The organism is Rhodospirillales bacterium, assembly GCA_016699855.1.
GTDB lineage: Bacteria > Pseudomonadota > Alphaproteobacteria > Reyranellales > Reyranellaceae.
In genome coordinates, this window is sequence record CP064988.1 from 2,415,419 (window position 1) to 2,528,235 (window position 112,817).

At 70.8% G+C, this 112,817-nt stretch carries 110 protein-coding genes and 4 pseudogenes (2 of these 114 running past the window's edge); 56 read left to right on the top strand and 58 right to left on the bottom strand.

The annotated features are described in order from the left end of the window. The 5 genes from polA to IPK81_11365 all read left to right on the top strand — a co-directional run. Positions 1-2,394, top strand: partial view of a DNA polymerase I gene (polA, locus tag IPK81_11345; protein QQS14689.1) — the 3' portion only. It extends 609 nt beyond the left edge of the window; the window shows 2,394 of its 3,003 coding nt (coding positions 610-3,003); its start codon lies off the left edge, out of view; it ends in the stop codon at positions 2,392-2,394. Between the two features lie 19 nt (positions 2,395-2,413). After that, positions 2,414-3,181 (top strand): hypothetical protein, encoded by a 768-nt coding sequence (locus tag IPK81_11350; GenBank protein QQS14690.1) that lies wholly within the window; start codon positions 2,414-2,416, stop codon positions 3,179-3,181. A gap of 22 nt (positions 3,182-3,203) precedes the next feature. Next, the gene (locus IPK81_11355; protein ID QQS14691.1) at positions 3,204-3,833 is read left to right on the top strand and encodes a glutathione S-transferase; all 630 of its coding nucleotides are present in this window, start codon (positions 3,204-3,206) and stop codon (positions 3,831-3,833) included. 11 nt (positions 3,834-3,844) lie between these two features. Continuing rightward, positions 3,845-4,450 carry a hypothetical protein gene (locus IPK81_11360; GenBank protein QQS14692.1) on the top strand — a complete coding sequence of 202 codons (606 nt, stop codon included), beginning with the start codon at positions 3,845-3,847 and terminating at the stop codon, positions 4,448-4,450. A 61-nt stretch (positions 4,451-4,511) separates the two neighbouring features. Next, entirely contained in the window at positions 4,512-5,444 is a 933-nt protein-coding gene (locus IPK81_11365; GenBank protein QQS14693.1) for a branched-chain amino acid ABC transporter permease, read from the top strand. Between the two features lie 3 nt (positions 5,445-5,447). On the opposite strand, the gene IPK81_11370 is transcribed toward IPK81_11365, so the two are convergent. From IPK81_11370 to IPK81_11405, 8 genes and pseudogenes are all read right to left on the bottom strand, one after another. Next, positions 5,448-6,206, bottom strand: a complete 759-nt coding sequence (locus tag IPK81_11370; protein QQS14694.1) for an SDR family oxidoreductase — start codon at positions 6,204-6,206, stop codon at positions 5,448-5,450. A 137-nt stretch (positions 6,207-6,343) separates the two neighbouring features. Beyond that, a pseudogene (locus IPK81_11375) lies at positions 6,344-7,249 on the bottom strand (ATP-binding cassette domain-containing protein). Then, a pseudogene (locus IPK81_11380) lies at positions 7,246-8,285 on the bottom strand (ABC transporter ATP-binding protein). Before IPK81_11380 ends, IPK81_11375 begins: the two co-directional pseudogenes overlap by 4 nt. After that, on the bottom strand, positions 8,285-9,178 hold the full coding sequence (locus tag IPK81_11385) for an ABC transporter permease (GenBank protein QQS15066.1): 894 nt from the start codon (positions 9,176-9,178) through the stop codon (positions 8,285-8,287). Before IPK81_11385 ends, IPK81_11380 begins: the two are co-directional and overlap by 1 nt. Before the next feature lie 33 nt (positions 9,179-9,211). Further along, complete coding sequence (locus IPK81_11390) at positions 9,212-10,159, bottom strand: ABC transporter permease (protein ID QQS14695.1); 948 nt, start codon at positions 10,157-10,159, stop codon at positions 9,212-9,214. Positions 10,160-10,232: 73 nt separating this feature from the next. Beyond that, positions 10,233-11,831 (bottom strand): ABC transporter substrate-binding protein, encoded by a 1,599-nt coding sequence (locus IPK81_11395; GenBank protein ID QQS14696.1) that lies wholly within the window; start codon positions 11,829-11,831, stop codon positions 10,233-10,235. Between the two features lie 139 nt (positions 11,832-11,970). After that, entirely contained in the window at positions 11,971-12,825 is an 855-nt protein-coding gene (locus tag IPK81_11400; protein QQS14697.1) for an SDR family NAD(P)-dependent oxidoreductase, read from the bottom strand. Positions 12,826-12,899: 74 nt separating this feature from the next. Further along, positions 12,900-13,259, bottom strand: a complete 360-nt coding sequence (locus IPK81_11405; protein QQS14698.1) for a hypothetical protein — start codon at positions 13,257-13,259, stop codon at positions 12,900-12,902. 275 nt (positions 13,260-13,534) lie between these two features. Here IPK81_11405 and IPK81_11410 point away from each other — a divergent pair, with 275 nt between their 5' ends. Further along, positions 13,535-14,179: a tetratricopeptide repeat protein gene (locus IPK81_11410; protein QQS14699.1), complete on the top strand. Its 645-nt coding sequence runs from the start codon at positions 13,535-13,537 to the stop codon at positions 14,177-14,179. A gap of 15 nt (positions 14,180-14,194) precedes the next feature. On the opposite strand, the gene IPK81_11415 is transcribed toward IPK81_11410, so the two are convergent. Continuing rightward, positions 14,195-15,898 (bottom strand): amidohydrolase family protein, encoded by a 1,704-nt coding sequence (locus IPK81_11415; GenBank protein ID QQS14700.1) that lies wholly within the window; start codon positions 15,896-15,898, stop codon positions 14,195-14,197. A gap of 204 nt (positions 15,899-16,102) precedes the next feature. Here IPK81_11415 and IPK81_11420 point away from each other — a divergent pair, with 204 nt between their 5' ends. The 6 genes from IPK81_11420 to IPK81_11445 all read left to right on the top strand — a co-directional run bounded on the left by IPK81_11420 (position 16,103) and on the right by IPK81_11445 (position 22,915). Then, a complete protein-coding gene (locus IPK81_11420; protein QQS14701.1) occupies positions 16,103-17,245 on the top strand; it encodes an amidohydrolase in 1,143 nt (380 codons plus the stop codon). Positions 17,246-17,623: 378 nt separating this feature from the next. Next, positions 17,624-19,063: a hypothetical protein gene (locus tag IPK81_11425; GenBank protein ID QQS14702.1), complete on the top strand. Its 1,440-nt coding sequence runs from the start codon at positions 17,624-17,626 to the stop codon at positions 19,061-19,063. Positions 19,064-19,123: 60 nt separating this feature from the next. Then, the gene (locus IPK81_11430) at positions 19,124-20,062 is read left to right on the top strand and encodes a LysR family transcriptional regulator (GenBank protein QQS14703.1); all 939 of its coding nucleotides are present in this window, start codon (positions 19,124-19,126) and stop codon (positions 20,060-20,062) included. A gap of 68 nt (positions 20,063-20,130) precedes the next feature. Beyond that, entirely contained in the window at positions 20,131-20,910 is a 780-nt protein-coding gene (locus tag IPK81_11435) for a crotonase/enoyl-CoA hydratase family protein (protein QQS14704.1), read from the top strand. A 13-nt stretch (positions 20,911-20,923) separates the two neighbouring features. Beyond that, on the top strand, positions 20,924-22,033 hold the full coding sequence (locus IPK81_11440; protein QQS14705.1) for a Rieske 2Fe-2S domain-containing protein: 1,110 nt from the start codon (positions 20,924-20,926) through the stop codon (positions 22,031-22,033). A gap of 135 nt (positions 22,034-22,168) precedes the next feature. Then, positions 22,169-22,915 (top strand): SDR family oxidoreductase, encoded by a 747-nt coding sequence (locus IPK81_11445; GenBank protein ID QQS14706.1) that lies wholly within the window; start codon positions 22,169-22,171, stop codon positions 22,913-22,915. A gap of 42 nt (positions 22,916-22,957) precedes the next feature. Here IPK81_11445 and IPK81_11450 read toward each other — a convergent pair whose 3' ends face one another. Both IPK81_11450 and IPK81_11455 read right to left on the bottom strand, forming a co-directional pair. Further along, entirely contained in the window at positions 22,958-23,476 is a 519-nt protein-coding gene (locus IPK81_11450; protein QQS14707.1) for an OB-fold domain-containing protein, read from the bottom strand. Between the two features lie 14 nt (positions 23,477-23,490). Then, positions 23,491-24,747, bottom strand: a complete 1,257-nt coding sequence (locus IPK81_11455) for a thiolase (protein QQS14708.1) — start codon at positions 24,745-24,747, stop codon at positions 23,491-23,493. Between the two features lie 227 nt (positions 24,748-24,974). On the opposite strand from IPK81_11455, the gene IPK81_11460 reads away from it, so the two are divergent. Beyond that, complete coding sequence (locus IPK81_11460; GenBank protein ID QQS14709.1) at positions 24,975-25,394, top strand: YdhR family protein; 420 nt, start codon at positions 24,975-24,977, stop codon at positions 25,392-25,394. Here the strand turns inward: IPK81_11460 and IPK81_11465 are convergent. From IPK81_11465 to IPK81_11480, 4 genes are all read right to left on the bottom strand, one after another. Next, positions 25,343-25,954 carry a glutathione S-transferase family protein gene (locus tag IPK81_11465; protein QQS14710.1) on the bottom strand — a complete coding sequence of 204 codons (612 nt, stop codon included), beginning with the start codon at positions 25,952-25,954 and terminating at the stop codon, positions 25,343-25,345. The genes IPK81_11460 and IPK81_11465 overlap by 52 nt on opposite strands. An 81-nt stretch (positions 25,955-26,035) precedes the next feature. Next, positions 26,036-26,563, bottom strand: coding sequence for a VOC family protein (locus IPK81_11470; GenBank protein QQS14711.1), 528 nt, complete (start codon positions 26,561-26,563; stop codon positions 26,036-26,038). 32 nt (positions 26,564-26,595) lie between these two features. Further along, a complete protein-coding gene (locus tag IPK81_11475) occupies positions 26,596-27,663 on the bottom strand; it encodes an adenylate/guanylate cyclase domain-containing protein (GenBank protein ID QQS14712.1) in 1,068 nt (355 codons plus the stop codon). Positions 27,664-28,610: 947 nt separating this feature from the next. Beyond that, complete coding sequence (locus IPK81_11480; protein ID QQS15067.1) at positions 28,611-29,546, bottom strand: SMP-30/gluconolactonase/LRE family protein; 936 nt, start codon at positions 29,544-29,546, stop codon at positions 28,611-28,613. 119 nt (positions 29,547-29,665) lie between these two features. Here IPK81_11480 and IPK81_11485 point away from each other — a divergent pair, with 119 nt between their 5' ends. The 5 genes and pseudogenes from IPK81_11485 to IPK81_11505 all read left to right on the top strand — a co-directional run bounded on the left by IPK81_11485 (position 29,666) and on the right by IPK81_11505 (position 32,683). Then, positions 29,666-30,121, top strand: a complete 456-nt coding sequence (locus IPK81_11485; protein QQS14713.1) for an HPr kinase/phosphatase C-terminal domain-containing protein — start codon at positions 29,666-29,668, stop codon at positions 30,119-30,121. Positions 30,122-30,221: 100 nt separating this feature from the next. Then, positions 30,222-31,136 (top strand): RNase adapter RapZ, encoded by a 915-nt coding sequence (rapZ, locus tag IPK81_11490; GenBank protein ID QQS15068.1) that lies wholly within the window; start codon positions 30,222-30,224, stop codon positions 31,134-31,136. Further along, positions 31,133-31,539 (top strand): annotated as a pseudogene (locus IPK81_11495) (PTS sugar transporter subunit IIA). The gene rapZ and the pseudogene IPK81_11495 overlap by 4 nt, the downstream one beginning before the upstream one ends. A 10-nt stretch (positions 31,540-31,549) precedes the next feature. After that, positions 31,550-31,825, top strand: coding sequence for an HPr family phosphocarrier protein (locus tag IPK81_11500; GenBank protein ID QQS14714.1), 276 nt, complete (start codon positions 31,550-31,552; stop codon positions 31,823-31,825). Positions 31,826-31,861: 36 nt separating this feature from the next. Continuing rightward, positions 31,862-32,683: an exodeoxyribonuclease III gene (locus tag IPK81_11505; GenBank protein QQS14715.1), complete on the top strand. Its 822-nt coding sequence runs from the start codon at positions 31,862-31,864 to the stop codon at positions 32,681-32,683. Between the two features lie 16 nt (positions 32,684-32,699). On the opposite strand, the gene IPK81_11510 is transcribed toward IPK81_11505, so the two are convergent. The 5 genes from IPK81_11510 to IPK81_11530 all read right to left on the bottom strand — a co-directional run bounded on the left by IPK81_11510 (position 32,700) and on the right by IPK81_11530 (position 38,353). Continuing rightward, positions 32,700-33,038 carry a hypothetical protein gene (locus IPK81_11510; GenBank protein ID QQS14716.1) on the bottom strand — a complete coding sequence of 113 codons (339 nt, stop codon included), beginning with the start codon at positions 33,036-33,038 and terminating at the stop codon, positions 32,700-32,702. Between the two features lie 96 nt (positions 33,039-33,134). Then, positions 33,135-34,115, bottom strand: a complete 981-nt coding sequence (locus tag IPK81_11515; protein ID QQS14717.1) for a glycosyltransferase family 2 protein — start codon at positions 34,113-34,115, stop codon at positions 33,135-33,137. A 5-nt stretch (positions 34,116-34,120) separates the two neighbouring features. Further along, positions 34,121-35,308, bottom strand: a complete 1,188-nt coding sequence (locus tag IPK81_11520) for a radical SAM protein (GenBank protein QQS14718.1) — start codon at positions 35,306-35,308, stop codon at positions 34,121-34,123. Further along, positions 35,305-37,554 carry an arylsulfatase gene (locus tag IPK81_11525; protein ID QQS14719.1) on the bottom strand — a complete coding sequence of 750 codons (2,250 nt, stop codon included), beginning with the start codon at positions 37,552-37,554 and terminating at the stop codon, positions 35,305-35,307. The genes IPK81_11520 and IPK81_11525 overlap by 4 nt, the downstream gene beginning before the upstream one ends. A gap of 25 nt (positions 37,555-37,579) precedes the next feature. Next, a complete protein-coding gene (locus IPK81_11530) occupies positions 37,580-38,353 on the bottom strand; it encodes an enoyl-CoA hydratase (protein QQS14720.1) in 774 nt (257 codons plus the stop codon). A 276-nt stretch (positions 38,354-38,629) separates the two neighbouring features. Here IPK81_11530 and IPK81_11535 point away from each other — a divergent pair, with 276 nt between their 5' ends. Both IPK81_11535 and IPK81_11540 read left to right on the top strand, forming a co-directional pair. Next, positions 38,630-39,010, top strand: a complete 381-nt coding sequence (locus IPK81_11535; protein ID QQS15069.1) for an Hsp20 family protein — start codon at positions 38,630-38,632, stop codon at positions 39,008-39,010. A 32-nt stretch (positions 39,011-39,042) separates the two neighbouring features. Next, positions 39,043-39,258 carry a hypothetical protein gene (locus IPK81_11540; protein QQS14721.1) on the top strand — a complete coding sequence of 72 codons (216 nt, stop codon included), beginning with the start codon at positions 39,043-39,045 and terminating at the stop codon, positions 39,256-39,258. A 23-nt stretch (positions 39,259-39,281) separates the two neighbouring features. Here IPK81_11540 and ptsN read toward each other — a convergent pair whose 3' ends face one another. From ptsN to IPK81_11565, 5 genes are all read right to left on the bottom strand, one after another. Beyond that, entirely contained in the window at positions 39,282-39,749 is a 468-nt protein-coding gene (gene ptsN / locus IPK81_11545) for a PTS IIA-like nitrogen regulatory protein PtsN (GenBank protein QQS14722.1), read from the bottom strand. A gap of 56 nt (positions 39,750-39,805) precedes the next feature. After that, positions 39,806-40,399, bottom strand: a complete 594-nt coding sequence (gene raiA, locus IPK81_11550; protein ID QQS14723.1) for a ribosome-associated translation inhibitor RaiA — start codon at positions 40,397-40,399, stop codon at positions 39,806-39,808. Between the two features lie 248 nt (positions 40,400-40,647). Next, positions 40,648-41,484: a hypothetical protein gene (locus tag IPK81_11555; protein ID QQS14724.1), complete on the bottom strand. Its 837-nt coding sequence runs from the start codon at positions 41,482-41,484 to the stop codon at positions 40,648-40,650. Positions 41,485-41,684: 200 nt separating this feature from the next. After that, positions 41,685-42,185 carry a damage-inducible protein DinB gene (locus tag IPK81_11560; protein QQS14725.1) on the bottom strand — a complete coding sequence of 167 codons (501 nt, stop codon included), beginning with the start codon at positions 42,183-42,185 and terminating at the stop codon, positions 41,685-41,687. A 269-nt stretch (positions 42,186-42,454) separates the two neighbouring features. Then, the gene (locus IPK81_11565) at positions 42,455-43,204 is read right to left on the bottom strand and encodes a CarD family transcriptional regulator (GenBank protein ID QQS14726.1); all 750 of its coding nucleotides are present in this window, start codon (positions 43,202-43,204) and stop codon (positions 42,455-42,457) included. Between the two features lie 142 nt (positions 43,205-43,346). On the opposite strand from IPK81_11565, the gene IPK81_11570 reads away from it, so the two are divergent. After that, positions 43,347-43,565, top strand: coding sequence for a hypothetical protein (locus tag IPK81_11570; protein QQS14727.1), 219 nt, complete (start codon positions 43,347-43,349; stop codon positions 43,563-43,565). A 323-nt stretch (positions 43,566-43,888) separates the two neighbouring features. On the opposite strand, the gene IPK81_11575 is transcribed toward IPK81_11570, so the two are convergent. From IPK81_11575 to IPK81_11605, 7 genes are all read right to left on the bottom strand, one after another. Next, a complete protein-coding gene (locus tag IPK81_11575) occupies positions 43,889-44,224 on the bottom strand; it encodes a ferredoxin family protein (protein QQS14728.1) in 336 nt (111 codons plus the stop codon). Between the two features lie 101 nt (positions 44,225-44,325). Then, complete coding sequence (locus tag IPK81_11580; GenBank protein ID QQS14729.1) at positions 44,326-44,610, bottom strand: RNA-binding S4 domain-containing protein; 285 nt, start codon at positions 44,608-44,610, stop codon at positions 44,326-44,328. A 23-nt stretch (positions 44,611-44,633) separates the two neighbouring features. After that, the gene (locus IPK81_11585) at positions 44,634-48,314 is read right to left on the bottom strand and encodes a hypothetical protein (protein ID QQS14730.1); all 3,681 of its coding nucleotides are present in this window, start codon (positions 48,312-48,314) and stop codon (positions 44,634-44,636) included. 156 nt (positions 48,315-48,470) lie between these two features. Next, positions 48,471-50,216 (bottom strand): RNA-directed DNA polymerase, encoded by a 1,746-nt coding sequence (locus IPK81_11590; GenBank protein ID QQS14731.1) that lies wholly within the window; start codon positions 50,214-50,216, stop codon positions 48,471-48,473. A 325-nt stretch (positions 50,217-50,541) separates the two neighbouring features. Next, the gene (locus tag IPK81_11595) at positions 50,542-50,928 is read right to left on the bottom strand and encodes a nuclear transport factor 2 family protein (protein ID QQS14732.1); all 387 of its coding nucleotides are present in this window, start codon (positions 50,926-50,928) and stop codon (positions 50,542-50,544) included. Between the two features lie 126 nt (positions 50,929-51,054). After that, on the bottom strand, positions 51,055-51,339 hold the full coding sequence (locus IPK81_11600; protein ID QQS15070.1) for a DUF433 domain-containing protein: 285 nt from the start codon (positions 51,337-51,339) through the stop codon (positions 51,055-51,057). Positions 51,340-51,380: 41 nt separating this feature from the next. Next, positions 51,381-51,779, bottom strand: coding sequence for a HigA family addiction module antidote protein (locus IPK81_11605; protein ID QQS14733.1), 399 nt, complete (start codon positions 51,777-51,779; stop codon positions 51,381-51,383). Between the two features lie 356 nt (positions 51,780-52,135). Here IPK81_11605 and IPK81_11610 point away from each other — a divergent pair, with 356 nt between their 5' ends. From IPK81_11610 to IPK81_11630, 5 genes are all read left to right on the top strand, one after another. After that, complete coding sequence (locus IPK81_11610; GenBank protein ID QQS14734.1) at positions 52,136-52,663, top strand: MFS transporter; 528 nt, start codon at positions 52,136-52,138, stop codon at positions 52,661-52,663. A gap of 104 nt (positions 52,664-52,767) precedes the next feature. Next, positions 52,768-53,508 carry a hypothetical protein gene (locus IPK81_11615; GenBank protein QQS14735.1) on the top strand — a complete coding sequence of 247 codons (741 nt, stop codon included), beginning with the start codon at positions 52,768-52,770 and terminating at the stop codon, positions 53,506-53,508. A 138-nt stretch (positions 53,509-53,646) separates the two neighbouring features. Continuing rightward, positions 53,647-53,862: an antitoxin MazE family protein gene (locus tag IPK81_11620; GenBank protein QQS14736.1), complete on the top strand. Its 216-nt coding sequence runs from the start codon at positions 53,647-53,649 to the stop codon at positions 53,860-53,862. Positions 53,863-54,150: 288 nt separating this feature from the next. Then, positions 54,151-54,852 carry a VIT family protein gene (locus IPK81_11625; protein ID QQS14737.1) on the top strand — a complete coding sequence of 234 codons (702 nt, stop codon included), beginning with the start codon at positions 54,151-54,153 and terminating at the stop codon, positions 54,850-54,852. A 151-nt stretch (positions 54,853-55,003) separates the two neighbouring features. Then, positions 55,004-56,749 (top strand): glycosyltransferase family 4 protein, encoded by a 1,746-nt coding sequence (locus IPK81_11630; protein QQS14738.1) that lies wholly within the window; start codon positions 55,004-55,006, stop codon positions 56,747-56,749. A 2-nt stretch (positions 56,750-56,751) separates the two neighbouring features. Here IPK81_11630 and IPK81_11635 read toward each other — a convergent pair whose 3' ends face one another. Both IPK81_11635 and IPK81_11640 read right to left on the bottom strand, forming a co-directional pair. Beyond that, on the bottom strand, positions 56,752-57,084 hold the full coding sequence (locus IPK81_11635) for a hypothetical protein (protein QQS14739.1): 333 nt from the start codon (positions 57,082-57,084) through the stop codon (positions 56,752-56,754). A gap of 137 nt (positions 57,085-57,221) precedes the next feature. After that, positions 57,222-57,563, bottom strand: a complete 342-nt coding sequence (locus IPK81_11640) for a hypothetical protein (protein QQS14740.1) — start codon at positions 57,561-57,563, stop codon at positions 57,222-57,224. Positions 57,564-57,817: 254 nt separating this feature from the next. Here IPK81_11640 and IPK81_11645 point away from each other — a divergent pair, with 254 nt between their 5' ends. Both IPK81_11645 and IPK81_11650 read left to right on the top strand, forming a co-directional pair. Next, positions 57,818-58,165 carry a hypothetical protein gene (locus tag IPK81_11645; protein ID QQS14741.1) on the top strand — a complete coding sequence of 116 codons (348 nt, stop codon included), beginning with the start codon at positions 57,818-57,820 and terminating at the stop codon, positions 58,163-58,165. A 225-nt stretch (positions 58,166-58,390) separates the two neighbouring features. Next, entirely contained in the window at positions 58,391-59,230 is an 840-nt protein-coding gene (locus IPK81_11650) for a hypothetical protein (protein QQS14742.1), read from the top strand. 22 nt (positions 59,231-59,252) lie between these two features. On the opposite strand, the gene IPK81_11655 is transcribed toward IPK81_11650, so the two are convergent. Then, positions 59,253-59,654 carry a GFA family protein gene (locus IPK81_11655; GenBank protein ID QQS14743.1) on the bottom strand — a complete coding sequence of 134 codons (402 nt, stop codon included), beginning with the start codon at positions 59,652-59,654 and terminating at the stop codon, positions 59,253-59,255. Between the two features lie 157 nt (positions 59,655-59,811). Between IPK81_11655 and IPK81_11660 the strand changes: the two genes are divergently transcribed. Continuing rightward, entirely contained in the window at positions 59,812-60,345 is a 534-nt protein-coding gene (locus IPK81_11660) for a hypothetical protein (protein QQS14744.1), read from the top strand. Positions 60,346-60,401: 56 nt separating this feature from the next. After that, positions 60,402-60,728: a hypothetical protein gene (locus IPK81_11665; GenBank protein QQS14745.1), complete on the top strand. Its 327-nt coding sequence runs from the start codon at positions 60,402-60,404 to the stop codon at positions 60,726-60,728. Positions 60,729-60,819: 91 nt separating this feature from the next. On the opposite strand, the gene IPK81_11670 is transcribed toward IPK81_11665, so the two are convergent. Then, entirely contained in the window at positions 60,820-61,140 is a 321-nt protein-coding gene (locus tag IPK81_11670; GenBank protein QQS14746.1) for a hypothetical protein, read from the bottom strand. 422 nt (positions 61,141-61,562) lie between these two features. On the opposite strand from IPK81_11670, the gene IPK81_11675 reads away from it, so the two are divergent. The 4 genes from IPK81_11675 (at position 61,563) to IPK81_11690 (ending at position 67,011) form a co-directional block, all read left to right on the top strand. Beyond that, on the top strand, positions 61,563-62,849 hold the full coding sequence (locus tag IPK81_11675; protein QQS14747.1) for a methionine adenosyltransferase: 1,287 nt from the start codon (positions 61,563-61,565) through the stop codon (positions 62,847-62,849). A gap of 335 nt (positions 62,850-63,184) precedes the next feature. Next, on the top strand, positions 63,185-64,870 hold the full coding sequence (locus IPK81_11680; GenBank protein ID QQS14748.1) for a heparinase II/III family protein: 1,686 nt from the start codon (positions 63,185-63,187) through the stop codon (positions 64,868-64,870). An 11-nt stretch (positions 64,871-64,881) separates the two neighbouring features. Next, positions 64,882-65,577 (top strand): alpha/beta hydrolase, encoded by a 696-nt coding sequence (locus IPK81_11685; GenBank protein ID QQS14749.1) that lies wholly within the window; start codon positions 64,882-64,884, stop codon positions 65,575-65,577. 198 nt (positions 65,578-65,775) lie between these two features. Further along, positions 65,776-67,011, top strand: a complete 1,236-nt coding sequence (locus IPK81_11690) for a threonine ammonia-lyase (protein ID QQS14750.1) — start codon at positions 65,776-65,778, stop codon at positions 67,009-67,011. A 242-nt stretch (positions 67,012-67,253) separates the two neighbouring features. Here IPK81_11690 and IPK81_11695 read toward each other — a convergent pair whose 3' ends face one another. From IPK81_11695 to IPK81_11705, 3 genes are all read right to left on the bottom strand, one after another. Then, positions 67,254-67,733 (bottom strand): DUF2269 domain-containing protein, encoded by a 480-nt coding sequence (locus tag IPK81_11695; GenBank protein ID QQS14751.1) that lies wholly within the window; start codon positions 67,731-67,733, stop codon positions 67,254-67,256. A gap of 70 nt (positions 67,734-67,803) precedes the next feature. Continuing rightward, positions 67,804-69,093, bottom strand: coding sequence for an SDR family oxidoreductase (locus tag IPK81_11700; protein ID QQS14752.1), 1,290 nt, complete (start codon positions 69,091-69,093; stop codon positions 67,804-67,806). 133 nt (positions 69,094-69,226) lie between these two features. Next, positions 69,227-70,228, bottom strand: a complete 1,002-nt coding sequence (locus IPK81_11705; protein ID QQS14753.1) for a tripartite tricarboxylate transporter substrate binding protein — start codon at positions 70,226-70,228, stop codon at positions 69,227-69,229. Positions 70,229-70,456: 228 nt separating this feature from the next. Here IPK81_11705 and purH point away from each other — a divergent pair, with 228 nt between their 5' ends. Next, positions 70,457-72,070 carry a bifunctional phosphoribosylaminoimidazolecarboxamide formyltransferase/IMP cyclohydrolase gene (purH, locus tag IPK81_11710; protein QQS14754.1) on the top strand — a complete coding sequence of 538 codons (1,614 nt, stop codon included), beginning with the start codon at positions 70,457-70,459 and terminating at the stop codon, positions 72,068-72,070. Between the two features lie 1,165 nt (positions 72,071-73,235). Here purH and IPK81_11715 read toward each other — a convergent pair. Beyond that, positions 73,236-74,225: a WYL domain-containing protein gene (locus IPK81_11715; protein ID QQS14755.1), complete on the bottom strand. Its 990-nt coding sequence runs from the start codon at positions 74,223-74,225 to the stop codon at positions 73,236-73,238. A gap of 257 nt (positions 74,226-74,482) precedes the next feature. Between IPK81_11715 and IPK81_11720 the strand changes: the two genes are divergently transcribed. Continuing rightward, entirely contained in the window at positions 74,483-75,175 is a 693-nt protein-coding gene (locus tag IPK81_11720; protein QQS14756.1) for a hypothetical protein, read from the top strand. A 41-nt stretch (positions 75,176-75,216) separates the two neighbouring features. Here the strand turns inward: IPK81_11720 and IPK81_11725 are convergent. Together IPK81_11725 and IPK81_11730 are read right to left on the bottom strand one after the other, a co-directional pair. After that, a pseudogene (locus tag IPK81_11725) lies at positions 75,217-75,607 on the bottom strand (zf-TFIIB domain-containing protein). A 176-nt stretch (positions 75,608-75,783) separates the two neighbouring features. Continuing rightward, the gene (locus IPK81_11730) at positions 75,784-76,308 is read right to left on the bottom strand and encodes a hypothetical protein (GenBank protein QQS14757.1); all 525 of its coding nucleotides are present in this window, start codon (positions 76,306-76,308) and stop codon (positions 75,784-75,786) included. 147 nt (positions 76,309-76,455) lie between these two features. Between IPK81_11730 and trmB the strand changes: the two genes are divergently transcribed. From trmB to IPK81_11785, 11 genes are all read left to right on the top strand, one after another. Beyond that, a complete protein-coding gene (gene trmB / locus IPK81_11735) occupies positions 76,456-77,184 on the top strand; it encodes a tRNA (guanosine(46)-N7)-methyltransferase TrmB (GenBank protein ID QQS14758.1) in 729 nt (242 codons plus the stop codon). Between the two features lie 191 nt (positions 77,185-77,375). Further along, a complete protein-coding gene (gene rimP / locus IPK81_11740; GenBank protein QQS14759.1) occupies positions 77,376-77,897 on the top strand; it encodes a ribosome maturation factor RimP in 522 nt (173 codons plus the stop codon). Between the two features lie 57 nt (positions 77,898-77,954). Further along, the gene (gene nusA, locus IPK81_11745; GenBank protein ID QQS14760.1) at positions 77,955-79,496 is read left to right on the top strand and encodes a transcription termination/antitermination protein NusA; all 1,542 of its coding nucleotides are present in this window, start codon (positions 77,955-77,957) and stop codon (positions 79,494-79,496) included. 22 nt (positions 79,497-79,518) lie between these two features. After that, positions 79,519-80,163, top strand: a complete 645-nt coding sequence (locus tag IPK81_11750) for a DUF448 domain-containing protein (protein QQS14761.1) — start codon at positions 79,519-79,521, stop codon at positions 80,161-80,163. A gap of 49 nt (positions 80,164-80,212) precedes the next feature. Beyond that, a complete protein-coding gene (infB, locus tag IPK81_11755; protein ID QQS14762.1) occupies positions 80,213-83,344 on the top strand; it encodes a translation initiation factor IF-2 in 3,132 nt (1,043 codons plus the stop codon). Between the two features lie 60 nt (positions 83,345-83,404). Next, positions 83,405-83,839 carry a 30S ribosome-binding factor RbfA gene (gene rbfA / locus IPK81_11760; protein QQS14763.1) on the top strand — a complete coding sequence of 145 codons (435 nt, stop codon included), beginning with the start codon at positions 83,405-83,407 and terminating at the stop codon, positions 83,837-83,839. A gap of 22 nt (positions 83,840-83,861) precedes the next feature. Then, positions 83,862-84,455: a Maf family protein gene (locus IPK81_11765; GenBank protein QQS14764.1), complete on the top strand. Its 594-nt coding sequence runs from the start codon at positions 83,862-83,864 to the stop codon at positions 84,453-84,455. Positions 84,456-84,458: 3 nt separating this feature from the next. After that, positions 84,459-85,358, top strand: a complete 900-nt coding sequence (locus IPK81_11770) for a shikimate dehydrogenase (GenBank protein ID QQS14765.1) — start codon at positions 84,459-84,461, stop codon at positions 85,356-85,358. Positions 85,359-85,432: 74 nt separating this feature from the next. Further along, positions 85,433-88,141 (top strand): ATP-binding cassette domain-containing protein, encoded by a 2,709-nt coding sequence (locus tag IPK81_11775; protein ID QQS14766.1) that lies wholly within the window; start codon positions 85,433-85,435, stop codon positions 88,139-88,141. 16 nt (positions 88,142-88,157) lie between these two features. Beyond that, positions 88,158-88,610 carry a cyclic nucleotide-binding domain-containing protein gene (locus IPK81_11780; protein ID QQS14767.1) on the top strand — a complete coding sequence of 151 codons (453 nt, stop codon included), beginning with the start codon at positions 88,158-88,160 and terminating at the stop codon, positions 88,608-88,610. A gap of 11 nt (positions 88,611-88,621) precedes the next feature. Next, positions 88,622-89,113 carry a hypothetical protein gene (locus IPK81_11785; GenBank protein ID QQS14768.1) on the top strand — a complete coding sequence of 164 codons (492 nt, stop codon included), beginning with the start codon at positions 88,622-88,624 and terminating at the stop codon, positions 89,111-89,113. A gap of 11 nt (positions 89,114-89,124) precedes the next feature. Here IPK81_11785 and IPK81_11790 read toward each other — a convergent pair whose 3' ends face one another. Next, positions 89,125-89,367: a GlsB/YeaQ/YmgE family stress response membrane protein gene (locus IPK81_11790; protein QQS15071.1), complete on the bottom strand. Its 243-nt coding sequence runs from the start codon at positions 89,365-89,367 to the stop codon at positions 89,125-89,127. 162 nt (positions 89,368-89,529) lie between these two features. On the opposite strand from IPK81_11790, the gene IPK81_11795 reads away from it, so the two are divergent. From IPK81_11795 to IPK81_11820, 6 genes are all read left to right on the top strand, one after another. Next, entirely contained in the window at positions 89,530-90,306 is a 777-nt protein-coding gene (locus IPK81_11795) for a hypothetical protein (protein ID QQS14769.1), read from the top strand. Positions 90,307-90,403: 97 nt separating this feature from the next. Then, on the top strand, positions 90,404-90,778 hold the full coding sequence (locus IPK81_11800) for a hypothetical protein (protein QQS14770.1): 375 nt from the start codon (positions 90,404-90,406) through the stop codon (positions 90,776-90,778). 72 nt (positions 90,779-90,850) lie between these two features. Beyond that, positions 90,851-92,119, top strand: a complete 1,269-nt coding sequence (locus tag IPK81_11805) for a TolC family protein (GenBank protein ID QQS14771.1) — start codon at positions 90,851-90,853, stop codon at positions 92,117-92,119. Then, the gene (locus IPK81_11810) at positions 92,116-93,093 is read left to right on the top strand and encodes an efflux RND transporter periplasmic adaptor subunit (GenBank protein QQS14772.1); all 978 of its coding nucleotides are present in this window, start codon (positions 92,116-92,118) and stop codon (positions 93,091-93,093) included. Before IPK81_11805 ends, IPK81_11810 begins: the two co-directional genes overlap by 4 nt. Then, positions 93,083-96,313, top strand: coding sequence for a CusA/CzcA family heavy metal efflux RND transporter (locus IPK81_11815; GenBank protein ID QQS14773.1), 3,231 nt, complete (start codon positions 93,083-93,085; stop codon positions 96,311-96,313). Before IPK81_11810 ends, IPK81_11815 begins: the two co-directional genes overlap by 11 nt. A 12-nt stretch (positions 96,314-96,325) precedes the next feature. Beyond that, positions 96,326-96,703 carry a hypothetical protein gene (locus IPK81_11820; GenBank protein QQS14774.1) on the top strand — a complete coding sequence of 126 codons (378 nt, stop codon included), beginning with the start codon at positions 96,326-96,328 and terminating at the stop codon, positions 96,701-96,703. 422 nt (positions 96,704-97,125) lie between these two features. Here IPK81_11820 and IPK81_11825 read toward each other — a convergent pair whose 3' ends face one another. The 6 genes from IPK81_11825 to IPK81_11850 all read right to left on the bottom strand — a co-directional run bounded on the left by IPK81_11825 (position 97,126) and on the right by IPK81_11850 (position 104,787). Then, positions 97,126-97,812: a glutathione S-transferase N-terminal domain-containing protein gene (locus IPK81_11825; protein ID QQS14775.1), complete on the bottom strand. Its 687-nt coding sequence runs from the start codon at positions 97,810-97,812 to the stop codon at positions 97,126-97,128. Positions 97,813-97,905: 93 nt separating this feature from the next. Then, positions 97,906-98,472, bottom strand: a complete 567-nt coding sequence (locus IPK81_11830; GenBank protein ID QQS14776.1) for a hypothetical protein — start codon at positions 98,470-98,472, stop codon at positions 97,906-97,908. 34 nt (positions 98,473-98,506) lie between these two features. Beyond that, positions 98,507-99,385, bottom strand: coding sequence for a DJ-1/PfpI family protein (locus IPK81_11835; GenBank protein ID QQS14777.1), 879 nt, complete (start codon positions 99,383-99,385; stop codon positions 98,507-98,509). Then, complete coding sequence (locus IPK81_11840) at positions 99,385-101,523, bottom strand: TonB-dependent siderophore receptor (protein QQS14778.1); 2,139 nt, start codon at positions 101,521-101,523, stop codon at positions 99,385-99,387. Before IPK81_11840 ends, IPK81_11835 begins: the two co-directional genes overlap by 1 nt. A 2-nt stretch (positions 101,524-101,525) precedes the next feature. Beyond that, the gene (locus IPK81_11845; protein ID QQS14779.1) at positions 101,526-103,607 is read right to left on the bottom strand and encodes a TonB-dependent receptor; all 2,082 of its coding nucleotides are present in this window, start codon (positions 103,605-103,607) and stop codon (positions 101,526-101,528) included. Positions 103,608-104,127: 520 nt separating this feature from the next. Continuing rightward, positions 104,128-104,787, bottom strand: coding sequence for a hypothetical protein (locus IPK81_11850; protein QQS14780.1), 660 nt, complete (start codon positions 104,785-104,787; stop codon positions 104,128-104,130). 164 nt (positions 104,788-104,951) lie between these two features. On the opposite strand from IPK81_11850, the gene IPK81_11855 reads away from it, so the two are divergent. Together IPK81_11855 and IPK81_11860 are read left to right on the top strand one after the other, a co-directional pair. Further along, a complete protein-coding gene (locus tag IPK81_11855) occupies positions 104,952-105,425 on the top strand; it encodes a DUF3592 domain-containing protein (GenBank protein ID QQS14781.1) in 474 nt (157 codons plus the stop codon). A 122-nt stretch (positions 105,426-105,547) separates the two neighbouring features. Beyond that, complete coding sequence (locus IPK81_11860; GenBank protein QQS14782.1) at positions 105,548-105,685, top strand: hypothetical protein; 138 nt, start codon at positions 105,548-105,550, stop codon at positions 105,683-105,685. 511 nt (positions 105,686-106,196) lie between these two features. Here IPK81_11860 and IPK81_11865 read toward each other — a convergent pair. From IPK81_11865 to IPK81_11885, 5 genes are all read right to left on the bottom strand, one after another. Then, positions 106,197-107,123, bottom strand: a complete 927-nt coding sequence (locus IPK81_11865; protein QQS14783.1) for an HlyC/CorC family transporter — start codon at positions 107,121-107,123, stop codon at positions 106,197-106,199. A gap of 31 nt (positions 107,124-107,154) precedes the next feature. Continuing rightward, positions 107,155-107,898, bottom strand: coding sequence for a 1-acyl-sn-glycerol-3-phosphate acyltransferase (locus IPK81_11870; protein ID QQS15072.1), 744 nt, complete (start codon positions 107,896-107,898; stop codon positions 107,155-107,157). 91 nt (positions 107,899-107,989) lie between these two features. Next, positions 107,990-108,832 (bottom strand): GNAT family N-acetyltransferase, encoded by an 843-nt coding sequence (locus IPK81_11875; protein QQS14784.1) that lies wholly within the window; start codon positions 108,830-108,832, stop codon positions 107,990-107,992. A gap of 35 nt (positions 108,833-108,867) precedes the next feature. Next, positions 108,868-109,413, bottom strand: coding sequence for a transcriptional repressor (locus IPK81_11880; GenBank protein QQS14785.1), 546 nt, complete (start codon positions 109,411-109,413; stop codon positions 108,868-108,870). Next, the gene (locus IPK81_11885; protein QQS15268.1) at positions 109,379-109,534 is read right to left on the bottom strand and encodes a hypothetical protein; all 156 of its coding nucleotides are present in this window, start codon (positions 109,532-109,534) and stop codon (positions 109,379-109,381) included. Before IPK81_11885 ends, IPK81_11880 begins: the two co-directional genes overlap by 35 nt. On the opposite strand from IPK81_11885, the gene IPK81_11890 reads away from it, so the two are divergent. After that, positions 109,533-109,880, top strand: coding sequence for a sulfurtransferase TusA family protein (locus IPK81_11890; protein ID QQS15073.1), 348 nt, complete (start codon positions 109,533-109,535; stop codon positions 109,878-109,880). The genes IPK81_11885 and IPK81_11890 overlap by 2 nt on opposite strands. A gap of 10 nt (positions 109,881-109,890) precedes the next feature. Here IPK81_11890 and IPK81_11895 read toward each other — a convergent pair whose 3' ends face one another. The 4 genes from IPK81_11895 to IPK81_11910 form a co-directional block, all read right to left on the bottom strand. After that, complete coding sequence (locus tag IPK81_11895; protein QQS15074.1) at positions 109,891-110,334, bottom strand: GNAT family N-acetyltransferase; 444 nt, start codon at positions 110,332-110,334, stop codon at positions 109,891-109,893. 17 nt (positions 110,335-110,351) lie between these two features. Then, entirely contained in the window at positions 110,352-111,092 is a 741-nt protein-coding gene (tsaB, locus tag IPK81_11900) for a tRNA (adenosine(37)-N6)-threonylcarbamoyltransferase complex dimerization subunit type 1 TsaB (GenBank protein ID QQS14786.1), read from the bottom strand. Between the two features lie 67 nt (positions 111,093-111,159). After that, positions 111,160-112,389, bottom strand: coding sequence for a polyhydroxyalkanoate depolymerase (locus tag IPK81_11905; protein QQS14787.1), 1,230 nt, complete (start codon positions 112,387-112,389; stop codon positions 111,160-111,162). Positions 112,390-112,618: 229 nt separating this feature from the next. Continuing rightward, on the bottom strand, positions 112,619-112,817 hold the end of the coding sequence (locus tag IPK81_11910; GenBank protein ID QQS14788.1) for an SCO family protein. The gene runs 398 nt beyond the window's last position; the window shows 199 of its 597 coding nt (coding positions 399-597); its start codon lies beyond the right edge, outside the window — the gene reads right to left on this strand; its stop codon occupies positions 112,619-112,621.

Sequence of the window (112,817 nt, forward strand, 5' to 3'; positions counted from 1 at the left end):
GACAACGTGCCGGGCGTGCGCGGCATCGGCGTCAAGACGGCGGCGCAGCTCATCCTCGAGTACGGCGATCTCGACACGCTGCTGGCGCGGGCCGGCGAGATCAGGCAGCCGAAGCGGCGCGAGGCGCTGACGACCAACGCCGACATGGCGCGGATGTCGCGCGAGCTGGTGCGCCTGAAGGACGACGTGCCGGTGGAGCGCTCCGCCGATTCGTTCGACAAGCGCGCGCCGGACCCGACGGTGCTCGTGCCGTGGCTCGAGGTCCAAGGCTTCCGTTCGCTGACCGCCAAGTACCGTGCGATGCTGCCGGCGGGCTGGACGCCGCCGGCCGATGGCGCGGCGCTCCCCGGCGGCGCCGACGCCGGGCCGGCCCCGTCGGAGGATCCCGCGACCGGCGCCGCGGTGCCGGAGGCGGCGGCCGCCTCGATCCAACCGCCGCCGGGCGCGCCGGACTGGCGGCTGCCGCGCACGGCGCCGTTCGGTCTGACCGACTACGAGCTGATCGACGACAGCGCGCGGCTCGACGATTTCATCGCCGCCGCGCGCGCGGCGGGCGTGGTGGCGTTCGACACCGAGACCGACGCGCTGGACTCGCTCAACGGCAACCTGGTCGGCCTGTCGCTGGCGCTGCCGGACGGACCGATCGCCGATATCGGCGCCGGCCGCCGGCGCGCCGGCTACCTGCCGCTGGCGCACCGCGCCGCGGCCGGCGCCGCGCAGGGCGCGCTGGATCTGCTGGGCGACGGCGGCGGCGCCGCGGACGGAGAGGGCAAGGGCGCGCTACTACCCGGCCAGATCGCGCTCGACATCGCGATCGCGCGGCTCAAACCTCTGCTGGAGGCCCCCTCGGTCCTCAAGGTCGGACAGAACGCCAAGTACGACCGCGCCGTGATGCTGCGCTACGGGATCGACCTGTCGCCGGTCGACGACACGATGCTGCTGTCCTTCGCGCTCGACGCCGGCAGGAACGGGCACGGCATGGACGAGCTGGCGCGGATCCACCTCGGCATCGAGACGATCAAGTTCGCCGACGTCGCCGGCAGCGGCGTGAAGCAGATCACCTTCGACCGGGTGCCGGTCGACAAGGCGCGCGACTACGCCGCCGAGGACGCCGACGTCACGATGCAGCTCTGGCTGATCCTCAAGCCGCGCGTGCTGGCCGAGCGCATGGCCACGCTCTACGAGGTCGAGGAGCGGGCGCTGATCCCCGTGCTGGTCGACATGGAGCGCGCCGGCGTCAAGGTCGACGCCGCCGAGCTGCGCCGGCTGAGCGCCGATTTCGAACGCCGCATGGCCGATCTCGAGATCGAGGCGCACAAGCTGGCGGGCAAGAGCTTCAACCTGAACTCGCCCAAGCAGCTCGGCGAGATCCTGTTCGACGAGCAGAAGCTGACCGGCGGCAAGCGCAACAAGAACGGCGCCTGGGGCACCGACGCCGGCGTGCTGGAGGACCTCGCGACAGCCGGTCACGCGCTGCCGAAGACGGTGCTCGAGCACCGCTCGCTGGCCAAGCTCAAGGGCACCTACACCGACGCGCTGGTGCAGCAGATCGACCGCCGGACCGGCCGCGTGCACACGTCGTACCACATGACCGGCGCGTCGACCGGCCGGCTCGCCTCGACCGACCCCAACCTGCAGAACATCCCCGTCCGCACCGAGGACGGCCGCAAGATCCGCAAGGCGTTCATCGCCGAGGACGGCAACGTCCTGCTGTCGGCCGACTACTCGCAGATCGAGCTGCGCCTGCTGGCGCACGTCGCCGACCTCGCCTCGCTCAAGGAGTCATTCGCGCGCGGCGAGGACATCCACGCGCGCACCGCCTCGGAGGTGTTCGGCACGCCGATCGAGGGCATGGACCCGTCGGTGCGCCGGCAGGCCAAGGCGATCAATTTCGGCATCATCTACGGCATCTCGGCGTTCGGTCTGGCCGCCCAGCTCGGCATCGGCCAGGGCGAGGCGCGCAAGTACATCGACGCCTATTTCGCGCGCTATCCCGGCATCCGCGCCTACATGGAGACCACGAAGGCGTTCTGCCGCGAGCACGGCTTCGTGGTGACGCCGTTCGGGCGGCGCATCCACCTCGCCGGCATCAACGACAAGAATCCGGCGCGGCGCGGCTTCCACGAGCGCGCCGCGATCAACGCGCCGCTGCAGGGCGGCGCCGCCGACGTCATCAAGCGCGCCATGACGCGCCTGCCGGAGAAGCTGGCCGGCGCCGGGCTGAGGACCCGCATGCTGCTGCAGGTGCACGACGAGCTGCTGTTCGAGGCGCCCGAGGACGAGGCCGACGCGGCGTCGGCGCTGATCAAGGGCGCGATGGAGACGGCCGCGACGCTGTCGGTGCCGCTGGTGGTCGAGGTCGGCCGCGGCGCGTCGTGGGCGCAGGCGCATTGAAGCCGGGGGAGCGCGCGCGATGACCTTCCCCCTCCGATCGACGGCCGCGTGCGCCGCCCTGCTGGCGGCGCTCTGGACCGGCGCGGCGCCGGCGCAGGAGAACGCGACGGCGCGCCCTCCGGTCGTGGCGCCCGGCCTCAACGCGGTGATCGAGAAGAGCGAGCCGGCCGGCTGGAGCTCGGTCAAGGACATCGACGCCCTGACCGACCCGAAGGCGCTCACCGCGGCGCAGGGCAAGTGGTGGCGCGACGAGGCGCGGCGCATGCAGGCCCTGCCGGCCGGCGGTGCCCTGAAGGCGGCGCGCTCGGGGCCGGTGCTGATGCTGGCGCTGCGCGGCGGCCGCGCGCTGAAGCTGTTCGACCAGGGCGTGCCCGGCGCGGGCCTGCACGAGGGCGACCGGTTCCACACGCTGGCGGGCGCGTCGCCGGCGGCCGGACACTACGTCGTGCAGGTGTCGATGAACGAGTTCGAGTTCCACTGGCTGGTGTCGCACGCCACCGGCGCGATGGCGTCGGTGCCGGCGAAGCCGGTGTTCACGCCCGACGCGGCGCGCGCCTTCGGCTTCCGCGACGAGCTGATGAACGGCCGCGAGCTCGGCGTGGTAGCGTTGACGCCGGAGGGTGGAACACCGGAAAAAGTGGAGTGGAAGCCGGGCGACGAGCCGGACGTCAAGTTCGAGCTGCGCTGGGCGCCGGACGGACAGGCGATCCTGGTGTCCGAGACCAGGGCGGGGAAGCGCGTCGACTACCGCCTCGCGCGGCGCGACGGCGCGTGGCGGCGGCAGTGAGCGACAGCGTGGGGAGCGACGGATGCTGAAGATCTACGGGCGCGCCAACTCGATCAACGTGCAGAAGGCGCTGTGGGCTGCCGACGAGTGCGGGCTGGCCTACGAGCGGATCGACGTCGGCGGCGCCTTCGGCGGCAACGACCAGCCGTGGTACCGCGCCATGAACCCCAACGGCGTCGTGCCGACGATCGACGACAACGGCTACACGCTGTGGGAGTCCAACTCGATCGTGCGCTATTTCTCCGCGACGCACGCCGCCGGCACGTTGTGGCCGGTCGACGCGAGGCGGCGCGGCGACGCCGAGCGCTGGATGGACTGGCAGCTCACCGTCGTGCAGGCCGGCATGACGACGCTGTTCTGGGGCCTGGTCCGCACGCCGCCTGAGAAGCGCGACCTCGCCGCGATCGAGAAGGCCCGCGTCGACACCGCGGCGCTGTGGTCGCGGCTCGACGCGCACCTCGCCGAACGCCCCTACGTCGCCGGCGACAGCTTCACCATGGGCGACATCCCGGCCGGCGCGATGTGCTACCGCTGGCTCAACCTGCCGTTCGAGCGCGGCGACCTGCCGCCGCACGTCCATCTGCGGGCGTGGTACGCGCGGCTGCTGGAGCGTCCCGCCTACGCCAGGCACGTCGCCATCCCGATGACCTGAGACCGGCGCGCGTGGCGTCCGCCGTCCCGTATTTCAGCCAGTGGGCGTCGGCCGACCGGGCCGCCGACATCCTGTCGGGCGCGTTGCGGCTGGCCGACGATCCGCGCTGGGCGGAGTCCGGCGCGGCGGACGCCGCCGACTACGCGCGATGGGCCGACCACGTCTGCGGCATGGCCTGCCTGAAGATGGCGCTGGCGGCGCGCGACGGGCGCGACGTTCCGTTGCTCGAGCTGACGCGCGGCTGCGCGGCCTACGGCGGCTACGTGCTCGAAGGCGACGACATCCGCGGCCTGATCTACGCGCCGTTCACCCGCTTCGTCCGAGAGCGCTTCGGGATCGAATCCGAGGTCGTCGTCGATGTCGGCGCCGCCGACCTGCCGGCGATGCTGAGGCGCGCCCGCTTCTTCATCGCCTCGGTGCATCCCGCGATCCGGCGTCCGGACGACACGCCGCCGCGCAAGGGCGGCCATCTCGTGCTGGTGACGGCGGCCTCGGCCGACGCCATCGTCTTCCACAACCCTTCCGGCCACGACCGCGCGGCGCAGATCGACGTCGCGCTGGCGCCGCCGGTCTTCGACCGCTTCTTCGCCGGCCGCGGCATCGCGATCCTGCCGTGAGCCGCGGCGTCGGCCCGTGATGGCGCGCGCGCGTCGAGCCGCGACGTGGCGACACGCCGCCATGGCCATGGCGCTCGCGGCGGCGGTCGTCCTGCCGTTCCTCGTCGCCGACTACATGGTGTTCCGCTTCACCCTGGCGGTGATCTGGTCGATCGCCGTGCTCGGCATGGTCGTCCTCGGCGGCGTCAGCGGGCAGCTCTCGATCGGCCACGCCGCGTTCTACGGGCTCGGCGCCTACACCGCGGCGCTGCTCGCCAACCGCACCGGGGTGTCGCTCTACTGGGCGCTGCCGCTGGCGGCGCTGCTGTGCTGGGCGGCGGGCTACGCCTTCGGCCGCGTGGCCGGCCGCCAGAGCCTGTGGAACCAGGCGCTGATCACCTACGCTCTGGTGATCGTGTTTCCGCAGACGTTGCGCTCGCGGCTGGTCGAGGGGCTGACCGGCGGCACGCAGGGCCTCTACCTCGACGCGCCGGCGGCACCCGCATGGATCGGCCTCGGCACCGACCGCTGGTGGTACCTGCTGAGCCTGGCGGTCCTCGTCTGCGGCATGTGGGCCGTGCGCAACCTGGTCGACAGCCGCTCCGGCCGCGCGCTGCGCGCCGTCCGCGACCACGACACGGCGGCGGCGGTGCAGGGCGTCGACGTCGACCACCACCGCGCCAACGCCTTCGGCCTGAGCGCCGCGTTCGTCGGCGTCGCCGGCTGCCTGGCGGCCATCCAGTTCGCCTACGTCGCGCCCAACACCTACTCGTTCTGGCTGTCGGTGCAGTTCCTGATGGGCATGGTCGTGGGCGGCATGCACTCGATCTACGGCGCCGTCATCGGCGGGCTGTTCCTGCAGTTCATGCCCGATCTCGCCGCCGTCGTCGGACGCGGCCAGTCGCACATCCTGCTGGCCGCGCTGCTGGTGGCGACGATCGTGCTGATGCCCGACGGGCTGGCGGGGCTGGCCGCGCGCGCGGCCGGCGCGCTCAGGCGGTGGCGCGCGCGCTGACGGCTACCGCCGCGGCGGACCGGCGAACGGATGCGTGCTCGACAGCCCGCCATCGACCGGAAAGGCCTGGCCGTTGACGTAGGACGCGTCGTCGCTGGCGAGGAACAGCGCCATGGCGGCGATCTCCGACGGCGCGCCGTAGCGGCGCAGCGGGTTTAGCTGGCCGATCTTGTCGACGCTGCCGCGCTCGCGCGCGCGGTCGAAGATCGGCCGCGTCATGCCGGTCTCGATCAGGCCGGGGCAGATCGCGTTGACGCGCACGCCCGTCCCCGCGAGCGACGTCGCCGCCGTCTGCACCAGGCTGACCACGCCGGCCTTGCTGGCGCTGTAGGGATGGCCGCCGGCGTTGGCGCGCAGCGCCGCGACCGATGCCGTGCAGACGATCGATCCCCCGCCCTGCGCCACCATGCGCGGCGCGGCGTGCTTGATGGCGAGGAACGGACCGACGAGGTTGACGCGCAGGATCTCCTGCCACTGCTCGACGGTCTGCTCGAACAGCGGCGTGGAGCCGCCGCTGACGCCGGCGTTGGCGTAGACCGCGTCCAGGCCGCCGAACTCGGCGACGGCGCGTTCGACCATCGCCCTGACGTCGGCCTCGGCGCCGCAATCGGCGGCCAGCGCGACGGCCCTGCCGCCGGCGGCGGCGATGCGCGCGGCGGTCTCGGCGACGGCGGCCTCGGTCCGGTCGACCGCCAGCACGGCGGCGCCCTCGGCCGCGAACAACTCGGCGCTGGCGCGGCCGATGCGTGCCCCCGCCGGCACGGGGGGCCGCCCCGCCGTAAGGCCCGGCCGTCGCCCCTCCGTCGATGCCGCGCGGCGCCGGGCCGCCTGGGCGGCAGGCGGCAGGCGACGCCCTGGCCCAGGCGCAGGCGCGCCGCGGCGGCGCAGCGCGCCTCGGCGTAGGGGCAGCGGGTGTGGAAGTGGCAGCCCGGCGGCGGCGCGGCCGGACTCGGCACGTCGCCCTGGACCACGCGCTTGGCGCGCTTGATCGCGGGATCGGGCACCGGCACCGCCGACAGCAGCGCCTCGGTGTAGGGATGCTTGGGCGAGGTGAACAACGTGCGCTTGTCGGCGATCTCGACGATGCGGCCGAGATACATCACCGCGACGCGGTGCGCGATGTGCTCGACCACCGCGAGGTTGTGCGACACGAACAGGAACGCGATGCCGGATTCGCGCTGCAGATCCATCATCAGGTTGATGACCTGCGCCTGGATCGAGACGTCGAGCGCGGAGACCGGCTCGTCGGCCACGATCAGCTTCGGCTCCAGCGCCAGCGCGCGGGCGATGCCGATGCGCTGGCGCTGGCCGCCCGAGAACTCGTGCGGGAGCGCCTTCATCTGCGCCGTGCGCAGCCCGACGCGCGCGAACAGCGCCGCGATGCGCTCCTCCAGCTCCTTGCCGCGCGCGATGCCGTGGACGAACAGCGGCTCGCCGACGATGTCGCCGGCCGACATGCGCGGATTGAGCGACGAGAACGGATCCTGGAACACGATCTGCATGCGCCGCCGCCACGGCCGCAGCGCGGCGCGGTCGAGATGCGTGACGTCGACGCCGTCGACCTTGATCGTGCCGGAGGTCGGCTCGATCAGCCGCAGCAGGGCGCCGCCGACCGTGGACTTGCCGCAGCCGCTCTCGCCGACCAGGCCCAGCGTCTCGCCGGGCGCGATCGCGAAGCTGACGCCGTCGACCGCGAAGACATGGCCGGCGGCGCGGCGCAGCAGGCCCTTGCGGATCGGGAAGTGCTTCTTGAGATCGACGACCTCGATGACGGGCGCGACCGTCGCGACGGACGGGACGGTCATGGCGCGGCCCCCCTCTCGCCGGCGTGCCAGCACGCCGCCCAGTGGCCGGGCTTGTGCTCCTCGTAGGGCGGATACGACACGCGGCAGCGGTCGTCGGCCAGCGTGCAGCGCGGCGCGAAGGCGCAGCCCGGCGGCAGATCGTTGAGCGCCGGCACGATGCCCGCGATCTCCTGGAGCCGCCGCGGCGGCGCGCCGGGCTCGGGCGCCACGTCCTCGCCGCGCATCAGCCCCAGCCGCGGGATCGAGCCCATCAGGCCGCGCGTGTAGGGGTGCAGCGGATCGGCGAACAGCTCGCCGACCACGGCCTCCTCGACCTTGCGGCCGGCGTACATGACGATGACGCGCCGCGCCGTCTCCGCGACGACGCCCAGGTCGTGGGTGATCAGCACGACGGCGGTGCCGAACTCGCGCTGCAGCTCGACGATCAGGTCGAGGATCTGGGCCTGGATGGTGACGTCCAGCGCCGTCGTCGGCTCGTCGGCGATCAGGACGTTGGGCTCGCAGGCCAGCGCCATGGCGATCATGACGCGCTGGCGCATGCCGCCCGAGAGCTGATGCGGATACTCCTTGGCGCGGCGCTCGGCGTCCGGGATCTTCACGATCTCGAGCATCTCGACCGCCTTGCGGCCTCGGCGCGCGACATGTCGCGGTGCAGGCGCAGCGCCTCGCCGACCTGGTTGCCGACGGTCATCACCGGGTTGAGCGAGGTCATCGGCTCCTGGAAGATCATCGAGATGCGGTCGCCGCGCAGGGCGCGCATCGCCGGCTCCTCGAGAGTCAGCAGGTCGACGCCGTCCATCTCCACCGATCCGGCGACGATGCGGCCCGGCGGCGTCGGCACCAGCCGCATCAGCGACAGCGCCGTGATGCTCTTGCCGCAGCCCGACTCGCCCACGATCGCCAGGGTCTCGCCGTGGTGGACCTGGAAGGAGACGTCGTCGACGGCCTTGACGACGCCGCGGCGGGTGAAGAACCAGGTCTTGAGGCCGCGGACGTCGAGCGCGACGCCTCCGGCGGTGGCGGGATCGACGGACATCAGCTGCGCTGCCTCGGATCGAGCATGTCGCGAAGCGCGTCGCCCAGCAGGTTGGTGCCGAACACGACCAGGCTGATGGCGACGCCAGGGAAGATCACCAGCCACGGCGCGGTGCGCACGTACTCGGCGGCGGATTCCGAAAGCATGCGGCCCCACGACGGATGCGGCTCGGGCACGCCGAGGCCGAGGAAGGACAGCGACGCCTCGGTGAGGATGGTGGAGCCGAGCTGCGCGGTCGCGAGCACGATCAGCGGCGCCAGGGTGTTGGGCAGGACGTGGCGCACGGCGATGCGCCACTCGCTCATGCCCACCGCACGCGCCGCCTCGACGAACGGCATCTCGCGCAGCGCCATGGTGTTGGAGCGGATGACGCGCGCCACCGTCGGCACCAGCGGGATGGCGATGGCGATGATGGTGTTGCGCAGCGACGGCCCGAGCGACGCCGCCATCACCAGCGCCATCACCAGCAGCGGCAGCGACTGCATGATGTCCGACACGCGCTGGACGATCAGGTCGAACCAGCCGCCGATGTAGCCGCTCGACAGGCCGAGCGCGACGCCGAAGAAGCAGCCCAGCGCCGTGGCGCCGACCCCGACCGCCAGCGAGATCCGCGCGCCGTGCAGGATGCGGCTGAGAAGGTCGCGGCCCATGAAGTCCGCGCCCAGCAGGTTGGTGCCGCCCGGCGGCGCCAGCGACGCCTTTGCGTTGGTCGACAGCGGATCGAGCGGCGCCACGACGTCGGCGAAGATCGCCGCGCCGAGGAACAGAGCGAAGATCACCGCGCCCGCCGCGCCCAGCGGATAGCGTCGGGTGAGGAAGCGGGCGTTGCCCCAGAAGCCGGAGGCGCCGGCGCCGGCGCGCGACAGCTCGGCAGCCTGGTCGCCGGCGGAGATTTCGGGCGTGTGCGACATGGTTGCGCTCCGTCCTCAGTCCGCGACCCGGATGCGGGGGTCGAGCAGGCCGTAGAGCAGGTCCACGATCAGGTTCACGACCACCACGACGCAGGCGATGAACATCACGAGGTTCTGCACCATCGGGTAGTCGCGCCAGCGGATGGCCTCGACCAGGAAGCGGGCCACGCCGGGGATGTTGAACACCGTCTCGGTGACGATCAGGCCGCCGATCAGGAAGCCGGCCTCGATGCCGATCACCGTGACGATCGGCAGCAGCGCGTTGCGCAGCGCGTGGTTGGCGTTGACCGCGCTCTCCGACACGCCCTTCGAACGGGCGGTGCGGATGTAGTCCTGGCGCAGCACCTCCAGCATCGAGGAGCGCGTCAGCCGCGCCAGCAGCGCCGAGCTGCGGAAACCGACCGCGGCGGCCGGCACCGACAGCAGCAGAATCTCTCCCCACAGCGTGTCGGGCGGCTTGGTGTAGATCGGCAGGTCGCCGAACCAGCGCACGAAGGCCATCAGGATCAGCAGGCCGAGCCAGAACGACGGCAGCGACAGCCCGCTCAGGCTGAGCACGCGGATGGCGTAGTCGAGGCCGGTGTTCTGGCGCACCGCGCTGATCGCGCCCAGCGGCACGCCGATCACCACCGAGAAGATCAGCGCCAGCAACGCCAGCTTGGCGGTGATCGGGATGCGCGGCGCGATCTCGTCGAGCGTCGGGCGCTCGGAGACGTAGGAGAAGCCGAGGTCGCCCCGGAACAGGCCGCCGATCCACTCCACGTACTGGACCGCGATCGGCCGGTCGAGCCCGAGATCGGCGACGATCTTCGCCTTCTCCGTCGCGTCGACCATGCCGGCCGAGTCGAACAGGATGTCGGCGATGTTGCCCGGCACGATCCGCAGCAGCACGAAGATGACCACCGACATCCCGAACAGCGTCAGGACCATCAGCAGCAGGCGTCGCACCAGATAGGCCCCCATAGGCGCCGTCCCCTCCCCGTGTCCGCGCCGCGCGCGCGGCGTCGTTTTTGTTTGCGCGGCGGTCCGGCCCGCGTCAGCGGTCGATCCAGACGTCCTCGAACCGCCAGTGATTGTAGATCGAGTTGACCGCCATGTTCACTCCCTTAACAGGCGCCTGCCAGCACGTCACGGCCTTGCCGTGCAGGATCACCGGCCGCGCCCCGTCCTCCTGGAGCGTCTTGTCGATCTGCGCGACCAGCGCCTTGCGCGCCGCGAGGTCGGTCATCGTCGACTGCTTCTCGAACAGCTTCTCGAGGTCCTTGTTGCAGTAGTTGGTGTAGTTGCGCTCCGAGCCGCAGCCGAACGTCTCGTAGAACACGACGTCCGGATCGTCGACGCCGACGCCCTGCACGTTCATGCCGACCGAGTAGTCCTTCTTGAGCATGCGCGCGTACCACACGCTGGTGTCGAGCGGCTCGAGCTCGGCCTCGATGTGGACGTGCTTCAGATGGTCGATCAGGATCACGGCGGCGTCGCGGTAGCTTGAGATGTTGCGCGTCGAGACCTTGATCTTGAGCGTCTTGTCCGGGCCGTAGCCGAGGCCGCGCATGATCTCGCGTCCCTGCTCGCGGTTCTTCGCCACGTCGGGATCGTAGCCGGGCACCGACCGGAGTAGCTCGGCCGGCATCCCCCACTGCCCGTGCGGCAGCGGCAGCATCGAGCCGCCGGCGGCGTCGTCGCCTTCGGCGAGGATCTGGCTGAACGAGGCGCGGTCGATGCTGAGCGCCATGGCGCGGCGCACCTTCGGGTCGTCGAACGGCGGCTTCTCGCGGTTGACCAGCAGGTTGCTCTGGGTGTTGGTCGGCGACAGCTCGCACACAGCCGACGGCACCTTGTCCTTGACGTCGCGCATCAGCGGCCGCGTCAGCTCGGCGGTGAACGTCATGTCGAAGCGGCCGGAGATGAAGGCCAGGACCGAGGTCGAGCGGTTGGCGATGATCGTGTACTCGATCGCGTCGAGGTAGGGCCGGCCCTTCTTCCAGTAGTCCGGATTGCGCGCGATCTTGATCGATTCGTTCTGCTTGAAGTCGACGAACTTGAACGGCCCCGTGCCGACGGGCTTGGTGCGCATCTGCGCGGCGGAGACGTGGCAGGGATAGACCGGCGACATGCCGCCGGCCAGCATCGCCAGCAGCGACGGCTGTGGCCGGTTCAGATGGAACGTGACCTCGCGCTCGCCGTTGGTCGTGATCTCCTTGAGATTGAAGTACCAGGGCTTGCGCGGGTTCTTGCGCAGCTTGTTCTCGCCCAGGCCCTGGACCATGTCCCATGTGCACTTGACGTCGGCGCTGGTGAACGGCTTGCCGTCGTGCCACTTCACGCCGTCGCGCAGCGTGAAGGTGAGCTTGGTGCCGGTGTCGTCCCACTTCCACGCGGTGGCGAGGTCGGGGACGATGCCGTCGAGCCGGTTCTGCTTCGTCGTCTGGTCGAACAGGACGAGGTTGTTGAACAGGCCCATGAACGGCATCACCGTCGAGATCGTCGCCTCCTCGTGGATCGAGGCGCTCGGCGGATTGTCGCGGTGCGAGACCCGCAGCGTGCCGCCCTGCTTCTGGGCCAAGGCCTGCGGGACGACGAGCGCGACGGCGACCAGCAGGGCCGACACGGCGCGCGACACGGCTGTCGCGTTCATGGCGTTCACTCCCAACGGGCGCGGCCGGCGCCGCGCGCTCTGGCGGCTTTGCGCCGCTTGGCCGACGCGGTGGAATCCGCGCCCGGCGTCGCGATCCTGTCAGGGAACCCGCGGGGGCGCAAACGCGGCGCCGCGCATGTCAGATTTGCGAATAGCCCGAGCCCATGGTGTCGACGCCGCGGCCGGCGGCCCGGTCGATCCAGCCGAACTCCTTGAGGATCTGCTGGCTGTAGGTGACGCGGCCGTTGACCTTGGCGGCCGGCTCGCTAGCCAGCAGCAGGGCGGCGCGCGCCATCATCTCCGGCGGCTCGCCTCGCGGATCGTCGATACCGTCGACCAGCTTGTGGTGGATCGTCCCCGGCGTCGGCACGACGCGCGACGGCGACACGCAGGTCACCGCGATGCCGCCATGCGCGGCGAGTTCCTGCGCCAGCCCCTGCGTGAGGCGCTCCAGCGCCGCCTTGCTGGCGCCGTACATCACGCCGCCGCGCACGGTCTTGTCGGCGTAGGGGCCGCGGCCCGGTCCGATCGCCGAGCCGGAGCCGATGTTGACGATGGCGCCGGCGCCGCGCGCGACCATGTCGGGGAGAACCGCCTTGGAGAGCATGAACGGTCCGTGGACGTTCACGGCGAACGCCTTCATCCAGCGGCTGGTCGGATAGTCGACCGTCGGGATGTAGTAGTTGAGCGGGGCGTTGTTCACGAGGACGTCGACCGGTCCGAACGCCGCGCGGGCGTGGTCGGCGAGCGCCACGCAGTCGCTCTCGGCGGACACGTCGGCCGCGAAGGCGGACGCGGCGCCGCCATCGGCCCGGATCGCCTCGACGGTGCTCGCCAGCGAGCCGGCGTAGACGTGGTCGCCTTCCTTGAGGGTGCGCGCGGCGCAGACGACGCGGGCGCCTTCGCGCGCGAAGAGCCGGGCGATGGCCTCGCCGATGCCGCGGCTGGCGCCGGTGACGATCGCCACCTTGCCGTCGAGTTCTACCCATTCCATCCTCCCGGCCGGCGTCGTTCGGGACGCCGGTTCCGGAAGGAGTATCGGTCAGGCCGTCGACCGGGGCGAGCGGTTCAGGCGGCGGTCCGGGTCGCCACGACCGGGCGGCGCGCGGACATCACGACCGGAAAAGGGAGCACCGTCGCGGTGGCCGGGGCGTGGCCCCTGGCGGCGCGGCGCGCGGTCTGCGTGCCCGCGATCTCGTGCAGCGAGAGGCCCGCGAGATGGCCGGCGCAGAGCAGGCCTGCCGGCGGCGCGTCGAGTTCCAGAGCGTCGTAGGTGAAGCGGCCCTTGAAGGTCTCCGGAACGCCGTCGCGGGCGCCGTAGACGTCGACCTTCTCGTTCGGTTCGACAACCATGAGGATCCCCGGCGCGTACCAGAGGCCGCCGCTGTGGGCCACGTGATTTTCCTCGACGAAGAACATCTTAACCATGGTGTTTCAACCTGTGGCTCAGCCATCTCGCAAAATGCGGATGCAAAAACTGAGCAATCACTCCTTCATGCGAGGAGTCGTAGAACGAGTGATTGCTCATTGTCAAGTTGATTTATCCACAGACGCCGATGCAATCACCATGCCGGTGGACTCAGAGACGCCGGAAGCGCCCTCTGCGTATGGTCGCGCAGACGCGCTTCCGCGTCGCCGCCGACCCGAAACCGAGAGTGCGTCCAGTGCCGTCAAATCGCGCTTTGTTGCCCACCGTCGCGCTGATGGCGTTGGTTCTCGCGCCATCCGCGCGGGCGCAGGGCTACGAGGAGGCGGTGCGGATCTGCGTCCGTGTAGCGGCGCCCGACGAACGGCTCGGCGCCGCCTGCACCGTCGTCATCGATTCCGGCCGCGCCGGTCCGATCGAGCGCGCCGCCGCGCTGAACAACCGGGCGGTCGGGCGCGAGGGCGGCGTCGCGGCGGCGATCCGCGACCTCGACGCGGCCATCGCGTTGGCGCCCACCATCGCCAAGCTGTTCCACAATCGCGGGGCGCAGCGTCTCGACGCGTCCGATCCAGCGGGCGCTTTGGCCGATTTCGACACCGCGGTCCGGCTCGATCCGCGCTACGCGGTGGCCTTCGCCAGCCGTGGCGAGGCCTATTTCGCGCTGAAGCGCCACCGCGAGGCGATCCGCGATTTCTCGGAGGCGATCCGGCTGGCGCCGGACTACGTCCATCCGCTCTACAATCCTTACGAATCGCGGGCGCGGGCCAAGGAGGCCGTCGGCGACACGCGCGGCGCCGCCGCCGACCGCGCGCTTTACATGCCGCTGTTCAACGAGACGAAAGCCGGCCCCGGACGCGACCGCAACACGACCGGTCCGCGCGCGTGGGAGCCGTTCATCGCCTATCCGAAGGATCTGCGGTAGCCGCCGCTTCCGCGCTCACCCCGGCACGCGGCCGCGCAGCAGGCGGCCCGGCAGCTCGCCGGTCGGCTGGTTGTCGCGCAGCACGATCCGGCCGTTGACGATGGTGGCGTCGATGCCGTCGGCGGTCTGGCGCAGGCGCTGCGCGCCGGCCGGCAGATCGTTGACCACCTCCGGCATGCGCGCGCCGATAGTCGCGGGATCGAACACGACGATGTCGGCGGCCATGCCCTCGCGCAGCAGCCCGCGGTCGTGGAAGCCCCACTGGGTCGCGGTGTCGTAGGTGATCAGCCGGACCGCCTCCTCCAGCGTGAAGGCCTGCTTCTCGCGCACCCAGTGGCTGAGCAGATGCGTCTGCAGCGAGTTGTCCATGATCTGCGAGACGTGCGCGCCGGCGTCGGAGAAGGTCACGACCGAGCGCGGATGCCTCATCATCTCCAGCGCCTGGTCCTGGTCCTCGTTGGCGATGGGCTGGATCAGGAACAGCTTGAGGTCGCGCTCCAGCGCGAGGTCGATCATCAGCTCGACCGGCGTGACGCCGCGCTCCTTCGCCAGATCGGCCATCGAGCGGTGCGGCCCGGCAACGCTGTCCATCAGGTAGATCCACTCCCACTCCGGCGGCCGCGCCTCGGTGCCGTAGACCTGCGGGCCCGTGTAGGGCCGGTTGGCGACCTCGATCAACCGGCGGCGCGTCTCCGGATCGCGCAGCGCCGCCTTCTGCTGGTCCAGCGGCAGCGCGCGCACGTCGCGCCACACGTCCCATTTGTCGAACGGCGTGTGGGTCTCGAACGACAGCAGCACGCTGAGCGCCCGGCTGTGGACCTGCACGAACAGCCGCCCGCCCTCGCGCGCCGCCTGGTCGACGATGTCGAAGCACGGCCGCCACGCGCCGGGCGCCTGCCGGGTCGAGAACATGCCGAAGGTGATCGGCCGGCCGGTGCCGATCGAGAGGTCCTTGAGCGCCGTGTAGTATTTCGCCGCCCGTTCCCGCATCGCGCCCGTGGGCTCGCCGGCGATCTCGAGGATGCCGGCGTTCTCCTCGCCCATGACGCCGACCAGCGTCGCCAGCTCCTCCCACGTCGCCAAGCGGCTGGCGACCGGCTTGTCGTCCGAGGTCTGGTGGTTGACGCTGCGCGTGGTCGAGAAGCCCATGGCGCCGGCCCGCAGCGCCTGCCGCATCTGGTGCGACATCGCCTTAAGGTCGTCGTCGGTGGCGGCGTCGGTGAAGGCGCGCTGGCCCATGACGTAGGTGCGCAGCGCCGAATGGCCCATGTAGCCGCTGTAGTTGATGCCCTTGGGCAGGGTGTCGAGCACGTCGAGGAACTCGGGGAAGGTCTCCCAACGCCACTTGATGCCCGCCAGCATGGCCTGCCGGCTGATGTCCTCGGCGCGCTCGAGGTTGCGGAACACCAGGTCGGCCTCGGCTTCGCGGCAGGGCGCCAGCGTGAACCCGCAATTGCCCATCACCACGGTGGTGACGCCGTGGTAGCAGGAGCTCGTGCCCAGAGGGTCCCAGAAGATCTGGGCGTCCATGTGGGTGTGGCCGTCGACGAAGCCCGGCGCCACGACCCGGCCCTCGGCGTCGATCACGCGGTCCGCCGGGCTGGAGATGCGGCCGATGGTGGCGATGCGGCCGTCCTTGACGCCGACATCGGCGCGGTAGCGCGGCAGTCCGGAGCCATCCACGACCATCCCGTTCTTGACCACGAGATCGTACGCCATCGCCGTTTCCTCCAACTGATTGCCGAGATGCTAGCGCGGCGGCTCGGGCCCGTCGACGCGGCCGCCTCGACTGCGCGGCCGCGAGCCGCGCGCGCGGCGAACGACGGCCCTGCGCGCGGGGCATGCCCCGGTGGGCGACTAGGCGTTGAGGCGGCGGCGCGATTCGCTGCTATGATCGGTCAACCAACCGCGAGGAACCGTCCGATGCAGTACAAGCGCATCTCCGCCGATTGCCACCTCGACATGCCCTGGATGCCGCCGGAGCTGTTCACGTCGGAGGCGCCGCGCGAGTTGAAGGACCGCATGCCCTTCGTCACCGACACGCCCGAGGGGCCGAAATGGGTGACCAAGAGCGGCGCCAGCTTCGGGTTCAAGAACGGCGTCGGCCCGGCCGGCCAGAAATTCGTGCCCGGCAAGCACCACCGCGTCGACGTCATGGCCGAGACCGGCCTCTACGCCGACGGCGCCAAGGACATCCGCCGGGTGTCCGATCCGCATCTGCGCATCAAGGACCTCGACCGCGACAACGTCGACGCCGAGGTGATCTACGGCATCCTCGGCGCCGCCAGCCGCCTCAACGACCCCGAGGCGGCGAACGCGATGATGGTCATCTACAACGACTGGCTGAAGTCGTTCTGCAGCCACTACCCCGACCGCCACATCGGTCTGGCCTGCCTGCCCTACGGCGACATCGACGCCGCCGTGAAGGAGATCCACCGCGCCGCCCGGCTCGGCCTGCGCGGGCTGGAGCTGTCGTGCTCGTGGGACATGGAGCCGATGTGGCATCCGATGTGGGATCCGCTGTGGGAGGCGGTCAACGAGGTCGACCTGCCGCTGCACTTCCACACCTTCCCGACGCTGCCGCCGAACACCATCGAGAAGCACGGCGGCCAGGTCGGCCGCCGCGTGTTCTTCACGGTGGTCTCCGGCTTCCAGATGAACCTCGTGAACATCCTGGCGGCGATGATGTCGGCCAACGTGTTCGAGCGCTTCCCCAATCTGCGCGTCGCCTTCGGCGAGAGCGGCTGCGGCTGGGTGCCCTACGCGCTCGACCGCATGGACTACGAGTGGGAGGACCGCTTCACCGACCTCGGCCTGAAGATGCGGCCCAGCGAGTACTGGCGCCGCCAGTGCAAGGCGACCTTCCAGTTCGACCGCGTCGGGCTGAAGATCATCGAGGACATGGGCGTCGAGAGCCTGATGTGGGGCTCGGACTACCCGCACGGCGACGGCGTGTGGCCGCAATCGGACAAGTACATCGCCGAGCAGTTCGCGCATCTGCCGGCGGCCGTCACCAAGCAGATCACCTGCGACAACGCCGCCAAGTTCTACCGTCTGGTGAACTAACGCGCCGCGGCCGGCGGCGGCCGGGCGGCGATGGCCAGGGAGCGATCCACCGGGGCCAGCCGCCTGTTTAGGCCTGCGCCTCCTCTCAGCCCTATACGCCAAGCGTAAACATCAACGTCACACAGTGCGTCAACCGAGATGACGGCATGCTCGCCAACCGCATTGCAGATGCTGTAGACCGAGTATTCAAAGCCAACTAGTCCGACAGCTCCAAACTGACAGAAGGCCAAGTCCTCGCCAACCAGGCGCCGGACGATCGGTGGAAAATGTCCTGGAGTGGATAGTCATTGAGAAACTCCAAGGGAGAGTTTCGCAACTCTTGCGCGATGTCGCCGCTTCCGGCAACCTCACTTTCGGAATCGGCGGGGAGTGAGCTGAATGGCTTCAGCACCTTTTTCCAATCCAGTACTATTTTCGGCTTACTTTGGTGTTAGTCCAATGGAGTTGAAGAATGCGGGTTTTCTTGATCCGTTTCTGAACGTTGACACGCAGCTTTTTGTCGACCCAATCCTTCTCGATAAATCTTCTATTGAGATAATCAGAACGGATGCTTACGAACGCCTGAAGAAGCATTTTGAGAATGTCGTTCGCCTATTGGCCATAAGCAGCCGTGAGGGCGACGCAGCATGGAAGGGAGCACAGAATCTCCTGAGCTTGAAGGAACCGCCTGCCAACGGATTAGGCTATGGTCGGAGCGACAGAGCCGGTACTTCACGACCGAGCGAGCTTAGGGACGCCATCCTTCGCACTGCCAAAGAAATCGTAGATCTCGGTGCCCGCGACCCTGAGATGATCTCATTGATGGGATTTTTCGAGGAACAGGTTGGCCCGGACACGATTAGCGATCTCACTTCGCGTATCATAGAACCGGAATTGGCAAAGCTGACGCATGACTTTTGTGTGCGGTTCGGTGTAACCGTGAAGAGATCCGACGCGGCTCCAGATGTTGCACTTCCGCATTACACGTGGCCGAACGGCAACGAGCGCGCAATCGTTTTTGTCCCGATCGACGTGGTCCGAGCGCTTCCCGTCGCTAACGACTGGTCGGAGATTGATGCCGCCACCAAAGCCAACGCAGCTATACGCGCTAGGGTCAACGACATGCTCTCCGGCATTGTTCGACCGACCATTGCAGACCGAAAAGCCGCCCTCCGGAGCGCAGCTCTTCAGTCCGCAGATGTTTTTCAAGTTTTTCTAGATGCGATCAAAGAGTACGCTAGCAACTACGACCCCAACCAAGACGTGCTTGGCTACTTCACGCTGCGCGACATCCTTCAAAGCGAGCAGGAGAAGTTCAAAGTTGACCTCGTTTACGACGTCAGCAAGGGTATCAGCGAGGTCAAGCGTGTCGTTGTAGACACCATGGACATGTTCAAGCATCACATCGAAAACGGTAATCTGTGGGAAATGCTTTGGGCTGACGGTAAGCCCAAAAAAGAACGAGCTGCTCAGCTCATGTACTTTGCAATCTCCGACTGCTTTTGCAAAGCAAACAACATAGACATATCGCCAGAAGCCAACATGGGTGGCGGGCCAATCGACTTCAAATATTCGAAAGGCTACAACGCTCGTGTGCTTGTCGAGATGAAAAGATCTTCAGGGACCGTTGTTCACGGATACGAAAAGCAGCTTGAAATTTACAAGGACGCTTCACGCACAAATCACGGCGTATTTGCTATCTTGGACTATGGTGATCTTGGTGACAAGTTAGAGAAAATTCAGAGGATTAGAAGCGCGCGAATTGCTCGTCGCGAACCCGCATCTGATATCGTTGTGATAGATGCTACGCAAAAGGTATCGGCGAGCAAGCGCCAGTGACTAGGTCTAAGCATTGTTGGTAAGTAGTTGTCTGCGACGTCAACCACCAGACATCGGACGATGCGCGCCGCCACCGCGCCGCGCGCCGTCGAGGCGCGTCCGGCCGCCGTCCAGCTCAAGGCCGCCGATCTCGCGGCGCTCCAGGCGTTCGACGCCGCCGTGCGGCTGGGCAGCTTCAAGGCCGCCGCCGCCGCGCTGCATCTGACCCCGTCGGCGGTCAGCCACCGCATCACCTCGCTCGAACGCACGCTGGGCAAGAGCCTGTTCGTGCGGGCGCACCGCGCCGTGCGTCCGACGGCGGCCGGAAAGACGCTGGCGGTCGCGACCGGCCGCGCCTTCGCCGATCTCGCGCGCGCGGTGGCGCCCGCCGACGGTCCGGGCGGGCGGCGGCGCCTGCGTCTGGCGGCGCTGCCGTTCTTCGCCTCGGACTGGTTGATCCCGCGCGTCGGCCGCTTCATGGCGGCGCATCCCGGGATCGAGCTGGTGATCGAGACATCGAGCCGGCACGCCGATCTCGAGATCGAGGCGTTCGACGCCGCCATCCGCGTCGGCGACGGCGGCTGGCCAGATCTCGTGGCGACGCGGCTGATGGAGCTGCGCGCGGTGCCCGTCGCGACGGCGGCGCTGCGGCGCCGGGCGAGGCTGCGGCGGCCCGCCGATCTCGCCGACGCCACGCTGATCCACGTCACGACGTTTCCGCTGGCGTGGCCGATCTGGTTGACGGGCGCCGGGGTGGCCGGCCTCACGGCGCGCAACGTCGTGTGGGTCGACAGTTTCGGCGCCGCCATGCAGCTCGCCGAGCAGGACGCGGGGGTGGCGCTCGGGCTGGAGCCGCTGTTCTCGGCGCGCGAGCGCGCCGGCAGCGGATTGAAGCGCCTGTTCGAGCGCAGCGAACCCACCGGCGGCTACTGGCTGGTCCACCGCCGCGCCGACACGGCCCACCCGGGATTGACGGCGTTCAAGCGCTGGCTGCTGGCGGAGACCACCGCCGATAGGTGAACACTTTTCACCCATAACCCGGCCGCTTTCATTTGCCGCGACGCGCGCGACCGCGTGATGATGGCGGCATGACCGACAAACCGACCGTCACCTACGAGATCCGCGGCGCCGTCGCCGTGGTCACGATCGACCGCCACGAGGCGCGCAACGCCGTCGGCCACGCCACGCGGGTCGAGCTGGCCGACGCCTTCCGCCGCTTCGACGCCGACGACGACGCCAGCGTCGCGGTGCTGACCGGCGCCGGGGGCACGTTCTGCGCCGGCTTCGACCTGAAGGCCACGGCGCAGGGCAAGCGCGGCCACCGCCGGCCCGACGGCGACGGCCCGATGGGCCCGACCCGGATGAAGCTCTCGAAACCCGTGATCGCGGCGATCGAAGGCCACGCCGTCGCTGGCGGGCTCGAGCTGGCCCTGTGGTGCGACCTGCGCGTGGCGGCGCGCGACGCGACCCTGGGCGTCTATTGCCGCCGCTTCGGCGTGCCGCTGCTCGATCTCGGCACCATCCGCCTGCCGCGGCTGATCGGCCATAGCCGGGCGATGGACCTGATCCTCACCGGCCGGGGCGTATCCGGCGTCGAAGCGGAGCGCATCGGGCTGGTGAACCGGCTGGTCGAGCCCGGCGAAGCGTTGGCCGCGGCGGTCGCTCTGGCGGAGGAGTTGGCGAAGCTGCCGCAGACGGCGATGCGCGGCGACCGGCTGTCGGCGATCGAGCAATGGGATCTCGGCTGGGAGGCCGCCACGCTCAACGAGTTCAGGCTCGGATTGAAGGCGGTCGAGTCCGGCGAGTCGGAGGCGGGCGCGCGGCGCTTCGCCTCGGGCGTGGGTCGGCACGGCGTGAAGGCGGATTGACGGGAGACGCGACATGGATGGCCTGATGGACGACCGCGCCGTGGCGCGCCGGGTGCTCGAGCACATCGATCGCGGCACCACCGATCTCGGCGCCGAGGTCTGGCGCGAGCCGGTCGACAATTACCGCTCGCCCGAGCGGCTGGCCGGCGAGATCGAGCGCGTCATGCGACGCTTCCCGACGCCGTTCTGTCCGTCGGCGTCGCTGCCGGAGGCGGGCTCGTACGTCGCCCGCGAGGCGGCCGGCACGCCGATCGTCGCGGTGCGCGGCGAGGACGGCGAGGTGCGCGCCTTCCGCAACGCCTGCCGCCACCGCGGCATGCAGGTGGCGACCGGGACGGGCTGCTCGCGCACGCTGGTCTGCCGCTACCACGGCTGGGTCTACCGGCTTGACGGCCGCTTGAGCCATCTGCCGGGCGAGGACGGCTTCCCCGGCTTCGACAAGGAGGCCCACGGGCTGGTGCCGGTGGGCGCCGTCGAGCGCGGCGGCGTCGTGTGGGTGACGCAGGACCCCGGGCCGGCCGGCGTCGCGCCCGCCGACGACGTGCCGGCGCTGCTGCCCGGCGGCTGGACGATCTTCAGCGTCGTCGAGCGCGAGATGGAGGCGAACTGGAAGCTGGTGATGGAGGGCTTCATAGAGGGCTACCACATCCGCGCCACGCACAAGGACACGTTCTACCCCTACGGCTTCGACAATCTGAACGTGATCGAGACGTTCGGCCGCAACAGCCGCGTCACCTACCCGTTCCGCCGCATCCGCAAGCTCGCCGATGTGCCGGACACGGAGCGCCGCGTCGACGGGCTGCTGACCTACGTCTACCAGCTCTTCCCCAACGCCATGGTCGCGGCGCTGTCGCGCCACGCCAAGCTGGTGGTGCTCGAGCCGGTGGGCGTGGCGCGCACGCGCATGGTGACGTGGACGCTGGGCGATCCGGCGGTGGCGGAGGAGGTGAAGCGCGACGCCGCCTTCGTCGACCAGACCGGCGGCGCCGAGGACCGCGAGGTGGTGCAGGCGATCCAGCGCGCGCTGGGCAGCGGCGCCAACGACGTCTTCACCTTCGGGAAGTTCGAGAGCGCGGTGGCGCATTTCCACCGCACGTTGGGCGAGGCGCTCGCCGCGGCGTAGCCGCGCCACGGGACCGCCGCATACCCGCTCCGCGGAGTGGCGGCACGGCTTTCTCGCGACGCCCGCCCGCCCTACTCTGCGCGCCTGCCGCCGCGCGCACGGGACACGCGCGCGGGGCGTGGAGGGGGACGCGGCATGGCCAAGGATCTATTCGACTTCACCGGCAAGACGGCGCTCATCACCGGCGGCAGCCGCGGCATGGGCCGGCAGATGGCGCTGGCCTTCGCCGAGCGCGGCGCCGACATCGTGATCGCCAGCCGCAAGATGGACGCCTGCGAGAAGGTCGCCGACGAGGTCCGCGCCAAGGGCCGCCGCGCCCTGCCCTACGCCTGCAACGTCATGCGCTGGGCCGAGCTCGACGCGCTGGTCGACGCCGCCTACGCCGCGTTCGGCAGGATCGACATCCTCGTCAACAACGCCGGCAGCTCGCCGATCGCGCCGTCCTCGGTGGAGACCAGCGAGCAGCTGTTCGACCGCGTAGTGTCGCTGAACTTCAAGGGGCCGTTCCGGCTGGCGTCGCTGGTCGGCAGCCGCATGAAGACGGCGGGCGGTGGCTGCATCATCAACGTCAGCAGCGTCGGCGCCCTGCGGCCGCGCCCCGAGATCATCCCCTACGCCGGCGCCAAGGCGGCGCTCAACGCCATGACCATCGGCATGGCGTTCGAGTACGGCCCGACGGTGCGCGTCAACACGATCTCGCCCGGCCGGTTCCTGACCGACATCGCCGACGCCTGGACGGAGGAGCACCGCATGAACAAATCCGCCGCGCTCAAGCGTAGCGGCAAACCGGAGGAGATCGTCACGGCGGCGCTCTACTTCGCCAGCGACGCCTCGTCCTTCACCACCGGCGCCAACCTGCAGGTCGACGGCGGCATCGCGTAGATCACGGCGCCCCGGGCGCGGCGAAGGACCTCGGCGCTTCCCTCAGTCGGGATAGCGCCACGGCTTGGCGGGCTGCGCGGCCTTCTCGTCGATGGTCCATTGCGGGATCGCGAGCCCCGGCGCGACATCGCTGAACACCATGCGCACGCGCGTGCCGATGCCGACCGAGCGCACCATCTCCGGCGGCGCCAGCTTTCCGTCCGGCGTCGCGAGGTTCCCGACGACGCGCAACGCCTCGTCGGCCGTCGGCTTGCCCTTCTGCGCGTCGAGGTCGACCAGCAGGATCAGATACGGCGTGTGCGCCTTGAAGGCCGGCTGGATGGCGTGGTGCACCTCGGAATAGGAATGCACCGCGCCCTTGCCCTCGACCCGAGTCCAGGTCGATTTCGGGCTGGCGCACCACGGGCACGCCGTGGTCGGCGGATAGCGCAGCAGGCCGCAGGAGTCGCAGCGCTGCAGGTGGAAGTCGTGCGCCGCGCAATGCTTGAAGTACTCGAGGTTCTCGACGTCGAGATCGTTGATCTCGAGCGGCATGCCGAGATAGGTCGCGTTGATCGCCATGATGCGTCCCTCCCTCAACCGCGCCGCATGACCATGGCCGAGCCCGTGCCCGGCATGGCCCAGCCGAGATTGGCCGACACCTCGACATCCTTCACCTGGCGGCAGCCGCCGGGCCTGTAGTCGTAGGTGTGCTGGCGCTTGCCGTCCGGCCCGACGGGACATGAATCGTCGACGTCGTGGCGCAGCTGGCGGACGTTCTCGATCACCATGTTGAGGCCGTGCGTGTAGCCCTCGCAGAGATGGCCGCCGCTGGTGTTGTTGGGACGCCTTCCGCCCAGCCGCATCGTGCCGTCGCTGACGTAGTGGCCGCCCTCGCCCTTCTTGCAGAACCCGTAGTCCTCGAGCTGCAGCATCGTGGTGAAGGTGAAGGCGTCGTACGAGCCGGTGATGTCCACGTCCTCGGGGCCGACGCCGGCGTTCGGCCACAGGATCTCCTTGCCGTAGTGGCCGGCCACCGTCGAGATCGGGCCGTGCTGGTAGTGCATGTCCATGCGCGGCTTGTTGCAGCGCCCGACCACGCCCCGGATCAGCGCCGGCGTGTGGCGGCAGTCCTTGGCGCGGTCGGCGCGGGTGACGATCAGCGCGGTGCCGTTGTCGGTCTCGACGCAGCAGTCCAGCAGGTGCAGCGGCTTGCAGATGTAACGGCTCTTGAGCACGTCCTCGACCGTGACGCGCTCCTTGTAGAACGCCTTCGGGTTGTTGCCGGCGTGCTCGCTGTGGATCGCCTTGACGGCGGCGACCTGAGCCGGCGTCGTGCCGTAGTCGTGCATGTGGCGCATGAACGTGAGGCTGAACATCTGCCCGGCGCTCTGCCAGCCGTAGGCGCGGCCGTGCAGCATGTCGCCGCTGACCGGCGCGGCGGCGCGCGCGCCGGTGCCGCCGATGCGGACCTGCGAGAAGCCGTTCATGGCGCGGAAGATCACCACCGTCTTGCACATGCCGGCCTCGATCACGCCCATCGCCATGCCGACCAGCGCCTCGGTCGATGAGCCGCCGCCGAACACGTCCATGTAGAAGTTCAGGCGGATGCCGAGGTCGCCGGCGATCATCGGCGAGAAGGTCGAGTCGCCGGACTGGTAGGACAGCATACCGTCGATGTCCGACGGCTTCAGGCCCGCGTCCTCGATCGCGTTGCGCACCGCCCAGCTGCCGAGCGCGCGCGTGGTCTTGCCGGAGCCGCGCGTGTAGGTCGTCTCGCCGACTCCGACGATGGCGTACTTGTCGCGCAGATGCTTCGGCGTGCTGGTGTCGACATCCGCGGGCAGCGGCATGGGCGGATCCTCCATCGTGGTTCCGGCCTCCCGGGTCTGGCGCCCGGCACGGCCTCGTCGAAGGTCGCCCGCCGCCCACGCCCACGCAATCGCGCGCCGCGCCCGTCAGACCGTCGCCGGACGCGTGGCTCGGCCGGCACCGGGGAGGCTGGCCGCCGCCGCGAACCGTGCTAGGCTTGACTGTCGCGCGCCCGTCCCGAAGGCGCGGCGCGTCCAGGGAGGTCGCCATGGTCATCGTGCAGATCAACTACCGCCGTCCCGACATGCCCAAGGCCGAGTGGGAGGCGCGCTACACCGACGATCTCGCCAGGCAGTTCCTCGCGGTCGCCGGCCTGCAATGGAAGATCTGGCTCGACGACGAGGACGAGCGGCGTTGCGGCGGCATCTACCTGTTCGCCGACCGCAAATCGGCCGAGGCCTACGCCGCCGGCCCGATCGTGGCGCGCATGAAGGCCAACACCGCGCTGTCGGACCTCACGGTCCGCGTCTTCGACGTGCGCGCGCATGAGCGAGATCACCCACGCGCCGGTGCCCAGCCTGCGGATGGCGGCCGAGTAGCCGGTCCGGTCGACGCGCGCCGCCGCCGGGCGGCGCGCTACTTCGCGGTCTCGACGAAGCTCGGCCGCGCCGAGACGCGGGCGAAATAGGCCGCCAGCGCCGGCGACGCCGCCAGCAGCTCCTTGCCCTCGGGAAAGTTCCCGGCGGCGGCGAGGATCGGCGCCAGGAAGCAATCCGCCAAGGTGAACGCCGCGCCGCCGAGATGGCCCGGCGCGACGGCGGCGTCGAGCACGCGGAACATCTTCGGCATGCGCTTGACCGCCTTGTCGATCTCGGTCCGCACGACGTTGCCGTCCTTGTCCTTGTTGAAGGCGTACTCGACCACGTAGCGGCGCATCAGCAACTGGTCGACCGAGGTGGCGACGAACGCCGTCCACTGGTTGACCGGCGCGGCCGCGCGCGGGTCGGCCGGGGTCAGGCGCGGACCGGGGAACGCGTCCTCGATGTATCGCGCGATGGCCAGCGACTCGAACAGCTCGAGCCCGTCGTGGCGCATCACCGGGATCTGGCCGATCGGATGGATCGCCTTGACAGCGTCGGAATGCGGCGGCTCGGGCGCGTACTCGTAGGGCACTCCCCTCTCGTGGCACAGCATGCGGATGGCGCGCACGAAGTTGGAGCGCGGGAAGCCGATGATCTGGAGCGGCATGTCGGACCTGGACCGGGAGCGGGGAATGGATGCGGCGGCGACCACCCTTACGGGCACGGCCGGCCGGACGCAACCACGGCGCTATTGCGGCCAGACCGTCCGCACCGGATCGCTTCCGTCCCAGCCACGCGCCGCGGCCGCGATGGCCGCGAACTGCCGCGCGCGCGTCGGCGTCAGCTCGGCGATCTCCATGACGGTGCCCGGCAGGATCCCGGTCTCGAAATAGGCGAACGGGCCGCGCGCGGTGGCGCCGGACTGGCCGATCCGATGGCCGGCCGCCAGCGCCGCCGCGACGACGCCGTCGTAGTCCTCCGGCCACGTGCTGACATGCTGCAAGCCCTCCTGCCCGTCGGCGAGGAAGTCGCGGTACATCGACGGCGCGTCGTTGCGCTGCTGGATCAGCTCGATCTGGACGTCGCCGGAATTCGCCAGCGCCACCGACATGGCGACGTCCGACGGCGCGCCCTTGTAGCGGAAGTCGACCACCGGCAGCCGCTCGACGTAGAACCACGGGCCGACGCCGAGGACATCCGTCCAGTGGCGCAACGCCGCGTCGATGTCGCGCACGACGTAGCCGAGCTGGCGGATGTCGCCGAAGAGACGGCTCATGGTTTCCTCCTGGTCGCGCGGCGCGTTCGCCGTCAGGCGAGGCGGTAGACCCGTTCGGGCTCGACCCGCCCCTTGACCTGCTCCTCGCCGATGAAGACGGGCTCGACGCCGATCGAGGCGGGATCCTGCAGCGCCGCGATGGTGTCGCCGCTGGCCAGCACGATGACCTCCTCGTCGTCGCGCATGTGGCTCTTGCCGAGCTGCTCGAAGCGGTTGGCGACGTTCACCGTGTCGCCGACGACGGTGTAGTTCATGCGCTCCGGCGCGCCGATGTTGCCGATGATCACCGGTCCGGAATGGAGGCCGACGCGCAGGCGGATCGGCGCCATGCCCCGCTCGCGGCGCTCGGCGTTGTCGATCCTCACGATGCGGGCGATCTCGATGGCGGCGCGGCAGGCGGCGTCGGCGTGGTCCGGCATGCGCTTGATGCCGCCCCACACCGCCATGACCGCGTCGCCGATGTACTTGTCGACCACGCCCTGCTCGCGTTCGATCGCGGCGCCGAGCAGCGCGAAATGCTGGTTCAACATGTCGGCGGTGCCGTGCTCGTCCATGCTCTCGGCCTGCGGCGTGAAGCCGACGATGTCCGTGAACATCACCGTCACGTCGCGGCGCTTGGAGACGAGGATGCCCTCGCCCTCCTCCATCAGGCGCCGCACCAGCCGGCGCGGCACGTAGGCGCCGAACCATTTCAGCGCCGAGCGCGCCTTCTCGAGCGTCTCGCCGGCCTCGGCGATCTCCTTCAGGCGCGACGGCGGCGCGTGCGGGCCCTCGAACTCGAACCGCTCGATCGCCTCGGCGGCGGCGCCCAGCCGGCGGATGTCGCGCGCCATGCGCACGCCCATGACCGCCGCCAGCAGCAGCGCGGCGGCCAGAACCGCGATGCCGGCCCAGACGCCCTGCATCAGGCGCTGCACCTCGCGCGTCGCGTCCTCGAGCGGGAAGTAGCGGCCGACCAGCCAGCGGTCCGGCCCGTAGCCGTCGAGCCCGCGGAACACGAACACCCAGCGCCTTCCCTGGACCTCGACGACGTGCCCGAGGCCGCCGAGCGCGCTGTCGAACGCCCGGTTGCGCACCGGCGTCGTCCAGATCGCCGCCATGACGGGGGTCCCCGACCTCGTCGATGCGCGGCAGCGGCCGCGCCTCGGTGCGGATGAACGTCCCGCCGGCCGTCAATCCACGATGGGCCAGAACCCGCTCGCGCGCGACGAGGATGAAATTGGCGTCGCCGCCGCCGCCCTCCGCGTCGGTGACCATGCGCGAGAAGTCGCCGACCGTGACCGTCGCCACCAGGCCGCCGAGGAAGGTGCCGTCCTCGCGCAGGATCGGCGTGCGCACGTTCACCACGGGCTGGCGCTGGACCGGGTTCCACAACAGCTCGCCCCAGTACGTCGCCGGCGCTTTGCGCAGGTCGTTGAAGCGCTCGACCGCGCCGGGGACGCCCGCCAGGGGCGCGCTGTCGCGCCGCAGCTTTCCGCTCGACGTGCCGCGCTGCAGCCTGTGCAGCGTGCCGTCGCCCCCCCCGAACCCCGCGCCCGAGATCTGCGGCATATGCTCGACCATGCTGGCGAGCGCGTCCATGATCTGGCCGGGGTCTCCGGTGTCGAGCCGGCCGCGGCCCGCCAGCGCGGCGACGAACTCAAGCTGCCGCGCCACCGGATCGAGGCGGCCGCGCACGAACTCGATCTCCGCCTCGACCATGCGCCGGTTGCGGTCCAGCAGAAGCGACTGCGTGGTGTCGGCGGCGCCGAGGACGGTGATCGTGAAGGCGCCGGCGGCGATCACGGCCACGGCGAGGAAGCCGACCGCCAGCGCCGTCACGATGCGCACGCGCACCCGCACGGCGCGCGCCAGCGGCGCCGGCACCGCCACCGGCGCGTCGGCGCCGGTCGAGGCCGGCGCGACCGTCAGCGATCCGGGCCGCGATCCATCCACCTGTCGGTCTCCTCCGGCCGCTCCGGCCGCCGCGTCCGCGCGCGCCGGCCATCCAAGGTCAGATATGGCGCGTCCACCGGCGCCCGTCGAGGCCGCGCCGGCCGGCGCCGCGTCAGGCGTGCGAGAACATCGGCTTGCCGGCGACCGGCATCTCGGCGCGCAGGATCGTGCCGGAACCAAACCGCGGACTGGCCCGCGACACCACGCAGTAGAGCGACCGCGGGTCGGCGACGCCGAAGGCGATGTTGGTGCAGAAGATGTCGTCGCCGGCGTCGACGACATGGGTCGGCCGGCCGACGGCGTCGAACCGCCATACCGACGTGCCGATGTGGCAGACGACCAGGCCGCCCTCGGCGTCGAGCGCCATGCCGTCCGGGCCGCCATGGCCGCCCGACATCTGGATGAACAATCCGACCTTGCTGACGTGGCCGTCGGCCATCAGCGGCAGGCGCCACACGCAGTTGCCGCGGGTGACCGCGACGTAGAGCGCGTTCTCGCGGTGGTTCATGACCAGCCCGTTGGGGCTCGGCACGGTGTCCACCAGCTTGTCGAGCCGGCCGTCGGCGGCGTGCCGGTAGACCCGTCCGGTCGGATCGTGCAGGCCGGTCTGGCCCTGGTCGGTGAAGTACAGATCGCCGTTGGCGGCGAAGAACAGGTCGTTGACGCCCTTGAAGCTCTCCGACCGCGCGGTCTCGATCAGCGGCGTCACCTCGCCGGTCGCCGGATCGAGCAGGACGATGCCGCGCTTGTAGTCGGTGATGAAGACGCGGCCGTCCTTGTGGATCTTCAGTCCGTTTGGCCAGCCGTCGTACTCCGTGACCAGCGTCCAGTCGCCGGCCGGCGAGACGCGGAACACGCGGCCGAACGGGATGTCGGTGACGTAGAGGTTGCCGGCACGGTCGAAGCTCGGACCCTCGAGGAAGCAGTCCAGCTCCATCCCGGCGGCGTTGACGTCGCCCCACGCCGTGCGGCGCGGCTTGCGGAAGCGCTCCGGCAGGCGCGTGAAGACGCTGGCGGCGACGGGCTGGGGCGGCGCGTACATCGGGATCTCCGGCGGGCGTTGACACGCGAGTCTCGCACGCGCCGCGCGTGGGCGCCAAGCGGTGCTGCCGCCGCCAGACAGTGGCGTGGTTGACGCGGGCCGCCGATCCGAGCCAGCGTCTCCCCATGCCTGCGGACCCGCCGCTGAACATCCACGCCACCTGCGTCGCGGTGACGACCGCCGACGGCTGGCGCGCGGCCCTGCTGCGCGGCCCCTCCGGCGCCGGGAAATCCGACGTCGCCTTGCGCATGATCGACGCCGGCGCGCGCCTCGTCTCCGACGACCGGGTCGATCTGCAGGCCGTCCACGGCATCCTGCGCGCCAGCCCTCCGGCCGCGCTGGCGGGCCTGGTCGAGGCCCGCGGCGCGGGCATTCTGCGGCTGCCGGTCGACGCGGCGCTCGAGAGCGCCGCGGTCGCGCTGCTGGTCGATCTCGTGCCCGCCGACCGGGTCGAGCGGATGCCGGAGCCACACGTCGAGACGCTGCTGGGAATCGCCATTCCGGCGCTGCGGCTGGCGGCGTTCGAGGCCTCGACGCCGGCCAAGATTCGCCTTGCCCTGCGCGGCGCGCGGGTCTCATGATTTGACCGTGCCATCCGTGAGGACATCGTCGAAGGTCGCGCGACGCAAGCCAGCGCGCGCCTCGGCGCGCGCCGCGCCGTCGCCGCGGCGGCGCGTCGTGCTGATCACCGGCCTATCCGGGGCCGGCCGCGCCACGTCGCTGCGCGCGCTGGAGGACGCCGGCTACGTCGCGGTCGACAATCTCCCGCTGGCGATGGTCGACGCCCTGCTGCGGCCGGCCGGGGACAGCGACGACGACGGCGAACCCGACGACTATCCGCTGGCCATCGGCGTCGATGTGCGCACCCGCGGTTTCGACGTCCGACGCGTGGTCGCGCGTATCCGCGCGCTGCGAGCGCGCGCAGATCTCGATGCCCGCCTGCTGTTCCTCGATTGCGACAACGACGTGCTGCTGCGGCGCTACACCGAGACGCGCCGGCGGCATCCGCTCGCCGCCGACCGGCCGGTGCTGGATGGCATCGTCGACGAGCGCCGCGTGCTTCGCTCGCTGCGCGACCACGCTGATTCGACGATCGACACCTCGCAGCTCGGCCCGCACGAGCTCAAGTCGCTGCTGCTGGGACAGTTCGCCACCGCCGCCGCCGCCGCCATGCGCGTGGCCGTGACGTCGTTCTCGTACCGCCGTGGCTTGCCGCGCGAGGCAGATCTAGTGTTCGATGCGCGGTTTCTACGCAATCCCTATTGGTCGACCGCGCTGCGCGGGCTGGACGGCCGGAACGCGACAGTGCGCCGCTACGTCGTCGCCGACCGCGACTACAAGCGGTTTTTCGGCGGCATCCTGTCGCTGCTATCGGCGCTCTTGCCCCGCTTCGAGCGGGAGGGCAAGAGTTACCTGACCGTGGCGGTCGGCTGCACCGGCGGCCGGCACCGTTCGGTGGTGGTGGCGGAGCAGCTCGCCGACCGGCTGCGCCGGCTCGACCGGCCGGTGGCGCTGACGCATCGCGATATCGATACGACGCCCGGCGCGCCCGTCGCCGCCGCGCCAGATGAGAAGAAGACGAGGGAGCGTCGATGATCGGCATGGTGCTGGTGACCCACGGCAAGCTCGCGCGCGAGTTCCTCGCCGCGCTGGAGCACGTGGTGGGCAAGCAGTCGCAGACGGCGGCGGTGTGCATCGAGGCGGACGACGACATGGAGAAGCGCCGGGGCGAGATCCTCGAGCGCGTCGCGGAATGCGACTCCGGCAGCGGCGTCGTGGTGCTGACCGACATGTTCGGCGGCACCCCGTCGAACCTGGCGATCTCGATCATGGACCGCGCGGGGTCGAGGTGATCGCCGGCGTCAACCTGCCGATGCTCATCAAGCTGGCCGGGGTGCGCGTCGACCGGCAGCTTCCAGAGGCGGTCGCCGCCTGCCAGGACGCCGGCCGCAAGTACATCACCGTCGCGTCGCGTCTGCTGACGCGCGACGCCGGCTGACGGCGGACAGATGTCCGACGCCCCCGCCCGCGCGCTGAGGATCGCCAACAAGCGCGGCCTGCACGCCCGCGCCGCCGCCAAGTTCGTGCGCACGGCGGCGCAGTTCGACGCCGCGGTGCGCGTCGCGCACGGCGGACAGGAGGTGTCCGGCCTGTCGATCATGGGGCTGATGATGCTGGCCGCGGGCATCGGCAGCGAGATCGCGGTGTCGGCCTCCGGCCGGCAGGCCGCCGAGGTGGTCGAGGCGCTCGCCGCCCTGGTCGATGGCAAGTTCGGCGAGGACTGAACCGGCGCGCCGCGCCCGCGAGACTGGGAATCCGCCATGCCGTTGACGATCGCCACCTGGAACATCAACTCCGTGCGCCTGCGCATCGGCAACGTCGAGCGCCTGCTGCGCGAGGAGCGGCCGGACGTGCTGTGCCTGCAGGAGACGAAGTGCCCGGACGACCAGTTCCCGCACGCCGCCTTCGAGGCCGCCGGCTATCCGCACCGCGTCGTTCACGGCATGAAGGGCTACAACGGCGTCGCCATCGTCAGCCGCGTGCCCTTCAGCGCCAGCGCGATCCACCACCGTGTCGGCCGCGACGATTGCCGCCACGTGCGCGCCTGGCTCGACATCGGCGGCGATCCGGTGGCGCTCGACAACCTCTACATCCCTGCCGGCGGCGACGTCCCCGACCCCGACGCCAACGACAAGTTCGCCCACAAGCTCGATTTCTACCGCGAGATCGCCGACTGGTTCGTCGACGCCGCGCCCAAGAAGGGCGCGCGCAAGGGCAAGCGCGCCATCGCCGTGGGCGACCTCAACGTCGCGCCGCTGGAGCACGACGTGTGGAGCCACAAGCAGCTGCTCGACGTGGTGTCGCACACGCCGGTCGAGGTCGACCTGTTCGAGCGCATGATGAAGGGCCGCGACTGGGTCGACGTGCCCCGCGTGTTCACGCCCGCCAGCGAGAAGCTCTACACTTGGTGGAGCTACCGCAACCGCGACTGGCGGCTGTCCGACCGCGGCCGGCGGCTCGACCACGTGCTGGCGACGCCGGCGTTGCGGCCGGCGCTGTCCGGCTACCGCGTCGTCAAGGACGCGCGCGACTGGGAGAAGGCCAGCGACCACGTCCCGTTGCTGGCGACGTTCCAGCTCTGAGGACGCGGCCGTCGCGTCACCTGCACTCGCGCAGGACCTTGTCGGTGACGGTCCAGCGCATGTTGGTGCGGAAGTGGACACCCTCGATGACGCATTCCTGGCCGGTGTGCGTCACGATCTTGAGGTCGAACGTGTCCTTCTCCAGGCCGTTGAGCCTGAAGCTCGCGCCCGGTGCCACGATGTCGTCGCGGCTCGACCCCAGCTGATCGGGGCCCCAGCCCTTATCGCCGGCCCACGCCACGAAGAGGTGCTCGATCGTCACGCTCGACTCGTTGACGAGCTCGAGCGTACGCGCCAGCAGCGCGGCCGGGAACAGGACGGCGAGCATGGCGGCGGTGGCGAGGGGCTTTCTCATGGACGGCTCCGGAGCTGTGGTGGTCGATTCGCAGACGTCGCCGGCGGCGGTGCGCGCGCCCCAACGTCGACGCACCCCTCCAGACAAGCATCGACGCTAACGCATTTTTCGTGTCGTTGGAATCGCGGGTGGCGGGCCGGCCGCGCGGACGCTCCGGCGCTCGCGCGCGAGCACGGCGGCCGGATCGTGGCGCGGCAGCGGATCGCGCCGCCAGCGTCCGGCGGCGGCGTCGTGGGTGAAATACGAGAGCTGGTGCCGCACGAAGGCGTCGACCGCGGGATCGGCGCCGTGCAGCCGGTGGAACCGGGCGCAGTTGCGCACCCAAGATCCGAAATCGGCGTCGCCGCCGCGCAACGAGGTCTCGAACGGATCGCGCAACGCGCCGCCGTCGACATGCAGGGTCGGCGCGCGGGGCGCGGCCACCGGCCGCAGACCGTCGCGGAGGGCGCGGTAGGCGAACTCGACGTCCTCCAGGCCCCAGCCGGAGAACGCCGCGTCGAAGCGCGCCGCCGCGGCCGCCGCGCGTGGCAATGATAGATTGCAACTGAAGGCGTGCGCCCAGGGATGGGGCGAAGCCGCCAATCCTTCGCCGTCGGGGCCGATCTCCACGGCGCGGCTGTCCTGCGGATAGGCGCGGATCCGGTCCACCGAGGCCGGCGGCCGGTCGAACGCGTCGGCGCGGTGCCGCGGGCCGACAACGAGGGCGGGACCGGCGGCGTCGCGGTGCGCGCGCCGGTGGGCGTCGAGGAAATCCGGCGCCACCAGCTGGTCGTCATCGAGGAACAGCACCAGGTCGCCCTTGGCGGCGTCGATGCCCAGGTTGCGCGCCGCGCCGGCGCGGAACCCCTCGTCCGGCTGGAACAGGTAGCGCAGCCGCAGGCGGCGTCCGAACAGCGCCGCCACCTCGCGCGTGCCGTCGGTGGAGCCGTCGTCGCACACCAGCACCTCGAAGGACGACGGCGCCGGCTGCTCCTCGAGACAGCGCAGCAGCGCCGCCAGCCGCGCGGCGCGGTTGTAGGTCGGCACCACGACGGAGACGCGCGCGCGGCGCGCCGCGCGCCGGGACGGTGGCGGCATCGCGCTCAGCCGCCGGGCGCCGCCAGCAGCGCCCAGCGCTTCTCGAGCTCGCCGGCCAGCGTGCTGGCCTCGCGCCGGACGCTGTGGCTGATGCCGCAGACGCGGTTGCAGCCGCGCATCGCCGCGCGCACGTCGCCGGCGCCGTACCAGAAGCGGCGCAGGTCGCCGGGCGCCTCCAGCCGCTCGCCGCGGTAGACGCCGGAGAAGCACAGCCGCGCGAAGCCGTACTGGTCGACCATGATGTTGCGCTCGTAAGTGTCGCAGATGTGCTCCTCGGTGGCGGCGCCGGCGCGCCATCCGCGGTCGAGGTCGCGCGCCCGGGCCAGGGAGCGGAAGTACATGCCGACCTGCCCCAGCCACACGGGGTTGAGCCCGAGCCCGAAGCGCTCGTCGCAGCGCGCGATGACCGCGACGACGCCGTCGGGATCGACGCCGTGGCGGTCCCGGAAGAAGGCGTCGACCTCGCCGTCCTCGCCGAACGACGGCTGCAGGAAGTTGAGCTTCAGCTTGTCGGCGCCGAGATCGTTGAGGACGAAGTCGTAGAAAACCTCGAGATCGCGCCAGTTCTCGTCGAAGATCAGCCCCATGACGTAGATCCGCGTGGTCGATCCCGGGGCCTTGCGCCGCGCCTCCAGCAGCAGGCGCAGCGCGCGCACGGCCTTGTCGAACGCGCCTTTCACGCCGCGGGTGCGGTCGTGGACCTCGGGATCGTGGCTGTTGAGCGAGATCGAGATCTCGTGCGGCCCCTCGGCGATCATGCGCTCCGCCGTCGCGGCCGAGCGGATGCGCGTGCCGTTGACCACCGAGATGCCCTTCAGCCCCAGCCGCCGGCACTCGCGCGCCATGAAGAAGTACTCCTCGAGGTCGAGCATCGGCTCGCCGCCGCAGATCACCACCCCGCCGCGCGGGTTGAGCTGGGCGAACTCCTCGAAGATCTCGCGCTGGCGGGCGGCCGACAGGTAGTTGGCGCGGTCCTTGTCGTCGCGCCTCCAGAACGCGCAGTGGCCGCAGCGCAGGTTGCAGCGCTGGTTGGCCTGCACGAACAGGAAGCGCGGCGGACCGGCCCAGGCGCCGCAGCCGCCGGTCGCCGGCGCGGCGGCGACCGGCGTCGCGACCGCTGGCGCTTGGAGCGGCGCGGCGGCGGGCAGGCGCGGCCGTCGTGTAGCGCGGGGCGTGGCGGCGCGCGCCGTCATTGCCGCGCCATCTCGGCGTTGCCGACCGCCTCGCCGTCCAGCGCCTGGTCGTCGTCCATCACCACGTCGACGCGGCGCAGCAGGCCGGTGAACTCGAACGGCGCCGCGTAGTCGCCCACCGGGCTGCCGCGGTCGCGGCCGATGTCGAGGCCCGACCACGAGATGAAGCTGTGGAAGCCCCACGGGCTCTCGGCCGATCCGGCGGCCTGCCCGTCGATCAGCAGCGTGGCCACGCGCTTGCCCTGGACGATCCGCAAGCGCACCCCCAGCTTCCGGTCGCCCGGCGGGATGGGCCGGTCCGACACCGCCGTGACGTGGACCCCGCCGACGTTCATATCGTGCACCAGACGGCCTTCGCGCACGAACAGGCTGTAGCCGCAGGTGGCGTCGCCATGGGCGATCAGCACGCCTTCGGTGCCGGCCTCGACGCGCGCGTCGGCCTCGATCCGGTAGGCGCGGCTGCGCACGTCCGGCGCGACGTCGGTCGGGATGTGGCCCATGCCGGCGTGGAACGCGAAGCGCGTGCGCTTGCCGTGGTAGCGCGTGGCGTTCTCGGCGAAACGCGGCGCGAAGCGGTCGTCGAGCGGCAGCACCTGGCAGGCCTCGGCCTGCCGCCACCACTCCTCGACCAGCGCCGCCAGACGCGCCGGCTCCTTCGCCGCCAGGTCGTCGGTCTCGGCGAAATCGCGGTCGAGATGGAACAGCTCCCACTTGTCGTCCTCGAACGGCGTGCCCGGGGCGTGGAACGCCACCGCCTTCCAGCCGTCGCGCCACAGCCCGCGGTGGCCGAACATCTCGAAATACTGCGGCCGCTTGCGCGCCGGCGCGGCCGGGTCGGTCAGGCTCGCGGCGAAGCTCTCGCCCTCCAGCGGCATCTGCGGCACGCCCGCGATCTCGGCCGGCGGCGCTAAATCGAGCAGATCGAGGATCGTCGGCGTCAGGTCGGTGGCGTGGCGGAAGCCGTGGCGCAGCGCGCCGCGGTCGGCGATGGCGCGCGGCCACGACACCACCAGCGGATCGCGGATTCCGCCCCCATGGGTGTTCTGCTTGTAGCGCCGCAGCGGCGTGTTGGCGGCCATCGCCCAGCCGAGCGGGAAGTTGGAGTGCGTGTCGGGCCCGCCGATGTCGTCGATGCGGCGGATCTTCTCCTCCATCGGCTCGGGCTTGAGGTTGTACGGGCCCATCGCGTTGACCATGCCGAACGGCCCGCCCTCCTGGCTGGCGCCGTTGTCCGACAGCACGAGGATCAGCGTGTCGTCGCGCAATCCCGCCGATTCGAGGAAGCCGACGAGGCGCGCGATGTGGCGGTCGGCGTGGTCGAGCATGGCGGCGTAGGCCGCCTGCAGGCGCGTGAACAGGCGGCGCTCGTCGGCGCCGTGCTCGGCCCACGCCTGCACCCGGTCGTTGCGCGGCGGCAGCTTGGTGCCCGGGGGCACGATTCCCATCTCGATCTGCCGCGCCAGCCGGCGCTCGCGCTCGGCGTCCCAGCCGCCGGCGAACACGCCGTCGTAGTGGCGGATCAGGTCGGCCGGCGCCTGGTGCGGCGCGTGGCAGGCGCCGAAGCCCAGCCACAGCAGCCACGGCGCGTCCGGCTTGTCGGCCGTGTGGTCGGCGATGTAGCGGATGGACTGGTCGACCAGGTCGGCGGTCAGATGGTAGCCGTCGGCGAAGGTCCCCGGCGGATCGACCGGCGTGTTGTCGCGCACCAGCTCCGGCGCGTACTGGTCGGTCTCGGCGTCCATGAAGCCGTAGTAGCGGTCGAAGCCGCGGCCCAGCGGCCAGCCGTCGAACGGCCCGGCCGGGCCGGTCTCGGTCAGCGGCGTGACGTGCCACTTGCCGACCATGTAGTTGCGGTAGCCGTGCGGGCGCAGCATCTCGGCCAGCGTGCCGGCCTCGCGCGCGATCTTGCCGCGGTAGCCGGGGAAGCCGCTGTCGAAATTGGCGAGGCAGCCGACGCCGACCGAATGGTGGTTGCGTCCCGTCAGCAGCGCCGAGCGCGTCGTCGAGCACATCGCCGTGGTGTGGAAGCCGGTGTAGCGCAGCCCCTCCGCCGCCAGACGGTCGATGGTCGGCGTCGCGATCGGCGAGCCGTAGCAGCCGAAATCCGAGAAGCCGACGTCGTCGAACAACACCACGAGGATGTTCGGCGCGCGCCCCGGCCGCTTCGCCTCCTGCGGCCACCACGCGACCGAATCGCGGATGGTCCTGCCGATCTTGCCGCCGAACTTCGCGCCCGATGCCGACATTCCCAACTCCTCCGATCGCGCGCCGTCACGAGGCGCGGCTGAAATCCGGCGCCCGCTTCTCCATGAACGCGCGCACCGCCTCGGCCAGCTCGGGCGAACGCAGCCGTTCGGCGAACACCGCCGCCTCGGCCGCCATGCGCGCCACGACCGGCTCGTCGCCGCGGTTCATCAGCGCCTTGGTGGCGCGCACCGCGCCCGGCGCCCGCGCCGCGAGCGCGCGGGCGCGCGCCATCGCCTCGCCGCGCAGCGCGCCGTCGTCGAACACCGCGCCGACCAGCCCGGCGGCCTCCGCCTCGACCGCCGTCAACCGCGCGCCCAGCAGGAATAGTTCGGCGGCCTTCGGGCGCCCGATGGCGCGCGGCAGCAGCAGCGACGACGCCGCCTCCGGCACCAGCGCCAGGTTCACGAACGGCGCGGAGAACACCGCCGAGCGCGCCGCGTAGACCAGGTCGCAATGCAGCAGCATGGTCGTGCCGACGCCGACCGCGAGGCCGTTGACGGCGGCGACCAGCGGCTTGCGCGCGCCGGCGATCGCCTCGAGGAAGCGGAACACCGGCGCCTCGCGGTCGACCGGCGGCGAGGCCGCGAAATCGCCGAGGTCGTTGCCGGCCGTGAAGGCGTCGCCGGCGCCGGTGATCATCACGACGCGGACAGCGGGATCGTCCTCGGCCGCGCGCAGGGCCGCGTCGAGGCCGGCGTACATGGCGTGGGTGAGCGCATTCTTCTTCTCGGGACGATCCATCGTCAGGACCATCACGCCGGCGTCGATCGACACCGAGACGTTGGCTGGGGTTGTCATGGCGGCGCTCCGGCGGGCGGGGACGGGATCGAACCGCGGCCGGCCGGCCCGGTCAATCGCCGGCGGACCCGCCGGTCCGGCCTCCGGAACGGGCCACGCCGGGCCGGCCGGGACTTGATTCGCGGGTCGTCATGACCACATCAACCGTGCGGAGGCGCCTTCGGGGCCTTCGTTGGACCATTCGCTCGATGGAGGGAGGTCTTCGTGACTCGCGTCTCGCTGTTCAATTCGCCGTTCCTGCTCGGGTTCGACCAGTTCGAACGCTCGCTCGACCGCATGTCCAAAGCGGCGTCGGACGGTTATCCGCCCTACAATATCGAGCGGATCGGCGAGAACGGTCTGCGCATCACGCTCGCGGTCGCCGGCTTCGCGTCCGACGACCTCGCCGTCGAGGTGGTCGAGAACCAGCTCAACGTGCGCGGCAGGCAAAAGGACGAACCGGAACGCGTCTACCTCCACCGCGGCATCGCCGCGCGGCAGTTCCAGCGCGCCTTCATGCTGGCCGACGGCATAGAGATCGTCGGCGCGAAGCTCGACAACGGGCTTCTCGCAATCGATCTCGCGCGGCCGGCCGTCGAACCGAAGGTGAAGACCATCCGCATCGAGACCGGCGCCAGAGACAAGGCGCGCGGCAAGACGATCGACGTCGCGGGCTGACCCGCGGCGTCCAGCGGCAGGAGGTAGAAATGTTGGAACAGTCCCCCCTCAAGACGCTCACGTCGGCGGAGTTCGCGGCGTTCGGCGCCGACCAGATCGCGTATCTGCGTCCGATCACGCTGCCCGACGGCAAGCACGCCATCGGCGTGTTCGCGGCCGACGGACGGCCGCTGGCGGGCGCGACCTCGATCGAGATCGCGCAGACCATCGTGCGTCAGAACGACATGGAGCCGGCGCTCGTCCACTAGGAACGGGCGGAGGGAAACGAGCGTCAGGCCGCCTGTGGCGGCCTGACGGGATCGATCAGCAGCGCGTAGACCGCGTCGGCGCGGTCGGTGGCGCGGATCTTCTCGACCAGGGCGCGGTCGCGCAGCGCGCGCGACACCCGCGACAGCGCCTTGAGGTGGTCCGCGCCGGCCGAATCCGGCGCCAACAGCATGAACACCAGATCCACCGGACGCTGGTCGATGGCCTCGAAGTCGATCGGCGTGACCAGGCGCGCGAACACCCCGTGGAGGCGGTCGAGGCCCGCGAGCTTGCCGTGCGGGATGGCGATGCCGCCGCCCAGACCGGTCGATCCCAGCCGCTCGCGCTCGAGCAACACGTCGAAGATCGCCCTCTCGTTGCGGCCCGTGATCTCGGCGGCGCGCAGCGCCAGTTCGTGCAGCGCCTGCTTCTTCGTGCCGGCGCGCATATCGGCGATCACCGAGCGGGGGCCGAGGAGATCGTTGAGTTCCATGGGCGGGCGGTTTTCCGTCGTTGGTCGGGCGTGGGACGTCCGGGGCGGTTCGTCTTTCAGCCGTCGCGGCCGTTCTGCGGGTCGACCCAGCCGATGTTTCCGTCGGCGCGCCGGTAGACCATGTTGAACAGGCCGTTGCCGCGGTTGCGGAACATGAGGGCCGGCAGCTGTCCGAGGTCGAGACGGGTCACCGCCTCGCCGACCGTCAGCGTCTGCACCGACGTCGTCATCTCCGCGATCACCAGGGCGTCGTGGCCCGACTCGCCCTCGGCGGCGTCGTCGGCGGCCTCGATACGCTCGATCGCCAGCACCGCGGAGCGCGCCTCGATCTCCTCGCTCTGCCGGGCGGCGCTGGCGCGGTGGTCGCGCAGCCGGCGCTTGTGCCGGCGCAACCGCTTGGCGACGTTCTCGCAGGCCGCGTCGAACGCCAGATAGGGGTCGTTCGCCAGCGAATGGCCGTGCGCCAGGATATTGCGCCCGACATGGACGGCGATGTCCGAGCGGAACTGATGGGCGTCGCGCGAGAAGGTGACATCGCCCTCCAGCGCGTCGTCGAAGTACTTGCCGACGGCGGCTTGGAGCGCGTCCACGACGTGGCCGCGCAGCGCCTCGCCGACATCGATCTGTTTGCCGCTAACGGTGAGATTCATTGGTTCCACAAAGGCTTGGAGGCATCGCCCGTCGCGATCCCCGGGTCGCGGAAGCGGCGCACCATATGGACCCCCGCCCATACCCCGTCAAGGCGACGGAGCGATGGTCTTGTTCATGATCCGTGCCAGCCGCCGCGCCGCCGTCGCGTTGCGGAAACCGGCACCACGGTCGCCTCGTCCGAAGCAAACGCCGCGCCACGCCTTTGACGTAGGGAGCGGCGGCGCCGGCCGCAACACCCCCGGCCTGCTCAGGCGCGGAGAACGTCCAAAACGGCGCCGTCGCCGTCCAGCAATCCGCACAGCAACGGGCCGCCGAAGCCGCAGCCGGCGTCGAGCGTCAGCGTGTGCGGCCGCTCGACCACGCCGGGATGCCCCGCCGCCCGGCCGCGCACGACGCGACGGACCGGTCCGTAGGGTTGGAGGATCGTTTCGAACGGCGCCGGGCCACCCCACCAGAACGCGTCGCCCTGGCGCTCGAGCGTCCGCGTGGCGTCGAGCCCGTGGTTGACCAGCAGCACCTTGCGGTCCTCCGTCAGCGCCGCGCGGCGGATCGCCGCCATCGCGTCGGCGTGGCCCGGCCGGGCGCGGACCTCCTGGCGCAGGGTCGAGGTCCAGCGCGCGATCGCCATCGGCCCTTCCCGGCAGGCGCGCGCGCCCTCGTCGAGCGCGTCGGCGCCGCCGTATGTCTCAAGCGTCGCCGCGACGCCGCGATGCGCCATCCAGCGCAGGATGTCGCGCGGCGCCGGCGCGAACTGCAGCTCCGACAGCTTGCTCCACATCTCCTCCTGGGCGCCGCGCAGATAGGCGACGTCGCAGGCGCGCGCGCCGGGCAGCGCCAGGATCTGCCGGCGCAACGCCAGCGCCGCGTCGAGCGCCGCGCCGGAGTCGATGCCCGCCTCGCGCGCCTCGCCGCCGGGTGGTCCGCCAATCACGTCGCCGAGGAACACCAGCGCATCGCCCGCCGCGGCGCGCTCCCCGACCATGCGGCCGAGGGCGCGCAGACGCGCCGCGGCGCCGTGCACGGCGGCCACGGCCCAGATCCGCTTCGGTCGCCGCAACGGGACGAATAGGGGAGCGCCGGTCATCCGGCCGTCAGACTACACGAGACGCCCGTCGGGATTCATCCACCGCCGTCCGGCGGCCGATACCGCCGTCGGATCCCGGCACCGCCGTTCCGCGCCCCCGGCGGCATTCCGAGCGCGGCGAGGGATCCTTCCCGCATCGCACGCCGCCGAAGGATCCTTCGCGGCGCTCGGGATGACGAAGCGGGCCCAGCGTGGCCGGCCTACGCCGCCACCTGGCGCTGGTAGAAAAGCAGGTCGAGCTCCGGCGCGGTGCCGGTCAGGCCGGTGAGGATGGTGTGCGCCTGGCCGCGATGGTGGGTCTGGTGGTTGAACCAGTGCGCCAGCGCCGGCATCAGCGGCTGGACGTACTCGTCCGGCGTGCTGACGCGGCGGTAGCGGATGACGCCGGCCAGCCGCGTATCGTCGAGGCCCGCGACCCAGTCGACGATGCGGCGGTCCTCGTTCTCGCGGGCGGCGCGCAGCTGGTCGAGATTGTCGAACAGGATGGCGTCCAGCCGGTCCGGCGCCGGCCCTTCGCCCGTGAATCGCCGCATCCAGATCAGATCTGTCGCCAGCAGGTGGTTCAGCGTGCCGTGCATCGAGCCGAAGAAGACGCCGCGATCGGCGTGGTACTGCGTCTCGCTAAGAGTCGCCGCCGCCTCGTACAGGCGCCGGTTGGCCCAGGCGTTGTAGCCGGCGAACATCTCGACATGGGCTTTCATCGCGAGACTCCGGGCGACGGTGTGGCGGTGTGGCGGTGTGGCGGTGTGGCGGTGTGGCGGTGTGGCGGTGTGGCGGTGTGGCGGTGTGGCGGTGTGGCGGTGTAGCGGTGTAGCGGTGTAGCGGTGTAGCGACGTTAGCGTCGCGCCCGGCGCTCATGTCGTCAATATTGATTGAATTAATCAATATATTTACGCGGACGATCGGGTCGCGCCAACGAAAACGGGCGGCCTCGCGGCCGCCCGTCTCGGATCTCCCAGGAAACCCGGGCTCAGGCGGCCTGCTTCATCAGCGCGGCGTTGAGCACCAAGGTCAGCTTCTCGGTCGCCTGCTCCTTGTCGATGCGCTCGACGGCGGCGAACTCGCGCGCCAGCCGGTCCAGCGCCGCCTCGTAGATCTGGCGCTCGCTGTACGACTGGTCGGGCTGGCCGGCGTTGCGGTGCAGGTCGCGCACCACCTCGGCGATCGACACCGGGTCGCCGGAGTTGATCTTGGCCTCGTACTCCTGGGCGCGGCGGTTCCACATGGCGCGGCTGATGCGGCCGCGGCCCTTCAGCGTGGTGAGCGCGCTGTCCATGATCTTGCGCGAGCTGAGCTTGCGCAGGCCGGAGAACTTCGCCTTCGCCACCGGCACGCGCAGCGTCATGCGGTCCTGCTCGAACGACATCACGAACACGTCGATGGTGGTGCCGGCGATCTTCATCGCCTCGATGTCGACGACGCGGCCGACGCCGTGCGCCGGGTAGACGACGAAATCGCCCTTGTCGAACACGACATCGACGGCCTTGATCTCCGGCGCCTTGGCGACGACCACCGGCTTGGCGACCTCGACCGGCGCGACGGCCTTCACGGGCGCGGCGGCCTTGGCGGCGGCCGGCTTGGCGACGACGACGGGCGTGGCGACCGCCTTCACGAGGGTCGGCTTGGTGACGGGGGCGCGCGCCGCCGTCTTGTCGGACGCCTTGGCGGCGGCGACTTTGGCGGCGATGGCCTTCACGGCCTGCGTCTTGTCGGTTTTCATGAGGGTTTTCGCTTTCGGTCCGATGGCTTTGACGGCCTTGGCACGGACATCCCGCCGGGGCGGGGTGGCCGTACGGGCCGCCTTGGAAGTCGCGCCCTTGCCCGCGTCGGCCTTGCCCTTGACGGGCTTGCGAGCCGACGCCTTGACCGCCGCGCGCGCCTTCGCCGCGGTCACGCTCTTTTTCGTGGCCATCTTCCGTCCCTCTCAGCACACGGCGCCCGGCGTCGATCCGGCGGCGTCGCCACCGCCCTCCACCTTCCCGATCCTCGGTTCGACCAGCTCGATCGTGTACGGGCGCTTTCCGTCAGGGACAAACATCCCCCGCCGCCGGAGCGGTTATTTTTCGCGCCCGTTGCACTGAGTTGGCCGGCCGGTTGGACCGGGCTGGAGAAGGTCCCCACGGACCATCGTCAAGCCCTTACCTTTTACCACGAAACCGGGAGGGAGTCCCGACGAATGTTGCAAAAAAGCAACGTTCGAGACCGGCCATGCGCGAAAATCCATGCGCACGCCGCAATGGTCCGTCAAATTCGCGGCCCAAACACGCAATCAAAGGCCGATTTGTGCAGAAAAGAGGCGAAATACGGCGTCGGATTTCACCGATTCTGATTGTTAAGTAAGTTTATTTCAACACGCGACAACCGGCACGTCGACTACGCCGAATTGTCGCATCCTCGTGAGAAATCAGCGTTTGGCCGGGTTCGGATTGAACAGTTTGGCGAACTTGTCCGGCAGGCCTTTGAACTCGTCGGCGTCGGCCGGGGCCTCGCCCTTGCGGGTGATGTTCGGCCACAGCGCCGAATACTCGCGGTTCATCTCCAGCCAGCGGGTCTGGTCGCCGTCGGTGTCCGGGCGGATCGCCTCCGGCGGGCATTCCGGCTCGCACACGCCGCAATCGATGCACTCGTCCGGATTGATGACGAGCATGTTCTCGCCCTCGTAGAAGCAGTCGACCGGGCAGACGTCGACGCAATCCATGTACTTGCACTTGATGCAGGCTTCGGTGACGACGTAGGCCATCGATGGCTCCACAAACGCGCCGCGGCGCGGAAATGCTTGAAGGCCGGCGCTCTTACCGCGACGCGCCCACGCGCGCAACAGCCCGCGCCCCGGGCGGCGCCTCAGGCGGCGGTCGCGCCGTCCGACAGGTCCTCGTACAGGGCGCGCGCCTCCGGCGCCGGCCCGCGCCGGACGCCCAGCGCCAGCACTCGCACCACCCGCACCCGGGGCCCCAGCGCGAAGGTCACCACCATGCCCGGCGCGACCAGGGCGTGCGCCTTGTCGACCCGCCTGCCGTCGACGCGGAACGGCGCGCGCTCGACCGCCTTGGTCGCCAGAGCCCGGGATTTGAAGAAGCGGGCGTGCCACAACCACTTGTCGAGACGCAGCGTCGCGGGCCCGTCCATCGCCGGCGAAGGTCCGGCTGGCGCTACTTCTTGCGGCCGAGATTGAGCTCGAGCAGCTTGGCGAACGGCGAGTCGGCGGTGTTGTCGCCCTTCTTCTCGGTGCTCGCCACCAGCCGCGTCTCGGGCCCGCCCATGCGGTCGCGGTCGTTGCCGCGGCGCTCGCCGCGGAAATCGCCGCCGGGACCGCCGCGCCGGTCGCCGCGCGGCCCGCCGCCGCCGCCGAACTTGCGCTCGCCGCCCGGACCGCCGCCGCCGAATTTACGCTCGCCCGCCGCCGGAGGCCCGTCGCCACGCGGACCGTCGCCGCGCGGCGCGCCGCCGGCCGGCGGACCGCCGGGGGCGCCGTCGCGCCGCGGACCCTCGAACCGGCGGTTGCCGAATTTGTTGGCGAACTTGCCGTCGCCGGTCGGACGCGCGCGGGCCTCGCCGCCGGACGCGGTCGCCAGATCGACGCCGGGCGTGGTGTCGCGCGACGGCCGGGGCGGACGATCGTCCGGGCCGCGCTCGCGGCGCCACGGCGGCCGGCGGTCGCCCTGGCGCTCGCCGTCGCGGCCGCCTTCGCGGCGTCCGCCGCCATCCTGCTGGCGCGCCTCGCGCTCGCGCACGAAGCGCGGCTTGACCGAGAACGTCACGAAACTGCCGGCCGGCGCGTCCTCCGGCGGCTGGTGCACGCGGTAGCCCAGGCCGCGCAGCACGCCGGCCATCTCGGCCTCGCCGCAGCCCACGAGCGATAGCATCTCGGGCGCGGCGCGGAAATGACCGGGCGGCAACGCCGGCGCGGGGGGCGCCGCGACGCGCTGCTGCTGCTGGCCTTGGCCTTGGCCCTTGCCTTTACCCTTGCCGCCGGCCGGTTGGTGCGGCGCCTCGACGGTGATCCAGCGCCGCTCCGCCAGCGAGAAGATCTCGGCCACCGGCACGGCGCCGGCCAGCTCGCGCGACGGCCGGTTCCACACCGGCACGTTCGGCGGCAGCGCGGGCTCGGCCGGAGCCGGCGCGGCCTCGGCGGCGGGCGTCGCGGTCTCGGCCGGAGCGGGCGCGGTCTCGGCCGGCGCAGCCTCGGCCGGAGCGGGCGCGGTCTCGGCGACGGGCGGCGCGGCTTCGGCGGGAGCCGGCGCGGACTCGGGCGCGACAGCGGCGGTGTCCGGCGCGTCCTGGGGATGGTCGTCGTTGGCGGATTTGGCGGCGGCGAGGTCCTCGCTGTCGGCCATGTCCATCGCCTCGCCCAGCGCGGCGGCGGCGATCATCCACTCGTTGACCTCGTCTGTCGTCTGCGACGGACCGGTCGGCGTCTTCGACGACCCGTCGGTCGACGTCACTGGCGCAGCGGCGGTCGGCTTGGCGGCCGCGCTCTCGCCCGACGCGGGCGCGGCGGCGGCAGGCGCCGACTCGGCGGCCTTGCGGTCCAGCGCCGCCTTGTGCGCCTCGCGCGAGTTGCGCACGGCGGTGCGCGCCATCCACGCCAGCCGCTCGACCATGTCGGCGCGGATGGCGCGGTCGCCCAGGGTCAGGTAGCCGACCGAGGCGAGGAAATCGCGGTCCATCTCGGGCGTCAGCGCCACCGAGGTGCGGCCCTCCGACGGCAGCGCCGGGATCGCGTCGCGGCCGCGCGCGATCGCCCACAGCAGCGCCCGCACCCGGATCGCGCCGGGCTTGAGCATGGTGGGGATGTAGACGGTGTAGACGCCGACCCGCACGCCGGCGCGCGCCAGCGCCTTGCGGTCCTCGTCGTTCATGGCCGCGATCTGGGCCTCGACCGGGGCGCGCTGCATCGCGCCCAGCGCCTCGCCGAGCTGGAACACCAGCCCGCGCGCCGGACCCGACAGCTCGGCGGCGCGCGCCTGCATCAGGTCGGGCAGCGATTTCTTGATGCTGGCCTCGAGCCAGTCCGCGCAGCGCTTGCGCACGATCTCGCGGCCGGGCCCGTCCAGCAGGTCGCTCGACAGCGGCTCGACCTTGGGCGACAGCGCGTCGGCGCCGGGCAGGAGCCGCGCGATCGCGCCGCCCTTCCAGGTGATGCGCAGCTGCGCGTCGAGTCCGATCTCGACGTCGCCGCAGGCGGCGAACCGCTCCAGCCGCGCCGGCATCTCCTGGCGCAGCGCCCGCATGGCGGCGGTCGCCGCGGTCTTCTGGTCGGCGCCCTCGCTGGACGCGGCCTCGGGCACGAAGCGGAATCCCTCCAGCCGCCCGAGAGTCTCCCCCTCGACCGAGATTTCGCCCGTCTCCGTGACGCCCGTCATCAAATCCTCCGGCTCCTTCAGTTTCCTTACCAGCAAAGCCGTGCGCCGGTCCACGAAGCGTTGCGTCAGCCGCTGGTGCAGCGCGTCCGACAATTTGTCCTCGATGGCGCGCGCCCGCTCCTGCCAATGGGCGGCGCGCTCCAGCCAGCCGGCGCGGTGCGACACGTATGTCCATGTCCGGGTATGGGCGATCCGCCCCATCAGCGTGTCGATGTCGCCGTCGTAGCGCTCCAGCCGCTTGACGTGGCTGTCGACCCAGTCCTCCGGCAGCTTCTCGTCCCCCGACGTGAGATGGCCGTAGAGCTGCGTCAAGAGCGTGGTGTGCTCCTCGCTCAGGGTCTTGCGGAAATCCGGCACCTGGCAGACGTCCCACAGCAGCCTTGTGCGCTGCACGCTCACCGCCGCGCGCGACACCTCCGGCCGCGTCGCCAGCGCCGCCAGCGCCAGCACGTCGTCGGCGTCGCGGGCGCGCTGCAGCCCGGCGCGGTCCGGCCCGACCGACAGCGAATCCATCAGCCGCTTGATCGAGCCGAAATCGAGATCGTGGTTGCGCCACTGCACGAAGCGCACCGGATCGAAGCGGTGGCCCTCGATCGCCTCGACCTGCTCCTGGTCGACCGGCGGGTACTCCGCCGGGGTCCCGTAGCTGCCGTCGCTCATGTGGCGGCCGGCGCGGCCGGCGATCTGCGCGAGCTCCTCGTTGCGCAACGGCCGCTGGCCCCGCCCGTCGAATTTGCGCAGCCCCGAGAACCACACCGCCGTCACGTCCATGTTCAGGCCCATGCCGATGGCGTCGGTGGCGACGAGGTAGTCGACCTCGCCGGCCTGGAACATCGCCACCTGGGCGTTGCGCGTGCGCGGGCTGAGCGCGCCCATCACCACGGCGCAGCCGCCGCGCTGGCGCCGCACCAGCTCGGCCAGCGCGTAGACCTCGCTGGCCGAGAAGCCGACGATCGCCGAGCGCGCCGGCAGCCGCGTCACCTTCTTGGCGCCGGCGAAGCTCAGCGTCGAGAACCGCGGCCGCGCCACCACGTCGATGCCGGGGAACATGCTGCGCAGCAGCGGCCGCATCGTGTCGGCGCCCAGCAGCATGGTCTCGTCCAGCCCACGGGCGCGCAGCAGCCGGTCGGTGAACAGATGTCCGCGCTCCGGATCGGCCGCCATCTGGATCTCGTCGACGGCGAGGAACCGCACGGGCCGCTCCAGCGGCATCGACTCGACGGTGCAGATCAGGAAATCGGGGTTGGGCGGCGAGATCTTCTCCTCGCCGGTGATCAGCGCCACCCGCCGCGCGCCGACCTGGCGCACCGCGCGGTCGTAGTTCTCGCGCGCCAGCAGGCGCAGCGGGAAGCCGATCATGCCCGAGCCGTGGCCGAGCATGCGCTCCATCGCGAGATGCGTCTTGCCGGTGTTGGTCGGACCGAGCACCGCCGTCAGGCGGCCGGGCGCGGCCGGGGAGGAGGTCATGGGGGAGGATCGCAGGTGCCGGGCAGGAAGGGCAAGAGCCGCGTGTCGACGATGACAATCAACCAAGGAGCGGCTTCGGGAGGCCAGCTCAAGCTAGCTCTCCCGCACTCGCAGCTTCTTGTCGCGCCGACTCAGCGCCGCCCAAGCGTTTCGCACTCACTTGTCGGCGGCGGCGCCATAGTGTGAGACCGCAGAGGCGATTCGATCGAGAAGGGGGGAGAACTTTGTAAAGTTAATTGACGCTTCATTTGGGCGTACTATGTACTTAGAGAAATATTCTTTTCCATACTGGGTGGCCTTATCATAGTCTTTTTTTGTGGTGAATGTTTTGCCATTAAGTTTTTTCTGAAGGACAGTGTCATCAAATAGTTCTTCAATGTATGATTTATATGTCGTTGCTTTTTCCGGCGTCTTCACCAAGTACAAGTTGTGGCATATCCTGTAGAATAAATCTGCTGATGAATGGTCAATTGTAACTTTATAATTTTGCTTTATTGTTTTAAAGATCGGCGGCGCGCCATCATCATTGTCGATCAATACGATCACAGGCTGCAAAAGAGGTGCGAAGTTGTAATCCTTCAAGTTTTTGGAATAGTAGGCTATCAGATTTGCAAGGTGTCCCGACCCTCCATTGAGACCTAAAATTCCATTTGATGTCCTAGAGTACTTAAAGAATCGAATTTTCATTTCTGGCTTCTGATCGCTACCACCAATGAAGGTGGAGTGATGTGCCTTAAGCTGCCGAATAGCCGCGTGTAGATAAACATTATCTGTTTTTCCTTCGCAAAGCACGAGCGGCTTGTCGAGATAGACAAAATGCTTGAAAAACAGGAACTTCTCATAGAGGCGCCGTGTCGCCGGAGGTCTACTCTTACCGCTCGCGTTCTCCACGGTGCTGCGGGGGGAGTCTCGCCCAAATTTAACGTAGTCTATGTGAGCAAGCATTCCTTCGAGCGGAGCGATGTTCTTCAGCATTTCCGGTCCGCTAGGCTCTGCACCTTTGGACGGGTCGCCGCTTTTCACAATTGGCTTATGATATTCGCCCTTTGCAAAGACGCTATGGCACATCGCGCGCACATTCTTATAGTAGCTCGCCTCTACATTTACATGCTTGTTTACAACCACTCCTGTTACCGATTGCCGTTTTGTGCGCGATTGTAGTCGCGTTTTTGCGTGATTGACCTTAAACCACGCATTTTCAATAGTCTTACTAAGAGTCGTCCCAGCAATCCACTTCTCCGGATTCTTCTCGTCTTGTACAGCCATGGCCGGCGGAAAATTCTTCTGATTGGTAGAGAATGTTATGTCGTCAGCATATCGCGAGTAGGAGCACTTTTGAGCTTTTGCTAGGCGTACTAGTCGAACATCCAGCAGATGCCCAATAAGATTCGAAATGACGGGCGAGCACGGGCTTCCTTGCGGAAGTTTATTCTCGAAACAGGCGATCTGTGCGACAACAGTGGCGACTTTTTCATTTAGAGAAAATGATTTGTCGGCAATAAAGAAGCCGCGAACACGCCCGAAGTTTATTGAGGGAAAAAATCCCTCTAAGTCAACGTTGAGAACGTATCTCCTGCCATTGTGACCACGTGCGTTGGTTACGATTGAATGATGCTTCCGAAACCCATGCGAGAGCGAGGGGCGCTTTTTGCCATTGCTTTCAATTTCGAGCGTACATTCGTAGAGCAGATCGGCGAGACTCTTTTGCAGAGCCTTCAATCTGGGCTCGGGGGCCTGGATTTCGCGTATTCCGCCTGATTTTTTGGGAATTTGAAACTTACTGTACTTCTTTTCCGCATCAAGCTTATACAATAAGTACGAAACTCGCGAAGGCTTGAACGATAGCAATATCGCAAGCTCTTTAAGTGACTTCGCGTCCTTGAGTTTCTGAAGAACGGACATTGAAATCGCCCAACCAATAGTGGGCTTGCAAGCACTCTTACGCGAAACCGCTAGGCTATCCGTTACGTGACGCTATGCGCGCTTCGAGCATCCTGGGGAGCAATCCCCTCTGACGTTCGATCTTATGTCGCGAGACACGACAACAAATCTGCTTGCAAGCCCCCTCTACGGTCGCACTAGCAATGTACTCAGTCAACCCTAAATGGATGACAATTGGTGTTTTCGCCTGACGCCTAGCGCGAAGTTTCGTGCCGCCTCTATCTCGTCTCGCTGAACGACACCACTAGAGCTGCGCCTACCAAATAGATGTGGCATTGCGAAACTGCTACCCCACCACCTTGATGTACGTGTCCTTCATCACGATCAGCCCGTGGCGGAAGGTGTAGAGGTCGCAGCCCAGCCATTCCTGCCGCTCGCCCGACGGCAGGGTTGCGGTGCGGTGCCACTCCGTCACGGCGCGGTCGCCGCAGACGAACTCCGAGGTGTGCCGCCACTGCACGTCGCTGACCGAGGCGAACAGCGGCTCGAAGTAGCTCCGGATCGCGGCGTGGCCCTTGTAGCTTTTGCCCCACACGTCCGGGCCGCGCGCGTTGCGGAATTCGCCGTCCGCGGCGAAGGCGCCGACGATGCCGTCGACGTCGTGCCGCGCGAACGCCGCCCCGATCTCGCGCAGCCGCTCCAGGGTGACGTGCGGAACCGTGCTGCCGTCCATGGCGGTGTCCTCCCGATGGGATCGTCGGCCGGGATCATAGACCCGCCGGGCGGCTGAGGTGAAGGTGGATGGGGGAGGCGGTTGGCGTCCACGATGGGTCATGCCACGGCCACGGCCTCCCTCCCGTCATCCCGAGCGGAGGCGCGCAGCGCCGTAGTCGAGGGATCTTGTCGCGGTCCAGCGGCGCGGAAAGATCCTGCGACGGCGCGCCTGCGGCGCTTGCCCGGGATGACGGTGGGGACGGTCGTGGTACCGGAGGCAGGCGCGGATCTGCGGGACGGTCAGGCCGTAGTCGCGGAACAGCTCCACCGGCGTGGCGCGCTGCCGCCACAGCTCGACCACCATGCGGACCGGAATCCGCGTGCCCCTGACGACGGGCGCGCCGCCCTGGACGGCCGGCGTCGCTGTGATGTGCGGCCGGAACCGCGGCGGGATGGACCGGACCGGGAAGGCTACGCCGCCACCAGCCGCTCGACCCGCCGCTCCAGCGTCTTGCCCAGCGCGTCGGTCGCGAGGTCGAGGTCGTAGGCCGCCTGGAGGTTCATCCAGAATTGCGGCGTCGTGCCCAGCGCGCGGCCCAGCCGCAGCGCGGTGTCGGCGGTGACGCCGCGGCGGCCGGCGCAGATCTCCCCGATCCGCGTCGCCGCCATCCCCGTGGCGCGCGCCAGCCGGTACTTGCTCAGCGCCAGCGGCCCGAGGAAATCGAGCGCCAGCACCTCGCCGGGGTGCGGCGGGGGAAGGCGTCGTCTGGTGGTGGTCGTCTTCACGAATGGCGTTCCGCGTGTCGTCTTGAGGGCGGTGGATTGTACAGCAAATCTGTCATCCCGAGCGAAGCGAGGGATCCAGGTCATCCACCGCGCCTAGGTCCCTCGCTTCGCTCGGGATGACAGCAGTGGTCGTGGCTGGCGGCGGTGCGCCCGCCGCTCGTCCGCGATCTCTCAACCGTCATCCCGAGCGGAGGCGCGTAGCGCCGTAGTCGAGGGATCTTGTCGCGGTCGAGCGTCGCGGAAAGATCCCTCGACGGCGCGCCTGCGGCGCTTGCTCGGGATGACGGTGGGGCGGTCGGTGCGTCGGTCATCGACGACGTCGACGACATGTCGATGGCGCCGACGCGGCGGATCGGGACGCGAATACGACGCACGACGCCGGATATCGCCACGGCGCCATCGCCCTCATCTTCCCGGCCGCACCCACCGGAGCCGCCGCCATGTCCCGACCCATCGCCCCGCTGATCGCCACCTCCGCCGGCGCGCACGCCGCCGACCAGCTGGCGCTGGCGGCGTTGCCGCTGACCGCCGTGCTCGCGGGCGAGGGCGGGCCCGGCATGGTCGGCGCGCTGGTGGCGGCGCAGAGCGCGGCGTGGCTGGTGGCGACCCTGCCGGCCGGCGTGATCGTCGACCGCCAGCCGGCGCGGCGCGTGATCGTGGCGGCGCAGGCGCTGGCGGCGCTGGCGCTGGGCGCGGCGGCGATCGCGGCGTTCGCCGGCGCGCTGCCGGCGCTCGGCGTCGCGGTGTTCGTCACCGGCATCGGCGTGGTCGCGCTGACGCTGGCCGCCAACGCCGCCGCCCCGAGGCTGGTCGCGGCCGGCGATCTGCCGCGGCTCAACGCGCGGCTCGAGCTGGCCCGCGCCGTGGTCACCCTGGCCGCGCCCGCGATCGCCGGCGCGCTCGCCGCGCACCTCTCCCCCGCCTGGGCCTACGTCCTCGCCCCCTCGCCGCCGCCCTGGCCGCCCTAGCCTGCGCCCTCGCCATCCGCGTGCCGACCTCTTCTCCCTCGCGCGGCGCATCGACGCCGCCGTCATCTTCCCCCTCTCCCCGCGAAGGCGGGGAGAGGGTCGGGGTGAGGGGCTTCGCACGCGACAGCGCGCCCGCCCGCGACAGCGCACCGAACGCCGGCGCAACTGGCTTCACGCACGAGGTCGCAGCGACCAAGCCCTCCCCCCTCCTCGCCATCCGCGAAGGCGCCGCGTTCGTGCTCGCGCAACCTCTCCTGCGCGGCATCGCGCTGTGCGCGCTGTTCTGGAACTTCGCGTTCTTCGGATTCATGGCGCTCTACGTGCCGCTGGCGCTGCGCCATCTCGCGCTCGATCCCGCGACCGCCGGCGTGGTGCAATCCGCCTACGGCGCCGGCCTGATCGCGGGCGCGCTGACGGCGGCGGCGGCGTTGCGCGCGGCGGCGCCGCGCTGGACGCTGCTGGGCGGACCCGGCCTGTCGGTGGTGGCCGCGGCGCTGCTGCTGGTGGCGCCGCCCGGCGACGCGGGCGCGCTGTGCGCCGGCGCGGCGTGGTTCCTGATCGGCTTCGGCCCGATGCTGTGGCTGGTGTGCCAGACCACGATCCGCCAGCTCGTGACGCCGCCCGACCTGCTGGGCCGCGTCAGCGCCACCATCCAGATGGCGATCTACGGCATCCGCCCGCTCGGCGCGGCGGCGGCCGGCGCGGTCGCCGCGCTGGCCGGCTACGAGGCCGCGCTGGCCCTGGTCGCCGCCAGCTTCGCCGCCTCCACCGCCGTCATCGCCCTCACCCCGCCGCTCTCCGGCCTCCGCGCCCTGCCGCCGCGGGTGGAGGCGGTGGCGGCTTAGGAGCGGCGAGATCACGGGGCACGACGCGCGATCACGCCCTCGTGTCATCCCGAGCGGAGCGAGGGATCCAGGGGCGGCACGTGGATCCCTCGCTCCGCTCGGGATGACAGATACCGGCGCATTCCCACATACTGCCCCATGGCCCGCACCAAGCAGACATCCTCCGACAGCGCGCCACGGCGAAACGCCGGACTGCGGCGGGTCACGCTATGGGTGCCGGACACGCGCTCGGCGTCGTTCGCCGCGGAGTGCCGGCGGCAGTCGCTTCTGCTCCACGACGATCCGGCCGAGACGGAGATCCTGCGCTGGATCGAATCGGTCGAGGATAACGAGGGCGACGCGCGGTCGCGCTGAACGAACCAACGCGCGATCACGCCCCACCTGTCATTCCGAGCGTAGCGAGGGATCTTTCATCGGGCGCGTCGATACCGCCGTGTCCACCGGCGCACGGCGCGCGATCACGCCTGCTGTCATCCCGAGCATCGCGAGGGATCCAGGCGAGAACCCTGGATCCCTCGCGATACTTGGGATGACAGAGGAGTCGGCGCGACCGCCCGTGCGACGCCATCTCCGGCATGCGGTGGATCAACGCGTCGCCCGTCTCCGGGTGTACGGTGCCCGGTCACCGACCCGGAGGATCCGATGCCACGTCTGCGCCTGCATCCCGAAACCCATCTCGTGGCGCGTATCGGCTGGCTGCGGGCGGCGATCCTCGGCGCCAACGACGGCATCGTCTCGACCGCCAGCCTGATCGTCGGCGTCGCCGCCGCGCACGCCTCGCGCGCCGACATCCTCCTGGTCGGCGTCGCGGGACTCGTGGCCGGCGCGATGTCGATGGCGGCGGGCGAGTACGTGTCGGTCAGCTCGCAATCCGACACCGAGCGCGCCGACCTCGCGCGCGAGTCGCTGGAGCTGGCGACCGAGGTCGAGCGCGAGCGCGAGGAGCTGGCCGGCATCTACGTCGGCCGCGGCGTGTCGCCCGATCTCGCGCGACAGGTCGCCGAGCAGCTCATGGCCAAGGACGCGCTGGGCGCGCACGCGCGCGACGAGCTGGGCATCTCCGAGATCACGACCGCGCGTCCGGTGCAGGCCGCGCTGACCTCGGCCGCGACCTTCGCGGTCGGCGCGGCGCTGCCGCTGCTGGCGGTCGTGGTGTCGCCGGCCGGCGTCCTCGCGCCGGTGGTGTCGGCGGCGTCGCTGGTATTCCTCGCGGCGCTGGGCGCGCTGGGCGCGCGGGCCGGCGGCGCGGGAGTCGCGCGCGCCACCGTCCGCGTCACCTTCTGGGGCGCGCTGGCGATGGCGCTGACCGCCGGCGTCGGCGCGGTGTTCGGCACGGCGGTGTGACGCGGCGCGACGGCGACGCGCGCGGCGCGACGGGCGGGCGCGCAGCGCGGTGGACGCGCGTGACGCGGCGGGCGCGCGTGGCGCGCCGAGGGCTTGTCGCGGAGTCGCGGCGCGGCGATGATGCGCGCCACCGCATCACGTGAAAGCCCGCATGGCCGCGCCCACCGCCTCCGCCGCGATCTACTACAAGGCCGAGGAATTCGATCCGACCAAACGCATGATGGGCCGCCAGGTCGCCAGCGAGGCGTTCCTGCGCGCCGTCGCCCGCTACGATCCGTCGAGCGAGCTGCACGTCTACGCCGCGCGGCCGGAGGAGACGCAGGTCTTCGCGCGCGTGATCGCGGCGATGAACGACAGCGGCGCGCCGGCGGCGCAGGCGCGGCAGGCGCGCTGGGTGCGCCACGGCGACATCGCCGGCCTCGCCAAAGCGGGCTGCCTCTACCGTCCCGATCCGGTGCTGCACGACGAGGCGTGGCTGCGCAGGTTCGGCGATCCGCGCGCCTACTCGCTGACCGGCGTCACGCACACAATCTCCTCGGCCGGCGCGCAGAAGGCGCTGGCGCAGTATCTCACCGCGCCCTACGAGGCGTGGGACGCGGTGATCTGCACGTCGGAGGCGGTGCGCCGCGCCGTCGCCCATCTGCTGGCCGAGAACGCGGACTATCTCGCGGAGCGCCTCGGCATGGCCGCGCCGCCGGCCGCGCGCCTGAGGCTGCCGGTGATTCCGCTGGGCGTGCACACCGACCAGTTCGACACCACGACCTCGGCGATGCGCGCCGCGCGCGAGCGCCGCCGCCACGCGCTCGGGATCGCGCCCGACGACGTGGTGGCGCTGTTCGTCGGAAGGCTGGCGTTCCACGCCAAGGCGAATCCCTATCCGATGTACGTCGCGCTCGAGGCGGCGGCGAAGCGCTGCGGCCGCAAGGTGCATCTCGTGCAGGCCGGCTGGTTCGGCACGCCGCACATCGAGAGCGCGTTCAAGGACGGCGCCGCCAAGCTGTGCCCGTCGGTCACGTGCCACTTCCTCGACGGCCGCGACGCTTCGGTGCGCGCCGAAGTATGGGCGATGGGCGATCTCTTCACCTCGCTGGTCGACAACGTCCAGGAGACCTTCGGTCTCGCGCCGGTCGAGGCGATGGCCGCCGGCCTGCCGGTCGTGGCCGCCGACTGGGACGGCTACCGCGAGACGGTGCGCGACGGCGTCGACGGATTCCTGATCGCCACGACGCAGACGCCGCCGGGCTTCGGCGAGGCGATGGCGCAGCGCCATCTCGCCGGCGTCGACAGCTACGACATGTACATCGCCGGCGCGGCGCTCAACGCCGCCGTCGACATCGGCGCGGCGGCCGACGCCTACGCGGCGCTGATCGACAACGCCGACCTCCGCCGGCGCATGACTCTCGCGGGACGCCGACGCGCGCACGACACGTTCGAGTGGCGGCGGATCTACGCGATGTACCGCGAGCTCTGGGGCGAGCTGGCCGCGATCCGCGCCGCCGCGCCTTCGCCCGCTTCGCGCGCGGCGGGACGCTCGGTCAATCCGCTGCACCCCGATCCCTTCCGCATGTTCGGCCACTACCCGACCTACACCTACGGCGCGCGCAGCCGCGTGCGCGCCGCCGACTCGCGCGACGCCGCCGCGTGGGCCGCGACCCTGGAGCATCCGCTGCTGCGCGCCGGCGAGACGGTCATGCCGCGGCAGGAGGAGATCGCCGCGGTGCGCGCGGCGCTGGCGCTGGCGGCCGACGGCATGAGCGTCGCCGAGCTGCTGGAGCGCGCCGCCGCGCCGGGCCGCCGCGACGCGCTGGTGCGCGGTCTCGCGTGGTTCCTGAAAGCCGGTCTGATCGCGATCGACGACCGCATCGCCGTGCCGGATCGGCCGCCGCCGCTGGAATAGCGTCAGCGGCCGCCGGCGATCTCGCGGCCGCGCGCGTCGAGCTTGGCGCCGCAGCCGCGCAGTCGTAGCCGCCGCGCAGCGCTCCGGCCGGCGTCCGCCGGCACGCGGAACATCGGCTGCGCTGCGCCGCAGCGCGCGCAGGCGACGGCTTCGGCGACCGGAAAGCCGAGCCGCCGCGCCAGCCAGATCAGGACCACGGGGATGACGGCGGCCACGATCGACGCGACGACGATCGGGAATATCCGGAAGCCGCCGCTCCAGATCGACAACGCGGCGGGCGTGAACGCGACGGCGAACAACAACGCGTACCAGAAGGCGTAGCGCTTGGCGGACATCGGCGGCCTCCCCGCGGGGTGGACGGCCGCATCCGCCATCCACGACAGGCGTTCACTCGAGCGATGGGCGCGTCGTGATCCAGCCTAGCACGAAGCGGCGCGGCCGCCGCGCGCGGGGATCGCGCGGCCCGGCGGCGTCAGCCGCCCGCGCCGGTCGCGATCTCGCGGCCGCGCGCGTCGAGTTTGGCGCCGCAGCCGCGGCAATCGTAGCCGCCGCGCAGCGCCTGGGCGGCGTCGGCCGGCTTGCGGAACATCGGCTGCTCGGCGCCGCAGCGCGCGCAGATCACCGCCTCGCCGACGGGGTAGCCCATCCGCCGCGCGCCCCAGATCAGCACGAAGGGCACGACGAAGGCCGTGACCAGGACGACGGCGAACACGGTGGCGTCGGCCCTGCCGCTCAGCAGCAACGGGGCCATGCCGGACATGAGCGTCAGAAGGAAGAGCAGCCCGTACGCGGCGGCGTATCGCTTGGTGAACATCGATGGCCTCCCCGAAGGGTGGATGGCCGCTCGCGCCATCCACGACTGGTGTGACTCCACAGCCGGACGCGTCGTGATCGCCGACGATACCACGGAACGCCCCGCTCCGCCGACGCCGCGGTTGCGGAACCGGACGCCGCGCACCAAGGTCGCGGCGCGGCGCCGCGTGTGTGGTCGGCGCCACACTGGGCGCGACCCACGGAGACTATGGTCGTGCGTGGCGCGTCGTCCAAGCGTCGGCAGGGGGAGCCAACATGGCCAAGGCGAAGACCAGGACCAAGTCCGCGAAATCCACCACCAAGGCGAAGCGGCCCGTGCCGCCGCCGCGCGTCATGCTGCTCAAGCGCGGCAAGCGGGTTCCGTTCGACCATCCCGCCTCGTGGCCCGCCGACATCGCGCTGGGCGCGACCGTCCAGATCGTCTCGTCCATGTCGCCGTTCGAGGTCGCCTACTACATGGTGGTCGACAAGGGACGCTGGTGGGACGTGGACCGGTGGCGGCCGCAGGACACGATCGCGATGGCGACCCGCGAGGATCTCCAGGACGAGAACATCGCGGCGTTCCGCCGGCGCGTCCTGCGGTCGCGCGGCTGGAACCTGTAGGCATCCCGCTACGGCCGCCCGTCCGGTGGACGGCGCGCGCGACACAGGGCCTAGCGAGCCGAGTCTTGCCGGTGCCAAGCCTGCAGAGAGCATTTCCTTGGGGGCCGCAGCAGCTTAATTTTCCGTTTTGCAGCGCTGCTCCAGGAGCGTAGTCGGAGAGCGAATCGCGCTGATCGGCTTGAAGGCCGGATCCTTGCAGCAAGGCAATTGAGCGGGAGGTGACCAGTGGAAATAGCGCTCGGCGATGTCGTCAACCATATCACGCGCGGGGCGGGGATTGTCGCGCTCTACGTCGGGGCGCTTTGGAAGGGTGACGACATGCTGTCAGAGGCTGGCCGCAAACACCTGTACGCCACCCTCGCCGATCGCGCAGTCTCCCCGTCGCCTCCCGTGGAACTGATGGCGCGCTACTTCGGCCCGACCGTACCGATCGGCCGTTTCGTGCTCAACAACGTCGTATTCTCAGCCGCCGCAGTGGGCGTTCTGGCGATTCTCTACGTGTCTAGCGTCGCCGGCTTCTGGACCACGCTGCGTACGGACCCGGACGCGCGGTCGCGTTTCCTGGCTCAGTTTCTAGGAAACGGCCTGTTGGTGGTCGTGGTCGTGAACCATGTCTGCTTCGCCGTCCATGGCTGGCTCTCGCGTTCTGTTGTCGCGGTGCGCGAGAACGCCGTTCTGGCGCTGACGGCCGACATCGCGCTGAGGGTCTCGGCGTTCTGCGCGGCGACCGCAGTGACCTATGTTCTCTTCGCGCGGTTCGGCGGCGCCTTCAAAGGCAACGAGACATTGGCTTTGAATGCGGTGGGGCCAACCCTTCTGGGCGCGGCGAACTTCGGCAACCTGACCAGCGTCTATCTCTACGCGACGGCCATCAGCGCCTTCCCGCTGTTCGTTTCCGCGACCGTCGCGTTGATGGGACGGGTACCGGCATTCTCGCTACTCGTCCGTCGAGTGTTCTTCTTCTTGCCGTTCGAGGGCCGGCCGGTCCGGGCCATGGCAGCAGTCTTGGGCGTATTCGTCGCGATCTTTGGCGCTCTCGTAACGGCCGTCGCCGCAAGGCTCTAACGACTTCGCGCGCTCTCATCCCCTACGTCGGCGGATACCGCTCGAACATCGGCAGCTCGTGGGCGCGCTCCATCCAGTGGATGCGGTCGGCGACCTGGATGTGCGCTTGCGCCGGCACGGCGTCGGGGTCGTCGTAGGTCGCGCTCTGGACGTCGACGATGCCCGGCAGCACCTCGGCGTTGGCGTAGAACACGCCGGTGCCGCAATCCCCGCAGAAATGCCGGCGCCCATGCGCCGAGGATTGGTAGACCTTCGGCGCGCCCTTCACGACCTTGAGCGCGGCCGCGGGATACATGGTCCAGCCGACCATCGGCGCGCCGGCGTGGCGCCGGCAGTCGACGCAGTGGCAGAGCGCGTGCGTCAGCGCCGCGCCCTCGACCTCGTAGCGGATCGCGCCGCAGTGGCAGCCGCCGGTGATCGCCATGTCGTCCTCCTCGCGCGACGGAAGCTGGGACTATCGCACGGCCGGCGCCGGCCGGCAGGCCCCCGCCGGCGCGCGGACGGGCGGGAGTTCCGCGCCGCCGGCGGACGGGCTATCCTGCGTCCGAGGCGGAATGGCGCGACCGCGAGGGGGAGTGGGCATGTCGAGCATCGGCGAGAAAGTGGTGGAGGAGCTGCGGATCCTGCTGCCGATCATGCTCTACTTCACGGTCGCCTTCGAGCTGATCGCGCTGACCGAGGCGTTGCTGCTGGGCGCCCGCGGAATCCACGTCTCCTCCTTCCTCAACGCCCTGCTGGGCGCGCTGGTGGTGTCGAAGGTCGTGGTCCTGGCCGACCATGTGCCGTTCGTCGAGCGCTTCCAGCGCCGGCCGCCGGTGGTCAACGCGCTGTGGAAGACCGCGATCTATGTCGTCGGCTCGCTGATCGTGCGCTACGCCGAGCGGCTGCTGCACGCCTGGGGCGGAAGCGCGGGGCTGGCGGAGGCGCACCGCCGCGTGCTGGCCGAGGTGTCGTGGCCGCATTTCTGGACGGTGCAGCTGTGGGTGGTCCTCATCCTGCTCGGCTTCGCGTGCGTCCGCGAGATGTCGCGCGCGTTGGGGCGCGAGCGCGCCATCGCGCTGTTCTTCCACGAGCCGGCGGCACGGAGCGGAACCACGCCGCACGGACACGGATGAACCCGGCCGCCTTCGGCGCCATCCCCGCGGCCCGCACGGAACGGAGGACCCACGACATGCGCATCGAATCGTCGCCACGAATTCTGGCGCGGCTCGTCCTCGCCGCGTCGATCATCCTCGCCGCCTCATCGGCCCACGCGCAATGGCGCGCCAGCGACCGCGCGCAGGCCACCGCCGACTGCCTGCCGTCGTGCGAACGCTCGGCGGGACCGCAGGCGCGCCACCTCTGCCAGCCCTATTGCGAATGCAGCGTGCGGGAGACCGAGGCGCGCTATCCCGACTACAAGGCCATCGACGACGCCGCGCGGACGCAGGCGCCGGACACGATGGCGGCGCTCAAGGAGATCGGCGAGGGCTGCGCGCGGCGGGTGACGGGGCGGTAGACGCGGCTTCAGGGTCACGCCGGCGGAACGGTATTTCCGTCGCGAGGCGGCTCGGGATGCCCGCCATTTTACAAGCGGAACCGCGTTCGCTCTACTCGCTCGTCTCGTTCTCGATGATGACGGCCGCGCCGGATGTAGACGCTTTGTCGCCCGCCAGTCTCAAGAGGCCCGGGCCCACGTTCCAAGTCTGGCCGGCGTCGCTGACGACGGTCACGGATTTCTTATTGTGCCGCGTCAGCATGCCCACCACGACCGCGGCGTCCCGGGTCTCGAACGCCACGCGGTCGCCGATCTTGAACGCCGTCATCGCCACGTGCGCGCGTGCCTGGCTGAACAGCTTCAGCCGCTCGACGACCCGGTTGTTGAGGTCGATCAGTTCGGCCTCCGTCAGGCCGTCGATGCTGATCCTCATGCGGCATTCCCCATGCGAGTCGTCGCCCGGGCGCGGATGAGCGCGGCACGCGTCCGCGTGGCGCGGCGCGGGCGGCCAAGCCTGCCACTGCGCGACGACGGTGTCAGTCCCGATGCCGGCGTCGCGATCCCGACCCCGCGCCGAGGTCCTTCGCTGGCGCTCGGGGCGACGGTGGGGGCCGACTCCACGCCGATCCACCCCCGAATCCCCCATTTCCACCCCCGCCGCGACCGGAAATCCCTTGATTTTCCAGCCGTTTCGATTCTTTCTAGCGCCGCCGCGCGGGGCCCATCCGCCCCGCCCGGCCGCGGAAAGATTTCGGACCCCTTGCCGCCGCGTCATCACAGGCTAAGCGGGACGGCGCCCTGCCAGGCGACCCGGCTCGACCTCCCGGTCCAACGTGAAGCGAAGGAGCACGCGCCGTGGCGCTCAAGGACTATCTTTTCACCAGCGAATCGGTCTCCGAAGGCCATCCCGACAAGGTGTGCGACCAGATCTCGGACGCCATCCTCGACGCCTTCATCGCCCATGACGTGAAGCTGGGCATCGAGGACCAGAGCGCGGTCAACACCCGGCTGGGCTGCGAGACGCTGACGACGACCAACAAGATCGTCATCGCCGGCGAGGGCCGGGCCAGCGAGCCGTACATGCGGAAATACGGCCGCCACACCGTGGTCAACCGCGAGGCCATCGCCGAGATCGCGCGCAAGGTGGTCAAGAAGATCGGCTACGACCAGGACGGCTTCAGCTGGCACGGCGCCGACGTCGAGGTGCTGCTGCACGGCCAGTCGCCCGACATCGCCATGGGCGTCGACGCCAAGAAGAAGGGCGGCAATCTCGGCGAGCAGGAGGGCGCCGGCGACCAGGGCCTGATGTTCGGCTTCGCCTGCCGCGACAGCGAGGCCTACGAGAAGGGCTCGTTCATGCCGGCCCCGATCTACTTCTCGCACAAGATCCTGGAGACGCTGAGCAAGGCGCGGCGCTCGGGCGAGCTGCCCGACCTGCAGCCCGACGCCAAGAGCCAGGTGACGGTGCGCTACGTCGACGGCAAGGCGGTGGGCGCCGCCAAGGTGGTGGTCTCCACGCAGCACCGCGAGAACGACACCAAGGGCCGCAAGTACAATTCCGGCAAGATCCGCGAGATGATCGCGGGCCACGTGGCGAAGTCGCTGCCGGCCGGCTGGATGCCCAAGAAGGCGGCCGATTTCTTCGTCAATCCGACGGGCAATTTCGTGGTCGGCGGACCGGACGGCGACTGTGGCCTGACCGGGCGCAAGATCATCGTCGACACCTACGGCGGCTATGCGCCGCACGGCGGCGGCGCCTTCTCGGGCAAGGACCCGACCAAGGTCGACCGCTCGGCCGCCTACGCCGCGCGCTATCTGGCCAAGAACGTGGTCGCTGCCGGCCTCGCCGAGCGCTGCATGATCCAGGTCGCGTACGCCATCGGCGTCGCCGAGCCGATGTCGCTCTACGTCGACACCCAGGGCACCGGCGAGGTCGACGAGCGCAAGCTGGAGCGCGTGCTGTCGGAGGTGTTCCCGCTGCGGCCGACCAACATCCGCCGCGGCCTGCAGCTCAACAAGCCGATCTACGAGCGCACCGCCGCCTACGGCCATTTCGGCCGCAAGCCCGACAAGGACGGCGGCTTCTCGTGGGAGCGCACCGACCTGGTGCCCGAGCTGCGGCGGGCGTTCGGGGCGAAGTAGCCGTCGTCCATCCTGAGACGAGGAAGGGCGGACCCGACGGTCCGCCCTTTTTCGTCGCGGGCGATGTCGATCTCCCGGCGGCCGCGCCCGCTCATCTCACCGGAGGAATCCAGACCTCGTCGTGATGGTCGCGGACGGCGCATCATGGCGCCGGCGGCGGTATCGGGGCGTGACACGCCTCACACCGCCGGCGTCGCTTGCCGGCCCGGACTCCGGGTGTTAGGTCGATTCGATTCCCGCGCGGCGGCGGCAGGCCGGGCGGAAACCACGACAGGCGGGGCGGAATCGGGCCGATGGCCAAGGGCGTGGCGATCACGGACGGGGACGGCCCGGGGATGACGACCCCGTCGCCGGCGCGCCCGGCGCCGCGTCCGCTGGGCGAGGCGCTGCGGCTCGCCTGGTACGGCTCGCCGTTCTACGCCCTGGCGCTGCGCGCCAAGCCGCCGGGCGCGTTTATGGCGGTGGCGCCGGACCCGTGGCCGGGCGAGCCCAACCACGCCACTTCGCTGCTGGGCGGGCGGCTGGTGGCGGCCGGACGCTCCGACGATTTCAACACCCAGGCGTGGCACCGCGCCGCCTCCGACCCGGCGTGGCTGGCGGCCCTGCACCGCTTCGACTGGCTGCGCGACCTGCGCGATTTCGGCGGCGCCGACGGCGCCACCCTGGCGGCCGCCATGGTCGAGGACTGGATGGCCGCCAACCAACGCTGGTCGGCGGTGTCGTGGCGCGACGACGTGATCGCGGCGCGGCTGGCCAACTGGGTGCGGCACTACGATTTCCTCGCCTCGGGCACGACCGTGCCGGGCGCCTTCGCCGGACGGCTGGTGGCCAGCCTGGCGCGCCAGCGGCGCCATCTCGAACGGTTGCTGCGCGGCAAGCTGGCCGGCTCGCGGCTGCTGGCGGCACTGAAGGCCGCGATCATCGTCGACGCCGCCTTCCTGCGCGCCGGGCCGGCGCACGAGAAGGCGCTGGCGCGCGACCTCGAGCGGCTGGCGACGCAGCTGCCGCGCGTCGTGCTGCCCGACGGCGCGGTGGCCGACCGCAACCCGGCGGCGCAGGCCGCCGCGCTGCGGCACCTCATCGACATCCGCACCGTGCTGCTGTCGGCCGAGCGGCCGGCGCCGACAGCGCTGCAGGCGACCATCGACCGGGCCGCCCCGATGCTGCGCTTCTTCCGCCACGGCGACGGCGGGCTGGCGCTGTTCAACGGGGCCGACCGCGGCGATCCCGCCCTGCTCGACCTGATCCTCGCCCGCTCCGGCGACATCACGCCGGCGCCGCTGGCGGCGGTCCAGGGTGGCTTCCAGCGGCTCTCGGCCGGCCGGGCGCTGGCGCTGATGGATTGCGGCGCGCCGCCGGCGCCGGGCCTCGATCTCGGCGCCCACGCCGGCACGCTGTCGGTCGAGTTCTCGGTCGGCGCCCAGCGCGTGTTCGGCAATTGCGGCGCCTATGACGGGCTGGTGGCGGAGTGGCGCCAGGCCATGCGCAACACCGCGGCGCACGCCACCGCCATCATCGACGACACCAACACCTCGGAGGTCGTCGACGGCGGCGGCCTGCAATATCCCGCCGGCAACGTCGTGGCGGCGCGCACCGAGCAGGACGGCGCCACCTGGGTCGAGGCCAGCCACGAGGGCTACCGCACGCTCTACGGCGTCACCCACCGCCGCCGGCTGTGGCTGTCGGGCGACGGGCTCGACCTGCGCGGCGAGGACACGCTGGAGGGCGTCGACGGGCGGCCGATCAAGGCCACGGCGCAGGGCCGCAAATTCGCCATCCGCTTCCACCTGCACCACGAGGTCAAGGCGTCGCTGGCGCAGTCCGGCGCCAGCGCGCTGCTGCGCCTGCCGTCGGGCGAGGGTTGGCGGGTGCGCGCCTCGGGCGCCACGATCGGCGTCTCGGACACCGTGTGGCTGGGCGACGGCGAACGCATCCGCCGGGCGCAGCAGGTCTCGCTGGTCGGCGGGCTGGGCGCCGACGGCGCCAAGGTCAAATGGGCCTTCACCCGGGTCGAGGGCTAGGCGCGGACCGCATGCGCGACATCGTCCTGCTGCCCGGTTTCATGTGCGACGCGGATCTGTGGACGGACATGCTGCCCGACCTCGAGGCGATCGGCCGGCCCCACTATGGCAACGTCTACGACGACGACACGCTGGACGGTATGGCGCGGCGGGTGCTCGCCGAATCGCCGGACCGCTTCATCCTCGTCGGCTTCTCGATGGGCGGCTTCGTGGCGCGCGTGCTGGCGCTGATGGCGCCGGAGCGGGTCGAGGGCGTGGCGTTCATCTGCTCGTCGGCAAGGGGCAACTCGCCGGCCGAGGAGGCCGCCAAGCAGGCGCGCATCGCGCAAGCCCGCGGCGCGGCCGGCGCCGGGGTGGCGCGGCGGGCGCATTCGCAGGCGCTGCATCCCGACCGCGAGAACGATCCCGAATTGCTCGACCGTCTCCGCGGCATGTCGCGGCGGCTGGGCAAGGAGACGATGATCCGCCAGCTCTCGCTGACGCGCGCCGACGGCTACGCCGACCTCGAGCTGATCGCCTGCCCGGCGCTGGTGGTGGCGGCGCGGCAGGACCGGCTGCGCCGCTTCGAGGAGACGGAGCGCATGGCGAGGCACCTGCCCCGCGCGCGCTTCGCGGTGATCGAGGATTGCGGCCACATGGCGCCGCTGGAACGGCCGCGGGACCTGGCGGCGGTGATCAGGGAGTGGGTCGCGGAGTCGGTGTCGTAGCCGACGACGTCGTGTCGTCGCTACGCCTCCACTGTCATCCCGAGCGCGGCGAGGGATCCAGGGGCCGGCACTAGATCCCTCCCTGCGCTCGGGATGACAGTGGCGGTGTGTCGCCGGCCCTGCGTCCGATCGCAGTGGCGGGGCGGCCGGACGACCGGCCCCGCGCGACCACCCGTCGAAGCGTGCTAAAATCACGCGATGACCTCGTCCGCGCATTCCCTCACCCTCGCCGACATCCGCGCCGCGGCCGCCATCGTCGCGGGCCACGTCGCGCGCACGCCGACGTCGCGGTCGCGCACGCTGTCGAAGCTGTTCGGCTGCGACGTGCGGGTGAAGTTCGAGAACCTGCAGTTCACGGCCTCGTTCAAGGAGCGCGGCGCGCTGGTCAAGCTGACGCGGCTGCCCGACGACCAGCGCAAGCGCGGCGTGATCGCGATGTCGGCCGGCAACCACGCGCAGGGCGTCGCCTACCACGCCGGCAGGCTGGGCATCCCCGCGACCATCGTGATGCCGGAGTTCACGCCGCACGTGAAGGTCAAGCACACCCGCGCGCACGGCGCCAAGGTGATCCTCAAGGGCGCGACCCTGGCCGAGGCGGCCGAGGAGGCGCGGCGCATCGCGACGGCCGAGGACCGCGTCTTCGTGCATCCCTACGACGATCCCGACATCGTCGCCGGCCAGGGCACCCTGGCGCTGGAGATGCTGGAGGACGCGCCGGAGATCGACACGCTGGTGGTGCCGGTCGGCGGCGGCGGCATGATCGCGGGCTGCGCCGTGGCGGCGAAGGGGTTGAAACCCTCGATCCGCGTGGTCGGCGTCGAGACGGTGGGCTACCCGGCGCTGTACCAGCGCCTGCACGGCGATCCCGTGCGGGTCGGCGGCGAGACCATCGCCGAGGGCATCGCGGTGCGCGACACCGGCGAACTGCCGCTGGCGATCTGCCGCGCGCTGGTCGACGAGGTGCTGCTGGTCGACGAGGTCGAGATCGAGCGCGCCATCGCGATGTACCTCGAGATCGAGAAGACCGTGGCCGAGGGCGCCGGCGCGGCGGGACTCGCCGCGTTGATCGCGCATCCCGACAAGTTCGAGGGCCGCGTGGTCGGCCTCGTGCTGTGCGGCGGCAACATCGACACGCGGCTGCTGGCGTCGATACTCATGCGCGGACTTGTGCGCGACGGGCGTATCGTGCGGCTGCGGGTGAAGATCGACGACCGGCCCGGCGCGCTGGCCGCCGTGGCGACGCAGATCGGCCGCGCCGGCGGCAACATCCTGGAGGTCCAGCACCAGCGCCTGTTCGGTGGCATCGCCGCCAAGAGCGCCGAGCTCGACATCACCCTGGAGACCCGCGACCGCGCCCATGTGCGCGAGGTGATCGACGCGCTGGTGGCGCAGGGCCACAAGGTCAAGCTGGTCGAGGGCACGGCGGAGGAGTGAGTGGGCGCCGGGGCGCGGCGATCACGTATGCCTCCTCCCTTCTCCCCCGAAGACGGGGGAGAAGGGAGAACACGGCGAAGAGCAATGGACGCGTGTTCGTCCGCGCTCCGCGCTGGCGCGCCTCCGCGGCTCAGGCCATGCGACAGCCCCGCCGCGTCCCCGCTGCTCAGGCCATACGGCAGCCCCGCCGCGTCCCCGCTGCTCAGGCCATGCGACAGCCCCGCCGCGTCCCCGCTGCCGCGTCACCACAGGATCGGCTTGGCGACCATCAGCCAGTAGACGACGACCAGCGCGAGGAAGGCCGGCCAGCCCAGCGCGAACCAGCGGCGCATGACGTGGTGGTATTCCGGCGGCAGCGGCGCCGACGCGGCCGCCGCGGCGGCGGCGAGATCGCGGGCGCGGATCTGCAGGACCACGACCGGCGCCCAGCACGCGAAGGCCAGCGCGTAGAGCGCGTAGGTGGCGACCAGCCACGACGCCCACGGATCGTGGCCGGCGATCCACACCATCGCCAGCCCGCTGGCCGGCTGGAACACGCCGCTGGGCGTCGTGAACAACCAGTCCGCGCGCACCACGTTGGCGGCGACGCCGGCGATCACGCGCGCGTCGCCCTGCCGGTGCGCCATCCACATCTGGAACGCCGTGCCGATGCCGGTGCCGAACAGGATCGTGCTCGACAGGATGTGCGACCATTCCAGCAGCGTGTACGGATCGGAGATCATCCTGCGCTCTCCTCGGGCTCGCTCCCGCGTTGTGGGCAGGGCGATCGCATACGGCGTCGCGCCACCCCGCTCATCGCTCGCGCTCCAGCGCGGCCCAGACGGCGATGGCGGCGAGGATGGGCAGGTTCTTCAACAATGGCCCGAAGGGATGCAGCCACAAGCCCGGCAGCAGGACCGTGAGCGTGACGGTGTAGCCGACGACGATGGCGATCTGGATCAGCGCCACGACAGGCGGCCGCCAGCGGAACAGCACCAGCAGGCCGAGGACCACGTCGACGACGCAGAACGCCGACGCCAGCGCCGCGCCGGGCACGCCGTGGCGGGCCAGCGCGTCGGCCAGCTCGCGCCAGGATTCCGCCGGCGCGAACCAGCCGAGCACGCCCGACAGGATCCAGAGCAGCGCGAGGCTGGCGCGCAGGACGGGGCGCAGCAGATAGAGCCGCGCGTGCCACAAATCCTGCGTGCCGGCGGGCGCCGCCGCCAGCGCGTCGGCCATGGCGCGCGGCGCGAAGCCGATGGCGGTGGCGAAGGCGCCGTCGGGCTCTCGGCCGGCGTTGCCGGCGAGGAGCTGCTTCAACGACGCGCTGCCCATCGGCCCGCCGCCGAACAGATCGACGACGCGCGACACCGCGCGCATCAGCGGCAGCGGCACCGGCAGGAACGGCGCCGGCGGCAGGCCGAGCCAGCCGCGCAGCAGCGCGAGGATGCCGCGCAACGTGAGACGCTCCGGCCCGACCGGCTCCAGCGTGCGCCGCGCGAAGGCGTCGCGTTCCAGCACGCGCGCCACCGTCTCGACCAGGTCCTCGACGTGGATGGGCCGGAACGCGGCCGAGCCGTCGCCCGGCACGGGGACCGCGAGCGGCGCGGCCGCCAGCCCGCGCAGGGTCGTGGTGCCGCCGAAGCTGGTGGCGCCGTGGACGAGCGACGGCCGCAACACGGTCCAGTCCAGCGGCAGCGACCGCAGATGGTCGTCGGCGCGGCGCTTGCTCGTGGCGTAGGGCGTGTCGGCGTCGGCGCTGATGGCGCTGATCTGCACCACCTTGCGCACGCCGGCGGCGGCGCAGGCGTCGAACAGCGCGACCGGCGCGGCGGCGTGGATCGCGTCCATGTCCTGGCCGCGGCCGCCATGCAGCACGCCGGCGCAGTTCACGACGGCGTCGATGCCCGGCAGCCGCGGCGTCCACGCTTCCGGCGAGGTGTCGCGGTTGAGATCGACCGCGACCGCGGCGATGCCGGGCCAGCGCCGCCGCGCCGCGTCGGGATCGCGCACGGCGGCCACGACCTCGTGGCCGCGCGCCCGCAGGCCCGACGTCAGGTAGCCGCCGATGAAGCCGTTGGCGCCGGTCAGCAGGACGCGCATGCGGGTGGTGGCCTCATCCGGGATTCAGGCGCCGCCCAGGAGGGCGAAGAAACGCTTATGCCGCGGAGCTCTCTCCCTCTCCGCCCGCTTGCGGGGGAGAGGGAAAAGGACGCAGCGGCGCCCCACGCCGCCGTCACTCCGGCGTGATGCCGGCGAGCTTGGCGGTCTCGCCCCAGACCTTGAGCTCGTCCTTGACGCGCGCGGCGAACACGTCGGGCGTCTCGCCGCCGGGGACGCTGGCCAGCGCCGCGATCTTCGCCTTGGTCTCCGGCTCGGCCAGCACGGCGGCGACCTCGGCGTGGATCCGCGCCACCAGCGCCGGCGGCATGCCCTTGGGCCCGAACATCGCGAACCACGCCGGCCGCGCCAGGTCGGGCACGCCGACCTCGCCCATGGTCGGCACGTCGGGCAGCGCCTCGAGCCGCTTGTCGCTGGTCACCGCCAGCATGCGCAGCGTGCCGGCGCGGTGGTGCGACATGGCGGTCAGCGGGCTGGTGAAGCCGGCCGGGATGTGGCCGCCGGCCAGCTCCTGCAGCATCGGCGCGGCACCCTTGTAGGCGACGTTCTCGATCTTCAAGCCGCTCTTCACGCGGAACAGCTCGCCGGTCATGCGGGTGGTGTTCTCGGTGCTGCCCCACTGCACCTTGCCGGGCTCGGCGCGGGCGCGCTCGGCGAACTTGGCGTAGGAGTCCATGCCCGCCTTGGGCGAGCCCACCAGCGTCAGCGCGCCCAGCACCAGCGGCGTGATCGGCGTGAAGTCCTTCTCGGTGTCGTAGGGCAGCTGCTTGGTGGTGTAGGGGTTGATGACGTGGGCGCTGGTCATCACCAGCAGCGTGTAGCCGTCGGGCGCCGCCTTGGCGACGATGTCGCTGCCGAGGATACCGCTGGCGCCGCCCTTGTTGTCGACCACCACGCTCTGCTTCCAGCGCTCGGCCAGCCGCGGCGTCACCAGCCGGGCCGCGATGTCGGTGCCGCCGCCGGCGGGATAGGGCACGACCACGCGCACGGGTTTGTTCGGATAGTCGCCCTGCGCGCGGACGATGTGGGGCGCGGCCAGCGTACCGGCACCCGCCAGCCCCGCGATGGTCAACGCGCCCCGCCCCAGATCGCGGCGTCCCAGTCTCCGGATCGTCATGTCGTCCTCCCTGATTCGTTTCGTTGGGGAGAGCCTAGCCGAGTTCGAACTCCACGAAAACGCCAGGTCGGAATCCCTCTCAGCCGGGCAGCGGCGGAGAGGGACGGAATGCGGGCGATCGACCCCGCGGCCCGCACCGGTCATCCACAATCGGTCGCATCCCATCCGGCGCGGCGTTTGCTATAGAGCGCGCGCCACGCCACCCCCGCCGACCAGGGATTCCCGCCGATGTCCGCCCCCGCCCAGGCCTCGCCCTCGCCCACCCCCGACCGCGCCAGGATCGCCCGCGCGCTGATCTCCGTCTCGGACAAGGACGGGCTGATCGATTTCGGGAAGTTCCTCGCGTCGTCCGGCGTCGAGATCCTGTCGACCGGCGGTTCGGCCAAGGCGCTGCGCGACGCCGGGGTGAAGGTGGTGGAGGTGTCCGACCACACCGGCTTCCCCGAGATCATGGACGGGCGCGTCAAGACGCTGCAGCCCTCGATCCACGGCGGCATCCTGGCGCGGCGCACCGATCCCGGCCACGCCAAGGCGATGGCCGACCACAGCATCGCGCCGATCGACCTGGTCGTCGTGAACCTCTATCCGTTCGAGGCCACGGTGGCGCGCGGCGCCGATTTCGCGACCTGCGTCGAAAACATCGACATCGGGGGACCGGCGCTGATCCGCGCCGCCGCCAAGAACCACGACTTCACCGCCGTGGTGGTCGACCCCGCCGACTACGCCGCCGTGCGCGCCGAGATGGAGGCGAACGCGGGCGCCACCACCTTGGCGCTGCGCCGCAAGCTGGCGGCGACGGCCTACGCGCGCACCGCGTCCTACGATTCGGCGATCGCCAACTGGTTCGCCAAGCAGGAGGGCGAGAGCTTCCCCGAGCGGCTGACGATGGCGGCGACGCGGGTGCAGACGCTGCGCTACGGCGAGAACCCGCACCAGAAGGCGGCGTTCTACAGCGACGGAAGCGGCCGGCCCGGCGTCGCCACCGCGCGCGTGGTCCAGGGCAAGGAGCTCTCGTACAACAACATCGGCGACACCGAGGCGGCCTACGAGTGCGTGGCGGAGTTCAAGGAGCCGGCGGTCGTCGTCATCAAGCACGCCAATCCCTGCGGCGTCGCGGTCGCGAAGAACCAGTACGACGCGTATCTGAAGGCCTACGCCTGCGATCCGGTGTCGATCTTCGGCGGCATCGTGGCGGTGAACACGACGCTGGAGGCGCGCACCGCCGAGGATCTCGCCAAGCTGTTCCTCGAGGTGGTGATCGCGCCGGACGCGACGCCGGAGGCGCTGGAGATCCTCGCCAAGCGCAAGAACGTGCGGGTGCTGCTGGCCGGCACGCTACCCGATCCGACCACCACGGGGATGACGCTGAAGAGCGTGGCCGGCGGCTATCTGTTCCAGACGCGGGACAATGGCCACGTCGCCAAGGCGGACCTGAAGGTCGTCACCAAGCGCGCGCCGACGGCGAAGGAGCTGGACGATCTGCTGTTCGCGTTCACGGTGTGCAAGCACGTGAAGAGCAACGCCATCGTCTACGCCAAGGACGGCGCCACGGTCGGCGTCGGCGCCGGCCAGATGAACCGCCGCGACTCCTCGCGCATCGCCGCCATCCGCGCCGCCGAATCGGGCGAGGCCGCGGGTCTCAAGATCAGCCCCGCCGTCGGCAGCGTGGTGGCGTCGGACGCGTTCTTTCCCTTCGCCGACGGATTGCTCGCCGCCGCCGAGGCGGGCGCGACGGCGATCATCCAGCCGGGCGGCTCGATGCGCGACCAGGAGGTCATTGACGCCGCCGACGCGAAGGGCCTGGCGATGGTGTTCACGGGGATGCGGCACTTCAGGCATTGAGGGTGAGGGCGCGCCGCCCTACAAACCACCGATCATGCACAATTCAGCGGCGCCGATGTCCGGTGGAATTTGATTCTTGCTCCCGATGCTACACGCGCCCGGAAGTCACCACTCGGCCACCAGCATTCGATGCGAACATCAGCTAGCCAGTCTCTCTCCCATTGATGTTCGGGTCGTCGCTCCAATACAAGCAGGAGCTTTCTACGCCTCATTTTCGATCTGCTTCTCGATTCCACAAAGGCATACTCAAGCAATTGGCCGACACCTTCACGCACTGCGTATCGGGTCTCTCCGACATGGCAGGTCTTGAACTCGCAGAACGCGGCCACACCCGTGGATGCCTCGAAGAAGACTGCGTCTACGCCGCGTGCATTGACAAGCCCTTTGCGATTAGCCGCAATTTCGTCCGGGGATTGCTCCCTGCACAATTTCGCCGATATGCAAAACCCAATGAATCTCTTGTGGAGGTCGGAGTGGGTTGCCGAGATATCAAGACGTTGCGCCTTGATATATTTGACGTAAGCCTCGTCTGATGCATCTCCGGTTGGACCGCCTTTCGAGTTTGAAGTCTGCCGCCTTCCATTCGTAGTTCGGCGTTGGCGTGTTGACTTTGTTGTATGCTCGGTCTTGCCTCCTTTCCGCCCAGCGCACCTGTCCATCAACTCAAGTAATAGTGCGTAAGCGTACGTCACATTTTTGTATGATGGACTAAGGCCTCTTAGCTTAAGTACGCGGCTTCCCCATCTCTTGACGCTGATGTGATCGGGATTGTGCTTACGCCTTGCGTCGGAGAGTGCTTGAAGTTTCTGGTACGGAACCGCATGCGCCACGCGTTCCCCGTTTGGTCGCTTCTTCGAGCCAAAAGCTATGCTGCAACCATCCGATGAGATTCCAACGAGCTGAAGTGGATCGCGGACATGCTTGTGGCCGTACCGCTCGCGAAGCGTAGCTATTTTTTCCTGCGATGACTGTTTGAGAAAATGTTCTCTAAACAGCCGTTCGTTGATACGCATTGGAGTCCTCCTGTTTTTTCCAGATTGCTCTGGCAATCGTATCTTCTGCAACCAGCGGAGGTCGTTGTGCATTCTCGTCTTTCTTGTCAGCGGTAGCAGATAGGAACGAATATTCTAAGGTATCAGATGAATGGCATGGACTAGCCACATTCTCATGAGAGCTTACGCGACGACATCCGAAACAGGTGATCTTTCAACCGTATCGGCCGCACCACCGTTACCTCATCCCCCCACGTCACCAGATGCCACGCCATCTCTCGCAGCCCCCCGGCGCGGAAGCGGACGACGAGGCTGCCGTCGCGGCGGCGGGTCATCTTCTGCGTTGGATGGAATATCCACTGATTCGCCTCGTCGGCGACCTGGGGTGAGAAGCGCCATTCGACATCGACCGGCTTCTCGACGTAGGTCCCGAACGACTGGTTCGCGAACTTCTCCAGCGACCAGCCGCGCGGCTTCTTGAAGCCCGCGTCGAGCGTGGTCACCGCCTGGATATTGGCGAGCGCGAAGCGGCGGACGTCGTCCGCGCGCTCGTTCTCGCTGTGGGCGATCAGATACGCCCGCGTGCCGTGCTGGAAGCCATAGGGCCGCACGACCACGTCGCCGGTCTTGCCGGTCGCGCGATAGCGGTAGCGGAGCTTGACCTTGCGCGTGGCGAGGATGGCGTGGCGCAGGCCGGTCAGAATTTCCGGATCGACGGTCTCGCGCGGCCCGGGCCGGACGACCAAGCCCTCCGCCGCCGCGAGGCTCAACGCGTCGTTCTCCACGGTCGCGCGGCGCGCGCCGTGGGCGGCGGCCAGCTTGACCGCGAGGCCGCGGAGCGCGTCGGCATGGATCCGGGTCGACGATTGGTCGAGCTGGCGTGTCGCCACACGCAGAGCGGCCAGCTCGTCCACTGTCACGTCCAGCGCGAACGGCGTCCGGACGGCTAAGATGCGCCAGACCTTCGACCCGTCGCTGTCGCTCTCGCCGACAAGTTCGAGATCGTCGTAGCCGCGAAGCGCCGCGAGCAGCCGCTCGACCGACCGGCGTTTGACGCCGAGCCGTTCCTCCAGTTCGGGAATCGACAGTCCAACATGGCTGGACTGCAGCTCCCGAAAGAGCCTCAGAAGCCGACCGGCAGGGCCGTAGCGCGGATTGGGCATGGGTCGTTCCAAGGTTCGATGCTTGCGCGTCGGATACCGCGCCGTTCCGGCGCGGGCGACGGGAGGACCGCCAAGCTACGTCCTCTTTTGACGCATGCCCACCCTATGATCCGGGGAGACCTAGCGCATCAGGGAGACGAACGATCATGATCAGCTTCCTCGGAGAGCCCGTGACTAGCGCCGCGGTCGATGACGACCCGCCGGAGGTTCCGATCGGCGCGTTGCTATGGCCGCTGGGCTGGATGGCGCACCGCGCCTTGGATCTCGCGCGCGCCGACCCGTCGCTGGCGCCGCGGCTGCTTGAGCTGGATTGGCCGGAGCTCCACCTTCTGGCGTTCGCCATGTCGCGGGACTGGCATCGAGACAGGACGGCGCAGGTCGCCGCCAGCGTTGGCGCGCCGGTGCGCGACGTGCTCAAAGCGTTCGACCTCCCGGACCTACCGGACCTCGAACGGTTTCTACGGCATCTGCCGCGCGAAATCCTGCCGGAAGCGGACTACCGGCGGATGACGAGCCTGCTCGACGATCCGCGCTCCGCCGACATCGTCCGCGACGAGATCGACATCCAGCCTCAGTGGCTCCGCAACGTCATGGATTTGCCGTGGAAACTGCTGACCGTGCCGATCGTCGCCGCGGTCGACGACGAGCCGCGCGGCGCCGAACGCCTGCTGACGTGGACCGAGCGCGTGGCCAAACGGCGAGGCGATCCCGACACGCGCTTCGTGGTCGACCGCCTGCGTACCGCCCGCTCGGCGCGATCGTTGCGCGGGCGCATATCGCGACTGGCCGACGAGCAGGCGTCGTCAGAAGCGGCGCCATCGGCCATCGACATCGCGGAATTCGCGGAGACGATGCGCGGCAATCTCGACATCGGGAACGGCATGCCGCGCGCGGCGGAACGCCGCCATCGTGCGCTACAGAGGCTGCGTTGGGGCGGTGCCGCCGTCTAGTCGGCGATACGGCGACGGCCCGCCCACCGCTCCGCCGCCCGTCAGTCGAAGATGTCGAACAGGTCGAAGCGCTTCTTCTTGCGGTAACGGTCGTCGTCGTAACCGCGGCTGTCGTAGCCGCGACTATCATACCGGCGGCGGTCATCGTCGCGGCGGTCATCGTCGCGATCGTAGCGGCGCCGGTCGTCGTCATCGTCGCGGCGGGCGTAGCGGTCGTCGCGCGGCGGCGGGGGCGGCGGTTGCATCGCCGGCGGCGGCGGCGTGGCGGCGGTCGCCTCGGCGGCGGCCTCGTCGCGCGACATCGCCATCATCTTCTCGAGTTCGCCGCGGTCGAGCCACGCCGCGGCAGGTCGGGCACATGTCGAACTCGACGCCCGCGCGCTGGACGGTCTGCATCGCGGCGTTGTCGTTGGGGCACATCAGCAGGGGCATCAGCCATCTCCTCTCCGGGAGCGGCCCGCCCTCGTCCGTCGCGTCGTCGGACGAGCGGCCGGGCGCGCTCGTGGTGGTCCGACATCGCGATCCCGGTGGATCGCCAGAGGGGCCCGGTCCAAGCCGTCGATATGGTCCCGGCGGCGGCGCGCGCAAGAGGGCCGCGGCGCGCGCGATCAGCGCGGCAGCAGCCTGAACGACGCCATGAATCGCTGGCCTTCGGGCGCCTCCATCTCGTCCGGCGGGCATAGATAGATCGTGAAATAGGCGTCCTGGTCACGGATGGTCACCCAGAAAATCGCGACCTTCGAGGGCGGCGCCGTCACCGCGAGGATCTTCCGCAGCGCGCCCGGTTCCGCGCGCACGTCCCGTTCGAACAGGACCTTGCCATTGAACATCGACGCCGCGCCGTCGCGATGGCGTCGCATCAAGCTCTCGGGAGACTCCGGCGGCGCGCCGGGCGGCGGCGTCATATGGACGACCTTGTAGATATGGTTGTCGGTGAGCGTGGTCGCGGCGCGGTAGACCGCGTTGCCCCGCGGCGTCGGGATGTCGATCGTCTCGATCTCGGGCGGCCCCGGGAACTCGGCGCGGAAATGGCTGGTGCTCGAACGGTGCTCGACCCATTGCTGCGCGACCGCGGGAAACGTCGACAGGAGACAGACGAACGACGCGGCGACGAACACGCGTAACGAAGGCATGGCGGACTCCGGAGGCCATCCGAACGGGACGGGTATCGACGGGCGCCATACCCGTCATGAGGGTATCGCGGCGGCCGCCGACGGACAACCGCAGGCGACCGCATCCGCTTGCCCCCGCGCCGCCGCGCGCGTATGCCCGCCGCCGTCATGACCTCCGCCCCCGACAGCGACGCCGACGCGCCGCGCCGCCGCACGCTGTACGGCCGGCGCCAGGGCAAGAAGCTGCGCGCGCACCAGCAGGCGCTGCTGGTGGACGCGCTGCCGCGGCTGCGGCTGGACGTGCGCCACAGCCTCGACCCGGCCGAGCACGCGCCGCTCGACCTCGCCGCCGCCTTCGGGCGCGACATGCCCGGCGGCTACGCGCTGGAGGTCGGGTTCGGCTCGGGCGAGCATCTGGTGTGGCAGGCCGCGCGCAACCCGGAGATCGGCTTCATCGGCTGCGAGCCCTACGTCAACGGCGTCGCCAAGTGTCTCGCGCAGGTCGAGGCCGAAGGGCTGGGCAATATCCGGGTGTTCGACGACGACGCCCGCTTCGTGATGGCGGCGCTGCCGCCGGCCAGCCTGGTGGCCGCCTACGTGCTGTTCCCCGACCCGTGGCCGAAGGTCCGGCACCACAAGCGGCGGTTCGTCTGCCGGGAAAACCTCGACCGGCTGGCGACGCTGCTGGTTCCGGGAGCTGAGTTGCGTTGCGCAACCGACGATCCCAGCTACCTGCCGTGGATGGTCGAGCACGCCGTCGGGCATCCCGCCTTCGAATGGCTGGCCGAGGCGCCGGCGGATTGGCGCGGCCGGCCGGCGGACTGGCCGCCGACCCGCTACGAACGCAAGATGCTGGCGGGCCGGAAACCCGTGTTTTTGCGGCTCCGGCGGCGCTGACGACGCGTTCCGGGGGCCGGAATCCGCTGGACTCGCGGGCGGTCGACGCTTATACCGCCGGCAACATAGACTGGTCCCGTAAGCCGGACCTAAAAACAAAGAGCGGGCCAAAAGCCCGCTCTTGTCGTTTTCCGGATTTCGGCCCCGGAAACGGGCCCGGCGGGACGACGAACGACGCGGAGCGGACGGGTTTGAACGAAATCGAGCGGCGCGTGACGGAGATCGTGGGACCGGCCATCGAGGGTCTGGGATACGAGATCGTGCGCGTGCTGATGAGCCCGGGCCGCGACGGGCGCCTGCAGATCATGGCCGAGCGCCGCGACGGCGCCGGCATGACGGTCGAGGATTGCGAGCGCGTGTCGCGCACCGTCTCGGCCCTGCTCGACGTCGAGGATCCGATCGCCGAGGCCTACACGCTGGAGGTCAGCTCGCCGGGCATCGACCGGCCGCTGGTGCGGCCCAAGGACTGGGAGCGCTGGGCGGGCCACCTGGCCCGCGTCGAGCTGAGCGATCCGGTCGACGGGCGCAAGCGGTTCAAGGGCGTGGTGCTGGGTCTGGACGGCGACGCCGCCCGGCTGCGGATGGAGGACTCCTCGGAGGCCCGTCTGCCGCTGGCGCTGGTGGCGCGCGCCAAGCTGGTCCTGACCGACGCGCTGATCGCCGAGAGCGCGAAATCCGAGGCCGCGGCGGCCGCCGCCGCGGCCGCCCACTAGACCAAGTCCGCGCACGCGGTCCGATCCACAAGCCAGGAAGCACGGAGCGATCCCCCCATGGCGACCACAGCCGACATCCCGCGCCAGGAGATGCTGACGGCGGCCGACATCACGGCGCGCGACAAGGGCCTCGACCGCGAGCAGGTGCTCGAGGCGATGGAGCTGGCGCTGCAGAAGGCGGCGCGCGCCAAGTACGGCCTGGAGCACGACATCCGCGCCGAGATCGACCGCAAGTCGGGCGAGATCAAGCTGCTGCGCTTCATGCAGGTGGTCGACGCGGTCGAGAACGAGAGCACGCAGATCGGCATGGTCGAGGCGCAGCGGCGCAACCCCGACGCCCAGGTCGGCGACTTTCTCACCGACGAGCTGCCGCCGGTCGATTTCGGCCGCATCAGCACGCAGACCGCCAAGCAGGTGCTGACCCAGCGCATGCGCGAGGCCGAGCGCAAGCGGCAGCACGAGGAGTTCAAGGACCGGGTCGGCGAGGTCGTGTCGGGCACGGTCAAGCGGGTCGATTTCGGCAACGTCATCGTCGATCTCGGCGGCCGCGCCGAGGCCATCATCCGCCGCGACGAGTCGATCCCGCGCGAGGCGCTGCGGCCCAGCGACCGCGTGCGCGCCTACATCTACGACGTGCGCGAGGAGCCCCGCGGCCCGCAGATCTTCCTGTCGCGCACCCATCCGCAGTTCATGGCCCTGCTGTTCAAGCAGGAGGTGCCGGAGATCTACGACAACATCATCGAGATCAAGCGCGTGGCGCGCGATCCCGGCAGCCGCGCCAAGATCGCCGTCGTCAGCCACGACCCCAGCATCGACCCGATCGGCGCCTGCGTCGGCATGCGCGGCAGCCGCGTCCAGGCCGTGGTGCAGGAGCTGCAGGGCGAGAAGGTCGACATCATCCCGTGGTCGCCGGACACCGCGAACTTCGTGGTCAACGCGCTGGCGCCGGCCGAGGTCGCCAAGGTGCTGCTCGACGAGGAGAAGGGCTCCATCGAGGTCGTGGTGCCGGACGACCAGCTATCGCTGGCGATCGGCCGCAAGGGCCAGAACGTGCGCCTGGCCGCGATCCTGACCGGCTGGGACATCGACATCGTGCCGGAGAGCGAGGAGTCGGAGCGGCGCCAGAAGGAGACGCAGGAGCGCGTCGAGGCGTTCCGCGCGGCGCTGGACGTCGACGAGGTCATCGCCCATCTGCTGGTGGCGGAGGGCTTCGGCCGCATCGAGGAGGTCGCCTACGTCGCGGTCGACGAGCTGGCGGCGATCGAGGGCTTCGACGCCGACCTGGCCGGCGAGCTGCAGCGCCGCGCCGCGACCTTCGTCGAGACGCGCGACGCGGAGTTCGAGAAGAAGCGCCTGGAGCTGGGCGTGACCGACGAGGTCGCCGCGATCGAGGGCCTGACCCGCGGCATGCTGGTCCGGCTGGGCGACAAGGGCGTGAAGACGCTCGACGATCTGGGCGATCTGGCCGGCGACGAGCTGCGCGAGATCGTGGGCGAGGACGAGCTCGACGCCGACGCGGCCAACGCCGTGATCATGGCGGCGCGCGCGCACTGGTTCGGCGGCGACGCCGAGGCGCCGGCGGCGGAAGCCGCGGGCTGAGCGGACGGGGCGGACGACGACGATGGTGGCGGTGACGGCGATGGCGGAGCGGGAACGCGACGCGGCGATGGACGCGGGCGGCGACGCCGACGCGGACAGCGGCCCGCTGCGCACCTGCGTGGCCACCGGCGCCATCCTGCCGCCGGAACGGATGATCCGCTTCGTCGTTGGACCGGACGACGCCGTGGTGCCCGATCTGGCCGGCAAGCTGCCGGGCCGCGGCATGTGGGTGGTCGCCTCGGCGGCGGCGCTGGCGCAGGCGGTGGCCAGGCGGGCCTTCACGCGCGCGGCGCGCCGGACCGTGACGGTCGACGACGGGCTGGTCGAGCGGGTCGAGCGTCTGCTGCGCGACCGCGCGGTCGAGGCGCTGGCCTTGGCGCGGCGCTCGGGCGACGCGGTCTGCGGCTTCGCCAAGGTCGAGGAGAAGATCGCCGGCGGGCGTCTCGGGCTGGCGGTGTGCGCCGCCGACGCGCGCGACAGCGACGGCCGCGCCAAGCTGGGCCGCGGCGGCGCGCTGGTGCTGGATTTCGTCGACGCGGACACGCTCGGACGGGTGTTCGGCCGCGACGACGCGACGTATGTGGGCATCATGCGCGGCGCGATGGCGGCGCGCGTGAGACGGGAGATCGAACGCTGGGCGGCCTATCGCGCCGCGTCGGCGTCGTAAGTCCGGATCGAATGCTGGTGGCGTACCGAGGATCGGAGAACGGCGGAACATGACCGAGAGCACCGAGACCAAGCAGACCAAGCCGCTGACGCTGACGGGCGCCGGCCGGCTGGAGCTGAAGCCGAAGGTCGAGACGGGGCTGGTGCGCCAGAAGTTCTCGCACGGGCGGACCAACGTCGTGACCGTCGAGGTCAAGAAGAAGCGCGTCGTCGCCCCGGTGGCGCCGCCCGCCGCCGCGAAGCCCGCGGTCGCGGCCGCGCCTGCGCCTGCGCCTGCGACCGCGAAGCCGGCGGCGGCGCCCGCGCCCGCCGCGGTGGCGCCCGCGCCGACGCCCGCGCCCAAGCCCGCTCCTGTCGCCGCACCCGCGGCCGCGCCGGCTCCCGTCGCCGCGCCGGCGCCGGCGCCCGTCGCCGAAAAGCCCGCCGCCCCGGCGGCCGTGAGTCCGGCGGCCCCCGCTCCGGTGGCTCCGGCCCCGGCAACTCCGGCCCCGGCGGCTCCAGCCCAGGCGGCTCCGGCCCCGACGGCGCCGACCGCACCGGCGCCGAAGCCCGCCGCGGCGCCCGTCGCCACGGCGGCGCCGGTCGCGGCCCCCGCCGCGCCGGCGCCGGCGCGCCCGCCGCTCCGCACCTCGCCCGCTCCGGCGCAAGCGCCGGCCGCCCGCGCGCCCGCCGCCCCCCCGGGCGGTCTGCGCCCCGGTCTGCGTAGCGGCGCGCCCGCCGCGCCGGCGGCTCCCGCCCGTCCCGTGCCACCACCGCGCCCGGCCCCGACCGGCCGCGGCGTCGTGCTGCGCACGCTGACCGACGAGGAGAAGGAGGCGCGCGCCCGCGCCCTGGTCGGCGCCGCGAAGGACGAGGAGGTCCGGCGCGCCAAGGCGCTCGAGGACGCCCGCCGCCGCGCCGAGGACGACGCCAAGATGGCGAAGCAGCGCGAGGAGTCCGAGCGCCGCACCGCCGAGGAGGACGCGCGCAAGCGCGTCGAGGAGGAGGCCCGCCGCAAGGCTGAGGACCAGCTCCAGAAGCGCATCCGCGAGGCCCAGGCGCAGGCCGGCGTGTCGACGGCCGCCGCCCAGCGCGCCCAGGCCCTGCTCGAGGCCGACGACGACCGCGGCGCCCGTCCGGGTCCGATGGCGCGGCCGGCCGGCGGCGCCCCGCCGCGTCCGGGCGCGCCGCGTCCCGGCGGCATGGCCGGCGCCGGCGCCGGCGCCGCCCTGCGGCGGCCCATGCCGGCCGCCCCGGCGAAGAAGATGACCGGCCCCGGCCGGCGCGAGGAGCCCAAGCGGCGCGCCAAGACGATCGACGTCGGCGCGGCGATCTCGGGCGAGGACACGGTGCGCGGCCGCTCGCTGGCGGCGCTGCGGCGCGCCAACGAGAAGGACAAGCGCAAGGTCTGGGGCTCGGCGTCGGAGCCGGCCCAGAAGGTCTACCGCGAGGTCACGATCCCCGAGACGATCACGGTGCAGGAGCTCGCCAGCCGCATGAGCGAGCGCGGCGCCGACGTGATCCGCATCCTCATGAAGATGGGGCAGCTGGTCACCATCAACCAGGTGATCGACGCCGACACCGCCGAGCTGATCGTGGCCGAGATGGGCCACACCGCCAAGCGCGTGTCGGAGGCCGACGTCGAGACGTCGCTGGGCGGCGAGACCGACGCGCCGGAGACGCTCGCGCCCAGGCCGCCGGTGGTCACGATCATGGGCCACGTCGACCACGGCAAGACGTCGCTGCTGGACGCGCTGCGCGAGACCGACGTGGTCGCGCACGAGGCCGGCGGCATCACGCAGCACATCGGCGCCTACCAGGTGACGCTGGGCTCGGGCCAGAAGATCACCTTCCTCGACACGCCGGGCCACGAGGCGTTCACCGCCATGCGTGCGCGCGGCGCCAAGGTGACGGACATCGTCGTGCTGGTCGTCGCGGCGGACGATGGCGTCATGCCGCAGACCATCGAGGCCATCGCCCACGCCAAGGCGGCGAAGGTGCCGATGATCGTCGCCATCAACAAGTGCGACAAGCCGGCGGCCGACCCGGGCAAGGTGCGCCAGGCGCTGCTTCAGCACGAGGTGCAGGTCGAGGAGTTCGGCGGCGAGGTCCAGTCCGTCGAAGTCTCGGCGCTCAAGCGGACCAACCTCGACAAGCTCGAGGAGGCGATCCTGCTGCAGGCGGAGATCCTCGACCTCAAGTCCAACCCCGACCGCGCCGCCGACGGCACCGTGGTCGAGGCCAAGCTCGATCCCGGCCGCGGCTCGGTCGCGACCGTCCTGGTCCAGCGCGGCACGCTGCGACCGGGCGACGTGTTCGTCGCCGGCGCGGTGTGGGGACGCGTGCGCCGCCTGGTCGACGACCGCGGCGCCGCCATCGACAGCGCCGGCCCGGCCTTCCCGGTCGAGGTGCTCGGCCTCAACGGCACGCCCGAGGCCGGCGACGGGTTCCACGTCGTCGAAAGCGACGCCCGCGCCCGCGAGATCGCCGATTTCCGCGCCCGGCGCGACCGCCAGGCGCAGCTGGCGGCGACGGCCGGCGGCCGCGGCTCGCTCGAGGACATGCTCAAGGGCATCCGCGAGGGCACGGCCAAGGAGCTGCCGGTGGTCGTCAAGGCCGACGTGCAGGGCTCGGTCGAGGCGATCGCCGCCTCGCTGCAGAAGCTGTCGACCGACAAGGTCGCGGTGCGCGTGCTTTACTCCGGCGTCGGCGGCGTCAACGAGTCCGACGTCACGCTGGCGCGCGCGTCCAAGGCGCTGATCATCGGCTTCAACGTCCGCGCCAACCCGCAGGCGCGCGAGCTGTCGAAGCGCGACAAGGTCGAGATCCGCTACTACTCGATCATCTACAACGTCGTCGACGACGTGCGCGGCCTGATGACCGGCATGCTCGATCCGATCTACAAGGAGACGTTCCTCGGCAACGCCGAGATCCGCCAGGTGTTCAAGATCACCAAGACGGGCAACGTCGGCGGCTGCTACGTCACCGAGGGCACGGTCAAGCGCGGCGCCAAGGTCCGCCTGCTGCGCGACAACACCGTCATCCACGAGGGCACGCTCAAGACGCTCAAGCGCTTCAAGGACGAGGTGCGCGAGGTGAACTCCGGTTTCGAGTGCGGCATGGCGTTCGAGAACTACGAGGACATCCGCGAGGGCGACGTGATCGAATGCTTCGACGTCGAGGAGGTCCGGGCGACGCTGTAGCCCGTGTCCGCCCCGGCGCCGTCCGGGGCGGGTCCGGCCGGCGCCGTCCCGACAGGGTCAATGTCCCGCCATCGCTCATCGAGATCCTCCACCGAGATCGGCGGCAAGCCGCGCACGCCCAGGCAGCTGCGCGTCGGCGAGGAGCTGCGCCACGCGCTGGCGGCGGTGTTCGAGCGCGGCGACATGCGCGACCCCGATCTGCGCGGCGCCTCGATCACCGTGACCGAGGTCGACGTCAGCCCCGACCTGCGCAACGCCACCGCCTTCGTGATGCCGCTGGGCGGCGCCGACCGCGAGCGGCTGCTGGCCGCGATGCGCCGCGCGGCGCCCTATTTCCGCGCCCAGCTGGCGCGCGCGGTCGAGCTGCGGCACGCGCCCGACCTGCGCTTCGAGCTCGACAAGGGCTACGACCACGCGCAGCGCATCGACGCGCTGCTGCGCGCCACGGCGCCGCCGCGCGATTCCGGCGCCGCGCCGGAAGACGCCGATTCCTGACGGCGGCGGAACCGTCCGCCCGATGACCGCGCCCATCGTCCTCGCCTCGACCAGCGCGGGCCGCCGCGCCCTGCTGTCCGGCGCCGGCGTGGCGTTCGAGCCCGTGGCGCCGGAGGTCGACGAGGCCGCCGAGAAGCGCGCGATGGGCGCCGTGGACGCCGCGGCGCTGGCGGCGCGGCTGGCCGAGCTGAAGGCGCTCGACGTCTCGCGCCGCCGGCCCGGCGCCTGGGTCGTGGGCGGCGACCAGACGCTGGACCGCGACGGCCTGCTGTTCGACAAGCCCGAGACCATCGACCAGGCCCGCGCGCATCTGGTGGCGCTGCGCGGTCGCGCCCACGCCCTGCGCGCGGCGATCTGCGTGGCGCGCGACGGCGCCGTCGTGTGGCGCCACCTGTCGAGCGCGCGGCTGACGATGCGGGACTTCTCCGACTCGTTCCTCGACGCCTACGTCGCGGCGTGCGGCGGATCGCTAACGACGTCGGTCGGCGCCTACCGGCTCGAGGGGCCGGGCGCGCAGCTGTTCGAGAGCATCGACGGCGACTACTTCACGATCCTCGGCCTGCCCCTGCTGCCGTTGCTCGCGTTCCTGCGCGGCCAGGGCGCGCTCGAAAGCTGATCCATGGCGACGCCCGATTTCGCTCCCCTCCTCGCCGAGGCCGCCGGACGGCCGTTCGCCTTCATCGTCGGCTGGCCGGTGTCGCATTCGCGCTCGCCGGCGCTGCACGGATTCTGGCTGAAGGAGCGCGGCCTGCGCGGCCACTACGGGCGGCTGGCGGTCGAGCCGGGCGGCGCGGCGCTGCGGGCGACGTTCGACATGATCCGCCGCACGCCGGCGGCGCGTGGCTGCAATCTGACGATGCCGCACAAGATCGAGAGCCTGGACCTGCTCGACCATGTCGATCCGGCGGCGGCGCGCATCGGCGCGGTGAACACGGTGGTGAAGCGGGCCGACGGCACGCTGGAGGGCTCCAACACGGACGCGTTCGGCTTCATGGCGGCGCTGCGCGCCGGCGCGCCGGACTGGCGGCCGGAGGCGGGACCGGCGGTCGTGCTCGGCGCCGGCGGCGCCGCCCGCGCCGTGGTGGCGGCGCTGATCGAGGCCGGCGCGCCGGAGGTTCGCATCGTCAACCGCACGCGCCAGACGGCGATCGACCTGGCGGTGCCGTTCACGCCCGACGACGGCCGGACGATCGCGGTCGAGAGCTGGGATCGCCGCGACCAGGCGCTGGCGGGCGCGGCGCTGCTGGTCAACACCACGTCGCTGGGCACGACGGGGATGGCGCCGCTCGACATCGACCTCGCGGCGCTGCCGAAGGCGGCGCTGGTCGACGACATCGTCTACGTGCCGCTGGAGACCGGCCTGCTGCGCGCCGCCCGCGCCCGCGGCAACCCCGTCGTCGACGGGCTCGACATGCTGCTGCACCAGGGCCGGCCGGGCTTCGGCAAATGGTTCGGCGTCGAGATGCCCGGCGTGACGCCGGCCCTGCGTCGCGCCGTCGCCGGCGACCTCGGCGCCTGAGCCCCGCCGCGTTTCCACCGGTCCGGAAAACGCTCTAAGGTGGCGGCGGTTCGGGGGGAGCCGCGGCGCGAGGCATGGAAAAGAACCTGTTCCGGTACATCTGGCGGCATAGCCGGAGCGAGCAGCTCGTCATCCTCGGGCTGGTGGTGCTGGCGCAGGTGTTCTATTTCGCCTCGCTCAACATCCCCAAATCGATCGTCAACGACGGCATCGAGGGCAAGGCGTTCCGGAACGCCGCCCAGGTCCCGTTCCTGCGCATCGACCTGCCGGTGCCGTCGTTCATCGCCGAGAGCGGCTGGATCCGCGTGTTCGATGGCCTGACGCTGTCGCAGTGGCCGTACCTCGTCGCGATGAGCCTGCTGTTCCTGTTCATGGTCACCGTGAACGGGCTGTTCAAGAAGACCATCAACACCCAGAAGGGCCGCATGGGCGAGCGCATGCTGCGCCGCCTGCGCTACACGCTGTACGACCGCATCCTGCTGTTTCCCAACGCCCATTTCCGCAAGGTCAAGGCGGCCGAGCTCAGCAGCATGGTGAAGGACGAGGTCGAGCCGCTGGGCGGCTTCATCGGCGACGCCTACATCCAGCCGGCGTTCCTCGGCGGCCAGGCGCTGACCGCGCTGCTGTTCATCATCCTGCAGAGCTTCTGGCTCGGCCTGATCGTGATCTCGGTGCTGGCGGTGCAGGCCTTCATCATCCCGCGCTTGCGCAAGCGCATCCTGGCGCTGGGCAAGCGGCGCCAGATCACGGCGCGCCAGCTCGCCGGCCGCATCGCCGAGACGGTCGACGGTGTGCACGAGGTGCGCACCAACGCCACCTCGAACTACGAGCGCGCCGACATCGCGCAGCGGCTGGGCGAGATCTTCACGATCCGCTTCGAGCTCTACCAGCGCAAGTTCACCGCCAAGTTCCTCAACAACCTGCTCGCCCAGACGACGCCGTTCATGATCTACCTGATCGGCGGCTACTCGGTGCTGTTCGGCGACATGCAGGTCGGCGCCGTGGTCGGCGTGCTGCTGGCCTACAAGGACCTGCCCGGGCCGGTGAAGGAGCTGATCGACTGGGACCAGCAGCGCCAGGACATCCAGCAGAAATACGAGCAGGTGGTCGAGCAGTTCGAGCCCGAGGGCATGCTGCCGGCCGAGCTTCAGGCGATCCCCGACGGGCCGGTGGCGCCGCTGACCGGCGAGATCGAGCTGGCCGGCGTGTCGGTGGTCGAGGAGAGCGGCGCCAAGACGCTGGACGGCGTCACGCTGGCGTTTCCGGTCGGCGCCAAGGTGGCGCTGCTGGGCGCCGGCGGGTCCGGCAAGGAGACGGTCGCCCAGCTTCTCGCGCGGCTGTCGGCGCCGACCACCGGCGACGTGCGCGTCGGCGGCGCGTCGCTGCGGACGCTGCCGGAATCGACCACCGGCGCGCGCATCGGCTACGTCGGCCAGGACGTCTACCTGTTCCCGGTCAGCGTGCGCGACAACCTGCTCTACGGCCTCAAGCGGCGGCCGGCGCCGATCACCTACGCCGACGATCTGGCGGCGGCGCGCGCGGCCTTCGTCGCGGAGTCGCGCCGCGCCGGCAACCCGATCGACGATCCGCAGGCGGACTGGATCGACTACGACGCGGCGGGCGCCACCGGCCCGGCCGACATCGACGCGCGCGTGGCGGCAGCCTTGCGGGTGGTCGAGCTGGAGGAGGACGTCTACCAGTTCGGCCTGCGCGGCACGATCGACCCGGCGACGCGGCCGGCCGTGGTCGAGGCGATCCTCAAGGCGCGCGCCGAGCTGCACGCGCGGCTGGAGGCGCCGGGCTTCGCGGCGCTGGTCGAGCCGTTCGACCGCGACCGCTACAACCGCAACATGTCGGTGGCCGAGAACCTGCTGTTCGGCACGCCGGTGGGCAGGACCTTCGATCCCGACAACATCGGCGCCGATCCCTACATGCGCGAGGTGCTGCGCCGCGAGGGGCTGGAGGCGCCGCTGACGGCGATGGGCGTGAAGATCGCCGAGACCATGGTCGAGCTGTTCGCCGACCTGCCGCCGGGCAACCCGTTCTTCGAGCAGTTCAGCTTCATCGCGGCCGAGGATCTGCCGGTGTTCCGCACGCTGCTCAGCCGTCTGGCCGGCCGCGGCGTCGCCGACCTCGACGCCGCCGACCGCGCCCGCTTCGCCGCCCTGCCGTTCCGCTACATCGAGGCCCGCCACCGCCTCGGCCTGATCGACGACGCGATGGAGGAGCGCCTTCTGGCGGCGCGCCGCGCCTTCGCCGACACGCTGCCCGCCGACCTCGCCGGCGCCATCGAGCTCTACGACGAAGCCCGCTACAACGGCGCCGCCACGCTGCAGGACAACATCCTGTTCGGGCGCGTCGTCTACGGCCAGGCGCAGGGCCCGCAACGGGTCGGCAAGCTGATCGCCGAGGTGCTGGAGGGGCTGGGTCTGCGCGGCGCTGTCGTCGAGGTCGGTCTCGACTACAATGTCGGCGTCGCCGGCAAGCGGCTGTCGGTGGTCCAGCGGCAGAAGGCCGGGCTGGCGCGGGCGCTGGTCAAGCGGCCGGATCTGCTGGTGCTGAACGAGGCGACGGCGGTGTTCGACGGCGCCACGCAGCAGCGCGTGCTCGAGGCGGTCCTCGCGGCCAGCGCCGGCGGCGTGGTGTGCGCGCTGAGCCGGGCGGCGCTGGCCGACCGCTTCGACAACGCCGTGGTGATGGCCGGCGGCCGGATCGTGGCGCGCGGGACGGCGGCCGAGCTGGCGGACGACAAGGCCTACGCCGAGCTTCTCGGCGCGGGCTGAGCGGAGGAGGACGACGATGAGCATCAACGAGGAAGTCGAGCTGCTGAGGGCCGTCCCGCTGTTCGCCAAGGTCGAGCCCGCGAAGCTCAAGCTGCTGGCCTTCACCAGCGAGAGGCTGACCTTCGATCCCGGGCAGGAGCTGTGCCACCAGGGCGACATGGGCGACGCCATGTACGTGATCCTGGGCGGCTCGGCCGACGTGCTGATCGATTCGTCCGGCGGCCAGATCAAGGTCGCCGAGCTGAAGAAGAACGGTTTCGTCGGCGAGATCGCGATCCTGTGCGACGTGCCGCGCACCGCCACCGTGGTGGCGCACGACCGGCTGACGACGCTGAAGATCACCAAGGAGACGTTCTTCCGCATGGTGACCGAGTTCCCGACCATGGCGGTGGAGATGATGCGCGAGCTGGCGCACCGGCTGGAGGACACCAACCAGAAGCTGCGCGCGGTCTCGGCCAAGGCCGCCTAGGCGCCGCCCGCGTGAGCCGGCTCGACAGCTTCATCCGCCGCATGCGGGCGCAGCGCGACTGCCTGAACTGGATCGCGCCCAGGGTGCGCGACATCCCCGGCCCGGTCCTCGAGGTCGGCCTCGGCAACGGCCGCACCTACGACCATCTGCGCGAGATCCTGCCCGGCCGCGACATCCACGTGTTCGAGCGCGAGGTGCGGGCCCATCCCGACTGCGTGCCGGCGCCGGACCGGCTGTTCCTCGGCGACATCCGCGAATCGCTGCCGCGGGCGCGCGCGGCGCTGGGACCGACGGCGGCGCTGATCCACAGCGATCTCGGCACCGGCGACCGCGCCGCCAACGCCGCGCTCGGCGCGTGGCTGGGGCCGGCGCTGGATTCGCTGCTGGCGCCGGGCGGCTACGTGGTCGCCAACCAGCCGCTGACGGTGGCGCGCTGGACGCGCCTGCCGGAGCCCGAGGGCGTGCCGGCCGACCGCTACTTCATCTACCGCGCGGCGGCCTGACGGCGTCAGGCCTACCGCCGCACCATGCGGATCAGCAGCAGCAGGACCACGGCGCCGACCACCGAGCCGAGGAAGCCGGCCGTCTGGCCGACCTTGTAGAGGCCCAGCGCCTGGCCGCCGAACGTCGCGACCACCGAGCCGACGATGCCGATGGCGATGGTCGCGAAGAATCCGGACGGATCCCTGCCCGGCATGACGAACTTGGCGATCAGCCCGACCACGAAGCCGATCGCGACCATGCCGAGGATTCCCATGAGGTCCATGCCGCGCTCCCGATCCACGTGGATGTCGACCGCCACAATGCCCGGCGCCGCGCCGGACGCAAGAGCGACGGCGCGGCGCCCGCCCGCCCGCGGGCGGCGGCCGGCGGGGCGTGGTATCGTCGCGGACGCGCCGCGCCAAACGGAGACCTCGTCGTGCCCAACGCCGTCCTTCCCGTGTTCGATGTCGTGGGTTCCGCCTACCGCCGCGTGTTCGGCCACGGCCGCGACCTGATGGCGATCGGCCGCGTGCCGTTCTTCCTGCTGACCGCGGTCGGCGTGGTCGACGCGCTGGTCGGCAACGAGTCGTTCTCGAAGGCGCTCAACTTCGCCGTCAACATCATGATGATCATGGTGCTGCTGGCCTGGCACCGGGTGTTCCTGTTCGGCCTCGGCGACGCCGACGCCGCGCGTCCGCTGAACTGGACGTCGCGCGCGTGGAAGTTCCTGTGGAACTCGTTCGGCATCGCGTTCCTGGCGGTGCTCCTCGTCATCGCGCTCGCGATGATCGGACTGGCGATCGGCGGAACGCAGGGTCTGGTCGCGTTCGGCGCCGCCGGGCTGATGATCGTGGCGCCGGCCGTGGCCTCGCTCGGCCTGGTGTTCCCCGCCATCGCCGCCGACCACCCCGCCGGCTGGAAGACCATCTGGGCCTACGGCGAGGGCAACCGCTGGCGGCTGGTCGCGACCGGCGTGCTGACGGCGCTGCCGACCTTCGTCGTCAGCCTGCTCATCATCGCGGTGGTGGCCGGTCTGCTGTACGCCGGCGGCTCGCCGCGCGTGGTCGGCGTCGTGGCGGCGCCGGTGTTCGCCATCATCCAGCTCGTGGGCGGCGCGGTGCTCGCGGCGTCGTTGTCCTACAGCTACCGCGTGCTGAGCCGCCATCCCGACCCGCTCGACGGCGCGCTGCTGGGACCGCCGACATCGGTGTAGGCGCCGGCGCGCGGCGGCTCCGACCCCACGCGCGTATACGGTAACGCCACCGGCAACGACCTTGACAACCTTCGGCCCGTGAGGCTCTGTGCGCCGCATGTTCGGTGGCAGCTTGTTTGGTCCTTGGGCGCTGCGGCGCGCGCGTTCGACGTTGCGCCGCTTCATCGGTGCGTTCGTGACGATGGCTATGGTGGTTTCGCTGGCGGCGCATGCAACCCATGCTCATCAGACCGCTCCATCGCCCGTCGACCAGATCAATTTCGCCATGCCGGATGACGGGGCTCCTCCGACTTCCGACGGCAGCGGGACGGCGTCACCCGCCGATTGCTGCCAGTGCTGCGCGCCGAACATCATCCTCCCGGCGGTGATCGACGTCACACCGCGAGCGAGACCAGCGGCTCTGCCTTTCGCGGTGATAGCCAGCTACATCGCGACCCACCGAACCATCGAATCGCCACCTCCCCGAGCCTGATCCGCCGCCGTTCCGCCGGAATCCGCCCTTAGGCTGGTTCCCGACCATCGAATCGCGTCCCGGGTCCCCATCATGGCTGTCAGTTTCCGCGCGGCGGCGCTCGCCGCGGTCGCGAGTTCGCTGTGCTGCGCCGCCGCCGCGCAGGCGCCGAGGCCGCTCTCGCTGGCCGAGGCGCTGCAGAAGGCCTCGCACGCGCATCCCCGGCTGTTCATCGCCGACCGCGACATCGCCATCGCCGAGGCGCGGCGCCTGCAGGCCGGCGTCCGGCCCAATCCACAGCTCTCGCTCGAGATCGACAACGCGTTCGGATCGGGCGGCTACCGATGGCTGCGCGCGGCCGAGGCGACGCTGCAGCTCAGCCAGGTCTTCGAGCTCGGCGGCAAGCGCGACGCCCGCGTCGCGGTGGCCGCGGCGGAGCACGACGCCGCCCGCCACCAGCTCGCCGCCGCGCGGCTCGAGCTGCTGGCCGAGACCACGACGGCGTTCGTCGCGGTCGCCGGCGCGCAGCGCCGCGCGCTGGTGCTCGACCGGCAGCTCGCGGCGCTCGACCGGCTGACCCCGCTGCTGCGCCAGCGCGTCGAGGCCGGCGCGTCGTCGGAGGCCGACGCCGCGCGCGCCCAGGTCGCGATCGACCTGGCGCGCATTGACCGCGACCGCGCGCGCACGGCGGCGGCCGGCGCGCGGCGCGACCTCGCGTCCTTCATGGGGCTGGCGCAGCCCGATTTCACGGTGGTGGCCGGCGATCTCGACCGGCTCGCGCGCCCGCCGGGCTTCGCCGCCGTGCTCGCCGCCATCGACGGCAATCCGCAGCTCACGCGCTGGACGGCGATCCGCGCGCAGCGCGACGCCGAGATCCTCGCCGCCCGCCTGAAGCCGACGCCGGATCTCCAGCTCGGCGTCGGCCTGCGCCACTACCGCGATTCAGGATCGGTCGCGGCGCGGCTCGGCGTCTCGGTGCCGATCCCGGTCTGGGACCGCAACGCCGGCGGCGTCGCCGAGGCGCGCGAGACCGCCGCCAAGGCCGCGGGCGAGCGCGACCAAGCCCGCCTCGCGCTGACCGCGACGGCCGGCCGGGCCGTCGACGCGATGGCCGGCGCGCTCCAGGAGCTGGACACGCTGCGCCGCGCCGTGCTGCCGAACGCGCGCAAGGCGCTGGCCGCCGTCGAGGCGAGCTACGCCCAGGGCCGCCTGCCGCTGCTCGATCTACTGGAGTCGTACCGGACGCTCGCCGAGGCCGAGCTGCGCGAGGTCGAGGCGCTGGCCGCCTACCACACCGCCGTCGCCACGATCGAGGGGTTGACCGGCGGACTTTCCACGCCTTCCGGAAGGAGCGCGCCATGACCGGCCTGAAACGCCTCGCCGCCAGCGGCGGCGTGGCCCTGCTGCTGCTGGCGTTGACTGGCGGCGCCGGCGTACTGATGCTCCGCGCGTCGGGCTCGAGCGCACCGCCCGCCGCGCACGGCGGTCACGCGCATGGCGAGGGCCACAAGCACGACGAGGAGGGCGTGGTCACGCTGTCCGACGCCAAGGTCGCCGCGGCGGCGATCGAACTCGAGAAAGCGGGACCCGCGACGTTGCGCGAGAGCCTGCGTCTCAACGGCGTCATCCAGCCCAACCAGGAGGCGATGGCGCAGGTCACGCCGCGCTTCCCCGGCATCGTGCGGAGCGTGCGAAAGCGGCTGGGAGACATGGTCGCTGCCGGCGACGTGCTGGCGACGGTCGAGAGCAACCAGAGCCTCACCGTGTACGAGCTGAGGGCGCCGATCGCCGGCACGATCATCGAGCGCAACGCGGCGCTGGGCGAGTACGTGTCGGAGCAGAAACCGGCCTTCGTCGTCGCCGAGCTGTCGACGGTGTGGATCGACCTCTCGGTCTACCGCCGCGATTTCAGCCGGGTCCGGCTCGGCGACGCGGTCGTGATCGACGCCGACGACGGCGGGCCGCCCGTCGAGACCACGATCTCCTACGTCTCGCCGATCGGCGCCAGCGACACCCAGAGCGCGGTGGCGCGCGCCGTCGTGCCGGACGGCGGACGCCTGCGTCCCGGCCTGTTCGTCACCGCCCGGCTGCTGCTCGGCGCCAAGCCGGTGGCGCTCGCGGTCAAGCTGAGCGCCCTGCAGACGCTCGACGGCAAGACCGTCGTTTTCGTGCGCGACGGCGACAAGTTCGCGGCCCGCGAGGTCGAGCTGGGCGCCCGCGACGACCGCATGGTCGAGGTGCTGTTCGGGCTGCTGCCGGACGACGTCTACGCCGCGAAGAACAGCTTCGTGGTCAAGGCGGAGCTGGGCAAGGGGAGCGCCACCCATGAGCACTGAGCCGGCGTCCGGCGGCGGCTGGATCGACCGCATTCTCGCCGCCTCGATCCGCCACCGCTGGCTGGTGGCGGTCGCCGCGATCGGCGTCGCGATCCTCGGCGCGTGGAATTTCACGCGCCTGCCGATCGACGCCGTGCCCGACATCACCAACGTGCAGGTTCAGATCAACTCGAGCGCGCCGGGATACTCGCCGCTGGAGACCGAGCAACGCGTGACGTTCCCGATCGAGACGGCGATGGGCGGGCTGCCCAACCTGCACTACACGCGCTCGCTGTCGCGCTACGGGCTGAGCCAGGTGACGGTGGTCTTCAAGGACGGCACCGACATCTACTTCGCCCGCCAGCTCGTCAACGAGCGCATCCAGCAGGTGAAGGACCAGATCCCGTCGGGCATCACGACGGCGATGGGGCCGGTGTCGACCGGTCTAGGCGAGATCTACATGTACGCGGTCGAGGCGAAGCCCGGCGCGGTGAAGCCCGGCGGCGGCGCCTACACGCCGACCGATCTGCGCACCATCCAGGACTGGATCATCAAGCCGCAGCTGCGCACCGTGCCGGGGATCGTCGAGGTCAACACGATCGGCGGCTACCCGAAGCAGTTCCACGTCCTGCCCGACCCGGCGCGGCTGATGGCGTTCCGCCTGACGTTCCGCGACATCATGGCGGCGCTGGCGGCCAACAACGGCAACGTCGGCGCCGGCTACATCGAGCGCAACGGCGAGCAGTACCTGGTGCGCACGCCCGGCCAGGTCGCCAACCCCGAGGAGATCCTCGACATCGTGATCGGCTCGCATGGCGGCGTGCCGGTGCGCGTTCGCGACGTCGCCGAGGTGCGCGAGGGCCGCGAGCTGCGCTCCGGCGCGGCCAGTCTCGACGGCGAGGAGGCGGTGGTCGGCACCGCCATGCTGCTGATCGGCGAGAACAGCCGCACCGCCGCGCAGCGCGTCGCCGCCCGTCTGGCGGAGATCGGACGCTCGCTGCCCGACGGCGTCGTGGCGCGCGCGCTCTACGACCGCACCACGCTGGTCGAGGCGACAATCGCGACGGTGGAGCGCAACCTCGCCGAGGGCGCCCTGCTCGTGGTCGCGATCCTGTTCCTGCTGCTCGGCAACCTGCGCGCCGCCGTCGCCACGGCGCTGGTCATCCCGCTGGCCATGCTGTTCACCGTCACCGGCATGGTGGAGCACAAGGTCAGCGCCAACCTGATGAGCCTCGGCGCGATCGATTTCGGCATCATCATCGACGGCGCCGTCATCATCGTCGAGAACTGCCTGCGCCTGCTGGCCGTCGAGCAGGCGCGCCTCGGCCGGACGCTGGACCGCTCGGAGCGCTTCGCCACGATCCTCGCGGGATCGCGCGAGGTGATCGGCCCGTCGCTGTTCGGCACCTTCATCATCGCCGTCGTCTACCTGCCGGTGCTCACCCTCACCGGCGTCGAGGGGAAGATGTTCACGCCGATGGCGCTCACGGTGCTGATGGCGCTGGGCGGCGCGGCGGTCCTCTCGATGACCTTCGTGCCGGCCGCCGTCGCGCTGCTGGTCACCGGCCGCGTGGCCGAGCACGAGAACCTCTTCATGCGCGGCGCCCGGCGGATCTACGGCCCGGCGCTCGACTTCGCGATCCGGCACCGGCTGGCGGTGGCGGCCAGCGCGGCGGTGCTGGTCGCGTTCACCGGCCTGGCGGCGTCGCGCATGGGCGGCGAGTTCATCCCCTCGCTCGACGAGGGCGACATCGCGCTGCACGCCATGCGCGTGCCCGGCACCGGCGTCGACCAGGCGGTCGACATGCAGCGCGCCCTGGAGAAGGCGCTGCGCGAGTTCCCCGAGGTGAAGCTGGTGATGTCGAAGATCGGCACGGCCGAGGTCGCCACCGACCCGATGCCGCCGAACGTCGCCGACAATTTCGTGATCCTCAAGCCGCGCGCGCAATGGCCCGATCCGAAGCGCTCGAAGGCCGACCTGGTGGCGGCGATCGAGAAGCGGCTGGCCGAGGTGCCCGGCAACAACTACGAGTTCACCCAGCCGATCCAGATGCGCTTCAACGAGCTGATCTCCGGCGTGCGCGCCGACGTCGGGGTCAAGATCTTCGGCGACGACCTGGAGGCGCTGGCGGCCGCCGCGGCGCGCGTCGAGGCGGTGCTGCGGACGGTCCCCGGCGCCGCCGACGTCAAGACCGAGCAGGTCTCCGGCCTGCCGGTGCTGACCGTGCGGATCGACCGCGCGGCGCTGTCGCGTTACGGCGTCAACGTCGCCGACGTGCAGGAGATCGTCGAGATCGCGGTCGGCGGCAAGAGCGCCGGCGCGGTGTTCGAGGGCGACCGCAAATTCGACCTCGTCGTGCGCCTGCCGGAGCGGCTGCGGATCGATTTCGACGCCATCGGCGCGCTGCCGATCCCGCTGCCGGCGGCCGAGCCGTCCACCGTAGCCCGTCGCGGCGCTCCCGCGACGGCGGCCGGCCAGCCGCGCTACGTGCCGCTGTCGTCGGTGGCGCGCATCGAGATCGCGCCCGGCCCAAACCAGATAAGCCGCGAGGACGGCAAGCGCCGCATCGTCGTCAGCGCCAACGTGCGCGACCGCGATCTCGGCTCGTTCGTGGCCGAGGCGCAGCGCCGGATCGCCGCCGAGGTCAAGCTGCCGGCCGGCTACTGGATCGGCTGGGGCGGGCAGTTCGAGCAGCTCGTGTCGGCGGCCAAGCGCCTGACCATCGTCGTGCCGGTGGCGCTGTGCCTGATCTTCATCCTGCTGTTCATGAGCCTGGGGTCGCTGGCCGACGCCGCGCTGGTGTTCAGCGGCGTGCCGCTGGCGCTGACCGGCGGCGTCGCCGCCCTGCTGATGCGCGGCATCCCGCTGTCGATCAGCGCCGGAGTGGGCTTCATCGCGCTGTCGGGCGTGGCGGTGCTTAACGGCCTCGTCATCATCGCCTTCATCCAGAAGCTGCGGGCCGGCGGATCCCCGCTGCTCGACGCCATCCGCGAGGGCGCGCTGACGCGGCTGCGGCCGGTGCTGATGACGGCGCTGGTCGCCTCGCTCGGCTTCGTGCCCATGGCGGTGGCGACGGGCGCCGGCGCCGAGGTCCAGCGGCCGCTGGCCACCGTCGTGATCGGCGGCATCGTGTCCTCGACCATCCTCACCCTGCTCGTGCTGCCGGCGCTCTACGCGTTGTTCCGGCGCGAGGTCCAGCCGGCGCGCGCCACGACCTCGCCCGTCCCCGAAACCGTCTGATGGAGATCTGAGATGAGATACGCACTGGCGTTCCTGGCGTTCGCCGCCCTCGGCGCCGCCGCGGCCTACGCGCAGCATTCGCACTCGCATGCCACGAAGGGCCCCAACGGCGGGCGCATGCAGGACGTCGCCGGCGTGCACGCCGAGCTGCTGACGGCCGGCGGCTCGATCACCGTGAACATCTTCGACGAAGCCAACAAGCCGCTCGACGCCAAGGGCTACACCGCCTCGGCGCTGATCGTGGCAGGCGCCAACCGCGAGACGGTCACGCTGACGCCCGCCGGCGGCAACGCGCTCAAGGGCGAGGCCAAGGCGCCGATCCTCAACGGCGCCGCGATCACGCTGGTGCTGAAGACGGCGGCCGGCAAGTCCGGCCAGGTGAAGTTCTAGGCCTGCCGCGAAGGCTCGAAGGTCGCGAACCGCCGGGCGCGGAGGTACGGACTGCGCGCCCTCACCGCCGGCGGAACTTCGTTCCGCCGTTCCTCTCCCCCGATGGGGGCGAGGAGGAAGAGGCTTGAGAGCGACGGAAGAAGGCGCGCCTCCGCGCTCATGTTCCTCTCCCCCCATCGGGGGACGGGCCGCGTGAGGGGGCGCCACGACGCCGCGCGTCGCTGGCTCGACCCCGCTCGCGACGCTGAAAGCGATAGCCCTCCCTGTCATTCCGAGCGCAGCGAGGAATCTTCAGGCAGCGCCGGAAGAGGGAAGGATTCCTCGCTGCGCTCGGAATGACGGTTGGGAAGGTCGTGCCTCGGGGATCGCGTGGCGGGGGCGGATCGACCGACGACCCCGTCCGCGCGACCTCGCCGCCCGCCTCAGGCGACCTTCGTCGCGAGGTGGGGGAACATCGCCAGCCGGGCGGCGTCGTCCATCTCGGCCTTGAAGCTGTGCTTCTCCTTCAGCGCCAGCGCGCGCTGCGCCGCCGGACGGGCGTTGATCTCGTCGAGGTGGCGCTGGATGTTCGGCATGCCCTTCATCGCCTCGGGTCCGAGCACGAACGGCACCAGCCGCGACCAGCCCCACAGCGCCATGTCGACCACGGTGTAGGTGTCGCCCAGCATGTAGCGGCCCTTGCCCAGCCGCGCCTCGATGATGCCCCAGTGGCGCTTCGCCTCGAAGGTGTAGCGGTTGACGGCGTAGTCCTTGGGCTCGGGCGCGAAGTTGCGGAAATGCACGGCCTGGCCCGAGTAGGGGCCGATGCCGGAGGCCACGAACATCATCCAGCTCAGCAGCGCGCCGCGCTCGGCCGGCGACTTGCCCGGCAGGAACTTGCCGGTCTTCTCGGCGAGGTAGAGCAGGATGGCGTTGCTGTCGAACACCGTGGCGTCGCCGTCGACGATGGCCGGCACCTTGGCGTTGGGGTTGATGGCGAGGAACGCCGGCGCGTGCTGCTCGCCCTTGCGCGTGTCCACGGGCATCAGCGCGTAGGGCAGCTCCATCTCCTCGAGGCACAGCGCCACCTTGGTCGGGTTCGGCGCCAGATTGTAGTAGAACGTGATCATCGCGGTCCTCGCTGCGGATTCACCGGAAGCGGCGGATCGTAGAGGGTGCGCGGGGGCGGGGCAATCGGGCGCGGGCCCGCGCCGTCGCCCTGGTCAGCGCCCGGGGCCGCGGGCCGCGGCGGCCTCGAACTCGCCGACGAAGGCGACGACGATCATCGTCAGCAGCGCGAGCGGCAGGGCCAGCGCGGCCCCGTCGAACTGCGCGACGTTCCCGGCGATCACGACGGCGCCGAAGGCGTTGGCCAGGGTCTGCGGCAGCGCCGGCATCCGCAGGAGCCCGGCGATGAACGCGCGGCCCGCGCCGGCCGCGCGCGCCAGGGCGTCCGCGACCGGGCGCGCCGCCGCGCGGCAACGGCGGAGCGTCGGGGCCGCGACGACCGACACCGCCGCGGCTCCCGACGCCAGCGCATGGAGCAGCGCGAGGGCGACCACGCCGCCGACGATCTGGACCACGAACGCGCAGGTCGCGGCGACGTTGGACAGGCGGTCGCGCGCGCCCTTGGCGAAGCGCGGCGCGAGCGGCACCAACATGCCGGCGGCCGCGCCGATGGCCGCGCCGGTGAGGTCGCCGAGGCCGGCGCCGACCACCGTGGCGAGACCGGTCGTCAGGCCGAAGGCGAGCAGCGACCGGCGGATCGCCATCGTCCGTTGATCAGACATCTTCAATCCTCCATGGCTGGCGCCGCCACGCGGGCTATCGCGGACGCGGGCGCGCGAACGCCTCGCGGCCGGCGGCCTCGGCGGTGACGAGGAATTCCGCGAACATCTGCTCCATCATCGTCCTCACCGGCGCCGGCGCGCGGGCCGGCGTGCCGGCGTCGAACGGCGGCTCCGGCGCGTATTCGGCCAGCAGCTGGACGCCCTCGGCGTAGGCGCGGTCGCGCAGATCGCCGACCAGCGACAGGCCGAAGTCGAGCCCGGCCGTGACGCCGCCGCCTGTGATGCGGTTGCGGTCGCGCACGACCCGGCCGTCGGCGGGGATGGCGCCGAAGATCGGCAGCAACGATTTGGTGAGCCAGTGCGACGTGGCGCGGTAGCCGTCGAGCAGTCCGGCGGCGCCGAGCAGGAGCGAGCCGGTGCACACCGACGTCACGAACTTGGCGCGGCCGCCGCGGTCGGCGAGGAAGCGCAGCGTCGCCTCGTCGCGCATCGCCGCCAGCGTGCCGGTCGTGCCGCCGGGCGCGCACAGGATGTCGAGGTCGCGGGCGCAGGTCTCGAAGGTGGCGTCGGGCGTGAGGACCAGGCCGGTGTCGCTGCGCACCGGCGCCGCGTCGCGCGCGACGATCTGCACCGTCGCGCCCATCAGGTTGGTCAGCATGTAGTGCGGACCGACCATGTCGAGGGCGGTGAAGCCCGGATAGATCAGGAACGCGATCCGCTCGGTTCCTCGCCAATGCGGCGGCGTCGCGTGCATGTCGTGCGCCGGCGGCGGCGCGGCGGCCGGTGCCGGGGCCGGCGGCGCCGACGGCTGTCCCAGCGCCGGCCCCACGCCGCCGCCCGCGATCACCGCGGCGACCGCGGCCAGCCCGGCCGCGGCCTCCCGCCTCGTCGTGTCCTCCACGCTCCCCTCCATCAGTAGCGCGCCGCCAAGGTGGCGAACACGGTGAGTCCGTCCGCCGGCGCGACGCGGCCCGACAGGTACGGGTATGGAACGTAGTAGCGCTTGTCGAAGAGGTTCTTGCCGACGAGCGAGACGTTCCAGTTCTCGTACTGGTACGACACCTTGGCGTCGAACACCGCGTAGCCCGGCGTGCGCCACGGCCCGCCGAGCTCGACCGGCTGGCTCGACGCCGCGTAGAGCCCGCCGCCCAGCGCCAGGCCGGCGAAGCGGCCCTCGGTGAAGGTGTAGTTGACCCAGAGGCGCCCGGAGTCGCGCGGCACGCCGACCACGCGGGCCCCTTCGAGGGCCGGGTTCCCGTCGCGCGTCACCCGCGAGTTCACGTGGGCGTAGCTCGCCAGGACCGCCCAGTTCGGGTCCGGCTGCCAGACCAGGTCCGCCTCGAAGCCGCGCGAGCGCTGCTCGCCGGTCTGCACCTGCACGAAGCCGACAGTGGTCGGCACGTTGGTGCGCTTCAGGTCGAACACCGCCAGCGTCCCGGACAGTCCGAAACCGAAATGCAGCTTCACCCCCGCCTCGTACTGGGTCGACGATTCGGGCTTCGGCGCCGTCGGTCCGTTGAAGAACGGGACCGCCTTCAGCCCCTCGGTGTAGCTGGCGAACGCCGTGAACCCGGGCAGGATCTCGAACGCCGCCCCGATCTTGGGCAGAGGCTTCACCTCGCGGGTGTGGAACGACGCGCCGGTCGTCAGCTCGCTGGACTTGATGTCCACGCGGCCGACCCGCAGCGCGGCGAGGAGGTGGAGGCGCTCCCAGATCGACGACTGGATCTGGGCCGTCACCCCCGATTGCCGGTAGACGTTGTCGATGTTCGAGAAGGTGGTGAACGGCCCCGACGGCGGGCTGTTGTAGGGCGGGAACACGGGCGCGGTGAAATCGACGAAGCCGACCAGCTCGGCGTTGAGGATTCCCTTGTCGGAGACGTGGTTGTGGTCGACGCCGAGCAGGAAGCGGTTGCGCGTCGGTCCGGCGTCGAACTTCGCTACCACGTTGGTGTTGATCGAGAACTCGGTGTTGTCCTCCCCGAGGTAGCCGTTGAACAGCCCGAACGTCGACGGCGGGATGTCCGGCCGGTTGCCGAGGATCAGCTGCGACGGCTCGCGGAACCGCGACGTCGAGACGCGCGCCGTGGTGAACGTCGACCAGACGTCGTTGAAGGCGTGGTCGAACCGCGCCGTGACGCCGACGTTCTCGGAGATCGAGTCGGGCAGGCCCTTGTCGCCGGGGAACAGGTCGCGGCGGATCGAGAAGGCCGAGCGGTCCAGCGTGCCGACGGCCGGGAGGCCGGCGTAGTCCTTCTGGTCCCGGCGCGAGAACTGCCCCTGGATCGTGAGCGAGGTCCCCTCCTTGTTGGTGAACGTCAGCGTCGGATTGATCGCGACGCTCCGGCGGCGCACGACGTCGACCACCGACCCGGTGGACTCGTACTGGCCCGTGAAGCGCAACAGCACCGTGCCCTCGGCGTTGAGGGGCTGGTTGATGTCGACGTACGGGCTCCACAGCCCGTAGCCGCCGACGCGGAAGCCGAACTCGGCGAACCGCTTGTCCGTCGGCAGCTTCGAGACGACGTTGACGATGCCGCCCACCGGGCTCGCGCCGCCCTGGTAGAGGATGCTCGACGGGCCCTTGAGGACCTCGAGCCGCTCCACGTTCACCGTCAGGTCGCGGGCGCCGATGTCGTAGTAGTTGGGCAGCCCGTCGACGAAGCGCTCGGCGCGCTGGCCGCGGACGGTGGGCGTGAGCTGGCCGGCGAAGAGCGGGTCGAGCGGAAACACGCCCGACACGTTGCGCATCGCCTCGCTCTGCGTCACCGCGCCCTGGTCGTCGATCACCTTCCGCGGGATGACGATCACGGCCTGCGGCACGCGCTCGACCGGCGTCTCGGTCTTGGTGGCCGAGCGCGTGGTCAGCGCGCGGTAGCCGCGGACGGGCCCCGCCGTCGTCTCGTCGACGCCGGTCGGGGCGGTGACCTCGACGGGAGGGGTCGTGACGGCCGGGCCGCCGGGCTGCTGGGCGGCGGCGCCGAGGGCGGCCGCCTGGACGAGTCCGATGGCGAGGATCGACGCGGCGCGGGAGCTGAGAGGGGCGGCCATGGCTACCACCTCACCTTGAGGCCGGCGTAGACGGCGCGGCCGTCGCCGGGATTGAACAGGTTCGGCGTCGCGACCGGATCGTAGACGTCGACGATACTGGCGCTGGAGATGTAGTGCCGGTTGGCGAGGTTCCGGGCCTCGACGAAGGCCGTGAACCGGCCGCCGTCGTCGTAGCCGGCGCGGAGGCCGAACAGGACGTAGGACGCCGATTTGAACGTGTTGGCGTTGTCGACGTAGTAGGCCTGTGGCGCCCACTCGATGTTGGGGCCGACGAAGAAGCCGGAGGGGTGCTTGTACAGCAGCTCGGCCCGCAGGTAGTGGCGCGGCACGCCGGGGATCTGGTTGCCGCCGTAGGTCGGATCGTTCCGGAAGTGGAAATCGCTGAACGTGTAGGCGAGGTTCAGCCACAGGCGGTCGGGATTCGGACCCTGGACGAACAACGACTTGAGCACCGACGCGCCGCCGCCGATCTCCGCGCCCTGGTGGATGGTGCGCGGCGCGTTGCGGACGTCGCACATGCCCATCACGAAGGCCAGGCACTGCAGCTCGTTCGAGATCCACGAGCGGTAGAGCGCGACGTCCCAGGTGTAGTCGGCGCGGCTGCCGCGGGTGCCGATCTCGACGGTGGTGGCGCGCTGCGCCTTGACGGTGCCGAACCCGACGGTGGCGCCCTCGCCGAAGCTGGGCACCTCGGCGCTGCGCGACACGTTGAGGAACGCCTGCCACTCCTTGTCGACGTTCCACAGCAGGCCGCCCTTGGGCGAGAACGGCGCGTAGCTGCCGCGCGCTCGGGGCGCCGGCGCGAGGCCCTCGTAGCCGACCTCCTTGCGGATCGCGTAGAGCTGCTGCGCGCCGAGCACGAGCGCGATGTCGGGCAGGACGTACAGCGAGTTCTCGGCGTAGAAGGTGTAGTTCTCGGCGTCCTGGCGGCCGCGGTTGAGCAACGGGCCCTTCACCGCGCCGGGGAAGTTCAGGTAGGTCTTCACGTCGACGCGGCCGTTGTGGACGTTGGCCCCGGCGACGAAGCGGTTCTCCATGCCGCCGATCCGCCGCTCGTCGACGACGCGCGCGAAGGCGCCGTAGTCGTCGTAGCGCCAGTCCAGCCACACCGGGATCGGGTGCTGGAGATGGCGGTTGACGTAGAAGGCGCCGAACTCGACCGTGGTGCCGTCGAACCGCATCGTCGTCTTGTTCGCGACGCGGATCGAGTCGACGTTGCGCTGCCAGTCGAGCAGCGTGTTCGCCGGATTCGGCGCCCGCGGCTGGTGCAACGCCGAGCCCTTGTCGACCTCGCCGGGGATGCGCTGCCGGATGTAGTTGGCGTTGAGGTAGAAACGGGTCTCGATATCGTCGGTGATCCGGAAGCCGAGGTTGGCGTTGCCGCGCGCCGACTTGCCCTCGCTGTGCTTGCGGTAGCCGTCGCTCTCCTGCCACGTGCCCGCGACGAACAGGTCGACGGGGCCCGAGACGGCGCCGCTCGACGCCTGGAGCTGGTAGGTGCCGAAGCTTCCGAACGTGATCCCGCCCTGGGTCGGCGCGTCGCGTCCGCTGGGGGTCACGAAGTTGATGGCGCCGCCCAGCGCGTTGGCGCCGAAGCGCAGCGCGTTGGCGCCCTTGAACACCTCGACGTAGCGGTAGGCGCCGGGGGCGATCTCCTGGAAGTCGCCGTAGCCGTCGGCTGTGTTGATCGGGATGCCGTCCATGTAGAGCTGGACGCCGCGCAGGTGGAAGTTGCGCGACAGGCCCGAGCCGCGGATCGACAGCCGGCTGTCCTCGCCCCATTTCGGCTGCACGAAGACGCCGGGCACGTAGTCGAGGATGTCCTTCGGCGTGGTCGCCTTGCGGGTGCGCAGGACGCTGTCGGGGACGACCTCGACCGCGCCGGGCGTCTTGCGGATCTCCGTCGTCGCCTCGGTCGTGGTGGGGACGGTCAGACTCCGGTTGGGATCGACGGCGGGCGCCGAGACCTCGACCGGCGGGACCGGCACGGGCGCGCTCTGCTGCGCGCCGGCGGGGAGGATCGCCATGGCGGCGACGAACGGAACGGCCGCGCGGAACGCGCGCCGTTGAAATACGGCGGACATGAAGGGCCTCGTGCGTGGAACGGTCTGGAATCAGGACGGATTCAGACCGCGCGCGGAGGACCTCTGGGTTGTTGGGGGGCGCTCGCCGGCGACCGCGCCGGACGAGGGTCGCGCGTCGCGGGGACCGCCGGAGCGGCGGCCGGGTAGGACGGCGCGACGGTCGCGGCGGTGGCGGGCGCGGGAACGGCCGCCGCCACGGCGCAATGGCCGCCGGGGAGGCAGCAATCGTGCCGGCTCGCGTGTCCTGGCGCCGCGGGCCGCGGATCGCCGCGTTCATCGGTGCCGCCGGGAGCGACGCAGAGGACCCCCGAGGCGAGGCCGAGCGCGCCGTCGGCGACGGCCCGAGCGCTCGCCAACGGCGACAGCAACCCTTGGAGGATCAGGGCGCAGACGAGCGCGATCGCGACCAACGCGCGACGGACCCGTGCCGATTCCCTGGCTCCCCCCATGCGGCACCGTTACCGCGCGCGCGCCCCCGCGGTCAACCGCGGCGGTCGACCGCGGCGCCCGCGCGGCCCGCTCAGACGACGCCCTTGCGCACGTAGTCGCGGATGTACTCGTAGCGGCCGCTGCCGCCGGCGCTCTTCTCCGTCGCGCTCTCGCGGTCGATCCAGAACCAGTCCTCGACCAGCGACGCCTGCTGCTCGGGGTTCATGCCCTTCCACGAATCGCCGATGGTGTATTTGTACGCCGCCGACGTCGTGCCGCCCGACAGCGCGCCGCGGCACTGGCTGATCACCGAACTCCACACGTAGGTCAGCGCCAGCACCGAGTTCTTGCCCTGCCAGACATGCCCGGTCTCGTGCACCAGCAGCGCCTGGGCGTCCTTGTGCTGGTTGGCGCGGTCCGTCGCCGTGAGGTCGGCGTAGAAGGTCGGCCCGACGCTCATGATGTAGCCGAGGTTGGTGAAGCTCAGCAGCGTGCCGATGCCCGCGCCCGCGACCGCGGCGACGGCGGTGAGCAGCGGATTCTTCGTGACGGCGGCGAAGAACGCGGCCGGCGCCGCCGCGGTCAGCAGGCTGGTCGGGATCGTGAACGGCCGGCCGTCGGCGCCGGCGCCGTTGGTGATGAACACGCGCTGGCGCATCGGCAGCCTGGCCGAGGTGTAGACGCGCTCGACGATCGCCCATTCGGCCGACGTGAGCAGCCGCACGCTGGTCGGTGGCGTGGCGTTCGCCATGGATTGCCTCCCGGAATGCCGCGGAGCGCGAAGCCTAAATCCGGGCGCCGGCGCGGGCAACGACGGACGCGCGTCGGGTCACGACGCACCCCGGGGACCTGATCATTGCGCGTCCAGCGCACCGGCGGCATGCTGGCCGCATCGATGATGGAGGCATCGGCCGCATGAACGGTGACGCGACGCGGAGCACCGGACCCGCCGCCCCGCCGCGGCGGCCCATCCTCCTCGTCCTCATCTTCGCGCTCGCCGGTATCGGCTTCGCGGCGCTGGCATGGTCGCTCGCCGCCGACGCGATGCGTCTCGCCGCGAAGGGCGTGCGCGTCGAGGCGCAGGTCGTGTCGATCGACGAGCATGGCCGGCGCGGCGCGGCCAGCTACACGCCGACGTTCCAGTTCCGGACCACCGATGGCCGGGTGGTGCGGGAACGGTCGAGCGAATCGGTCTCTTCCAAGGCGGAGATCGCCGGCGGGCGTCGCGTGGCGGTCGTCTACGATCCGGACAGGACGTCGAACGTCCGGCTCGCCTCGTCGGTCGACGCCGGCCCGGGCGTGCTGCCGTGGATCTTCGGCGGGTTCGCGATCGCGGCCTTCGCGCTCGCCGGGGTCGCGCTGTTCAAGCGGCCGGCGGCGCCACGCTGAGACCCGCATCGCCGCGTATCCGGCCCCTGAAGCGCTTCATACCTTGCGGTCCGCACCGGGCATACAACGGTGGCCATCAGCACGGCGGTGGTCGCCGGAGCGGACCGAAAAGGGAGAACGTCATGAGGAAGTTCGCGCTCGCGCTTCTGCTCGCCGCCGGTATCGGCTCGGTCGGCGTCGCGGTGGCCGCCTCCTTCTCGCCGGCCGAGGCGGCCTGCCACAACTACCGCACCAGCCGCTTCCACACCGGCGTCTGCTGAGCCCGACGCCAAGCCCGGTGAAAGCCCCGCCGCCCCTCCGCGACGGGGCTTTCTCGTCCGGTCTTCGTCCTACCGTCCCGCCTCCCCCGTCATCGGGGGAGAAGGTGCCCGGAGGTACGCCGCGGCGACCGCGGCGGGGTTTAGGGGTCTTCGTCCTCGCGTACGATTGGCGTGCGCGATGCCGGCGATCACGCGGGGCCGCGGCAACGCGCGCCTCATCCGGCGTTCCGGGCCACCTTCTCCCCCGACGACGGGGAAGAAGGGAAGAGAGCAAAGCCGCCCCTCCGCGGCGTCGTTTCACCTGTCCGGACCGCGCGGTCCGACCTCCACGCGCTAGACGATGGCATGGCATCACCAGACGGCGGGTCCGTACGGGAAGGATGGTGTCGGCGTCCCGTGCGGACCGCGGCACCCGCCTGTAAGCGGGCTACCCGGTCCAAAACCCGATATCGCACGTCGATGAAAAAAGACCGCGCCGCGCGCGCGGATCGCGACGACGGCGCGGACGCGCTCAGCCGCTGTCGGGTGTCGCGTTGGGCGCCGGCACCGAGGCGGCGGGGCGCGGCAGACGCACCCTGAGGCGGCGGATGCGGCGCGGATCGACGTCGACGATCTCGAACTCGACGCCGGAGGGGTGCCGGACCACCTCGCCGCGCTGCGGGATGCGGCCGGCCAGCGAGAAGATCAGCCCGCCCAGCGTGTCGACCTCGCCGCGCTCCTCGTCGCTGAGCAACGCGCCGGCGACCTCCTCGAAGGCGCCGATCGGAGTGCGGCCGGTGGCGTCGAAGGCGCCGTCGGCGCGCGCCACCAGGCCGGCGGTCTGCTCGATGTCGTGCTCGTCCTCGATCTCGCCGACGATCTCCTCGACCAGGTCCTCGATGGTGACCAGCCCGTCGGTGCCGCCGAACTCGTCGACGACCAGCGCCATGTGGACGCGCTGGCGGCGCATGTCGAGCAGCATGTCCGACACCGGCATGGTCGGCGCCACGAAGCTGACGCGCCGCAGCACGTCGCGCAGATGGAAGCGCCGGCCGCTGCCCCAGTACGACAGCACGTCCTTGATGTGGACCATGCCGATGACGTCGTCGAGCGACTCGCGGTAGACCGGATAGCGCGAATGCGCCTCGCGCTGGATCAGCTTGACGGTGTCCTCGAGCGGGGTGTCGATCGCGACGCCGACGATGTCGACGCGCGGCACCATGACGTCGGACACGGTCTTGGCGCGCAAGGTGAGGATGTTGGCGAGCAGCGCCCGCTCCTCCTCGCCGATCACCGGCTCGCCGGCCGGCGCGTCGCGCAGCGACGGCGTCTCCTCGACGATCTCCTCGATCGCCTCGCGCAGCTCGACGCCGCGGTCGCGCCGCCGCAGCCGGCGGATCAGGCGGCGGAGCGGGCCTGCCTCGCCGCCGGGACTTCGGTCGGAGCCGGGATCGGACATGGCGCGATTATAGGGGATACCGGCGGCGGCGTCAGGCCGACCGCGGCGGCAGCTCCTCGTAGCGGCCGCGGTTGATCGCCTGCAGGGCGCGCGACACCACCTTGAAGCAGTGGTCGTTCAGGCGTTTGCGGTCGCCGTGCGCGTCGATCACCGTCGGGGGGTGGAAGACGACCACCGCGGCCACCTCGCCCAGCGCCACCATGCTCCAGAGGTGGGAGGCCAGCTCCATGTCGCCATACCAGGCGTAGTAGGGCCGGCACAGCCGGCCCAGCGGGATGCCGTCGAGCCGCGCGTAGGTGATGGTCACCGGCTGCACCCGGACGTGGTGCCCGTGCTCGGAGAGCTGGGCGGCCGCCAGGAAGGAGCTGCGGAACGGCAGCACGCGCGTGCCGTCCCCGCTGGTTCCCTCGGGGAACAGCACGAGGTTGTCGCCGCGCTCGAGCCGCTCCTGCATCTCGTCGCGGCCGGCGCCGGTGGCGCGCGGCCGGCGCTCGACGAACACCGAGCCCTGCAGCTTCGCGAGCCAGCCGAAGAACGGCCAGCGCGCGACCTCGGACTTGGCGACGAACGACATCGGCGCCACGGTCGAGAGCACCTCGATGTCGAGGTAGGAGACGTGGTTCGACACGAACAGCGTGGCGCCCTCGCGCGCCGGCACGCCGTGGATCTCGATGCGGATGCCGAGGATGCGGCACACGACGCGGTGGTAGACGACCGGCAGCCAGAGATAGACCGGCCGCAGCCGCAGCAGCACGGCGAGCGCCTGCACCGGCATCAGCGGCAGCGTCCAAAGCGCGTAGATCAGGAGGCGCAACGCGCCGCGGGCCGGCGAGCCGATGGTCACGCCGGCCGGTCCGCCCGCCGCGTCATCCCGCCTCGGTCTCGCGCGCGCCGCGCTCGTAGTGTCGGTGGTACTTCTCGGTGATCAGGTCGGTCTTCACGACGATGAAGACGTCGGTGGTGTCGAACTGCGCGTCGATCACCGCGCCGTCGCCGACGAAGCCGCCGAGCCGCAGGTAGCCCTTGATCAGCGGCGGCACCTCGCGCTCGGCCGCCTTGGCGTCGTAGGAGCCGACCGGCAGCACGTCCATCTCGACGTAGCGCTCCGGCAGCGCCCGCGCGCACAGCGCCGGCGGCGCCAGGTGGCGGTGCCGGAGGTACGACAGCGGCCGCGCGAGACGCGCCGGATCGGCGCCCGGCAGGCTGGCGCAGCCGAACATGACCTCGATCTCGTAGCGCGAGATGTAGGTGGCGATGCCGCGCCACAGCAGGTTCATCGCCGTCATCCCGCGGGCCGAGGCGTCGATGCAGGAACGGCCCAGCTCGAGTACCTCGCCCGGCCAGTCGAGCATCACGCCGATATCGTACTCGGCCGCCGAGTAGAACCGGCCGACGCGGGCGGCGACGGGACGGCGGATCAGGCGGTAGGTGCCGACGATCGACGCCAGCCCGCCGCGGCGGCGGTCGAGCACCAGAAGATGGTCGCACAGCGCGTCGTACTCGTCGGCGTCGCGCCGGCGCGCCGCCGCCTCGGGCGACGGCTTGGCGGTCATCTCCTCGTAGAACACGCGGTAGCGCAGCGCCTGGGCCGCGTCGACCTCGGCCTCGTCGCGCGCCAGACGCACCTCGAAATCGCCCGCGACGATCGGCGCGAGGGCGTCGGCGCCCGGCCGCGCCCCGGCGGAACGGTCGATGGCGGCGCTGTTCATGGGGCCCATTATCGGGCGTCGGGCAACGGCGGCAACTATTTGTTTTTCGGACCGGAGCGGTCGCCCGGCTCGATCGGCACGGCGTAGAGCTCGAGCCGGTGGTCGACCAGGCGGTAGCCCAGCTTGAGCGCGATGCGGCGCTGCAGCTCCTCGATCTCCGGATTCTCGAACTCGATCACGCGGCCCGACTGGATGTCGATCAGATGGTCGTGGTGGTGGTCGGTCGACTCCTCGTAGCGCGAGCGGCCGTCCCGGAAATCGTGGCGCTCGAGGATGTCGGCCTCCTCGAACAGGCGCACCGTCCGGTAGACCGTGGCGATCGAGATGCGCGGATCGACCTCCACGGCGCGGCGGTAGACCGCCTCGACATCGGGATGGTCGGTGGCCTCCGACAACACCCGCGCCACGACGCGGCGCTGACCCGTCATCTTGAGACCCTTCTCGAGGCATTTTTCCTCGAGGCGGGAGCGGTCCGTCACGGCGCGTCCTCCACGTCGGGCGAATCGTTGATCGTCGGCGTCCGGGCGCCGTCGAGCGCCGAGGTCGTCAGGCGGCGGCGCGGCGGCCGGCGGGCGCCGCATGCATCCGCTGGACCAAACTCGGCACGTCGCCGGCCGGGACGGAGCTCTTCGACACGCGGGCAGCCACGATCCGGGTCGTCGACGCGGGACGGTCGGAAGACGATGTGCCGGCGACGTTCATGTTGTCCTTCGAAGATCCGGCGCCGAAAGCGGCGTTAAAACGGGTATATTCCGCTCCGCGACCGCGATCAACACGGGGTTTCCGCCCGCTTGCGCAGGAAGAGTCAGCATTGACGCCCGATTCCGAGATCGACATCACCGCCGACGTCTGCCCGATGACGTTCGTGCGGGTGAAGCTGGCGCTGGAACGCCTGCCGGCGGGCGCGTTGCTGGGCGTGCGCCTGAACGCCGGCGAGCCGCTACGCAACGTGCCCCGCGCGGTGGCGGCGGAAGGCCACGTCGTGCTGCGCCAGGAGCCGGAGACCGCTGGCGGCGGCGTGCATCGATTGTTGATCCGCCGGGCCTGATCGCGGCGGTTCACGCGAGCGGCGCCCGCAGCACCAGCGCGTCGACGCGCGTCCCGCCGCCGCGGGCGTAGTAGCCCGTCCGTCGTCCGACCGTCGCGAAGCCGGCACTCCGGTAGAGCGCCAGCGCGGCGGCGTTGTCGGCGGCGACCTCGAGGAACGCCGCGGCGGCGCCGGCCCGCCGCCACGATTCCAGCGCCACCGTCACAAGTCGCCGCGCCAGGCCCGCGCGGCGCGACGCCGGCGCGACGCCGAGGGTGATGATCTCCGCCTCGTCGGCCGCCACGCGCCAGACGATGAAACCGGCGGGCGCGCCGTCGGCCGCGGCGGCGATGGATCCGCCACAGGCCCGCGCCGACAACAACGCCGCGAACTCGCCCGCCGACCAGGCGCGCTCCCACGGCTCGGCGAAGGCGGCGCGGTAGAGCGCCGCGAGAGCGCCGGCATCGTCGGCCACCGCCGGCCGTAGCGTGGTCACGCGCCGCCCGCGGCGCGCGGCGGCGACGGCGTCGCCTCGGCGGCGCGCAGATAGAGCGGCCGGGGCATCCCGTCGGCGGCGTTGCGCGCGCGCCACGAAGCGGGATCGTCGCGCGCCGCCAACGCCGCCAACACGACGACGTCGGGGATGACCGGCCCGTCGCCGACCCGCGCGTCGACGCCCGTCGCCGCGAGCCGGGCCGCGAGAGCGGGCGCGCCGTCGCCGAGAATCACCGCCGGCCGGCCGGCCAGCCGCGCCGCGACGGCGCGCGCGTCGCCGACGAACGGCGCGCCGGCGTCGCACGCCGTATCGGCCAGCGCGACATAGAAATCGTCTCGGCGCGTATCGATCGCGGCGACCAGCGTGGCGCGGTCGGCGGCCGCGCGCGCGCGGTCGGCTTGCGAGGCGGCGGCGAGCACCACGCTCGTGGTCGATATGGCGGCGACGGGGATGTCCAGCGCCAGCGCCAGGCCGCGCGCCGTCGCCAGCGCGATGCGCACGCCCGTGAAACTGCCGGGGCCGGACGTGACGGCGACCAGCGACAGGGCCGCGGGCGCGACGCCGGCGGCGGCCAGCGCCGCCTCGATCATCGGCGCCAGCACGGCGGCGTGGCCGCGCTCCAGCGCGCGCGATTCGGAGGCCAGCGTCTCGACGCCGCCGGACGCGCCGACGCGCGCCACCGCCACGGAACAGGCGGCGCAGGCGGCATCGAAGGCGAGGATGAGGGGCGCGGGCACGATCCGCGTTCCTTAGAGCTTTTCACGGCCCGTGGAAACGCGGCGGCGGGGGCGCCGTGGATGGCCGCTACCCGTTCGCGCGGATGAAGTCGCGCACGCGCGGCATGATCTGCTCGCGCCAGCGGCGGCCGTTGAAGATGCCGTAGTGGCCGACGCCCTTCTGCTCGTAGTGCACGCGCCTCCCGGCCGGGATGTTCGGCGTCAGCGCGTGCGCCGCCTTGGTCTGGCCGACGCCGGAGATGTCGTCGAGCTCGCCCTCGACGGTCATCAGCGCCGGCTTGCGGATCGCCGACGGATCGATCTGCCGGCCGCCGGACACCCAGAGGCCGCGCGGTAGATGGTGCTCCTTGAACACGACCTGGATCGTGTCGAGGTAGAACTCCGCCGTCAGGTCCATGACCGCCAGGTACTCGTCGTAGAAGTCGCGGTGGCTCTCCGCCGAATCGCCGTCGCCGCGCACGAGGTGGTCGAACTGGCGCATGTGGGCGTTGATGTGGCGGTCCAGATTCATCGAGATGAAGCTGGTGAGCTGCATGAAGCCGGGATAGACGCGGCGCATCGCGCCGGGAAAGCCGAACGGCACCGACGAGATGACGGTCTGGCGGAACCACATCATCGAATTGCGCATCGCCAGGTCGTTGGGGACGGTCGGGCTGAGACGGGTGTCGATCGGTCCGCCCATCAGCGTGATCGATTTCGCCTGCATCGGATCGTCGGCCGCCGCCATCAGCGAGGCCGCGCCCATCACCGGCACCGACGGCTGGCACACCGCGATGACGTGGACGTCCGGGCCGAGGTAGCGCAGGAAGTCCGCGACGTAGTCGACATAGGTGTTGAGGTCGAAATTGCCGTCGACCAGCGGCACGTCGCGCGCGTCGAGCCAATCGGTGATGTGCACGTCGTGCTCGGGCAGCAGCGCCTCGACCGTGCCGCGCAGCAGGGTGGCGTAGTGGCCGGACATCGGCGCCACCACGAGCACCTTCGGATCGTTCCGCGGCGGCAGGCCGCCGAGGTCGCGGCGGAAGCGCACGAGGTTGCAGAACGCCTTGCGGACGAGGATCTCCTCGTTGACCGCGACTTCGCGGCCGTCGACCTTGGTGGTCGGCAGATCGAACTCGGGCTTTCCGTAGTAGCGCGTCAGGCGCGACACGATCTCGGCGCTCGCCGCCATGGTCTTGCCGAACCATGTCGTCGACAGCGGGTTGGTCGGACTGCCGTAGATCTCACCGGCCAGGTCGGCGGCCCAACGGACGGGCTGCGAAAGCTGGCGGTTCGCGTGATAGAGCGAATAGAGCATTGAGCGGTCACCCCGAGCGCCATCCAAAGAAGCGACCATTGCCGAATTCTTGGGCGCCGACGTCTTGGATTCCGCCGTTAAGATAGGCGAACGATTCTAAATGTCACGCCCAATTGCGCAGCGCACAATTCCGCCTAAATCTATGTGTTTCAAATAGTTAGACGCCAACAACCGGTCTGCAGGCCGCGATGCGCGACCGCGATGCGACATTCCGATGACATCGACGGCCCTACATGTAGCGCTTTACAGCGGCGGCGATGTCCTCCGCCCGGCTCTGATGGCTGAAATGTTGGACGAACCGGCCGTTGCGGTCGAGCAGATAGAAGATCGAGGAATGGTCCATCAGGTAGGGCGCGCCGTCCTTGCCTTCGACCTTGCGGTAGTAGACCCGGAACGACTTCGCGACGGCCGCGATCTCGGCCGGCGTG

Bases quoted from the DNA above. Each gene is read 5' to 3' on its own strand.
- IPK81_11350 (QQS14690.1), top strand. From the start codon at position 2,414: ATGACCTTCCCCCTCCGATCGACGGCCGCGTGCGCCGCCCTGCTGGCG.
- IPK81_11355 (QQS14691.1), top strand. From the start codon at position 3,204: ATGCTGAAGATCTACGGGCGCGCCAACTCGATCAACGTGCAGAAGGCG.
- IPK81_11365 (QQS14693.1), top strand. From the start codon at position 4,512: ATGGCCATGGCGCTCGCGGCGGCGGTCGTCCTGCCGTTCCTCGTCGCC.
- IPK81_11390 (QQS14695.1), bottom strand. From the start codon at position 10,159: ATGGGGGCCTATCTGGTGCGACGCCTGCTGCTGATGGTCCTGACGCTG.
- IPK81_11395 (QQS14696.1), bottom strand. From the start codon at position 11,831: ATGAACGCGACAGCCGTGTCGCGCGCCGTGTCGGCCCTGCTGGTCGCC.
- IPK81_11400 (QQS14697.1), bottom strand. From the start codon at position 12,825: ATGGAATGGGTAGAACTCGACGGCAAGGTGGCGATCGTCACCGGCGCC.
- IPK81_11405 (QQS14698.1), bottom strand. From the start codon at position 13,259: ATGGTTAAGATGTTCTTCGTCGAGGAAAATCACGTGGCCCACAGCGGC.
- IPK81_11410 (QQS14699.1), top strand. From the start codon at position 13,535: ATGGCGTTGGTTCTCGCGCCATCCGCGCGGGCGCAGGGCTACGAGGAG.
- IPK81_11415 (QQS14700.1), bottom strand. From the start codon at position 15,898: ATGGCGTACGATCTCGTGGTCAAGAACGGGATGGTCGTGGATGGCTCC.
- IPK81_11420 (QQS14701.1), top strand. From the start codon at position 16,103: ATGCAGTACAAGCGCATCTCCGCCGATTGCCACCTCGACATGCCCTGG.
- IPK81_11425 (QQS14702.1), top strand. From the start codon at position 17,624: ATGGCTTCAGCACCTTTTTCCAATCCAGTACTATTTTCGGCTTACTTT.
- IPK81_11430 (QQS14703.1), top strand. From the start codon at position 19,124: ATGCGCGCCGCCACCGCGCCGCGCGCCGTCGAGGCGCGTCCGGCCGCC.
- IPK81_11435 (QQS14704.1), top strand. From the start codon at position 20,131: ATGACCGACAAACCGACCGTCACCTACGAGATCCGCGGCGCCGTCGCC.
- IPK81_11440 (QQS14705.1), top strand. From the start codon at position 20,924: ATGGATGGCCTGATGGACGACCGCGCCGTGGCGCGCCGGGTGCTCGAG.
- IPK81_11445 (QQS14706.1), top strand. From the start codon at position 22,169: ATGGCCAAGGATCTATTCGACTTCACCGGCAAGACGGCGCTCATCACC.
- IPK81_11450 (QQS14707.1), bottom strand. From the start codon at position 23,476: ATGGCGATCAACGCGACCTATCTCGGCATGCCGCTCGAGATCAACGAT.
- IPK81_11455 (QQS14708.1), bottom strand. From the start codon at position 24,747: ATGCCGCTGCCCGCGGATGTCGACACCAGCACGCCGAAGCATCTGCGC.
- IPK81_11460 (QQS14709.1), top strand. From the start codon at position 24,975: ATGGTCATCGTGCAGATCAACTACCGCCGTCCCGACATGCCCAAGGCC.
- IPK81_11465 (QQS14710.1), bottom strand. From the start codon at position 25,954: ATGCCGCTCCAGATCATCGGCTTCCCGCGCTCCAACTTCGTGCGCGCC.
- IPK81_11470 (QQS14711.1), bottom strand. From the start codon at position 26,563: ATGAGCCGTCTCTTCGGCGACATCCGCCAGCTCGGCTACGTCGTGCGC.
- IPK81_11475 (QQS14712.1), bottom strand. From the start codon at position 27,663: ATGGCGGCGATCTGGACGACGCCGGTGCGCAACCGGGCGTTCGACAGC.
- IPK81_11485 (QQS14713.1), top strand. From the start codon at position 29,666: ATGCCTGCGGACCCGCCGCTGAACATCCACGCCACCTGCGTCGCGGTG.
- IPK81_11500 (QQS14714.1), top strand. From the start codon at position 31,550: ATGTCCGACGCCCCCGCCCGCGCGCTGAGGATCGCCAACAAGCGCGGC.
- IPK81_11505 (QQS14715.1), top strand. From the start codon at position 31,862: ATGCCGTTGACGATCGCCACCTGGAACATCAACTCCGTGCGCCTGCGC.
- IPK81_11510 (QQS14716.1), bottom strand. From the start codon at position 33,038: ATGAGAAAGCCCCTCGCCACCGCCGCCATGCTCGCCGTCCTGTTCCCG.
- IPK81_11515 (QQS14717.1), bottom strand. From the start codon at position 34,115: ATGCCGCCACCGTCCCGGCGCGCGGCGCGCCGCGCGCGCGTCTCCGTC.
- IPK81_11520 (QQS14718.1), bottom strand. From the start codon at position 35,308: ATGACGGCGCGCGCCGCCACGCCCCGCGCTACACGACGGCCGCGCCTG.
- IPK81_11525 (QQS14719.1), bottom strand. From the start codon at position 37,554: ATGTCGGCATCGGGCGCGAAGTTCGGCGGCAAGATCGGCAGGACCATC.
- IPK81_11530 (QQS14720.1), bottom strand. From the start codon at position 38,353: ATGACAACCCCAGCCAACGTCTCGGTGTCGATCGACGCCGGCGTGATG.
- IPK81_11535 (QQS15069.1), top strand. From the start codon at position 38,630: ATGTCCAAAGCGGCGTCGGACGGTTATCCGCCCTACAATATCGAGCGG.
- ptsN (QQS14722.1), bottom strand. From the start codon at position 39,749: ATGGAACTCAACGATCTCCTCGGCCCCCGCTCGGTGATCGCCGATATG.
- raiA (QQS14723.1), bottom strand. From the start codon at position 40,399: ATGAATCTCACCGTTAGCGGCAAACAGATCGATGTCGGCGAGGCGCTG.
- IPK81_11555 (QQS14724.1), bottom strand. From the start codon at position 41,484: ATGACCGGCGCTCCCCTATTCGTCCCGTTGCGGCGACCGAAGCGGATC.
- IPK81_11560 (QQS14725.1), bottom strand. From the start codon at position 42,185: ATGAAAGCCCATGTCGAGATGTTCGCCGGCTACAACGCCTGGGCCAAC.
- IPK81_11565 (QQS14726.1), bottom strand. From the start codon at position 43,204: ATGAAAACCGACAAGACGCAGGCCGTGAAGGCCATCGCCGCCAAAGTC.
- IPK81_11575 (QQS14728.1), bottom strand. From the start codon at position 44,224: ATGGCCTACGTCGTCACCGAAGCCTGCATCAAGTGCAAGTACATGGAT.
- IPK81_11580 (QQS14729.1), bottom strand. From the start codon at position 44,610: ATGGACGGGCCCGCGACGCTGCGTCTCGACAAGTGGTTGTGGCACGCC.
- IPK81_11585 (QQS14730.1), bottom strand. From the start codon at position 48,314: ATGACCTCCTCCCCGGCCGCGCCCGGCCGCCTGACGGCGGTGCTCGGT.
- IPK81_11590 (QQS14731.1), bottom strand. From the start codon at position 50,216: ATGTCCGTTCTTCAGAAACTCAAGGACGCGAAGTCACTTAAAGAGCTT.
- IPK81_11595 (QQS14732.1), bottom strand. From the start codon at position 50,928: ATGGACGGCAGCACGGTTCCGCACGTCACCCTGGAGCGGCTGCGCGAG.
- IPK81_11605 (QQS14733.1), bottom strand. From the start codon at position 51,779: ATGACCTGGATCCCTCGCTTCGCTCGGGATGACAGATTTGCTGTACAA.
- IPK81_11610 (QQS14734.1), top strand. From the start codon at position 52,136: ATGTCCCGACCCATCGCCCCGCTGATCGCCACCTCCGCCGGCGCGCAC.
- IPK81_11620 (QQS14736.1), top strand. From the start codon at position 53,647: ATGGCCCGCACCAAGCAGACATCCTCCGACAGCGCGCCACGGCGAAAC.
- IPK81_11625 (QQS14737.1), top strand. From the start codon at position 54,151: ATGCCACGTCTGCGCCTGCATCCCGAAACCCATCTCGTGGCGCGTATC.
- IPK81_11630 (QQS14738.1), top strand. From the start codon at position 55,004: ATGGCCGCGCCCACCGCCTCCGCCGCGATCTACTACAAGGCCGAGGAA.
- IPK81_11635 (QQS14739.1), bottom strand. From the start codon at position 57,084: ATGTCCGCCAAGCGCTACGCCTTCTGGTACGCGTTGTTGTTCGCCGTC.
- IPK81_11640 (QQS14740.1), bottom strand. From the start codon at position 57,563: ATGTTCACCAAGCGATACGCCGCCGCGTACGGGCTGCTCTTCCTTCTG.
- IPK81_11645 (QQS14741.1), top strand. From the start codon at position 57,818: ATGGCCAAGGCGAAGACCAGGACCAAGTCCGCGAAATCCACCACCAAG.
- IPK81_11655 (QQS14743.1), bottom strand. From the start codon at position 59,654: ATGGCGATCACCGGCGGCTGCCACTGCGGCGCGATCCGCTACGAGGTC.
- IPK81_11660 (QQS14744.1), top strand. From the start codon at position 59,812: ATGTCGAGCATCGGCGAGAAAGTGGTGGAGGAGCTGCGGATCCTGCTG.
- IPK81_11665 (QQS14745.1), top strand. From the start codon at position 60,402: ATGCGCATCGAATCGTCGCCACGAATTCTGGCGCGGCTCGTCCTCGCC.
- IPK81_11670 (QQS14746.1), bottom strand. From the start codon at position 61,140: ATGAGGATCAGCATCGACGGCCTGACGGAGGCCGAACTGATCGACCTC.
- IPK81_11680 (QQS14748.1), top strand. From the start codon at position 63,185: ATGACGACCCCGTCGCCGGCGCGCCCGGCGCCGCGTCCGCTGGGCGAG.
- IPK81_11685 (QQS14749.1), top strand. From the start codon at position 64,882: ATGCGCGACATCGTCCTGCTGCCCGGTTTCATGTGCGACGCGGATCTG.
- IPK81_11690 (QQS14750.1), top strand. From the start codon at position 65,776: ATGACCTCGTCCGCGCATTCCCTCACCCTCGCCGACATCCGCGCCGCG.
- IPK81_11695 (QQS14751.1), bottom strand. From the start codon at position 67,733: ATGATCTCCGATCCGTACACGCTGCTGGAATGGTCGCACATCCTGTCG.
- IPK81_11700 (QQS14752.1), bottom strand. From the start codon at position 69,093: ATGCGCGTCCTGCTGACCGGCGCCAACGGCTTCATCGGCGGCTACCTG.
- IPK81_11705 (QQS14753.1), bottom strand. From the start codon at position 70,228: ATGACGATCCGGAGACTGGGACGCCGCGATCTGGGGCGGGGCGCGTTG.
- purH (QQS14754.1), top strand. From the start codon at position 70,457: ATGTCCGCCCCCGCCCAGGCCTCGCCCTCGCCCACCCCCGACCGCGCC.
- IPK81_11715 (QQS14755.1), bottom strand. From the start codon at position 74,225: ATGCCCAATCCGCGCTACGGCCCTGCCGGTCGGCTTCTGAGGCTCTTT.
- IPK81_11730 (QQS14757.1), bottom strand. From the start codon at position 76,308: ATGCCTTCGTTACGCGTGTTCGTCGCCGCGTCGTTCGTCTGTCTCCTG.
- trmB (QQS14758.1), top strand. From the start codon at position 76,456: ATGACCTCCGCCCCCGACAGCGACGCCGACGCGCCGCGCCGCCGCACG.
- nusA (QQS14760.1), top strand. From the start codon at position 77,955: ATGGCGACCACAGCCGACATCCCGCGCCAGGAGATGCTGACGGCGGCC.
- IPK81_11750 (QQS14761.1), top strand. From the start codon at position 79,519: ATGGTGGCGGTGACGGCGATGGCGGAGCGGGAACGCGACGCGGCGATG.
- infB (QQS14762.1), top strand. From the start codon at position 80,213: ATGACCGAGAGCACCGAGACCAAGCAGACCAAGCCGCTGACGCTGACG.
- rbfA (QQS14763.1), top strand. From the start codon at position 83,405: ATGTCCCGCCATCGCTCATCGAGATCCTCCACCGAGATCGGCGGCAAG.
- IPK81_11765 (QQS14764.1), top strand. From the start codon at position 83,862: ATGACCGCGCCCATCGTCCTCGCCTCGACCAGCGCGGGCCGCCGCGCC.
- IPK81_11770 (QQS14765.1), top strand. From the start codon at position 84,459: ATGGCGACGCCCGATTTCGCTCCCCTCCTCGCCGAGGCCGCCGGACGG.
- IPK81_11775 (QQS14766.1), top strand. From the start codon at position 85,433: ATGGAAAAGAACCTGTTCCGGTACATCTGGCGGCATAGCCGGAGCGAG.
- IPK81_11780 (QQS14767.1), top strand. From the start codon at position 88,158: ATGAGCATCAACGAGGAAGTCGAGCTGCTGAGGGCCGTCCCGCTGTTC.
- IPK81_11790 (QQS15071.1), bottom strand. From the start codon at position 89,367: ATGGGAATCCTCGGCATGGTCGCGATCGGCTTCGTGGTCGGGCTGATC.
- IPK81_11800 (QQS14770.1), top strand. From the start codon at position 90,404: ATGTTCGGTGGCAGCTTGTTTGGTCCTTGGGCGCTGCGGCGCGCGCGT.
- IPK81_11805 (QQS14771.1), top strand. From the start codon at position 90,851: ATGGCTGTCAGTTTCCGCGCGGCGGCGCTCGCCGCGGTCGCGAGTTCG.
- IPK81_11810 (QQS14772.1), top strand. From the start codon at position 92,116: ATGACCGGCCTGAAACGCCTCGCCGCCAGCGGCGGCGTGGCCCTGCTG.
- IPK81_11815 (QQS14773.1), top strand. From the start codon at position 93,083: ATGAGCACTGAGCCGGCGTCCGGCGGCGGCTGGATCGACCGCATTCTC.
- IPK81_11820 (QQS14774.1), top strand. From the start codon at position 96,326: ATGAGATACGCACTGGCGTTCCTGGCGTTCGCCGCCCTCGGCGCCGCC.
- IPK81_11825 (QQS14775.1), bottom strand. From the start codon at position 97,812: ATGATCACGTTCTACTACAATCTGGCGCCGAACCCGACCAAGGTGGCG.
- IPK81_11830 (QQS14776.1), bottom strand. From the start codon at position 98,472: ATGTCTGATCAACGGACGATGGCGATCCGCCGGTCGCTGCTCGCCTTC.
- IPK81_11835 (QQS14777.1), bottom strand. From the start codon at position 99,385: ATGGAGGGGAGCGTGGAGGACACGACGAGGCGGGAGGCCGCGGCCGGG.
- IPK81_11840 (QQS14778.1), bottom strand. From the start codon at position 101,523: ATGGCCGCCCCTCTCAGCTCCCGCGCCGCGTCGATCCTCGCCATCGGA.
- IPK81_11845 (QQS14779.1), bottom strand. From the start codon at position 103,607: ATGTCCGCCGTATTTCAACGGCGCGCGTTCCGCGCGGCCGTTCCGTTC.
- IPK81_11850 (QQS14780.1), bottom strand. From the start codon at position 104,787: ATGGCGAACGCCACGCCACCGACCAGCGTGCGGCTGCTCACGTCGGCC.
- IPK81_11855 (QQS14781.1), top strand. From the start codon at position 104,952: ATGAACGGTGACGCGACGCGGAGCACCGGACCCGCCGCCCCGCCGCGG.
- IPK81_11860 (QQS14782.1), top strand. From the start codon at position 105,548: ATGAGGAAGTTCGCGCTCGCGCTTCTGCTCGCCGCCGGTATCGGCTCG.
- IPK81_11865 (QQS14783.1), bottom strand. From the start codon at position 107,123: ATGTCCGATCCCGGCTCCGACCGAAGTCCCGGCGGCGAGGCAGGCCCG.
- IPK81_11870 (QQS15072.1), bottom strand. From the start codon at position 107,898: ATGCCGGTGCAGGCGCTCGCCGTGCTGCTGCGGCTGCGGCCGGTCTAT.
- IPK81_11875 (QQS14784.1), bottom strand. From the start codon at position 108,832: ATGAACAGCGCCGCCATCGACCGTTCCGCCGGGGCGCGGCCGGGCGCC.
- IPK81_11880 (QQS14785.1), bottom strand. From the start codon at position 109,413: ATGCGGCGCCCGCCGGCCGCCGCGCCGCCGCCTGACGACCTCGGCGCT.
- IPK81_11890 (QQS15073.1), top strand. From the start codon at position 109,533: ATGTTGTCCTTCGAAGATCCGGCGCCGAAAGCGGCGTTAAAACGGGTA.
- IPK81_11885 (QQS15268.1), bottom strand. From the start codon at position 109,534: ATGAACGTCGCCGGCACATCGTCTTCCGACCGTCCCGCGTCGACGACC.
- IPK81_11905 (QQS14787.1), bottom strand. From the start codon at position 112,389: ATGCTCTATTCGCTCTATCACGCGAACCGCCAGCTTTCGCAGCCCGTC.